Origin of the sequence: Pseudomonas sp. NPDC085632, assembly GCF_044541255.1 — a bacterium.
GTDB lineage: Bacteria > Pseudomonadota > Gammaproteobacteria > Pseudomonadales > Pseudomonadaceae > Aquipseudomonas.
On sequence record NZ_JBITSX010000021.1, the window covers coordinates 1 to 90,725 of the forward strand.

Below are 90,725 nucleotides of genomic sequence, written 5' to 3' on the forward strand. Positions count from 1 at the left end.
CGACTTGAACTTGCAGATCGTTACGGCAGGTAAGAAGATCTAAAACCGTCCACCATGTCTCCGAACATGTGTCCACCATGTCTCCGGTACATACAGGGAGAGGGCTAGGGTGAGGGGCTTTTGACTTCCATCCAAACCCACACAAACCCTCCGGCCACAGGTAAACTCCCGCGCACTTTCCCAAGGAGTTCACATGAGTTACTACCAGCCGGGCATTCTCGCCACCCCAGTTCCTGCACAAGCACGTCACCTGTTTTTCGCCCTGGAATCAGTTGCAGCACTGCCGCAGGCGATCGACAACCTGATGAATCAGGTGGACGGCCAGTCGGCGGTGGTCGGTTTTGGTGAATCCCTGGTCAAGGCCCTCAACGTACAGATCGATGGCCTGCGCAGCTTCCCGGCCATGAGCGGCGTTGGCGTAGAAAACCCGTCGACCCAACACGCACTGTGGGTGTGGCTGCACGGCGTCGACCGTGGTGAACTGCTCAACCGTTGCAACGCCCTCGAAGCCGCTCTGGCCCCGGCCCTGCGTCTGGTCGAGATGCAGGAAGCCTTTCGCCACAAGGACGGCCACGACCTGACCGGCTACGAAGACGGCACCGAAAACCCGCACGACGAAGCCGCCATCGCTGCCGCCCTGCAAAGTGCCGGCACTGACGGCATGGTCGGGGGCAGTTTCGCCGCGATCCAGCAATGGCAGCACGACCTCAAGGGTTTCCACAAACTCTCGGCCGACGACAAAGACAACATCATGGGCCGTCGCCTCAGCGATAACGAAGAGATCGACGACGCGCCAGTCTCCGCCCACGTCAAACGCACCGCGCAGGAAAGCTTTGCGCCAGAAGCGTTCGTCGTGCGTCGCTCGATGCCGTGGATCGAAGGTGATCGCGCCGGTTTGATGTTCCTCGCCTTCGGTTTCTCGCTGGATGCTTTCGAAGCACAACTGCGGCGCATGAGCGGTCTGGAAGACGGCATCACTGATGGTCTGTATCGCATCAGTCGGCCGATCACCGGCGGCTACTACTGGTGCCCGCCGCTCAAGGACGGTCATCTCGATCTGCGCGCCTTGCGCATCGGCTAAAGGAACAGACATGAACGTGGTGCGATGGGGCATGATCGGGTGTGGCAGCGTCGCTGAACGCAAGAGCGGGCCGGCCTTTTACATGGCGCCCGGCTCGGCGTTGGAGGCGGTGATGGGCCGACGCCTCGAAGCCGTGACCGACTACGCCGCGCGCCACGGCATCGCCCGCGTTTACACCGACGTCGATGCGCTGATCAACGATCCCGAGGTGGACGCGGTGTACATCGCCACGCCGCCCGACAGCCACCACGCCTACAGCCTGAAAGTCGCCGCTGCCGGCAAACATTGTTGCGTGGAAAAACCCATGGCGCTGCATGCCGGGCAAAGCCGCGAAATGCAGCAAGCGTTTGCCGAGGCGGGTTTGCATCTGTTCGTTTCCTACTACCGCCGTTCGTTGCCGCGCTTTGCGCAGGTGCGGCAATGGTTGGAGGAGGGGCGCATTGGTGACGTGCGGCATTTGAGCTGGACGCTGACCAAGGCACCGTCGCCGGCGGATCTGGACGGTCGCGACAATTGGCGCACGGATCCTGCAGTGGCCGGTGGTGGTTACTTTGCTGATCTAGCCAGTCATGGCTTTGATCTGTTCCAGTACTTGCTTGGAGACATCGTTGAAGTGGCCGGATTCACGGCGCGTCAGGCTGGCTTGTATGAGGCGGAAGATGCCGTCAGCGCCAGTTGGCGGTTTGCTTCAGGCGCGCTGGGCATGGGCTGCTGGAGTTTTGTGGCGGATCGGCGTGAGGATCGCGTCGAGATCATCGGCAGCCTTGGTCGGATCGGTTTTTCCGTATTCGATGAGCATCCCGTGCAGCTGCATGCCGATGAACACATCAGCCTGGAGATCCCCCATCACGAGCATATTCAATGGCATCACGTGCTGGGTATGAATGCGCATATTCGTGGTGATTCACAACACCCTGCAGTCGCCGAGCAAGCGCTCAAGACTGACTGGGTCATGGATCAGATCCTCAAACGTTAAGATCAAAAGATCGCAGCCTTCGGCAGCTCCTACAGGGGATCGCGGTCTCATGTAGGAGCTGCCGAAGGCTGCGATCTTTTGATCTCCAACACCGAATCTAACCTTATGCCCATTCGGTATTTCTCAACCTTGTCATAACAACTCTATGATCACGTCATAACTCGTTATAACAAGTGATCCCGCGATGACCGATAACGTTCTCTCTCTCAGTAGCGTTCCTCTGCACACCCAACTGCGCGACGTGCTCCGCGCCCGAATCCTCGACGGGGAATACCCGCAAGACAGCCAGATGCCCTCCGAAAGCGAGCTTGGTGCGCTGTTCAAAGTCAGCCGCATCACCGTGCGTCAGGCGCTCGGCGATCTGCAAAAGGAAGGGCTGATCTTCAAGATCCACGGCAAAGGCACCTTCGTCGCCAAGCCGAAAACCTTTCAGAACGTCAGCAGCCTGCAAGGCCTCGCCGAGTCGATGACCGGGCGTGGCTACGAAGTGATCAACCGCCTGCGCAGCTTCAAATTCATCCCGGCTGACAAGCGCGTCGCCGAGCGTTTGCAGGTTGCCGAGGGTGAAATCGTCGCGCAGATCAAACGCGTACGCCTGATCAACCGTGAGCCGATCTCGCTGGAAATCACCTACCTGCCCAAAGCCGTCGGCGAGCGCCTCGAGAAGGCTGATCTGGTCACCCGCGACATCTTCCTGATCCTCGAAAACGACTGCGGCATCGCCCTCGGCCACGCCGATCTGGCCATCGACGCGGTGCTCGCCGACAGCGACCTGACCCTGGCGCTGAACGTCGAAGCCGGCTCGCCGATCATGCGCATCGAACGTCTGACCCACGACGCGCAAGGCCAGCCGCTGGACTTCGAACACCTTTACTACCGTGGCGATGCGTTCCAGTACCGCCTGCGGATCGACCGGCAAAAAGGGGAGCAGGCATGACCCGCAACGTTCTCGAACAGGAATACGACATCGTCGTCATCGGCGGCGGCACTGCCGGGCCGATGGCGGCCATCAAGGCCAAGGAAAAGAACCGCGACTTGCGCGTGTTGCTGGTCGACAAGGCCAACGTCAAACGCAGCGGCGCGATCAGCATGGGCATGGACGGCTTGAACAACGCGATCATTCCCGGCCACTCGACGCCTGAGCAATACACCAAGGAAATCACCATCGCCAACGACGGCATCGTCAATCAGGCCGCCGTTTACGCCTACGCAACCCACAGCTTCGAAACCATCGAACAGCTCGACCGTTGGGGCGTGAAGTTCGAGAAGGACGAGACCGGCGATTACGCGGTGAAAAAAGTCCACCACATGGGGGCCTACGTGTTGCCGATGCCGGAAGGGCACGACATCAAAAAAGTCCTCTATCGCCAGTTGAAACGTGCGCGGGTGAGCATCACCAATCGCCTCGTCTGCACGCGGTTGCTGACCGACGCGGAGGGTACCGTCAACGGTGTGATGGGTTTCGATTGCCGCACCGCTGATTTCCACGTGATCAAAGCCAAAGCGGTGATCCTCGCCTGCGGTGCTGCCGGGCGCCTTGGTCTGCCGTCGTCGGGCTACCTGATGGGCACCTACGAAAACCCGACCAATGCCGGCGACGGCTACGCGATGGCCTATCACGCCGGCGCCGAACTGGCCAACCTCGAGTGCTTCCAGATCAACCCGCTGATCAAGGATTACAACGGCCCGGCCTGCGCCTACGTCACCGGCCCGCTGGGTGGCTACACCGCCAACAACAAGGGCGAACGCTTCATCGAGTGCGACTACTGGAGCGGGCAGATGATGTGGGAGTTCCACCAGGAACTGGAAAGCGGCAACGGCCCGGTGTTCCTCAAACTCGATCACTTGGCCGAAGAAACCATCCAGAACATCGAGGAAATCCTGCACAGCAACGAACGCCCGAGTCGCGGCCAGTTCCACGCCAATCGCGGCACCGACTACCGCACGCAAATGGTCGAAATGCACATCTCCGAAATCGGTTTTTGCAGCGGCCACTCGGCGTCCGGCGTTTGGGTCAACGAGCGGGCCGAGACGTCGGTGAAAGGTTTGTATTCGGCGGGTGACATGGCTGCCGTGCCGCACAACTACATGCTCGGCGCCTTCACCTACGGCTGGTTCGCCGGGCACAACGCCGCCGATTTTGTTGCCGGACGCGAGTTTTCCGCGCTGGATGCCGAGCAGATCGAAAAGGAAAAAGCCCGAGTCTACGCACCGCTGGATCGCGAACACGGCCTGCCGCCAGCGCAGGTCGAGTACAAGCTGCGACGCTTCGTCAACGATTACCTGCAACCGCCGAAAGTCACCAAGAAGATGCAGATCGGCCTGCAACGGTTCAGCGACATCGAACGCGATCTTGAGCAGATGAAAGCCAACAACGCCCACGAACTGATGCGCGCGATGGAAACCAGCGTGATCCGCGACTGCGCCGAAATGGCCGCCCGCGCCTCGTTGTTCCGCGCCGAAAGCCGCTGGGGTCTGTACCACTATCGCGTCGATCACCCGCAGCGCAACGACAGCGAGTGGTTCTGCCATTGCCATCTGAAGAAGGGCGAGGACGGCCAGATGACCAGTTTCAAGAAAGCCGTCGAGCCCTACATCATCCCGCTCGATGCCGAGGAAATGCAGGCCTACGACCGTTTGCGGGTCGGCGCATTTGCCGCTTGATACATCAATAAATCAAAGAGTCCGAACCATGGCCTATCAAGCTCAGGAAATCTTCTTCCGCTCCAACGCCCCCGTCACCGTGGACGAGGACAAATGCATCGCCGAAAAGGGCTGCACCGTGTGTGTCGACGTTTGCCCGATGGACTTGCTGGCGATCAATCCGGCGACGCAGAAGGCCTATATGGCGTTCGATGAATGCTGGTACTGCATGCCGTGCGAGAAGGATTGCCCGACGGGTGCCGTGAAAGTCGACATCCCCTACCTCCTGCGTTGATTGAAAGGGCCTCATCGCTGGCAAGCCAGCTCCCACAGGTTTTGCGGGTGTTTGCAAGATCTATGTCCGAACAAAAATCCCTGTGGGAGCTGGCTTGCCAGCGATGAGGCCGGCCCAGACAACCCAAAGCCATCCGACAACCCCGGACGCTGGATTCACCGAAAACCCCTCGTTTCCCACCGCGCCCTGATCGCGGCGGAGACGAACTCAAATAAATGATTCGAGGGGAAACACTCATGTTGCGTGCAGCAATCGCCGGTCTGGTACTGGCTTCGTTCGCTTTGTCGGCCTCGGCCGAAACCATCCGCATCGCCATCGGCACCCAGGACACCACCATCAACTGCGCCGCCGGCGGGCTGTTGATTCGTGAACTCGGCCTGCTCGACAAATACCTGCCCCACGACGGCGCCTATAAAGACGCCCAGTACGACGTGCAATGGAAGAACTTCACCAGCGGCGCGCCACTGACCAACGAGATGGTCGCCGGCAAACTCGACTTCGGCGCCATGGCCGATTTCCCCGGTGCGTTCAACGGTGTTGCGTTCGAAACCGCCGGCAAGCACAGCCTGTTCATCAGCGTGTTGTCGGGCAGCATCAAGGGCAGCGGCAACGGCATCGTCGTGCCGAGCGCGTCCGGCGTGCAGTCGCTCAGCGAACTCAAGGGCAAGACCATTTCTGTGCCATTCGCTTCTACCGCGCACGGCATGTTGCTGCGTGCCGTGGCGGCGCAGGGCTGGGATCCGCTCAAGGACGTCAACATCATCGCCCAGCCACCGGAAGTCGCAGGCTCTGCGCTACAGGCCGGCAAGATCGATGCTCACGCCGATTTCGTGCCGTTCGCCGAACTGTTCCCGAGCCGTGGTTTCGCGCGCAAGATTTATGACGGCGCCCAGGCCAATGCGCCGACGTTCCATGGTGCGCTGGTGGATCAGGCGTATGCGAAGAAGTATCCGGAAATCGTCGTCGCCTATTTGCGGGCGAGCATCGAGGCCAATCAACTGTTGGCCGCTGAGCCGGAGAAGTACAGCGAACTGATCGCCAAAGTCACCGGCGTCGACGCCGAAGTGAATTACCTGTTCCACGGCCCGCTCGGTGTGCAGACCCGCGACCTGAGCTGGAAGCCGGAATATCGCCAGGCAGTCGGCACGGCTATCGATACGTTGAAGCTGCTGAAGAAGGCTGATCGCGGACTCGATCTGAATACCTTTGTCGACGATCAGTACATTCGTGCGGCGTTCAAGGCGTCGGGGCTGGATTACACGGCGCAACTGGCCAATTACGCGCAGACGCCGTTGCAGGCTGCGGATGCGGCGACAGGGAAAGCGATTACTGACGTTAGCCATGTTGCCGAGATTTGGGTGCGGGGCGAGGGCAAGGTGCGCCAATACGCGTCGGCGGAAGAAGCCTTTACTGCGCTGGCTGCTTTGAAGCAGGAAGGCAAAAACGTCCGTGCCGTGTATGCACAGGCCAGTGATAGCGGGATCAAGTTGCTCGCGGAGCAGGCTTGGTTTGCCAGTGACGCCAAGGGTCGCCTGAGTGCGTTTCTACTCAAGGGTCAGGCCCAGCAATATGCCTCGGCGCAGGGCGGCAAAGTCTTTGATTTCACCGATGCCACTACCCAATCCGTCGCTGCGCGATAAAAACAGATCAAAAGCCCCTCACCCTAGCCCTCTCCCGGAGGGAGAGGGGACTGACCGTGGTGTTTGGGCGAGGTACGCCGACCTGAAATACCGAGCCGAACTCAGGCTTGAAAGGCATGAAGATCGGCTCCCTTTCCCCCTCGCCCCCCTTGGGGGGAGAGGGCTGGGGTGAGGGGGATAAATCCAAGCCACAACACAGATCCAGAACTGGAAACCCGCTCCATGAAAACACCCATCCGCTGGACATCAAGAGTCGTATCCTTGCTGCTCTGCCTGCTGTTCTGGCAACTCGCCGCCAGCCACCACTGGAACCTCGGCCTCGTCACCTTCGCCAACGTGCCAACCCCCTTGGCCGTCATCGAAGCCGCACTCGGTTTGGGCGACTCCGGCAAGCTCCTGCAACACCTGACCGCCAGCCTCAGCCGCGTCTTCGCCGGTTACCTCACTGCGCTAGTCATTGGCATCGCTCTCGGTCTGGCCATCGGCCGCTCGAAATGGGCCGAAGACCTGCTGCTGCCACCGCTCGAAGTCCTGCGCCCGATCCCCGCCGTGGCATGGATCCCGCTGGCGATCCTGATGTTCCCGTCCTCCGAACTGTCGATGGTCTTCATCACCTTCACCGGTGCACTGTTCCCGATCCTGCTCAACACCGTGCACGGCGTCGAAGGCGTCGACCCACGCCTGATCGCCTCAGCGAAAAGCCTCGGGGCAGGGCGCCGCGCGATCCTGCTGGAAGTGATTCTGCCTGGCGCGGCGCCAAGCATCATCACCGGCCTGGCGATCGGCATGGGCACTTCGTGGTTCTGTCTGGTCACGGCGGAAATGATCTCCGGCCAGTTCGGCATCGGTTACTACACCTGGGAGTCCTACACCATTCAGAACTACGCCGACATCGTCGTCGGCATGCTGCTGATTGGCGTATTGGGCATGGGCAGCAGTCTGCTGATCAAACGCCTGGGCGGGTTGTTCACGCCGTGGCATCGACCGCGAGGAAAAGCCTGATGAGCGTGATGCAAACCCCGGAAGGGCGGATCGACATTCGCCAACTGTCCATCGTCCTCGGCGCAGGGCGTGAAGCGTTCGAAGCGGTGCGCGAACTCGATTGCCAGATTGAACCGGGCCAGTTCGTGTGCATTCTCGGCCCGTCCGGTTGCGGCAAGTCGACTTTGCTCGGTGCTCTGGCCGGGCATCTGCAAGCGCACACCGGTAGCCTGAAAGTCGATGGCGCCGCGGTGTCCGGGCCGTCACCGCAGCGCGGCATGGTGTTCCAGCACCACACGCTGTTTCCGTGGCGCACGGTGCGTGACAACGTCGCTTTCGGCCTGAAGATGCGCGGCATCGGCAAAGCTGAACGGCATCGCGCCGCTGACGACATTCTCAAACTGGTCGGCCTCGACGGCTTTGCCGAGCGCTGGCCCGATCAACTTTCCGGGGGCATGCAGCAACGGGTGGAAATCGCCCGGGTGCTGGTCAATCGCCCGAGCCTGTTGCTGATGGATGAGCCGTTCGGCGCACTGGATGCCTTGACCCGGCTGAACATGCAAGAGCTGCTGCTGGACATCTGGACGCGCATCCGCACCACGGTAGTGTTCGTCACTCACGACATCGACGAGGCGCTGTTCCTCGCCGACCGCTTACTGGTGATGAGCGCCAGGCCGGGGCGAATCATCGAAGACTTGCGCCTGGACTTCGCCCGACCGCGCACCAGCGATCTGGTCACCAGCCCCGAGTTTTCCCGCCTCAAACGCCACTGCCTCGACCTGCTGCGCCACGACAACGACCGACCGCTGCCGCGCCTCAATCCGCTCGGCCTGCCTCCCGAAAACCCTTTGCCGCGATTTGCCCTATGACTTCTATTTTTGCTGTGACCGATAACCAAGACATTCTCGATCTGCAACCGCGTCTGACCGCTGAGGACGCTGGCGTACGACGCATTGCCCTGATTGATCTGGCGGACCTGGAAGAGCCGGATGGCTTGCTCTGGCTGGTTGATCGTCTGAGGCAAGATCCCGCTGAAGAAGTCCGCGCCGAAGCCGCACGGTTACTGGAAGCCTGGGAAGATGAGGCAGTCGTGCAAGCTTTGTGTGAAGCCTTGACCGACCCGTCGCCCGCCGTGCAATCGGCCGCCGCGCAGAGCCTGAGCTTGCTCAAAACGGAAGCGGCGGGGCAGGTGATTTTGCCGTGGACCGATCACGCCGACGTCAGCGTGCGTATCGCCGCATTCCGTGCCTTGCGTGAGTTGCGTTTCGCCGACGCCGCGCCGGCTGCAGCTTTGGCGCTGAACGATGCCGACGCCAACGTCCGTCGCGAAGCCGTCGGCGTGCTCGGCTGGCTCAAGCAACTCGACGCTTTGCCCGCTCTGGCACGATTGGCCAGCGCTGACCCCGACACCGAAGTACGCCGTGCTGCGACTGGCGCTTTGGGCCTGGCCTCCAGCGCCGAAGTGTTGCCAGCCCTGCGCCAGGCCTTGCAGGACGACGCCTGGCAAGTGCGCGAAGAAGCTGCGACGACCTTGGGCAAGGTCGGCCACCTTGACGCTGGCTCTGCACTGGTCGAAGCCTTGAGCGATGACTACTGGCAAGTGCGCCTGCGCGCCACTCGCAGCCTGGGTCGTCTGCGTTTCGCACCGGCGCTGGACGCTTTGATCGACGCCCTCGGCCATCGCATCAGCAACCTGCGCAAGGAAGCCGCGCTGGCCTTGGGCGAGTTGAACGATCGCGGCGCCGTGGCCGCGTTGCAGGCCGCGCAGGATGACGGCGACCCGGAAGTGCGCAAAGCCGTGCGCATCGCCTTGAGTCAGTTGCAATGAATCCGCTGTCGGTGGGGAACTCGCAAAGCGAAGGCACTCTGCGCTTGAGCTGGCCGGACGGCCGCGAACAACAGCTCAACCACGCCGAACTGCGCCGCCAGTGCCCGTGCTCGCAGTGTCGCGCGTTTCGCCTGCGCGGTTCGACACCATTGGTCGATGACCGCGTGCGCCTGATCGAACTCAACCCCCAGGGCTACGGCGTGCAACTGGTGTTCAGCGACGGCCACCAGCGCGGCATTTACCCGTGGGCCTACCTGGCAAACCTCACCCCCTGAGAGCACCATTTACCCTGTGGGAGCTGGCTTGCCAGCGATGGCGGCTTGTCAGTCAACACAGACACCGGATGTGCCGGCCTCATCGCTGGCAAGCCAGCTCCCACAGGGATCTTCAGTGTCTGGTTATTTCGTGGCAGTCATCGGAGGCCGGCAGCCATGGAAAATATCCAGCCCCGGCTGATACACCGACGTCCTCACCTCAAACAACCCCAGCACCGAGTGAAACAGGTTGTCATGGCTCAGATCCGCCTGCCCGGTCTTGCCTTGCAGGCAGCCGCGATCAATCCCTTCGCTGGCGAGCGTGCCATTGCCAAACCACATCACCATTGGCACATGGGTCTGCGCTTCAGGTGCCAGCGCATACGGCGCCGCGTGCAGATACAAGCCGTTCTCGCCCAGCGATTCACCGTGGTCGGAGACATACACCATCGAGGTATCCAGCGAGTCCTGATTGCGCTTGAGCAGTTCGATGACCTTGGCGAGGAAGTGATCGGTGTAGAGGATGGTGTTGTCGTACACGTTGACCAGTTCATCGCGGCTGCAACTGCCCAGTTGATTGGTGTGGCAGATCGGTTTGAAGCGCTCCATGTCTTGCGGATAGCGCTCGTAGTATTCCGGGCCGTGGCTGCCGTCGGCGTGCAAAACGATGATCGCGTGGCCCTTGAGGCTGTCGATGTAGCTTTGCAGATCGGCCAGCAGCGCCTCGTCGAGGCAGTTGTTGCCATCGCAGAACGGCCCCGGCTGGTGCTTCGAAATATCGCGATGCGGCACGCGCAGGCAGGTGCCTTTGCAGTCGCTGTTGTTGTCCAGCCACAGCACCTGCACGCCAGCGCGCTGGAGGATGTCGAGCAGGCCTTCGTAGGTTTTGCCTTTCTTGTCGCTGTAATCCTCGCGCGGGAACATCGAGAACATGCATGGCACCGACACCGCCGTCGACGTGCCGCAGGAATGCACCTGAGTGAAATTGAGGATGTCCAGTTTGCTCAGTTCGGGATTGGTCTCGCGTTCATAGCCGTTCAGCGAGAAGTGATCGGCACGGGCGGTTTCACCGACCACAAACACCATCAGCGATTTCTTCTCGCGGCTGGCAGCCTTGGCGCTCATCACCGCGTCTTCGCCAATGGCCTGCACCACAAAGTGCTTTTTGATGCCCAGGCGTTGCTTGGTGTACTTACTGATCGCGTAGATGTAGTTGGTCGGGTTGATGAAGTGGGTGAGCTTGTCTTCTTCGCGAAAGATCGGCGCGTAGGTCGAATAGAACGCGCCCACCGACGCGGCGATCACCAGCACGCAGGCGACGATCACCAGCACCTTGTTGAGCAGACCGCGAAAGAACGGCCGATAACTGACAGGCCAACGCCAGATCAACGCCGCTGGCAACACACCGAGCAACAGCAGGTAAGCCAGCAGCTTGCCGTTGAACAGCGCGGTGGCTTCGGCGGGGTTGGTTTCGAAGACGTTCTGAATCATCACCGTGTCGATGGTGATGCCGTATTCGTTCATGAAATACGCGGCGCACGCCGAGAGCAGGGCGACCACGGTGAGTACCGGTTTCAACGTCCAGCGAAACGACACCAGGGTCAGCAGCAGGGTGATCGCGGCCCAAAGAAACAGCCCGAACGAAGCAAAGAACGCTACTTTGTGCGCGCCTTGCAGGGTGATCAGCGTACCCAGCGCCTTCCAGGTCGCCAGGTTGTACAACGCCACCAGCGCCAGGGAAAACAGCAGCACCAGTCGGGTAGGAGTGATGGACGGTAAACGCAGTCCGTTGCCCAAAGCCATGTCAAACATTCCTCTACATGAATAGAAAACCACGCGGTTGCGCGGGTAACTGTAGAAGAACATTAGTAAAAAATTCGTAAACATCCTGTAACAAGTCTGCACGCCATCCCTGTAGGAGCTGCCGCAGGCTGCGATCTTTTGATCTTGATCCTTAAAAACAACATCAAAAGATCGCAGCCTGCGGCAGCTCCTACAGGGGGCGTGGGAGGTCAGAAAGATTTGCTGACGCTGGCCACGACGGTGGCGGTGCAGACGTCTTTGAAACCCCAATTGCTCAGGCATTGGGTTTGGGAGAGATCGGTGTCGATGTAGCTCAGGCCCAGTACCACGCCGGCGAGGTTGTGGGTGACTTTGACTTCCCATTCGCGGTACGACTCTTCGGCATTGCCGGACGCCGAGTACAAATGCGGATCCTTGAAATCCATATTGCCATAGCGCAGCTTCAAGCCCGAGTCGTAAGGCAACTCGGTTTCATAACCGATGTAGCTGTACAGCGAACTCTGCTTGCTATCGATCCCCGGCGCATCGCTGGAGTAATACGCCGCCAGTTTCACCCCATACACCCCAAGAATCCCGTAGACCTCGCTCTGGTTGAACTGGCTTTCCCTGGGGTAGGCGTACTTGATGTAACCCAGATCGAGGCTGACAGCCTCGGTCGCCTGCCACAGCCAACCGCCGTAGTAATCGACTTCCTGACGGGTTTTCAGGCCGCCACCGAAATCGACGTTGGAACTCCACGCGCCAAGGTACAGGCCGCTGCTGTGGGCGAGGGTCAGGCCGGCCTGTACGGCAGGGTCGTTTTGCGTTTGCGAGATGCCGCGAGTGCGGTAGTCGCTGGCCAGATTCAGGTCGACCAATACGGCGAAGTCGTCGTTCAGAGGGATTGCTTGGCTGCACAACGGCAGCACACTGAAAAAACTCAGGGCGAACAGGGGCAAGGCTTTCATGTGAAGTCCCGGTGTTGTGATTGTTATGGGGGCAGGAGGTAAACCTGTAGGAGCTGCCGAAGGTTCGGGCCGCGATCGGACGATCTTTTGATCTTGGTTTTTTAAAATCAAAGTCAAAAGATCGCAGCCTGCGGCAGCTCCTACATGGGGGAGATTTTGTTGTTATTGGGTGGCGGTATAGACCTGACGGCCGCCGAACCAGGTCTGCAGCACCTGGGTGTCATGCAGGGCTTTGTTGTCGACGCTGAACACGTCGCGGTCGAGCACGATAAAGTCCGCCTGCTTGCCCGGCGTCAGCGAACCGATCTGCTTCTCCAGGCCAATCGTGCGCGCCGCATTGACCGTGTAGGCGTAGAACATGGTGTCGCGGTCCAGACGCTCGTCGGCATTGAGCACGCCCAACGGGCCAACGCGGGTGATCGCCTGCGCCATGGCGTTGAACGGGTTCGGCGTCGACACCGGCCAGTCACTGGCGCCGGCAATCGTCGCGCCCTGTTTCAGCAGCGAATGCGCCGGGTACTGGTAGCGAAAGGCGAGGGCGCTGACGTAGGGCTTGATCATGTCGGTGGTGTAGTCGTCGGCACTGGCCCACAGCAGTTGCATTGAGGCGATCACGTTTAGCGGCTTGAAGCGGGCGAACTCTTTCGGGTTGACCATTTGCAGGTGAGTGATCGAATGGGTCACGCCGCTCTGGCGATCCTTGCGTGCCTGGGCGATGCCGTTCAGTGACTCACGCACCGCGCGGTCGCCGATCGCGTGGATGTGCACCAGCCAGCCGCGCTGGTCGATGGCGCTGACCAGTTCGCCGAAATGCTGCGGATCGATCAGCAATTCGCCCTGTTTGTGCGAGTTGCTGTACGGGTCGATCATCGCCGCGCTCTGTGCCGGGAATTCAATCACGCCGTCGGCAAAAATCTTGATCCCGGGCAGGGTCAGGTTGGGAATGCCCTGAAATTGCTGGCGCACCTTGTCCAGCGTGTCGAGGTCGGCGGGCACGCTTTTCGGGTTGGCCACCAGCAGCGCCGCGACGTGCACGCTCATGTCGCCGCTTTCCGACAGGGCTTTATAGGCCGGCAGCACGCCGACGGTTTTCTCGGTCGGTTTGAGCGCGAACACCGCTTCGCCCGGTGCAGCGTTGGCGGCCGGGTCCATCCACGCGGTGATGCCGAGGCTGTTGTTGTAGCGCACCGCTGATTTCGCCGCGTTCAACATGTCGGCAGGGCTCGGCACCGGCATTTTCGAGGCGACCCGGTCCCAACCGGCGTCGACCACAAAACCGTTCGGCTCGCCGCTCGCCAGTTTACCGAGGGTGTCTTTTTCCGCGTCGGGCAGGGTTTTCAGCAGGGCTGCATCGATGCCGGCGCGCTTGAGCATCACATTGTTGGCCCACGCCGTGTGGTGGTCGCTACCGATGAACACCACCGGCACATCGGCCCATTCGCCGCTGTTGAAGGTGTTGCCCAAGGCCTCGGCCTGCGCCCAGTAAGCCGAGCTCATGCCGGCAATGCTCAGCACATCGCCGTGTTTCGCCTTGCCGTCTTCGCGCCAGTCGCGCAGGCGTTTTTGCAGTTCATCGAGGCCGACGACTTCGTCTTCCATGTTCGCCGAGACCATTTCCAGTCCACCGAAAATCGCGTGGGAATGGCTGTCGATCAGGCCGGGCATCAGCGCTTTGCCCTTGAGGTCGATGACTTGGGTGCCGGGTTCGATCAAGGCTTTCATCTGTGCGTCGGTGCCGACTTTCAGCACTTTGCCGTTCTCCACGGCCAGCGCTTGCACCTTCGGTTGCGCGCGGTCAGCAGTGAAAATCTTGCCGTTGAACAGGATCAGATCGGCGGCGGCCATGGCTTCCATCGAGGCAAAACTTACGGCAAGTACCAACAGCTTCGGGATGAATCTTTTCATTGAAGATTTCCTTGTTATTGCGTCTGATGGCCAGATTAGTGGCTGGCGATGGCCGACAGAACGCCTCCCTCACGAAAAACGTTTTTGCCTGAATGGAAAAAGCATGGACAAGTTGGGTGCATTGAAAATGTTCGTGGTCACCGCGCAACTCGGCAGCTTCAGCCGCGCCGCCGAACAGTTGGGCAAGACCCCGTCGGCGCTGACCAAAGCGGTCAATCACCTGGAATCGGAGCTGGGTGCGCGGCTGTTCGAGCGCAGCACGCGGCGGATCTTGCTGACCGAAATCGGCCGGGTCTACCTGGAAACCGCGCGGCTGGTGTTGCAGCGGCTGGACGAGGCCAGCGAAGAAATCGAGCAGTTGCAGCACGGCTTGCGCGGCAGCCTGAAAATCACCGCGCCACTGGCGTATGGACGGGCGTTTCTCGATCAGGTGTGTGACGGTTTTTTGCAGCAATACCCGCAGATCAGCCTGCAAGTGGACCTGTGCGATGCCTTCGTCAATCTGCTGGAAAGTGGCTACGACCTGGCATTGCGCGAAGGTCACGATGATTTGCCGGGGCTGATTGCGCGGGTGGTTGGCAGCAATCGTCTGGCCCTGTGCGGCAGCCCCGAGTATCTGGCGCGCAAGGGCTTGCCGGTGAATCCGCAGACGCTTGAGCAGCATGAATGGCTGCTTTATCAACACCCGTTGCTTAGCCGCGAATTCTGGTGGGCCGAGCGCGACGGGCAGCGTTTGAGCCTCGCGCAACCGGCGAATCCGCTGTTGCGCAGCGACAATTACGATTTGTTGCTGGCCAGCGCCCTGGCCGGACGCGGTTTGCTGCACACGCCGCTGTGGAGCGCCGCGCCGTACATTGCCGACGGGCGACTGGTGCGGGTCATGGCTGATTACGAGATCGATCCGGATACCTTTGGCCCGCACATTCTGGCGGTGTATCCGAGTCATCGGCGGGCCACGGCGAAGGTCGTTGCCTTCATCGATTACATCGCCGCATTTCTCGCAGACCGCGGCCTTGGCTAACTTGATCGTTCCCACGCGGAGCGTGGGAACGATCAACGTAGGGTGGGCCGACCTGCGGCGCTTGTCAGGAAAATCCTACAGGAGTACAAATGTACTCCATGACGAACCTGACTCCCCGCCGTACCGCCATTCTGACTTTTATCCGCGATCGCATCGCCGAACACGGTCAGCCCCCAAGCCTCGCTGAAATCAGCGAGGCTTTTGGTTTTGCCTCGCGCAGCGTGGCGCGCAAGCACGTGCTGGCGCTCTCTGAAGCCGGGTTTATCGAGGTCAATCCGCATCAGGCCCGGGGCATTCGCCTGCTCGGGCAACCGCCGCGCCCGGAGCTGCTCGACATCCCTGTGCTCGGCCGCGTCGCTGCCGGTGCGCCGATTGGCGCCGATGCCGACATCCATAGCCGCTTGCTGCTTGACCCGGCGCTGTTCTCCCGCACACCCGATTACATGCTGCGGGTGCAGGGCGATTCGATGATCGAGGACGGCATTCTCGACGGTGATCTGGTCGGCGTGCGGCGCAATCCCGAAGCACTCAACGGCCAGATCGTCGTGGCGCGGCTCGACGGTGAAGTCACCATCAAACGCTTCGAACGGGTTGGCGATGAAGTGCGGCTGTTGCCGCGCAACCCGGCGTACCAGCCGATTGTCGTGCGCGACGATCAGGATCTGGCCATCGAGGGAGTGTTCTGCGGTCTGGTGAGGCAAGGCTGATGGGCGCCGTCGTTGCGTTGGATACGCTGTTCAATGGCGGCCAGGTCTGGAAGGGCCGGCCTGCGCCGCCGGCCGCCAGTCCGCAACCCACCGGGCATGCGGCGCTGGACGCGGCACTGCCCAGCGGTGGCTGGCCGGAAGCGGCACTGAGCGAAATCCTTTTGGCCGGCCCCGGTGTCGGCGAACTGCAACTGGTCTGGCCGACGCTGGCGCGGTTGTCGGCGGCGGGCGAGCGCATCGTGCTGGTGGCGCCGCCATTCGTGCCGTACCCGCAGGCGTGGGAGAACGCCGGGGTCGATTTGCGTCAGTTGTCGGTGATCCAGGCCAGCGAGCGCGATGCCTTGTGGGCGGCCGAACAGTGCTTGCGTTCGGGCAGTTGCGGCGCGGTGCTGTGCTGGCCGCACAAGGCCGATGATCGCGCGTTGCGCCGTTTGCAAGTGGCGGCGGAAACCGGCCAGACCCTGGCATTCGCGTGGCGCCCGTTGAGTGAAGCGGTCAACCCGTCACCGGCGGCGTTGCGCATTGCCATTGATGCCAAACCCGCGCAGTTGCGCGTGCTCAAGTGCCGTGGCGGTTTGGCGCGTGCGGCACCGATTGCCTTTGCCGTGGGGCACTGAGGTCGCCATGCGCTGGGTGTGTATCCTGTTTCCGCAATTGGCCCTCGACGCCGTGCTGCGTCAGCGCCCCGATCCCGATGAGCCGTTGGTGCTGCTCAACGGCCCGGCCCAGCGCCGGGTGCTGCAAGCGGTCAACCCGGCGGCGCGCAAACTCGGTTTGCGCCCGGGCCAGTCGATGACCGCTGCCCAGGCCATGAGCAAAGGTTTTGCCACCGCTGACTACGAGGCTGCCGAGGTCGAACATTGGCAGCAATTTCTCGCCGCGTGGGCCTACCGTTTCAGCGCGCAAGTCAGCGTGCATTACCCGCGCACCGTGGTCTTCGAGATCGAGTCCAGCCTTGGGCTGTTTGGATCCTGGGCGCAGTTCGAAGCACGACTGCGCAAGGAACTGACCGATCTGGGCTTTCGCCATCGCATCGTTGCCGCGCCGAATCCGGTGGCGGCGCGGGTGCTGGCCAACGCCTATGACGGCTTGGTGGTGCCGGACGGCGAGGCATTGCAGCATCACCTCGGTCAGTTGCCTGTCGACCGTGTCGGTCTGGAACCGAGCGTGGCCACGGCGTTGTCGCGCATGGGCTTGCGCAATCTGAATCAAGTGCAGAGCCTGCCGCGTCAGGCGCTGGCGCGGCGCTTCGAAGCGCAGATGCTCAAACACCTCGACACCTTGTTCGGTGCCCGGCCATTGGCGCTGGCGTTCTACCTTCCGCCGGATCGTTTTGATGTGCGCATCGAACTGAATTTCGACGTGCAGTCGCATCAGGCCTTGCTGTTCCCGTTACGCCGTTTGACCGGTGACCTGTCGGCGTTCCTCTGCGGGCGTGACAGCGGCGTACAACGTTTCGACCTGCATCTGGAACACGCCGGGCTGCCGGACAGCGTGATCAAAGTCGGTTTGCTCAGCGCCGAACGTGATCCGGCGATGCTTTTCGAACTGGCGCGCGGGCGGCTGGAACAGGTGCAAGTCGAGGCGCCCGTGCGCGGTTTTCGTCTGCGCGCCGAGGACCTGCCGAGTTTCGTCCCGCAGTTTCAGGAACTGTTCGATGACCGTCCGCAGCAGACCTTGCCGTGGGAGCAGTTGCGCGAACGCCTGCGCGCCCGCTTGGGTGATGACGCCGTGCAGGGGCTGCGCTTTCAGGCCGATCATCGTCCGGAGTGCGCGTGGCAGCACGGCGTCGACAAACAACGCTGCGCAGGCTTGCCGAGCGTGCACCGCCCAGGCTGGTTACTCGGCGAGCCGCAAAGCGTGGCGGAAGGTTCGGCGCGGATTTTGATGGGCCCGGAGCGGATCGAATCCGGCTGGTGGGACGGCGACGATGTGCGCCGCGATTATTACCTGATCCAGAACCGCGCCGGCCAACAGGGCTGGGCTTATCGGGCGGTGGGTGAGGGCGGTCCGTTGTGGCTGCAGGGCTGGTTTGCATGAGCGACGGTTATGCCGAACTGCACTGTTTGTCGAACTTCAGTTTCCAGCGCGGAGCGTCCAGTGCGCTGGAACTGTTTCAGCGCGCAAAAAAGCACGGTTATCAAGCACTGGCGATCACCGATGAGTGCACGCTGGCCGGGATCGTTCGCGCCTGGCAAGCGGCGAAGTCCGTTGAGCTGCCGCTGATCATCGGCAGTGAAGTGCGCATTGAAAACGGCCCGAAACTGGTGCTGCTGGTGGAGAACCTGGCGGGTTATCAGGCCCTGTGCGGCTTGATCACCCGTGCGCGGCGGCGCACGCAAAAAGGCCAGTATCAAGTGCTGCGCGAGGACTTCGCCGAGCCGCTACCGGGGTTGCTGGTGTTGTGGGTGCCGGACTCGCTTGATCAGGTGGACGAGGGCCGTTGGCTGCGCCAGACCTTCGGCGAACGCCTGTGGCTGGCGGTGCAACTGCATCGTGGCCAGGACGATCAGCAGCGGTTGGCGGCATTGCTGAGTCTGGCCGCCGAGTTGCAGATTCCTGCTGTGGCCAGCGGCGATGTGCACATGCACGCCCGTGGCCGGCGCGCCTTGCAGGACACCATGACCGCTATCCGCCATCACGTCCCGGTGGCCGAAGCCGGGCTGCGTTTGCACCCCAATGGCGAGCGACATTTGCGCAGCGTCGAGGTGTTGCGCGAGTTGTATCCGCAGACCTTGCTGGATGAGTCGGTGAAGCTGGCCCGGCGCTGCACCTTCGATCTGGGCGAGTTGCGTTATCAATACCCCAAAGAGCTGGTGCCCGAGGGGCACAGCGCCAGTTCCTGGCTGAGGCAACTGACCAAGGAAGGCATCGCCTGGCGCTGGAAGAAAGGTGCGCCCTTCAAGGTGCTGAGGCAGATCAATAAAGAGCTGAAGCTGATCGCCGAACTCGGCTACGAAAGTTATTTCCTCACCGTACACGACGTGGTGCGCTTTGCCCGTGAGCAAAAAATCCTCTGTCAGGGCCGTGGTTCGGCAGCCAACTCGGCGGTGTGCTTTGCCTTGGGCATCACCGAGATCGACCCGGATCGCACCACGCTGCTGTTCGAACGCTTCATGTCCAGGGAGCGCAACGAACCGCCGGATATCGACGTCGACTTCGAACATGAACGCCGCGAAGAAGTCCTGCAATACGTGTTCCGTCGCTATGGCCGCCGTCGCGCAGCACTGACCGCAGTGGTCAGCACTTACCACGCTGCCGGCGCCGTACGCGATGTGGCCAAAGCCCTGGGTCTGCCGCCGGATCAGATCAACGCACTGGCCGATTGCTGCGGCCACTGGAGCGATGAAACCCCGCCGGTCGCGCGTCTGCTGGAAGGTGGTTTCGACCCCGACAGCCCGGTGTTGCGCCGAGTGCTGAGCCTGACCGGGCAGTTGATCGGCTTCCCCCGGCATCTGTCGCAACACCCCGGCGGTTTCGTGATTTCCGAGCAGCCGCTGGACACGCTGGTGCCGGTGGAGAACGCCGCCATGGCCGAGCGTACGATCATCCAGTGGGACAAAGACGACCTCGACGCGGTCGGCCTGCTCAAGGTGGATATCCTCGCCCTCGGTATGCTCAGCGCAATCCGTCGCTGCTTTGACTTGTTGCGCCGTCACCGCAATCAGGATCTGAGCCTGGCGACGATCCCGGCCGAAGACAAACCGACCTACGAGATGATCAGCCGCGCCGACACCATCGGCGTGTTCCAGATCGAATCCCGCGCGCAGATGTCGATGCTGCCGCGCCTGAAACCGGCGAAGTTCTATGACTTGGTGATCGAAGTGGCCATCGTCCGCCCGGGGCCGATTCAGGGCGGAATGGTCCATCCGTATCTGCGGCGTCGGAACAAGGAAGAAGAGGAAACCTACCCGTCGCCAGAACTCAAGGTTGTCCTGGAAAGAACCCTCGGCGTGCCGCTGTTTCAAGAACAAGTGATGCAGATCGCCATTGTCGCTGCTGATTACAGTCCCGGCGAGGCCGATCAGTTGCGCCGCTCCATGGCGGCGTGGAAACGCCACGGCGGACTCGAACCGCACAAGGAGCGACTCGCCGCCGGCATGAAGAAAAACGGCTACACGCCGGAGTTCGCCGCGCAGATTTTCGAGCAGATCAAGGGCTTCGGCAGCTACGGCTTCCCCGAATCCCACGCCGCCAGTTTCGCCTTGCTGACTTACGCCAGTTGCTGGCTCAAGTGCCACGAACCGGCGGCGTTCGCCTGTGCGCTGATCAACAGCTGGCCGATGGGCTTCTACAGTCCGGACCAGATTCTCCAGGACGCACGCCGCCATCAATTGCAGATCCGCCCGGTCGACGTGCGCGCCAGCGACTGGGATTGCAGCCTGGAAACCACCACGGCTGCGCAACCGGCGATTCGCATGGGCCTGCGCATGATCAAGGGCTTTCGTGAAGACGACGCCCGGCGCATCGAGGCGGCGCGCGCGCGCGGGGCGTTTGCCGATGTCGCCGACCTCGGCGAACGGGCGGCGCTCGACAGTCGGGCACAGGCGCTGCTGGCCGATTCCGGGGCGTTGCGCGGCCTGGCCGGACATCGTCATCGGGCGCGCTGGGAAGTGGCCGGGGTGCAGAAACAGCTGGGCCTGTTTGCCGGGTTGCCGAGTCAGGAGGAGGCGGAAGTGGTGCTGCCCAAACCCAGTGTCGGCGAGGATCTTCACGCTGATTACAGCACGGTCGGTACGACGCTGGGACCGCATCCGCTGGCGCTGTTACGCGGTGAACTCAAAGCCCGGCGCTGTCGCAGTTCGCAGGAATTGCTTGAAGTCGAACACGGCCGGCCGGTGAGCGTCGCCGGGTTGGTGACAGGGCGCCAACGACCGGGCACCGCCAGCGGGGTGACCTTCGTCACTCTGGAAGACGAGTTCGGCAACGTCAACGTGGTGGTCTGGCGTGATCTGGCCGAGCGTCAGCGGCAAGTGCTGGTCGGTTCGCAATTGCTCAAGGTCGATGGCCGCTGGGAGCGCGAAGGCGAAGTGCGTCACCTGATCGCCGGCCGCCTGAGCGACCTCAGCCCGTTGCTCAATGGCATTCGCGTACAGAGCCGCGATTTCCATTAGCGCGCTCTGATCTGAGAGTTCCCACGCTCTGCGTGGTCACGCCTCCCGTGACGCTCCGCGTCACAGCGGACGCGGAGCGTCCGTGGCTGCATTCCCACGCAGAGCGTGGGAACGATCCAGTCCAGAACAGCCAATTCACTGGCGTCAAAAAAGCCTGTCGCGAATGATGGCACTTTGTCATAATGCCGCCCCTTTTCAGCTCCCGCCGCGCATTGCCGCGTCGGGACATCCCCGTTTTTCAAAAGGAATATTCAGTGAGAATGATCTCCCGGATGCTGGTTTCAGGCGTCGCGATTGCTGTGCTCGGCACGATTGCCGGCACACTCGCCGGTTGCGCCACCGAAAGCTCCCGCGCGCTGCCGGTGGCCAAGGTAGAAAGCGCCACACAAGTCTGGACCGGCGTTCGCGTGCCAATGGCCGTGGGCAAGTTCGACAACCGCTCCAGCTACATGCGCGGAATCTTCTCCGACGGCGTCGACCGTCTCGGCGGCCAGGCCAAGACCATCCTCATCACCCACTTGCAGCAGACCAATCGCTTCAGCGTGCTGGATCGCGACAACATGGGTGAAATCCAGCAGGAAGCGGCTATTAAAGGTCAAGCCCAACGCTTGAAAGGCGCTGATTATGTGGTCACCGGTGACGTCACCGAGTTCGGCCGCAAAGAGACCGGCGATCACCAATTGTTCGGCATCCTCGGACGTGGCAAGACTCAAGTCGCCTACGCCAAGGTCAACCTGAACATCGTCAACATCAGCACCTCCGAAGTGGTGTATTCGACCCAGGGCGCCGGCGAATACGCCTTGTCCAACCGCGAAATCATCGGCTTCGGCGGCACCGCTGCCTACGACTCCACCCTCAACGGCAAAGTACTGGATCTGGCCATGCGCGAGGCGATCAATCGTCTGGTGGATGGCATGAACGCCGGTGCCTGGAAACCGGGCAACTGATCGACGCCCATTGCAAGGAGCAACACCCATGAATCTGACTTTGTCGCGCGCGCTGATGGCGCTGACGCTGGCCGCCAGCGCCTTGCTGGCCGGTTGTGCCTCCGGCCCGCAAACCCTGTACCAGTGGGAAGGCTACGAGCCCCAGGTCTACGAATACTTCAAAGGCGAAGAGCCGAAAGAAGCCCAGGCCGAAGCACTGGAACGTGACCTGCAGAAAATCCGCTCCACCGGCAAAGCGGTACCGCCGGGTTACCACGCGCACCTTGGCCTGCTCTATCTGAGCATGGGCAAGGACGACCAGATGGTGCAGCAGTTCAAAACCGAGAAAACCCTGTTCCCCGAGTCTGGGACGTACATGGATTTCCTGCTCAAAAACGCCAAGAGCGGAGACGCGAAATGATCGCGCGCACCTTGAAACTGCTGGCCGCCGGTCTGGCCCTGACCGTGCTGGGTGGCTGCGTTGCGCCCAAGACCGTGGATTACTCGGCCTACAAACAGGCGCGGCCGAAAACCATTCTGGTGCTGCCACCGCTGAACACTTCGCCGGATGTGAAGGCGTCGTACAGCCTGTTGTCGCAGGTGACCTTCCCACTGGCCGAAGCCGGTTACTACGTGCTGCCGATTGCGCTGGTTGACGAGACGTTCCGCCAGAACGGTCTGACCACCCCGGACGATATTCATCAGGCACCGCCGAGCAAACTGAAGGAGATCTTCGGTGCGGACGCGGCGCTGTACATCACCGTGACCGAGTACGGCACGCGTTACATGGTGATCAGCAGCGAAACGGCAGTGACCGCGACGGCGAAACTGGTCGACCTGAAAAGCGGCACGACGCTGTGGACCGGTTCGGCCCGGGCGTCGAGCGAAGAGGGCGGCAACAACGGCGGTGGCGGTCTGATCGGCATGCTGATCACGGCGGCTGTGAAGCAGGTCATCAACAGCGCCACCGATGCCGGCTACCCGATTGCCGGTGTGGCAAGCAATCGTCTGCTCTCGGCCGGACATCGTGCAGGCCTGCTGTACGGCCCACGCTCGCCGAAGTACGGCACGGACTGAGTCCGGTAATGATCGTTCCCACGCTCTGCGTGGGAACGCATCCCGAGACGCTCCGCGTCTCAGTGGACGCAGAGCGTCCATAGCGGCATTCCTTTGCTGCGCGTGGAACGATCAAATGTAGGCGTGAGCCTGCTCACCGTCCCCCCTGCTGCTTGTATCCCTGCTCGCAACGAGCAGACAGGTAGAGCGACGCTTGCCCCCATGGGTGATCCGCAATCAACGTGCAATCAAGACCCTGCATCTCGAAGCGGAAGGCTATATCCTGCGTGACACTCAGTTGCTCGACGTTAAAGGAGTGCCCAAATGACCGAAAAGAAACCGGAAACCACGGTCGACCGCGTCTACCAAGGGGTTTACGAGGCGATCAGCAAGCGTTCGCTGCGCCCGGGGATGAAACTGGGTGAGGCCTCGCTGGCCGAATTATTCAATGTCAGCCGCACGTCGGTGCGCGCCGCGTTGAAGCAATTGGAGGCCGATGGACTGGTTACCACCGAGCCCAATAAAGGTGCATCGGTGTCGCTGCCGAGCAACGAAGAGATCCGTTCGCTGTTCGAAACCCGTCGGCTGATCGAGATCGGCATCGTCACTGAACTGTGCCGGCGCAAGGACACTGCAGCGATGCAGGATTTGCGCGAACACCTGCTGCTGGAAGACGAGGCGCATGCTGCCGGTGACCACGAACGGCTGATTCACCTGCTCGGCGAGTTCCACATCAAACTGGCGCGCAGCCTGAATAATCCGGTGCTGCTCGACTGGTTCCAGAAGCTGATTTCCCGTGCCTCGCTGTACGCCGCAGCACTGGACGACGACAGTCATGAAGTGTGTCGCGACGACGAGCATCTGCGCCTGATCGAATACATCGAGGCGGGCAATCAGAGCGCGGCCATCGAGCTGACCTGCATGCATTTGAACGGCATCGAGAAGGCCATTCTCGACGTCGCCGCAAAGATGAAAACTGGCTACCATCCGCTCAAACACTTGATCGGGGTGTGAGTTTCGGCCGAGCGTGAAATCGGCTATACCTCAGATGAAACCATTGCGAATGGAGACGCTCGAAACAGACGGGCGTCGCGTTGCGCTGGCGCGGCAATTTATCGGGCAATCACCTAAGGACACTGAGTCAGTCGATGCAGTTTTTATCCGATAGCCACGGTTGTGATGGCTGGAACGGCGAGATGGCCGGGCGTATCAGTGCGTTCGACTGGCGCCATACCGAAATGGGCCCGCTGGATAGTTGGCCGGCCAGCTTGTGCAGCGCCGTGCAATTGATGCTGGCTTCGCCGCTGCCGATGGTCATGCTCTGGGGCCGTGCCGGCTACATGATCTACAACGACGCCTATTCGATATTCGCCGGCGGTCGCCATCCGTATCTACTCGGCTCGCCGGTTGAACTGGGCTGGCCGGAAGTCGCTGAATTCAATCGACACGTGGTCGACACCTGCCTGGCGGGTGGCACCTTGTCCTTCCGCAACAAAGAATTGGTGTTGTTGCGCGATGGCGTCCCCGAGGACGTCTGGATGGACCTGTATTACAGCCCGGTGGCCAATGATGACGGTCAGCCGGCCGGGGTGATGGCGATGGTGGTGGAAACCACCGAATTCATGCACTCCGAACGTCGGCGTCAGGAAGCTGAGAGCGCTTACCGCGCCGACAATGAACGGGTTCGTCTGGCGCTGAATGCTGGCGCCTTGCTCGGCTCGTTTGTCTGGGACGTGAAAAACAATACGCTGTCGGCAGACGAGCGTTTTGCCCGAACGTTCTCTTATCCGCCGGATCATGACCTGAGCAATCTGGCCCAGGACATTGCCGAGTCGCGCATCCATCCCGATGACCACGCCTGGGTTCAAGAGCGGGTCGCCCATTCCGTGCAGACGGGTGAGCCGTATAACGCCGAATACCGCGTCCGGCGCAGCGACGGCAATTATCTGTGGGTGCTGGCCAGCGGCGGTTGTGAGTTCGACGAACACGGCAAGCCGTTGCGCTTTCCCGGCGTGTTGATCGACATCCATGAACGCAAGATCGCCGAAGAATCCCTGCTCAAATTCACCCGCAACCTCGAACAGCGCGTGGGCGAAGAGGTCGAGGCGCGGCTGGCGGCTGAAGAACAGTTGCGCCAGTCGCAAAAGCTCGAAGCCATTGGCGGCCTCACCGGTGGCGTGGCTCATGACTTCAATAATCTGCTGCAAGTGATCGCCGGTAATCTGCATCTGCTCGCGCGCCACGAACCGAATAACGCCAACGTGCAACGCCGGGTCAGCGCTTCGCTGGCGGCGGTCGAACGCGGTGCCAAGCTGTCCTCGCAATTGCTCGCGTTTGCCCGGCGCCAGCCGTTGTCGCCGGCGGTGTGCAATCCGCAACAGATTTTCGAAGGCGTTGGCGAGTTACTGCAGCGCGCGCTGGGCGAAACCATTCAGATTGACGTGCAGTTGCCGCAACAACCGTGGCACATCAACGTCGACCGCAACCAGTTGGAAAATGCCATTCTCAACCTGGCGATCAACGCCCGTGACGCGATGAAGGGCGAGGGCACCATCGGACTCAGCGCTGCCAACGTGCGACTCGACCGCGAGTTTTGTACCGGTAAAGGCATCGTTCCCGGCGAGTTTGTCCGGGTTGCCATCAGTGACAGCGGCGCCGGCATCCCGCCAGAGATTCTCGAGCAAGTGTTTGAGCCGTTCTTCACAACCAAGGCTGACGGACAAGGCACCGGTCTGGGCCTGAGCATGGTGTTCGGCTTCGTCAAACAGAGCGGCGGGCATGTCGAGATCGACAGCACCCTCGGTGAGGGCACGCGGGTGCAGTTGTATTTCCCGCGCAGCCTGCGGCCGGTCCTTGAGGAATCACCCAATCTGCAACGGCAGCAGAGCGGTGGCCACGAGACGATTCTGGTGGTCGAAGACAACGACGCGGTGCGCGCTTCGGCGGTCGAATTGTTGCGCGAGGAGGGCTATCGCGTGTTGACCGCCGGCCACGGCGATGCGGCCATGCAAATGCTGCTGGAAGGCATCGAAGTCGACCTGATCTTCACCGACGTGGTCATGCCGGGGCTGATCAAAAGCTCCGACCTGTTCGCCTGGGCCAAGGTGCAGACGCCACCGGTGGCGGTGCTGTTCACCTCCGGGCACACCCGCGACATCATTTCGCGCAATCACCAGTTGAGCCCCGACACCCATTTGCTCGGCAAACCGTACAGCCCCGAAGCGTTGTTGCAGATGATTCGGGTGGTTCTCGGCAACTGAGCGCTGAACATTCCTTCACCAAGGCAGGTCGATGACTTCCAAACGCACCTCCAAAGCGCCCACCGGCATGGTCCGGGTGCGTGGCGCTCGTGAACACAACCTGAAAAACGTCGACGTCGACATCCCCCGCGATGCGCTGGTGGTGTTTACCGGGGTGTCCGGTTCGGGCAAGTCGTCACTGGCGTTCTCGACCTTGTATGCCGAGGCCCAGCGCCGCTACTTCGAATCGGTGGCGCCGTACGCGCGGCGGCTGATTGATCAGGTCGGTGTGCCGGATGTCGATTCCATCGAAGGCCTGCCGCCGGCCGTGGCCCTGCAACAACAGCGCGGTACGCCGAGTACGCGCTCGTCGGTGGGCAGCGTGACCACGTTGTCGAGCCTGATCCGCATGCTGTATTCGCGCGCCGGCAGTTATCCGCCGGGCCAGCCGATGTTGTACGCCGAGGACTTTTCGCCGAACACGCCGCAGGGCGCGTGTCCTGAGTGTCATGGCCTGGGCCGGGTTTATGAAGTCACCGAGGCACTGATGGTGCCCGATCCGAACCTGACCATCCGCCAACGCGCGGTGGCGTCATGGCCGTTGGCCTGGCAAGGGCAGAACCTGCGCGACATCCTTGTGACCATGGACATCGACGTCGACATCCCGTGGAAAAAGCTGCCGAAAAAACAGCGCGACTGGATTCTCTTCACCGAAGAAACCCCGACCGTGCCGGTGTACGCGGGGCTGACCCCGGAAGAAACCCGCGTCGCCCTCAAACGCAAGGTGGAGCCGAGTTATCAGGGCACTTTCACCGGCGCCCGGCGCTACATCCTGCACACCTTTACCCATTCGCAAAGTGCGCTGATGAAGAAGCGCGTGTCGCAATTCATGCTCGGCAGCCCTTGTCCGCTGTGCGATGGCAAGCGCCTGAAGCGTGAAGCATTGTCAGTGACCTTTGCCGGGTATGACATCGGTGAACTGTCGCAGATGCCATTACTGCAAGTGGCCGAGGTGCTGCGGCCGGTGGCGGCCGCCAGTTATCTGCAGCAGGCTGAAGAAACGGGCGAGACATTGAGCCACGCGCAAACCCGTGAGGCCCGCCAGCAACGCGTGGCCCATGGCGCCAGCGGCCACGGCAGCGCGCCCGATGTGCGACACACACCAAACCTGTCATTGGAAAAACGCCTGGCGGCGCAGCGCATTGCCGAGGATCTGCTGGAGCGGGTCAGCACCCTGACCGATCTGGGCCTCGGTTATCTGGCGTTGGAGCGCAGCACGCCGACGCTGTCGTCCGGTGAGTTGCAGCGCTTGCGCCTGGCGACACAATTGGGTTCGCAATTGTTCGGGGTGATCTACGTGCTCGACGAGCCCTCTGCCGGTTTGCATCCGGCCGATGGCGAGGCGTTATTCGAGGCCTTGCAGCGTTTGAAGGCTGACGGCAACACGCTGTTTGTGGTCGAGCACGACCTGGAAACCATGCGCCGTGCCGACTGGCTGATCGACGTCGGCCCGGCGGCGGGCGAGCAGGGTGGGCAGGTGTTGTACAGCGGCCCGCCGGCTGGTCTGGCCGCAATCGAACAGTCGCAGACGCGGGCCTATCTGTTTGCCGAATCTCCGCGTCAGACGCGCACGGCGCGCAAGCCGACGGCGTGGCTGAAACTCGACGGGATCACCCGCAACAACCTGAATAACCTCAGTGCCGAATTCCCGCTGGGCTGCTTTACCTCGGTGACCGGCGTGTCCGGCTCCGGCAAATCGAGTCTGGTCAGTCAGGCTTTGCTGGAACTGGTCGGCGCGCAGTTGGGGCGTCCGCCGGTGGACAGTGAGCCGGAAGAGCTCAGCCTCGAAGACGACGCGCCGCAGGTCAGCAGCGGCCAGGTGACGTCGGGGCTGGAGTCGATCAAGCGACTGGTACAGGTCGACCAGAAACCCATCGGCCGCACGCCACGCTCCAATCTGGCCACCTACACCGGGTTGTTCGATAACGTGCGCAAGCTCTACGCCGCGACCGATGCTGCACGGGCGGCGGGTTATGACGCCGGGCAGTTTTCCTTCAACGTCGCCAAGGGCCGCTGCGCCACCTGCGAGGGTGAAGGCTTTGTCAGCGTCGAGTTGTTGTTCATGCCGAGTGTTTATGCGCCGTGCCCGACCTGCCATGGCGCGCGCTACAACCCGCAGACGCTGGCGATTCTCTGGGAGGGATTGAGCATCGCCCAAGTGCTGCAATTGACTGTCGAGGAAGCGGTGACAGTGTTTGCCGAGCAACCGGGGATTCGCCGATCACTGGAAGTGCTGCGCGATATTGGTCTGGGTTATCTGCGCCTCGGGCAACCGGCGACGGAACTGTCCGGCGGCGAAGCGCAGCGGATCAAACTGGCCACTGAGTTGCAGCGCAACCAGCGCGGCGCGACCTTGTACGTGCTGGACGAACCGACCACCGGACTGCATCCGCGCGATGTCGACCGGTTGCTGGAGCAACTGGATACGCTGGTGACAGCGGGGCACACGGTGATTGTGGTCGAGCACGAAATGCGCGTGGTGGCGCAGAGTGACTGGGTGATCGACATCGGGCCGGGGGCGGGGAATCAGGGCGGCAGGATTGTCGTGGCGGGTACACCGCAGAAGGTTGCGGCGAGCAAGAAGAGCAAGACTGCGCCGTTTTTGGCTCGTGCGTTAAACCGATAAGGAGCGTTGGCCCAGCGGGCCTCATCGCTGGCAAGCCAGCTCCCACAGGTTTTGGTGTTTATCGGTACACACAAAAGAAATGTGCGAGCGACACTAATCCCTGTGGGAGCTGGCTTGCCAGCGATGGCGATCTGTCAGGCACCATCAAGGGTGCGGCGGACTTTGTCGAGCAGTTCACTGATCTGAAACGGCTTGACCAGCATGTCCATGCCGCTGCCCAGAAAGACCTGACGATTGATCGCTGTCTCGGCATACCCGGTCATGAACAGAATCGGCAATCCGTCACGCCAACCCCGCGCAACATCCGCCAATTCGCGGCCGCTCATGCGCGGCAGGCCAACGTCGGTCAGCAACAGGTTGATCGACGCATCATTCTGCAGCCGCTCCAGCGCCGTTTCGATATCCGCCGCCTGGGTACAGCGATAACCCGCGTCCTCCAGCACTTCAGTGACAAACATGCGCACCGATGGCATGTCTTCGACAATCAGTACATGCTCACCGCTGCCTTGCGGATCGACCACCAGCGCAGGGATGCCAGCGCCTGTCGGGTCGGTGGTGGCGGGCAGCATGATCGTCACTTCCGTACCGCGCCGCGCGACGCTGCGGATGTGCGCATCGCCGCCGGACTGGCGGGCAAAACCGTAGATCGTCGACAACCCCAGTCCCGTGCCCTGACCCAATGGTTTGGTGGTGAAAAACGGATCGAAGACCTTGTCGATGACGTTGTGCTCGATGCCCGTACCGTCGTCGCGCACCGACAGCGCCACGTAAGCGCCGTCGGCCAGATTCGGATCGCCATGGGAATAGGCAGCGTAGGTGTTGACCCAGATATTGCCGCCCGCCGGCAGCGCATCGCGGGCGTTGATCACCAGATTCAACACCGCGCTTTCCAACTGCACCGGGTCGACCAGGGCGATCGCCGGTTTGCTGGTCAGCTCCAGCTTGAGGGTGATCCGCTCACCGATGGTGCGCACCAGCAATTCTTCCAGTGAACGGACTTGGTCGTTGATGTCTACGGGCCGCGTATCCAGCGGCTGCTGACGGGCGAAGGCGAGCAGACGATGGGTCAACGAGGCGGCACTCATCGCCGAATTGAGCGCCGCTTCGCTATAAAACTGCACCTTGTCCAGACGTTGATCGGCGACGCGTTTCTGGATCAGCTCCAGGCTGGTGATGATCCCGGTCAGCAGGTTGTTGAAGTCGTGGGCGATGCCGCCAGTGAGTTTGCCCAGGGCGTCCATCTTCTGCACTTGCAGCAACTGCGCTTCGGCGCGCACGCGTTCGGCGACCTCTTTGGCCAGTTGCGTGGTGGTGTCGTTCAGGCGCGCCAGATGCGAGCGCTCGCGATGGCGGTGTTCGGTAACGTCCTCAACGAAGACCAGGCTCAATTCGGGCGTGCGGTACGGCGAAATCTGCCATTCGGTCTCGCGAATTTCGCCTTGCACGCGCATGTTCAGCGTGCCCTTCCAGCGCTCGCCATCGACCAGCCGCAAGCGCAGTTCATTGAGGATGGCGCTCTGTTCCTCGGCGAAGCATTCACGCAGGGTTTGCGGGTCCTGATTGTCGAGAATCAGTTGCGCGAAAGCATGGTTGCACTCATGCACCTTGAGGCTGGCATCGAGCACCGCGATCGGTGCGGAGACGTTGACGAAAATCTCGCGGAACCGCGCTTCACTTTCACGCAGGGCATTTTCCGTGTCGCGCACTCGCAGCAACGTGCGCAGGGTCGCCAGCAGCACGTCCGGATCCACCGGATGAATCAGGTAGGCGTCGGCGCCGGCGTCGAGACCGGTGATGATGTCGCCGGTCTGAATCGAAGCGGCGGACACATGGATCACCGGCAGCAGCGCGGTGCGGGTATCCGCGCGCAGAATCCGCACGATGTCGAAGCCGCTCATGTCCGGCAGATTGACGTCGAGAATCAACGCATCAATCGCTTCACTGTCGATCAGCGCCAGCCCCTCGCCACCCGTGCCAGCCTCCAGCACTTCATAGCCGTGGCGCTCCAGCCGCCGGCGCAAGGCGTAGCGGGTGGCGACGTTGTCGTCGACGATCAACAGGCGGATGTCACGTTTCATCGACGTTCTCCAGAGCGATCGCCAGCGGAATGATCACGAAAAAGGTCGAGCCGACCCCCGGCGCACTTTCCAGCCCGACTTCACCGCCGAGCAGGGCGGCGAAGCGTTTGCACAGCGACAGGCCCAGCCCGGTGCCGCGCAGACGTTTCTGCAATGGCGAGTCGACCTGGGAAAAGTCCTCGAACAATGCGCCATGCAGCTCGGCAGCGATACCGATTCCGGTGTCGCTGACGGCAAAACGCACCTTGTCCGCCCCTTCGAGCCGCGCGGAAACCCGCACTTCGCCACGAGTGGTGAACTTCAGCGAATTGGAAATGAAGTTGCGCAGAATCTGCGCGAGTTTTTTGTCGTCGGTGTACAGGCGCGGCAAGCCGATCGGCTCTTCGAAGATCAAATCGACCGCCGTGGCATCGACAATCGGCCGGAACATCCCGCGCAGCGCGGAGAACAGGTCGAACATGTCGAACCACGCCGGAGAAATGCTAATGCGCCCGGCCTCGATCTTCGCCAGATCGAGCAGGTCATCGACCATGTCACTGAGTTCGCGGGCGGCGGTGCTGACGAATGCCACTTGTTTGTGCTGTTCCGGGCTAAGCGGGCCGTCGAGTTCGTCGGCGAGCAGGCTGTTGATGCTCAGGATCGAACCCAGTGGTGTGCGGAACTCATGGCTCATGTACGACAGGAAGCGGCTTTTCAGATCCGAGGCCTGGCGCAGTTCCTCAGCCTGTATATCGAGTTCGGCGTACAAGGCCAGCACGCCCTGATTGGTCTCATCGAGTTCTTCGCGCAGGGCCGCGGTTTCGCTCTGCAACTGCGCAATCAGCGCAGCCTGTTCCGCGCTGCTCAGAATGGGCGACTCAGCCATGGGCGGCCTCCAGGGCAACGACCAGCACCGTTACATCGTCGCGCCCGCGACAGAAGTCGCGGTGCAGGACGGCGGCTATCACGGCGGGATGGCGGTGCACCAGACCGGGGTAGTCTTGAAGATTCCAACGGGACTGCAAGCCGTCGCTGTACATGATCAATAGATGTCCGTTCACGTGAGCATAGTCAAAGGGTCGGGCTTTTCGGTATTGCACGCCGACAATGCCCGGGTGCGAGGCCAGGCCGCGGGATTTGTCGGCGTTGATCAGGCTGGCGCCGATGTTGCCGACGCCGGCAAAGGTCAGGTGGTCGCGCCGCACATCGAACTGGGCGAACGCGACAGCGCCGCCGCGAGTACCGATCATGTCGCGGTGCATGTCTTCCATCAACATCACTGGCTCGGTAAAGGGCATCAGGGCGAAGGTTTGTGCACCGGCGCGGCCGGCACGCTCAGCGTCTTCTCCGTGACCGAGACCGTCGATGATCAACGCGCTGATGCTGCCGTTGTCATACGCCAGTTGCCAGACATCGCCGCACGCCGGATCGTTGTGCAGCGAGTGCTGGCTGACGCCAAAACGCATGTCCGGTTCGCGATCCGAGCGTGGATAAAACCGGGCCAGTAACACCGCGCCACGAGCATCCGCGTACACATCAAACACTTCAGCCTGGCGTGATATCGAGCCGAGGCCAATGCCTTGGGTGCCTCCGGTGGAGAAACCGTCGGGCATACAGGCATGCAAATCAAACCCCTGAGCACGGTCGATGGCGAGCAATTCAATGCCAAAACCATTGGCGCGCGGCAGTACCCGCAAGTGCATTTCACCGTGGCTGGCGTGCTTGAGCACGTTACTCGCCAGCTCCGTCGCCACCAGCGCCACGCGCCCGGCATCGCGCTCATCAAAGCCATGCTGTTCAGCGAGTTGCTGCGCGGTGCGCCGGGCATAACCGATCTGGCTGCTGTCTTCGATTGGCAGAACCTGGGTCAACGTCCCCACGATATTCATGTCCATCGGGTGATCGTTATTCGAGTGCCTTTGCCAGGCTCTGTTTCCAGTTCAAACTCTTCGACCAGCCGTTTTGCGCCGGTCAGGCCCAGCCCCATGCCGCTGCCAGACGTCCAGCCGTCGGTCATCGCCAGTTTGATGTCGGCAATACCCGGGCCTTCGTCGCGAAAGGTCAGGCGCAGGCCTACTTTGTGATCCTCATCGAGAATCTGCCAGTCCATGTCGCCGCCGCCACCGTAAACCATGGTGTTACGGGCCAGTTCGCTGACTGCCGTGACCATTTTCGTCAGGTCGATCAGGCGCATGCCGCATTCGGTGGCCAGTTTGCGTGCGGTCTGGCGCGCCAGTACCACGTCTTGCTCGATATGGATGGGTTGAGTACCGCTACTGCGTACGGTCATTGTTGCAGTACTCGTTCCCGCAGCAGTTTCATCCCGCGCTCGACGTTCAGTGCGGTGCTCACGCCGGGCAAGGTCATGCCGAGTTCAACCAGGGTAATCGCCACCGCTGGCTGCATGCCCACCAACACGGTTTCGGCGTCCATGATTTTCGACAGCCCGGAAATCGTGCCGATCATCCGGCCAATGAACGAGTCGACCATGTCCAGCGCCGAAATGTCGATCAACACCCCGCGCGCCGAGGTTTTGCTGATGCGCTCGGACAAGTCGTCTTGCAGCGTCAGGGCGAGTTGGTCATGCATGTCGACCTGAATGGTCACCAGCAGGAAGTCGCCCATTTGCAAAATCGGGATACGTTCCATGCTTATACCGTCTTGACGAGGCTGACACCCAGACGGGTCAGGGCCAGTTTCAACGCGTCGGCCAGATTGGCCTTGGTCACCACGCCTTGCAGGTCGAGACCGAGGTGGACGATGGTCTGGGCAATTTGCGGACGCACGCCGCTAATGATGCAATCGGCGCCCATCAGGCGGATCGCGGTCACGGTTTTCAGCAGGTGTTGGGCGACGAGGGTATCGACGGTCGGCACGCCGGTGATGTCGATGATGGCGATTTCCGAACCAGTGTCGACGATGCGCTGCAGCAGCGATTCCATCACCACTTGCGTGCGCTGCGAATCGAGGGTGCCGATCATCGGCAGCGCCAGTACGCCATCCCACAACTTGACCACCGGGGTCGACAGCTCCAGCAGTTCTTCCTGCTGACGTTTGATCACGGCTTCGCGGGATTTCTGGAAGGTGCGGATGGTGTGCATGCCGAAGGCGTCGAGCAGTTCGGAGACTTCCCAGAGTTGTTCGGCGAGCAGCGCAGGCTGGTCGTTGTAATGGCTCTGCAGCAGGTTAAACAACGGGCCTTTGAGGGCGAAGATGAAACTGGCGGTCTGTTGCGAATCCTGGCCGAGCAGGGCGCGGCTGTGGGACAGTTTTTCGAGGAATTGACGCGTCGATTCCCAACCAGGGGCATTGATGTTAGTGCCGTTGTCGCTTTCCAGGCCGTTCACCACCAGATGCAGGAACTCGCTGGTTTGTTGCTGTACATCGTGATCTTTCAGGTTACGCGTGGCGCCGCTGGCTTGCAGGCCATTGATCCATTCGCCCAGCAGTTGCGCTTGTTTGTTTTTCATCGCATCGAGTGTGCTGTTCTGCAGTGCTGCCATGTGCCTGTTGCTCCGTCGCGAATTGGGGGGCGGTCGTGAAAATGATCGCCGCGAAGTGATCGACATTTGCCGTTCGAAATAGTTGTTCGTTCCTGCGCGTATATTTTTGATCTGGCGCAAGTAACGTCCCGGTAACTCTAGTCGGCGTGGCCGCAAGCGGCGAAGTTTTGAACGATGGCGCGGGGCAGGCTTCGAATCTTTAACACCCGGCGGATGTGCGCCGGGGGTGTTTGACCAACGAGGTGGCCATGAACGAGCAAACGAAGCAGAGCCAAGCTGGCGAACCGATCAATCGCAACGATCCGGCAATCGACCCGCAGGTGCCGGGGCAGCCGGCGCCGACACAGCAGCAGGGCGATGGCGGGCAGGCGCAGAGTGGCGATCCGGCGGTGGATCAGAAGCACCAGCACACGGACAACGACAATGAGTTCAGCCCGGGCTTCGAACCGCAGCCGGATCGGGCGAAACCGGGGGAGGAGACGGATGCCGATATTGATACGGATGGCGGTTGATTTCGGCGGATATGACAAGGCCGCATCTATTGGATGCGGCCTTTTTTTCGCTTGAGTCTTGTGGTGTGGCTGATATCGATCCCCCTCACCCCAGCCCTCTCCCCCAGGGGGGCGAGGGGGAAAGGGAGCCGATCGGGGGCTGTTCGTAACCTGAATTCGACGCAAGACTTTCAGGTCGATGTAACTCGAACATCCACTTCCGTCGGCGCCCTCTCCCTCCGGGAGAGGGCTGGGGTGAGGGCAAGCCTTTTATTTACTCGGATGTTTGGCCTGCAATTCCTTGGCGGCGGCGAGGTGTTTCTCCAGCGCCGGCAGCATTTTCTGCGCAAAGGCCTTCAATTCAGGGGCGCCTTTGACCTTGTCATCGGTCACGGTATTGGCTTGTTTCTTGAACAGTTCGATGGTCTCTTCGTGCGCCTTCACCTGATTGTTGGCGTACGCCGCGTCGAAAGACTCATCACGCACTTCGAGGATTTTTTCCTTGGCCTGTTTGACCAGAGTCGTGGTGTCCGGGACTTCGATGTCGTTGGCCTTGGCGATGGTCGCCAGTTCGTCGTTGGCCTTGCCGTGATCGGTGATCATCATGTTGGCGAACGCCTTGATGTCAGCCGATTGGCTTTTTTCCAGGGCGAGGCGGCTGGTTTCGATTTCCGCGATCCCGCCGGCCGCGGCGCTATCGACAAAATCATTGTCAGTCGCAGCGAAAGCGCTGCCCATGCCGCTGCTCAAAGCGACAGCCAGAACCAGATGACGCAGTTTGAATCCGTCCATTGTGTATCTCCACGCAGTTTTTGTTGGTGTTAACCAATGGAGGCAATGCGGCGAATAAAGGTTTGATCGCATTTGCGACAGGGCGACGAACGGACACCGCTGGTCTGACAGGTGGTCGACAGAAGCGCCCAACCGAGGCCATTCTGATAACTGGCCAGCGCAATCGGTCGCGTTGGCCAGCCGATCAACTGACGGAGGTGTTCCATGCCGGTGACCCATGATCTGTTACAGGACTTGAAGCTTACAAAGGAAGAGATCCAGCAAAAACGCACCGCGGATCCACATCTGGACGCATTGATCAACAAGTACTCCCAGGCGGACGCCGAGGTAGTCAAGGCCGAGACTGCCACCTCGGATGCTCCCAGTGACGACACGCTGAAAAAACTCAAAGAAAAGCGCTTGCAGGTCAAAGACAAGATCGTCGAGCAATTGCAGGCGCGATCCTGAAACCCCGCTGATCCGCCGACCTACGGTTGCGGATTGACTGGAACGACAGCCACGAGCGGCACCTCGAATGTACAGAGTCTTCCACCCGACTCATTGCGAGGTGCCTTATGAACGATCCCAAATTCCCCAGTGAAGAGCAGGGCGCATTCGACCCGGTTCCCACGCATCCCGAACCCAACAGCCCGGCGCATACCACGGCCAATCCTGAAGAGCCGGATGAGGATCTGCCTGAAGATGAAGATCCGGACAAGTTCGACAAGTCCAGCAACTGACTGACCGCCATCGCTGGCAAGCCAGCTCCCACAGGGTTACTCGTCGTTCACAAATTTCATGTCCAACGCGATACCTGTGGGAGCTGGCTTGCCAGCGATGGCGTTAGTTGACTCGATACAGATCCGGCAGATTCACTTCAGGGCTGCATCCAACGGCATCCGCGCCATATGCATCGCCTTCAACGAGCCAAAATACAACCACGGCCCATACTCGCGCACCGTCGTAATCGGCGAATAATTGCCACTGCTCGCGTCCTGCAAATTGGCAATCACCTTGCCGTCCAGGTCCAGCCCCAAGACAAACCCGCGCTTTTCCACCGGTTTCGGTAAAACCGTCAATGCCCGCACGATCATCTTGCGCACGAATGGATGCCCGGCCGTGCCATCGAGCAAGGCATTGCGAGGCGCATACAACGCCACCCAGAACCGGTTATTGCCATTGAACGCCAGGTTGTCCGGCAGCCCCGGCAGGTTGTCGATGAACAGGTCGTGAGTGCCGGCTTTCGGCCCCGTCAGCCAATAACGGCTGATGCGGTAGGCGCCGGTTTCGTTGACCAGCACATAGGCCTCGTCCGGGCCGAGGGTCACGCCGTTGGCGAACTCCAGCTTGTCCAGCAGCACACTGGTTTTACCGCTCTGAAAGTCATAGCGCAGCAGACGTCCGTCGCCGCCGTGCTCGATGATCGCCTCGCCGTCATGGCCGTAACCCCAGCGGCTGGACGCATCGCTGAAGTAGGCGTAATGCCCGGACTTGTCGATGGCCACGTCGTCGGTAAAGCCAAATGCCAGGCCGTTGGCCGCCGTGGTCAGTGGGATCAACTGCCCTTGCGCATCAAGGGACAGCAAGCCCTTGACCCCATCGGCAATGACCAGCAAGCCGTTCGGATGCCGGGCCAATCCCAGCGGTCGGCCACCGGTGTCGGCCAGTACTTTGCGCTGCTGGCCGTCGAGGCTGGTGCGAATCAGTCGACCGTCGTGCAGCCCGGTGATCAAGAAGTCACTCTCCAGCAGCAGGGCTTCCGGCCCTTCGATGTCGCTCGGCCCGACCTGTGATGCGGCTTTGAGTTTCTGGTTCTCGGCGTAAATGCCTTCTTTTAGCGATGGCGCTGGCGGCGGCGTCCAGGCCACGGGTTCGACTTTGGTGGGCATCAACAATAAAAACCCGATGACGATGAGGATCAGCAACAACAGCAAATGTCGCAGCTTCACGCGCTGGCCCTCGCCGATGACAGGTATTGCGCGGCCATGTCGCGCAGCGCCAGCATCGATGCGGCGGATTCGCGCTCGATGCGACGTTTGAGCAGCAGGTGATTGGCGATGCGCATGCCCAGACCGCCGAAGCGATAATCCAGCGTGCGCACAAATCGCGTGCCGCTGCCTTCCGCGCTGCATTCATAGGTCAGCAGCAACGATAAGCCGTGATCGCCCTGCGCCCGCGCGCACCAGCGCCGACCGGGCAAGTACTCGGTGACTTCCCAGCTCAAATGGCCTTCACGGCCGCCGGCATGAATGTCCTCTTCAAAGTGCGCGCCGGCATGCAGCGGGCCGTGTGGGCCGTTGATTTTCAGCGACGACGGGTGCCACTCCGGCCAGCGGCTGACAGTGGCTGCGTAGGCCAGCACGGCGATGGGTTCACCAGCGATATCGATCGTGTGCTGCAGGCGGGTCATGGGCATTCTCGAATAGCTCAAAGGGGCTGTTTCCGGCTCCCAGTACAGGGTGCCGAACAGGTAGTCCATCAGCGGCAAAACGATGTTGAAATTGCGCTCCTGCATGCGCTCGCGGCGGTGATGCAGTTCGTGCAGCCGGCGCATCTGCCGGATCCACGGCAGGCGGGTCAGCGGATTTTGCGGCGGCAGGTGTTCACAGGCATGGAACACCTCGTAAGTCAGATAACCCAGGACCATGCAGCCACCGAACAGTCCGGCGACGTTGGCGTTGGCTTGTGCGATCAGCCACCACAGCGGCAGGGTAATCACCAGGGTGTGCAGCACGATCAGCCACGCCGGGAACAGAATGACTCGCCAGTCTCGCGCACTGTCGTAGGTCATGTGTCCGGGCGTGAAGAAGCTGTGATGATCGCCCGCATGCCGGGCGTAGAACATTTTTGCGAAGGTTTTTTTGTGGTGGCCGAGATGGCGATGGACCATGTACACGCCGAAATTGAACAACAGCAGGGTCAGCGGCACCGTCAGCCACTCCAGCGGACTGACCTGCTGAACGCGCCCCCAGAACGCACCGATGGCCAGCACGCCGAACAACAGCACGAAGGCGCCGTGCAGCCACGGGTTGTACAGCGGATGAATGGCCGCGCGGTAGCGGCTGCGGAAAATCTCGGTGGTCTGCCTCACTGCATCACCTGCGGGGATTGTTGTTATACCCGGCAGATTAGCCGATCCGACCGTTTGTGCAGGCCGGACCTCGGTGTCACATGCGCCATGCTCCGGTACGAAGCCGCCGCTTCAGCTTAAAGGGTTCCAGCGTTGCGACCAGTCGTCATCGGTGCGGATCACTTCGCGCAGTAGATAGAAGGCTCGTTGCAGCGTCGCCGAATCGCGATCGCGTGAGTAGACAAGGTAGGTCGGGTAGCCGAATTCCGGGGCTTTGGTCACTGCTTCCAGGGCGCCGCTTTCCAGATACGTGCGCACCACGCGGGTGCGGAAGTAGCCGCTGCCGCCGTGTTCAAGAATGTATTGAAGAGCCAGCGGGCCGAGGTTGAAACTCAGCGCCGCTTTGGCTTTTTCCGGCAGGGCGGCGTCATGCTGGCGGCGGAAGTCTGGACCCCAGTCGATGTACACGTAGGGATCGGGGCGATCGGGCGCGCGCACCAGAATCAGTTTTTCTTCCAGCACTTGCTCGACCTGCAATCCCGGCCAGTATTCCGGCTGATAGACCAATGCAGCGTCGAGCACACCGAGTTCCAGTTGCCGCAGCAGGTTTTCGCCGTCACGGATTTCCATGCGCAGGGCATGCCCGGGAATCTTCTCGCGCAACTCCGCCGCCCAACTGAGCATCAACGGGTTGCACAGACTGACTTCGCCGCCGATGTGCAGCACATTGTGATAGCCCTCGGGCAGCGGCAGATCGCGGCGCGCCGCCTCCCAGGTTTGCACCAGCTGATTGGCGTAGACCACAAAGGCTTCGCCATTGGGCGTCAGTTTCGCCCCGGCGCGATTGCGCACGAACAGTGTGCTGCCCAACTGGCTTTCGAGTTTCTGCACCCGGGCGGTGATCGCCGTTTGCGTGACGAACAACTTCTGCGCGGCCGCGGCGAGGCTGCCGTGGCGGACGATTTCCAGGAAGGTGCGAGCGAGATCGATGTCCATGGGCGGGCCGGTGTTTGAGGTGGCGGGCATTGTAAAGGCAAAAGCCCCTCATCGGATCGCCGCCCGCCTAACCCTCTCCCAGAGGGAGAGGGGACTGACCGAGGTGTCTGGCGTCATACATCGACCTGAAAGACCGAGTCGATTATGGATTCAGTAGAGATCGTTCATGTCGGCGAACCTCTACAGCATCCCCCAATCAGTTCCCTCTCCCTTGGGAGAGGGCTAGGGTGAGGGGCAATGCAGTCACCGCCAAAATCAACTGGCCAACTCGGTCAAATGCACCCGCGCCCATTCCTCGATCAACCGCGCCGGTGTGCCACACACCTTGCGCTTATAGACAAAGTTGCGGCACTTCTCGGCAAACTGATTGCGGTTGTAGAGCATGTCTTCCTGCATTTCCTGCAACTCGGCTTCGCGGCATTGACGGATCAACACCTGATCAACCCGCGCCTTGCGCTCACGCACCGCCGCATAGGTCGGATCGCTCAACACGCCGTTGGCCCGTTGCAGCAACCACAGGGCAAACTCATCCGGGCAGCGCGGGCCAACTTCCTGGACCATACCGAGTTGCCACGCCTGCACCGCGCTTACCGGCAGACAGGCCTGGGTCAATTGCTCGGCCATCGCCGGGCCGACGGCGCGGGGCAGGCTATAAGTCCAGTATTCGGAGCCGTACAAACCCATGCTTTTGTAATGCGGATTGAGCACGATATCGGCGCGAGCAAACACAATGTCGGCCGCCAGCGCGAGCATCACGCCACCGGCGCCGGCGTTGCCAGTAACGCCGCTGACTACCAATTGCCGGGCGGTCAGCAGTTCTGCGCAGACGTCATCGATCGCCTGAATATTCGCCCAGGCTTCGGCACCGGGATCCTGCGCAGCCTGAATCACATTCAAATGCACGCCGTTGGAAAAGCTGCCGCGCCCGCCCTTGATCAGCAGCACCTGCGTATCACGGGATTTGACCCAGCGCAGCGCGGCGACCATGCGCTGGCATTGCTCGGTGCTCATGGCGCCGTTGTAGAACTCGAAGGTCAGTTCGCCGACGATCCCGGATTCGCGATAACGCAGCGGTTGATAGGCTTCGTCACTGAACGGCTGCGTAGCGATCGACCAGTCCAACACCGGCACGTCGGCCAATTGTTCGGCCAACAGGTGCCGCGCCGGTTGCTTGAAGGTTTCTTCGCCAGGTTGCGGTTTACGGCGCAGCGAACCAATCCACAAACTTTGATCACCGGCCGCGACCAGCACCGCATCGTCATGCACCGCAAGAATTTCGCCGGGCGTGCCGCTGCGCGAATCGAGGTGCGCGTCGTATACGTAATACTGACCGCCGGCCAGGCTCGCCAGCACGCCGGGCTGGCCGTCGGCGGCATCGATGCAGCGTTTGATGAAGCGTGCGCAGTCGTGCCAGCTGAAGCTGCGGTCGACCTGTTTCATGTTCGGCTGCAAGCGCCCGCGCACTTTCGCATCGGCATAGTCCAGGGCAACCGGCTCAAAACCTTCAGTGAATTTCTCCACCACTTCGCGAATGCAACGAATTGCCGCGTCACTGACCCGGCCGTTGTACAGCTCGGATTTACGCAGGCCCGCTGGCAGGTTGAATTCGCAGGTGGCCCACACTGGGCCGGCGTCCATTTCCTCGACGGCTTGCAGCGCGGTGACGCCCCAGCTCGGTAGCTCGTTGGTAATCGCCCAGTCGAGGGCACTGGCGCCCCGATCACCGACGATGCCGGGATGAATGATCACCACCGGACGCTGGGCATTGCTCCACAGCGCCTGCGGCACGCGATCCTTGAGGAACGGGCAGATCACCAGATCCGCGCCGCTGTGTTCGATCTGTTCGCACACGGCTTGTTCATCGGTAAACAACACGACGCTGGGTGAGTGCCCGGCCTCGCGCAGTTCCAGCCAGGCGCGTTGGGTCAGGCCGTTGAAAGCCGACGACAGCAGAATGATGTTGAGTGGTCGCATGATTGCTCTTCCTTGAGTGGAGTCAGCCGCGGGCTCTCGGTGAGCCGTCCCTGGCCTTCGATGGAGCCGCGAGATTAATCAGTGACTGCTCACGCGCCAGTGACCGAGGTCAACGTTGTGTCAGCCAATGTTTCTGCGGCGACGAAGCGGCTTATGCTCAATGGTTTGCTTGTGCTGATTTTTTATTACTTCAAATGTCTTCGAGGCTATTGCACAGTCGCGCCTGATCAGAGCCGGACGATCCCGGCAGAACGGTGGTTTTTCGCAGCGGGTGGGACCCGTTTCAGGGAGCAAGGCATGGGTGGGTACAACCCGCATTACCAAATCATCGGGCAGATGTTCCAAAAGGACTATCGCTGGCTGTGCGCCGCTGTTGGCCGCACGCTGGGTTGCCCGCACAGTGCGCAGGACATTGCATCGGAAACCTTTTTGCGGGTATTGGCACTGCCGGACCCGGCGGCCATTCGCGAACCACGGGCACTGCTCACCACCATCGCCCGGCGGCTGGTGTACGAAGGCTGGCGCCGTCAGGACCTTGAACGCGCTTATCTGGACAGTCTGGCGCTGGCGCCCGAGCCGGTGCATCCGTCCCCGGAGGAACGCGCACTGGTGATCGAAGCGCTGCTGGCGGTCGATCGCCTGCTCAATGGGCTGTCGGCCAAGGCCAAAGCGGCGTTTCTCTACCATCAGCTCGACGGTTTGACCTACAGCGAGATCGGCGAGCGCCTCGGCGTGTCCACCAGCCGCGTGCAGCAATACATGGTCGAAGCGTTCAAGCGCTGCTATCAGGCGATGCAGGCATGAGGCCGGACGAGGCGGTGATCGACGAGGCAGCGCAATGGCTGGCGTTGTTGCAGTCGGGCGAGGCGGGCATGGCTGAGCGGGCAGCGTTTGAGGCCTGGCGGCTTGCCGATCCACGGCATCAGCAGATCATTGACCAGATGGGCGGCGGCCTCAATCTGCTGCGCAACCCGACCTTGCGCAGCGTACCGCGCAGCAGTTTGCTGCACAGTCTCAATGCGCCGTCGAGTCGTCGACGCTTTATCAGCGGCAGTTTGAGTGTGCTCGGTGTTGCGCTGTTGGCCGGGTTGCTCGGACGACGTTACGGCTGGCTGCCGGAGGCGGGGGAATTGTCGACCGGGACCGGCGAGCGACGTGACTTCACCCTGGCGGACGGCAGTGCGCTGACCCTCAATGCGCGCAGTCGTGTGGTGCCGTTGTTCGATGGTCAGCAACGCTTGCTCGCGTTGCGCAGTGGCGAGTTGCTGGTCGATGTGGCAAAAGAGCCGGCGCGGCCCTTTGTGGTCGAGACCGAGCACGGTCGCATGCGTGCACTGGGGACGAAGTTTCTCGTGCAGTACAGCGAGGAGGCGACGCGATTGGTGATGCTTCACTCACAGGTTGAAGTGGTCACCGCAGGTGGCGCACGGCAAGTGGTGGCGGCTGGCGAAAGTCTGCTGTTCAACGCTGCCGGAGTGCTGTCGCTGGAGCGCAGCAGCGGCCAGGAAAGTGCCTGGGTGCAGGGGCGCCTGGAAGTCCGCGACCGACCTCTGCGCGAGGTTATCGACAACTTGCGCCGCTATCGTCGCGGCATTTTGCATCTGAGCCCGAAAGTCGCCGACCTGCGCCTCAGTGGCCTCTATCCGCTCGACGACAGTGATCGCACCCTGCAACTGCTGGAACGCTCGCTGCCGATCCGCGTGACCTGGCATAACCCGTACTGGGTCAGCGTTGACGCGCGGTTATAAACCCATAACTTCTTGGCCTAATCGCCGCCCTATAAAAAGCGCTGGCCCGCTGCTCATTCCCTGCAGATGCCTTCAACAGGGAAACCCTCGATGCTCTCAATCAAACAACAATTACCTCGATTGACCCTCGCTGCTGCATTGGCAATGGGCCTCAGTCCATTGGCGGCGGTGGCTCAGCAACCTGCTGCAGCGATGTTTACCTTCGACATCGCTAGCGGGCCGCTCGACGAAGTGTTGCTGGACATCTCGCGGCAGAGCGGTGTGCCGATTTCCTTTAGTCAGGCACTGGTGCAGGGCAAACGCAGCGCGGCGGTGCGCGGGGCTTTGGGGGGGCGTCAGGCAGTAGAAAAAGCTTTGCTCGGCACTGGTCTGCAAGTCGAGCAAAGCGCTCAGGGCCTGACCGTTCGCGAAGCCGATGCGCCGGCGAATTTCACTGCCGTGGCACCGGTCACCAGCGCCGATTACCGCATGGAAAAAGTCACCGTGACCGGTTCCCGCATTGCCCGTGCGCAGAGTGATGGCGCCACGCCGGTCAACGTCATCACCCACGAAGAAATGGAAGCGCGCGGCTATAAAAACGTCTACGACGCCCTGGCGACGCAAACGCAAAACACCGGGATGACCCAGGGCGAAGATTACGGCAATACCTGGCAACCAGCGGCCAGCGCACTCAACCTGCGCGGCCTCGGCCCGAACCATACGCTGGTGCTGATCAATGGCCGTCGCGTCGCCGACTACCCGACGCCGTACGACGGCAAGGTCAATTTCACCAACCTGGCGAACATTCCGTCAGCGGTCATCGAGCGCATCGAAATCCTCAGCAGCGGCGCCTCGGCGATTTACGGGTCGGATGCGATCGCCGGGGTGGTCAACATCATCCTCAAGGACAAGATCAACGGCGTCGACGTCAACCTCAAGGGCGGCACCAGCGAACGCGGCGGTGGCGACAATCAACGCTTGCAGATCAGTGGTGGCGGCAGTTGGGGGGATTTCGACGGCTTGTTCGGTCTGGAACTGACCCACCGCGATCCCATCTGGGCCGATGATCGTGGCTTTATGCAAAACGGCCCGCTGGCGGATGTCGGTTACCGCCGCGACCTGAGCAACAGTCGATATCTGGGACCGGGTTGCGGCGCTTATCAGGGCACCTTCGACAACAAGCTGTTCAACAGTGGCGGGCGCTGCCGCACCGACCAGATGTACAACGATTACTGGACCGTGCAGACCCAGAAGGAAAACTACGACGGCTACACCCGTGGCACCTGGCATTTCAGCGACAGCGGCCAGGTCTTCGCCGATTTGATGTACGGCCTCGACCACATCCAGAACAACACGCGCGGGCCGACCTTCACCTCGCCGGACTTCATCAATCAGAACAGCGGCAATCTTGAACGCTGGTATCGCCGTTTCGGTGAGGAAGAAATCGGCGGGCGCACCAGCAACAACAGCAAGTGGCGTGACACCTCGTGGACCGGCACCCTCGGTCTCTCGGACAAGATCGCCGACACCGGCTGGAGTTACGATCTGGCGGCCAATCGCTCGGAGTATCGCAGCGTCAGAACCACCCGCTACACGCCGCTGTCATCGATTCAGGATTTCTACCTCGGTCCGCAGTTGGGTGTGAGCGGTGGTTATCCGGTGTTCGCCCCGGACGCCTCACGGCTCGACCGGCCACTGACGTCGCAGGAGTGGCAGCAGTTTCGCGGCAACCTGACCCAGAGCAGCAAGTCGGTGTCGACCAGTTACAACGCCTCGGTCAATGGTGATCTGTTCGATCTGCCAGCCGGCCCCGTGGGCTTCGCCGGGGTGCTGGAGGCGGGCAAGCAGGAATACCGCGTCGATCCGGATGACGGCCTCAACGACGGCACCTTTTACGGCGTAAGCCCACAGCAAAGCTCCGGTGGCTCGCGCAAGCGTTATGCGGCCGGGGGCGAGTTCAGTATTCCGCTGACTGACACGATTCTGGCGACCGCCGCCGGACGCTGGGACCAATACAAGTTCAGCGGCCGCACCGAGCAGCAGAAAACCTACAACCTGGGGCTTGAGTGGCGCCCGGTGACCAGCCTGTTGCTGCGCGGCAGTTACGGCACCAGTTTCCGTGCGCCGGACCTGAACTACATCTATCAGTCCGACAGCAACGGCTACTACCCGGCGCAGATCGATTATTACGGCTGCAGCCAAGGCGTGGAGGGTGCCTGTGAACGCGGGCGCGTTGACTACACCCAGAGCGGCACGGCGAACCTCGAGTCGGAACGCGGCAAATCGTGGACCTACGGATTTGTCTGGTCGCCGTCGCGCAATTTCGATTTCTCCACCGATTTCTGGCGTGTCGAGATCGACGACTTGCTGACCACCGTTGATGAAAACCGCTTGCTGCAACAGGAAAACGAATGCCGCAACGGCACGCAGGACATCAACTCGGCCAATTGCCAATCGACCCTGGCGCGCATCGATCGCAACGCAGGTAATGCGGCGGTCGATCCGAACCAGTTGAATCGCGTGCGGGTCAACGCGATCAACGCCGCCAGCGAGCGCGTCAGTGGTCTGGATTTCAAGAGCAATATCCGCTGGGGCGCCGGGCAATACGGCGCGTTCAGTTCGGCGCTGGGCTACACCCTGGTGCTTTCGCATTACTACAAGGAATCGGAAGAGGCACCCACGCAAGACTGGCGCACCTCACGCACCAATTACGACTGGCGCAGCAAGGTCAACGCGAGCCTGACCTGGGATTACCAGAAAGCCACGGCGACGCTGATGGGCATTCGTTACGGTTCGGTCACCAACGGCGCGGGGGACGGGCGCCTGTCACCGTGGACAGTGTTCAACGCCAGTGCGCGTTACAAGCTCAATGACCGGGCGAGTGTCGGGCTGACCGTGAACAACGTGCTCAATCAGGTTAAACACGATGACTCGGCGGGGTGGCCGTATTACCCAACCGGCAACTATGACCCGTACGGGCGGCAGTGGTGGCTGGATGTGAGTTATCACTTCGGCGGCTAAAGCCAGGATTTCTTGCGTTGACGTCCTACGGAAAATGGAAGGCTTTGCGTCGATCAAGGGATATTTCCGACGACTTTTTCAGGTTGGTTGTCGGAAGCGCGATCTATAGCATCGGACCTGACATTGAAGTCGCTGAGCGGCTTGAACGCTCAGGCTCCCAGATAAAGGATCGATTATGCGTACCCCCCACATTGAGCATGAAACCTCTGTTTATTCCCTGCGCAATTTCTGGATCGATGATCGCGCCAGATGCCCCATGGAGGATGTCGCGATGCCCACAGCAAAAGTGCCCCGGCTGACGGGGCTGAAGAAGGTCGCGGGCAAACCTGTCGATCTGCTCGTGAACGGCCAGAACATCGGTGACGATGCCCTGCTGATCATCCGTCTGACCGACGAAGGCTTTGAGCTGAGCGATGTCGTCAACATGCTTGCAACTTCCGAGCTGTACCTGCGCGAAGACCTGGTCAAACGCATCACCGGCAAATCTGTCAGAACCGTGCGCCGGCTCATGAAGGAAGGCAAACCGGTACGGCTTGACCCGCAGCAGAGTGTCGTCGCCTACCAATATGCGCGGGTGCTGGAGATGGCCACTCGGGCGTTCGCCGGGCAATCGCGGGCGGAGGTATGGCTGCAGAAACCAAGCCCTTATCTGAGCGGCCGCGTGCCGTTGGAATTTATCCGACATCCACTGGGTTTCCAGATGGTGGAACAATACTTGTGGCAGATCATGTCCGGGGTTTATCCATGAATCCCTTGCCTTGGGACGAGCACTGGTATGCGTGGCGGCTGGACCCCGAGGCCTACGGGACTACGTGGGACAGCGGGATAGGTTCAGAACTGAATGGAGGTCGATGGAATGCGCCTGGCCGGCGAGTCGTCTACGCATCTGTCGACCCGTCCTCGGCCATTTTGGAGGTGGCAGCCAATAACAGTTTTGATGCGCTCGACAGCGAGCCGTATGTACTGACGTGCTTTGAAGTCATCAGCGATGCCAAGGTCAGAATCGTGCAGCCGGAAGAGGTACCCAATCCGTACTGGTTGAGTCCCGCACGACCTTCACCCAATCAGCAGTTGTTTGCCGATGCGCTACTGGCTGAACATCCGTTTGTGCTGATCCCCTCGGCGGCAACCCGGCATTCGTGGAATCTGCTGGTGAGCTGCGAGCTGGCCGAGGGGCAGTTTCAGATGGTCTCTCAAGAAAGGTTTGGCCTTGATACCCGCTTGCTGAAGGAGATGGCATTGGCCTGATGCGCAGTCATGGCATTTTTTGCATAACCTCAGCACCCAACAATCTAAATCACCCTCTATAAATCCTTATTCGTCATCGCACATCCCTGCATAAACCAAAACGCAGGGATGGCTGTTCATGATTCAGTTTTCACCCGTCAAATCTCCTTTGAGCCTGGCCTTGCTGCTGGCAATCAACACGCTGCCGGCCATTGCCGCCGACAGCACGGCAACTGAACCGACCACCCAATTGCAGCGCGTAGAAGTCACGGGTACGGCAATCCGCCGGGTCGATGCAGAAACGGCGGTGCCGGTCACCATCCTGCGCGTCGAAGAGTTGCGCGAGCAGGGTGTTTCCACCACCGAGGAGCTGGTCAGTCGCATTTCCGCCAACCAGTCTTCGGTCGGCTCCGGGCGTTCGGTGGGATCGAGCAGTGGCGGCGCGTCTTATGCGGATCTGCGGGGCATCGGTCCGAACAAGACGCTGGTACTGCTCAACGGACGGCGTCTGAGCAATAACGCCACGAATGCGATCAACGGCTCGGGTGTCGACCTCAACACCATTCCGTTCGCCGCCATTGACCGTGTGGAAGTGCTGCGTGATGGCGCCTCGGCGTTGTATGGCACCGATGCGATTGGCGGGGTGATCAACTTCATCACCAAGACCAGTCTCACCGAAGGGCAGATCAGCACCAACTACGACACACCGACGCATTCGGGTGGCGGTGAAAGCCGTAACTTCAGCGGCAGTTGGGGTTTCGGTGATTTGCAGGATGATCGCTTCAACGTGTTCGGCGTGGTCAGCTACGACAAGCAGCAACGCCTGGCCGCTGAAGATCGCGGCTACACCTACAACTACCAGCCGAACCGTGGACTTGATTACACCTCCGGCACCGCCTCGCCGGCCAACTGGAGTCAGGGCAGCAATGCCACCAACCCTTTGGCCGGTTCCGGCTGCAACGCGCCGGGATTGCTGGCGCGTAACGGTATCTGCCGGCAGAGCTTGTGGAATTATCTGGATCTGGTGCCGGAAACGGAGAAGACTTCGGCCTTCGCCAAAGCCACCGGCAAGCTGTCGGACGATCACAATGTCAGCCTCGAATACTTCTGGGCGCGTAACGAAAACCGCACACAGATCGGCCCTGGCACGTTGATGGGCAATCAGGTCAACCCCGGTACGACGTTCTATCCGGGCAACGGCATCACCCCCGGGCCGAATGGTTTTGCCCTCGATCCGACGCAACCGGTCGACGTGAACTGGCGCGAAACTGCCGTCGGCGCGCGCCAACATGAGGACGACAACACCAGTCAGCGCTTGCTGCTGAGTTTCGACGGCACGCTGGTCGGCTGGGATTACAACCTCGGTGCCTCGTACAACCAGAACAAAGTGGTCAACAGCATTCAGGACGGTTACGTCAACGACCGCGCCGTCAGCGCCGGTATTGCCAACGGCGTGATCAACCCGTTCGGCCCGCAGACGGCTGCCGGTTCGGCGCTGTTGGCGGCCAACGCGGTGGACGGCGATTACGCCACGGCGGTCGGGCGGGTGAAGGCCATCGACGGGCGCATCAGTCGTGAAATCGGCGACTGGTTCGGTGCCGGCCCTTCGGCATTGGCGCTCGGCGGCGAGTATCGCAAGGAAGATTTTCATCAGGATTTCGCGCAGTTTGCCGGCGATGTGCAAAGCCTCGGTGTCGATCCCAACGGTAGCGTCGCCGGGGATCGCAGCGTCTCGGCCGAATACGCCGAGGTCAACGTGCCAGTGCTCGACAGCCTCGAACTGTCCGCTGCCGTACGCCATGACAAGTACAGCGATTTCGGCAGCACTACCAATCCGAAATACTCGTTCCGCTTCCAGCCGTTCAAGGAACTGGTGGTGCGCGGTGCCTACAGCGAAGGGTTCCGCGCGCCGTCGTTGTATGAGTTGTACAACCCGACCTTCACCAGTTTCACCAACGCCAACTACAACGATCCGCGCTTGTGCGCTGGCGGCAATCCGAGCAATGGCGGCATCGCCAACCGCGATTGCGCGCAGCAGTTCAATCGCATCAGCGGCGGCAATACTGACCTCAGCCCGGAAACCGCACGCAACGTCACCCTTGGCTTTGTCTATCAGCCGTTCGAACGCCTGAGCGCCGGGCTGGATTTCTGGTGGATTGACATTGCCAACCAGATTGCCGAATTCCCGGAATCGGCGGTGTTCGACAATCCTGAGCTGTACCCGGATCGCCTGGTCCGCAAGCCGGATGGCTCCATCGATCACATCGTCACTGGCCTTGCCAACCTCGGCAAGATCAAGACCAACGGCGTCGACGTCAGCTTCGATTACCGTCTGCCGAGCACCCCGTACGGCAACTTTGGCGTCAGCCTGCAAGGCACTTACGTCACCCGTTATGACTATCAGCAACAGCTCAAGGGCGACTACATCGACAAACTGGGCGATTTCCGTGGCGGTGACTTTGCTTCGGCGGGCGCCGTGGCGCGCTGGCGGCACAGTCTGACCGGTAGCTGGAACTACGGGCCGTTTGGCGCCGCGCTGACCAACCGCTACACCAGCGGTTACCACGACTCCGATCGCGACACTCACGATTACGTGGGTTCGTACAACGTCTGGGATCTCGCCGGCACCTACACCTGGCGCAAGACCCTGAGCGTGACCCTCGGCGCGAAAAACCTGTTTGACCGCGAACCACCGTTCAGCAACCAGACCTACACATTCCAGAGCGGCTACGACCCGAAATATGGCGATCCGTTTGGCCGGACGCTGTACACGCGGGTCAGTTACAAGTTCTGAGAATGATCAGAGGTGGCGGGTTTTAGTCACCTATTGATCTAAAGCCTGCCCTATAAAAATCGCCGGCCTGTTGCACATCACAGGTAGGCAGGATGTGTGTTGACTGCACTGGCCCCATCGCTGGCAAGCCAGCTCCCACATGGAATTTGTGAACACCACAGACTCTGTGGGAGCTGGCTTGCCAGCGATGAGGCCATCAGCAGCACCGTGTAAAAGGATCTGCCGATGCTCTCCAGGGTCATGTTATTCAGCGCTTTTGCGCTTTTAACCCCGCTCAGTTTGGCCGCCCCGCAACCGGCATTAACGGTTTACGGTGAAGCGCCCAAATACGCTCCCGACTTCCAGCACCTGGCCTACGTCAACCCCGATGCACCGAAGGGCGGCAGCCTGCGTCGTTCTTCGCTGGAAAGCGGCCCGTTCGATCACCTGATTCCCTATACCGACAAAGGCACTGGCGTGGCCGACATTGATGGCTGGCTCTACGCACCGCTGGCCTATCGCAGCAAGGACGAACCCTACAGCGTCTACGGCCTGGTGGCGCAGCAGATGGAGCTGGATCCGGATCGCCGCTGGATACGCTTCTACCTGAACCCGAAGGCGCGTTTCGACGACGGCACAGCGATCACCGCCGAAGACGTGCGTTACACCTTCGAGCTGTTCACCACTCAGGGCAGCCTCAAATACCGCCAGCAGTTTCGCGATGTCGCCGAGGTCGTCGTGGAGTCGCCGACGCAAGTGCGCTTCCTCTTCAAAAACAACGACAGCCGCACCTTGCCGCTGGATCTGGCGACACTGCCGGTGCTGCCCGAACATTGGTGGCGGACCCGCGATTTCGCCGAGGGTGGTGGTTTCGAGATCCCGCCCGGCAGCGGTCCGTATCGCATCAGCGCGGTGGATGCCGGGCGCAGTGTGAAATTCCAGCGGGTGCAGGACTGGTGGGCGAAGGATCTGCCGATCACTCGCGGCCTCTATAACTTCGATCAACTGAGCGTGGAGTTCTTCGCCGACACCGACGTGTCACGGCAGGTGCTCAAGGCCGGCGGCTTTGATTACAACCGCGAATTCTCCGCCACCAGTTTCACCATCGGTTACGCGGGAGCCGCACTGGAGCAAGGCAAATTGCTCCGTGAGCATCTTGCACCCGGTGCTGCGCAAGGCGCGCAGGGCTTTGTCTTCAATCTGCAGAAACCAGTTTTTCAGGACCGCCGCGTGCGTCAAGCGATCGCCATGCTCTGGGATTTCGAATGGAGCAATCGGCAAATGATGCGCAGCATGTACCTGCGTCAGCGCAGCTATTTTTCACACAGCGCGCTGGCGGCTACCGCGTTACCGGATGCTGAAGAGCTGAAGATTCTTGAGCCGTTGCGCGGGCAAATTCCCGAGGAAGTGTTCACCAGGGTGTTTGAGCCACCGAAAACCGACGGTAGTGGCAACATCCGCGCCGAACAATTGCAGGCACTGAAACTGCTCGAAGCCGCCGGCTGGAATCCTCGCGGCGATCAGTTGGTGAACGCCAATGGCGAGCCGCTGCACTTCACTTTTCTCAACGGCCAGAAAGGTTTCGAACGACTGTTATTGCCGTTCAAACGCAACCTGGCGCAAATCGGCATCGGCTTCGATATTCGCCAGGTCGACACCGCGCAATACACCAACCGCGTACGCAATCGCGATTACGACATGATCGTCGCCGGTTACCCGGTGAGTCAGGCGCCGGGGCGCGAGATGTTCAATTACTTCGGCTCTGACGGCGCCGCTGATCCCGGCTCGAACAATTACATGGTGTTGCGCGATCCGGCCGTCGATGCGCTGCTCGAAGGGCTGGTGCAGGCCGACAACCGCGAGAGTCTGTTGCGCCATGCGCATGCTCTGGATCGGGTGTTGCAGTGGGGTTATTACTGGGTGCCCAACTATTACCCGCCGGGAATTTCCACGGTGTGGTGGAACCGTTTCGGCCGACCAGTGATTGCGCCGCTGTACGACGCCGGTCTCGACACCTGGTGGGAAATCAGCCCGACTGCACTGACATCAGCCCAGACGCACAAGGAGTACAGCCATGTGGGGTTATAGCCTGCGGCGTCTGCTGCTGATCGTGCCGACCTTGTTCGCGATCCTGCTGGTCAATTTCGTTATCGTGCAAGCCGCGCCCGGTGGCCCGGTGGAGCAGGCCATTGCGCGCTTGCAGGGCATTGGCGTCGGCGCGGCGGTGGGTTCCAGCCATGTCGAAACGGTCGGCGGCGAATCCCGCGCGACCCGTGGGCTGGACCCGAAACTGCTGGCCGATATCGAGCGTCAGTACGGCTTCGATAAACCGGCCAGCGAGCGCTTGTGGCTGATGCTCAAGAGCTATGCGCGACTGGACTTCGGCCAGAGTTTTTTTCGCGGTGCCAGCGTCACGGAACTGATCTGGCAGAAGCTGCCGGTGACCTTGTCGCTGGGCCTGTGGGCGACGTTGATCACCTATCTGGTGTCGATTCCGCTGGGCATTCGCAAAGCCGTGCACAACGGCTCGGCGTTCGATGTCTGGAGCAGCGTGGCGATCATCATCGGTTATGCATTGCCAGGATTTCTCTTCGCGCTGCTGCTGATCGTGGTGTTCGCCGGCGGCACCGCACTGGACTGGTTTCCGGTGCGCGGACTGGTCTCGGACAACTTTGCCGAGCTGTCGCCATGGGGCAAGGTGGCCGACTATTTCTGGCACTTGGTGTTGCCGGTGATTGCCTTGGTCATCGGCGGCTTCGCCACGTTGACCATTCTGACCAAGAACAGCTTTCTCAATGAGATCTCACGACTTTACGTGGTGACTGCGCGTGCCAAGGGACTGAGTGAAAAACAGGTGTTGTACGGGCACGTGTTTCGCAATGCGATGCTGCTGGTCGTTGCCGGTTTGCCGCAAGCATTGGTGACGGTGTTCTTCGGCGGCTCGCTGTTGATCGAAGTGATCTTTTCCCTCGATGGCCTTGGCCGCCTCAGTTACGAAGCGGCGGTCGCGCGCGATTATCCGGTGGTGTTCGGTTCGCTGTTCATCTTCACCCTGTTCGGCCTGCTGATAAAACTGCTCGGCGACCTCTGCTACACACTGGTCGATCCGCGCATCGACTTCACCGCGAGGGCTGCCTGATGCTGACATTATCTCCAATCGGCCAGCGCCGCTGGGCGCGCTTCAAGGCACATCGGCGCGGCTGGTGGTCGTTGTGGCTGTTTCTCGTGTTGTTCGGCGTGAGCCTTGGCGGTGAGCTGGTGGCCAATGACAAACCGCTGCTGGTGACGTATCAGGGCGACTGGTATTTCCCGGCGTTCAAGCGCTACACCGAGCAGGACTTCGGCGGCGAGTTGCCGTTTCAACCGGACTATCGCAGCGCGCAGGTACGGCAATTGATCGAGGAGCAGGGCGGGCGAATGTGGTTTGCGCCGATTCCGTTCGCGTTCGACACGGCCAATTACGACCTCACGGAGCCTGCGCCGAGTCCGCCCAGTGGCGACAACTGGCTGGGTACCGATGATCAGGCGCGCGACGTGCTGGCGCGGGTGATTTTCGGCACGCGTATATCGCTGCTGTTTGCCTTGGCGCTGACGGCGGCGAGTGCGCTGATCGGTATCGCCGCCGGGGCGTTGCAGGGTTACTACGGCGGTTGGGTCGACCTGATCGGTCAGCGCGTGCTGGAGGTGTGGTCGGGGCTGCCGGTGTTGTACTTGTTGATCATTCTGTCTGGGTTTGTCGAGCCGAATTTCTGGTGGTTGCTGGGGATCATGGCGCTGTTTTCCTGGTTGAGCCTGGTCGATGTGGTGCGGGCCGAGTTCCTGCGCAGCCGCGGTCTGGAGTACGTGAAAGCCGCGCGTGCGCTGGGGGTGGGCGATGCGCAGGTGATCGTTCGGCACATCCTGCCCAATGCCATGAGCGCAACGCTGACTTATCTGCCGTTCATTCTCACCGGGGCGATCGCAACCTTGTCGGCACTGGATTTTCTCGGTTTCGGCATGCCGGCCGGCAGCGCTTCGCTGGGTGAGTTGATCGGCCAGGGCAAGAGCAATCTGCAAGCACCGTGGCTGGGTTTGACCGCGTTCTTTGCGCTGGCATTGATCCTCTCGCTGTTGGTATTCATCGGCGAAGCCTGCCGCGATGCGTTTGATCCGAGGACTTGAGATGCCTGAACATCTGATCGAAATACGCGACCTGCGCGTCGCCTTCAATGGCCAGTCTGTGGTGCACGGCATCGACCTCGATATTCGCCCCGGCGAGTGCCTGGCGCTGGTCGGGGAATCCGGCTCCGGCAAATCGGTGACGGCGCACAGCATTCTGCAACTGCTTGACCCGGCCATCACGCGGATCGACGGCAGCATCCGCTATGACGGCACGGAACTGCTGGGTGTGCATGAGCGCTACTTGCGGCAATTGCGTGGCAACCGCATCGCGATGATTTTTCAGGAGCCGATGAGCTCACTGAACCCTTTGCACACGATTGAGCGGCAACTGGGCGAAAGCCTTGCGCTGCACAAGGGGCTGGCGGGTGCGGCTGCGCGGTTGCGGATTTTGCAGTTGCTCGAACTGGTCGGTATTCAACGCCCGCGCGAGCGGCTCAAGGCTTATCCGCATCAGCTGTCGGGCGGCCAGCGGCAACGGGTGATGATTGCCATGGCGCTGGCCTGCGAGCCGCAATTGCTGATCGCCGACGAGCCGACCACGGCGCTGGACGTGACCGTGCAGCGCAAGATTCTGCTGCTGCTCAAAGAGCTGCAGGAACGGTTGGGTATGGCGCTGTTGATCATCAGTCATGATCTGAATCTGGTGCGCAATATCGCTCAGCGGGTGGCGGTCATGCGTGGCGGGGTGATTGTCGAACAGGCATCGTGTGAACAGTTGTTCAGCGCGCCGCAGCATCCTTACAGCATCGAATTGCTCAACGCTGAGCCGGGTGGCGAGGCGTTGTGTCGGGAACCTGCCGAGGATTTGCTGGAGGTGCGCGATCTCAATGTGCGCTTTCGTTTGGGTGGCGGATGGCTGCGCGCGAAGTCTTGGTTGCACGCGGTCAACGGCATTGACTTGAATCTTCAACGCGGCAAGACCTTGGGGATCGTCGGCGAATCCGGCTCCGGAAAATCGACATTGGGCCAGGCCATTCTGCGTTTGATCGACGCACAGGGCAGCATCCGCTTTCAGGGCGGGGCGCTGGAACACTTGAGTGGCAAGCAACTCAGGCCGCTGCGCAAACGCCTGCAAGTGGTCTTTCAGGATCCGTTCGGCAGTCTCAGTCCGCGCCTGTGCGTCGAGCAAATCATCGCCGAAGGTTTACAGGTGCACAGCGATCTGAATGCCGATGAGCGTGAAAGGGCTGTGATAGAGGTGCTGCGTGAGGTTGGCCTCGATCCGGCAACCCGCCATCGCTATCCCCACGAGTTTTCCGGTGGTCAGCGGCAACGCATCGCCATTGCCCGGGCACTGGTGCTCAAGCCGGATCTGATCTTGCTTGATGAACCGACCTCGGCCCTGGATCGCACGGTGCAAAAGCAGATCGTTGGGTTGTTGCGACGTTTGCAGGCGGAGCATGGTTTGACCTATCTGTTCATCAGCCACGATCTGGCGGTGGTGCGCGCGTTGGCCCATGACTTGATTGTGATGAAGGATGGCGAGGTGGTGGAGCGTGGCGAGACGAATGCGTTGTTTCATGCGGCGCAGCATCCGTATACCCGAGAGTTGCTGGCGGCATCGCGTACCGGCTGATCAACCGGTCTGCGATACGCTGGCGATTGTTTCAGAAGTAGCCAATATGGGGTTTTAAGCAGTTTTCAATAATTGCGTGAATCCTTTGATTTTCGAATGTGGAAGCTGATTTGGCCTTTTGCACCAAATGTTGCTTGAGTTCTTTTAGCCATTCTTTTTCGCCGCTATACTCAGGGCTATAATTTGTGAATGTATAACGTCGTGAAAACCCACCCAAGATCACATTTTGTTGCCGCGGATGTAACTTCAGTAATGTATTTGTAAAGTCCATGGCGTCGATTTTTCGTAGGATGTCGGCTGTAATAAGGGATGGATGCTCTACGCTACGCATGGAAATTCGATGGCTGAAATCTTCAGGGTCGTTGCGCATGTCTTGCAGTAAGGACTTTATAATAAGCGGGTAGCGGTCCTGTCTGGCTTTCTCATTGTAAAACAAAAAGGTTTTAAAGAAATGATTGAGCTCTGGAGGAGGTTGTTCGAAGGATGAAATTGAATAATTTCCGTTGAATTCTGCATAGTCTCTTCCTTGATAGTCCTCAGGATTTACGATAGGGAATTGCTTGCAGGTATAAAGATGATCCAGATATGAGTCGCCCTGTTCTATTACTTGGTCCAAAGGGACACGCAACAATTTCTTTGCAGACAACATCCGGCGTAAGGCAAACGATCGAAAGATTTCTGCGGGTTGAGTGAAGGCATGTCGCTTGTACTCTTCTTCGAATTGGGCGCGTGCTTCCTTGAATTCTGCATCGTTAAGTTCAAAGAGGTAAGTTAGCTTGTGAAGCGCGGGTTCTTCGCGATTGGTTGTGAAGTAGTGACTTTGTTTGATGGTTTCCTGGATTTTGTCGGCATCTATAATCCCGTGAATAACAATGTCGGCGAGCGTTTCATCAGAAAGAATCGGGTCTCTTAAGTCGATGCCGGGGTATAACGTTTCTATTTGACAAAAAGCTTTCTCCTGTTCGTTTTTTTCCCCATGCTTTTTGAAGAAGTCGTTCATCTGGCGTGGCCTGGACTGAACTATCAGAGGGGTCATTCGGCCGGACTTAACCTCGAAAGAATAAATAAATACCAGTTTTGCGAGAAAGATAACGCCTTCACTATTCTGAAACTGTTCTTCGGTTAACGTAACCAGTGGTCTTTCAATTTCTCGCAGGGCCTGTTGTAAAAATCTGAGGTTTTTGGAGCCCGACTGTTGAAATAGCATGGAGAAAACACCGGAGTTTTCAAGCATCAGATTTTTTATAGAGGCATCTTTAATCTGAGCGATAAATTTTTCGGTGGCGTCAATGATCGGGGGTTTAATGCTCAAGGTTTTTCCGATCAGCTTCTCTCGAGTTCGGCTGTAGTCTTCTTTATCCTTGATTTCGTCTTCATCGGCGATGATGATTACGGTTTTTTCACCATGCTCTACAAATTGATTTATGTACCCTAGTGCCTTGGTTATAGGGAGTTCACAACGCTCCAAGTCATCAAATATATAAATATTCTTGTGGAATTTCGATATGAAGTTTTTGGCCGTCAACTCGATGTTTATTTTTACGTATTTCAAGGCGGATTTAGCTATTCCGCCAATGATTCTACTGGTTTTTAATCCAAGTCCTGGAAAGGCCGAGGCTATGATGCGGTCATTTATTTCTTCTTCTGAAGTAACACCGTACAGGCTGATGTAAATGTATTTTCCTGAGGAGATCTCTTGTGCTCGACTGTCGAGAAAGCGATTAAGTCTGACAAGTTTTAAAAGGTTTATTATTTTCCTTGTTATTTTCGTTTTTCTCGACGGAGGATCACTGAGATGGTCTTCCAGAAAGCGCTGTATCATATGCGTTTTACCTGAACCCCAAGGGCCACTAATCAGGACTGCATAGCGCGGAGCTTTCAGCGAAATATAGTGTTTCAAGTAAGCGATGATATGTTTGTTGTTTGTTGCGTCGTTGCGGGAATCCATACTGAAGCGAAATCCATTTTGAATGTCGGTAATCAGTGATGTTAAAGGTTTTTCTCCTCGAAATCATGGCTATCTGCCATTTTCACTGCAATGCTCAAAGCTGACGGACGTTAAATGCAAACAGTTTTGACGCGTCATTTATTTGAATTCTGCTTGCACTGAATTAAGGGGAACGCGTCTACCGGAGCAACAGTCGTCGCCTCATTTTATTGCGCCAAAAACGCACGAATCCCGCCATCAGGCGGGATTCGCGGTGTATTCCGACAGGTCCCGCGATAGCGGGTCTGCGGTCTTACGACGGGAACAGCTCAGACAGTTTCATCGACAGCATCATGTCGCCCTCAACGCGCAGCTTGCCGCCCATGAAAGCCTGCATGCCGTCGGTTTCGCCGCTGACAATACCTTTCAGGGTTTCGCTGTCCAGCACCAGCGTGCAGTTGGCGTCCGGGTTTTCGCCTTCCTGGATGTCGCAAGTGCCGTCTTTGACGATCAGCGAGTACTGCTTGTCTTCGTCGGTGATGTTGAAACCGAAGACCAGATCCAGACCGGCAGCAGCGGCTGGGTTGAACTTGGCTTGCATTGCTTTTACGGCATCGGCTACGGAGGTCATGGTTCGATCCTTATGGGTTGATTACAGCAAGGTTCACAGTTAACCGGACTCAGCGGAAAGTGATGAGTTCCGGAGCCTTCAACAGTTGCAGGTGTGCGTGACTGTTGAAGGAGGCCAAAGCCACCTCGCGACCGCGGAACTTCAGCTGGTTGAGCGAGGTGTTGACGATTTGCCAGTTCAATTCAAAGGCCTGTTTTGCCGGCATTTGCGTAATGAGGTGGAGCAGGGCGGTGATGGTGCCGCCGGAGGTGAACACGGCGATTTTCTGATTTTTATCGGCCAGATCAAGAATCCGGTGCAGCCCGGCCTGAACGCGTTCGACGAAACCCAGCCAGCTTTCCAGGCCCGGTGTGTCGTAAGTGCCGGCCAGCCAGCGTTCGATGATCAGGGCGAAAATACGCTGGAATTCGCCACGGTTCTGCGCGGCGTTGCGCAGGATGTCGAGCGCTTCCGGCTCGTCCGCCAGCATGTCCGGGAGCAGGGCGCGAATGACCGCGTCGGCGTCGAATTCGTTGAATGCGGAATCGGTTTCCAGGGTCGGCACCGGCAGGCCTTTGACGGCCAGTTGTGCCAGTGCACTGGTGGCCGTGTGCTGCTGACGACGCAGGTCACCGGCGAGGCAGCGATCGAAGCTGATACCCAGTTCAGCGAGGTGCTGACCGAGGATTTCTGCCTGGCGCACACCGGTCGGCGACAGGACGTCGTAGTCGTCTGCACCAAAGGAGGCCTGGCCATGTCGAATCAAGTAGATGCTGCCCACGTCCGCGTCATCCCGGTACGTTGAAGGTTGTGGCGAGGTTATGAGGATGACGGGTAGCTGTCAATGAAAAAACATACGCTTGTTTGAAATGCCCGTTACAGGGGTGTTGCCAGAGGTTTCACGGCTGGCCGACAAGCCGGCGCATGGGTATGCTGGAGCCATCCCGCGTGTGCCTCACATCCGCGCATCGTTTAAGGAGTCTCTGTGGAGTTTTTCACCGAATACGCCAGTTTTCTGGCCAAGACCGTTACCCTGGTAGTCGCCATTCTGGTGGTGCTCGCCAGTTTTGCCGCAATGCGCAGCAAGGGCCGGCGCAAATCGGCCGGTCAGTTGCAGGTCAGCAAACTCAATGATTTCTACAAGGGCCTGCGTGAGCGCCTTGAGCAGACCTTGCTCGACAAGGATCAGCTCAAGGCTTTGCGCAAGGGTGAAGCCAAGTCCGAGAAAAGCGCGAAAAAGCAGAAGAAGCAGCCTGAAGCCAAATCCCGTGTATTCGTCCTCGATTTCGATGGCGACATCAAGGCGTCCGCTACTGAAAGCCTGCGCCATGAAATCACCGCACTGCTGACCCTCGCCACACCAAAAGACGAAGTGGTCCTGCGTCTGGAAAGCGGTGGCGGCATGGTCCACAGCTACGGTCTGGCGTCCTCGCAATTGGCGCGTATCCGTGAAGCCGGCGTGCCGTTGACCGTGTGCATCGACAAGGTCGCGGCCAGCGGCGGCTACATGATGGCGTGCATCGGCGAGAAGATCATCAGCGCGCCGTTCGCGATTCTCGGCTCGATCGGCGTGGTTGCACAGCTGCCCAACGTCAACCGCTTGCTGAAGAAGCACGACATCGATTTTGAAGTCCTCACCGCCGGTGAGTACAAGCGCACCCTGACCGTGTTTGGCGAAAACACCGAGAAGGGCCGCGAGAAGTTCCAGGAAGATCTGGACATCACCCATCAACTGTTCAAGAACTTCGTGGCGCGCTACCGTCCGCAACTGGCGATTGACGATGTCGCCACCGGTGAAATCTGGCTCGGCATCGCGGCGCTGGATAAGCAACTGGTCGATGAGCTGAAGACCAGTGATGAATACCTGGCCGACCGGGCGAAAAAGGCTGAGGTCTACCACCTGCACTACGCCGAGCGCAAAAGCCTGCAGGAACGAATCGGCATGGCCGCCAGCGGTTCGGTCGACCGGGTACTGCTGAGCTGGTGGAGTCGCCTGACCCAGCAGCGCTTCTGGTAAATCGAGCAGGCATAAAAAAACGCCGGTCACATGACCGGCGTTTTTTTGTCTGCGCTAAAGCTGAAGACTTAGCGGCGACGGAACAGCGGCAGCGGTTCGTCAGTGGCAGCCTGATAGGTCACCGAGAAGTCCTTGAGACCTTCCAGGGCTTCGTACGGGTCTTTGTCCGCACGCACGGCAAAGGCGTCGAAACCACAGCGGTGCATGTAGAACAGCTGATCGCGCAGCACGTCACCAATCGCCCGCAGTTCGCCTTTGAAACCGTAACGGTCACGCAGCAGACGGGCGTTGGAGTAGTTGCGACCGTCGGTGAACGCCGGGAAATTCAGAGCGATTACCTGAAACTCGGCGACGTCTTCACCGATTTCTTCGGCTTCTTCGTCGGCGTCCAGCCAGACACCCAGACCGCCGTCGCGGGCCTTGAGCATGCGGCTGTGTTCGCGCCACAGTTGCAATGGCACGATCAGGTCGTCGCAGTTGCTGATCTCGTCGATGTTGAAATCCTTGGGCAGCAAGTGCCAGGTTTCGTCGACGACCTCGTTGTTTTTAATGATTCGCTGCATAGACGCGTTCCTTGAAGAGGTCGATGCCAATACGCTGGTAGGTGTCGATGAAGCGCTCGTCTTCGGTACGTTGTTCAACGTACACGTCAATCAGCTTCGAGATCACGTCCGGCATGGCTTCCTGGGCGAAGGACGGGCCGAGGATCTTGCCCAGGCTCGCGTCACGGCTGGCGCTGCCGCCGAGGGACACCTGATAGAACTCTTCACCTTTCTTGTCTACCCCGAGGATGCCGATGTGGCCGACGTGGTGGTGACCACAGGCGTTCATGCAACCGGAGATGTTCAGGTCCAGCTCACCGATGTCGAACAGGTAATCGAGGTCGTCGAAACGACGCTGGATCGATTCGGCGATCGGGATCGATTTGGCGTTGGCCAGCGAGCAGAAATCACCGCCAGGGCAGCAGATGATGTCGGTCAGCAAGCCGATGTTTGGCGTGGCAAAACCGCCTTCACGCAATTCGCCCCACAGGGTGAACAGCTGGCTTTGCTCGACGTCGGCAAGAATGATGTTCTGTTCGTGCGAGGTGCGCAGTTGACCGAAGCTGTAGCGGTCGGCCAGATCGGCGACGGCGTCGAGCTGCTTGTCAGTGATGTCGCCCGGGGCAACGCCAGTCGGTTTCAGCGACAGGGTCACGGCGACATAACCCGGCTTCTTGTGCGCCAGGGTATTGCGAGTGCGCCAGCGAGCGAAACCGGCGTGCTCTTTGTCGAGATCGGCCAGTTGCGCGGTCTGGTTGTCCAGCGCCTTGTAGTCCGGGTCGACGAAGTGCTTGGCCACACGCTGCAGTTCGGCGTCGGTCAGAGTGGTCTGGCCACCGCGCAGGTGTTCCATTTCCGCATCGACTTTCTGCGCGAACACTTCCGGCGTGAGGGCCTTGACGAGGATCTTGATCCGCGCCTTGTATTTGTTGTCGCGACGGCCGTAACGGTTGTAGACCCGCAGGATGGCGTCGAGGTAGCTCAACAGATCCTGCCATGGCAGGAACTCGTTGATGAACGCGCCAACGACCGGCGTACGACCGAGGCCACCGCCGACCAGCACGCGGAAACCCAGTTCACCGGCGGCGTTGTGCACTGGCTCAAGGCCGATGTCGTGGACTTCAATGGCGGCACGGTCAGCGGTCGAACCGTTGACGGCGATCTTGAACTTACGCGGCAGGTAGGCGAATTCCGGGTGGAATGTAGTCCACTGACGGACGATCTCGCACCATGGGCGCGGGTCGATCACTTCGTCGGCAGCGACACCGGCGAACTGGTCGGTGGTGACGTTGCGCAGGCAGTTGCCGCTGGTCTGGATCGCGTGCATCTGCACGGTGGCCAGTTCAGCCAGAATGTCCGGGATGTCTTCCACCGCCGGCCAGTTGAACTGCACGTTCTGCCGCGTACTGATGTGGGCGTAGCCCTTGTCGTAGTCGCGGGCAATCTTGGCCATCATGCGCGTCTGACGCGAAGTCAGTTGGCCGTAAGGCACCGCCACACGCAACATCGGCGCGAAGCGCTGGATGTACAGGCCATTTTGCAGGCGCAGGGGGCGGAATTCTTCTTCGCTCAGCTCACCTGCCAGATAGCGTCGGGTCTGATCACGGAACTGCTTGACGCGGTCCTCGATGATCCGCTGATCGTACTCGTCGTATACGTACATATAAGTCCTGTTCTCAGGCTTGGGCCATTCGGAGTAGCACTGCGTTTTCGCTTGCCGGAGTCCGATTGTGCCTCTGCAATTCTGCGCGCACGGCCGCGCACTCCCTAACGGAGCCGGGGCAATATACCCGTTTGCAGTTATGCGCAAAAGTGATGTTTGAGTATATGTAAAGAACCAAATTGCCTAACGAGAATCGCTGTCAACTAACCCACATTTGTCGTGCGGACAATCATCGTCTTAACTGTGGTCGAGTCTTTCTGCAATCACCGATAAAACCGACAAGAGGCGATGCAATGAGCAATCCGACCAAGGCAAGAAAAAGCGACAGCAGTGTCGATGCGTGGGCCATTTTGTTCCTGATTATTCTCGTGGTAGGGACAGCGGTATTCTGGGTCAGCCATCAGTAAACGACCCATCCGGGCCCCGCTTGCGACAGATTGTCGGACAAAAACGGGATCAGGCATCAATAGCCGATGGAACGAAGGCTATAATGCGCGGCCATTTTTCCTTGGGCCCGGATGCTTCATGTTCAAGTTTTTCCCTATCAGTCTTCTGTTGTTCGTCGCGCTGTTCCAGACCGGCGCGCGGGCAGAGTCTGTGCTGTTTTTGAATCCGGGTTCGACGCAGGAAGCCTTCTGGGTCAGCTATTCGCAATTCATGCAGGCGGCCGCCCAGGATCTGGGGATCGATCTGCAGATTCTCTACTCTCAACGCCAGCCCGAGTTGACACTGGCTCAGGCGCGCGTCGCATTGCAGGGGCCGGACCGTCCCGAGTACCTGGTGTTCGTCAACGAACAATACGTCGCTCCGCAAATTATGCGTCTGGCTGAAAACAGCGGCGTGAAGCTGTTTATGGTCAACGCCGCGCTGACGCCTGACCAGCAGGCGCTGGTCGGTGAGCGTGACGACCGCATCGGCAGCCTGGTGCCGAACGACGAGGAGGGCGGTTACCTGATGATGAAGGAGCTGATTCGCCTGCACCCGTCGACGCCCGCAGCTGAGCCGATTGAAGTGCTGGCGTTCTCCGGGCTGAAGGTCACCCCCTCGGCGCAATTGCGCGAGCGCGGCATGCAACGGGCACTGGCCGAGCATCCACAGGCCCGCTTGAGGCAACTGGTTTACAGCGGCTGGACGCAAGAACGCGCCTATGAACAGGCAAAACAGCTGTTCGCCCGTTATCCGAAGGTTTCGTTGGTGTGGTCGGCCAATGATGAAATGGCCTTCGGCGCGATGCGCGCGTATGCCGAAACGGGAAAAGTCCCTGGCAAAGATGCGTTGTTCAGCGCGGTCAACACCTCCCCGCAGGCGTTGCAGGCGTTGGTCGACGGACGCTTGAGTGCGCTGATTGGCGGGCATTTCACCCTTGGCGGCTGGGCCTTGGTCGAGTTGCATGACGTAGACCAAGGCGTCGAACTGAATCGCTATGGTGGCCGCGATCGGCAGATTCCGTTGCTGCAATTGATCGACAAACGTCGCGCCCGGAAAATGCTGGCCATGGGCATGTCGCCGGACTACGGCGTGAACTTCCGTAAACTTTCAGCCAACGGACGACCGGACTCGTATCGCTACCCCTTCACCCTGCAAACCCTGATGCGCTGACCGCATCAGACGCCGGCGAAATGCAGCACCAGTTTGACGATGGCAAACAGCGTCAACGCAAACACTGCCGTAAACACAATCCCCAGAATCACGAAGTGGCTGGGCTTGCCATGGGTGAAGTCCCTTGCCCGGTTCTTGCCGCTCTGCACCCCGAACGCCGCCGCCATCACGCTGTGCAGCATCTGCCAGAAGGTCGGCGGTTTGTTGTCGACTGGATCGTCCATAAATCCCTCGTCTGCCGTGTGTGTCAGACAAGCATAGCCAACCCTTCGAAGAACACTGCAAAACGAAAGGTGGGAAATGGGCTGGAGAGAGGGTTAAGCGAGCATTCCCCGAAACCCTGTGGGAGCTGGCTTGCCGGCGATGAGGCCGGCACACGCGACATCAATGTTGGTTGACCCGACGCCATCGCTGGCAAGCCAGCTCCCACAGGTTCAGCGTTGGTTCACAAGATTTGTGAACGACGCGGGCTCCGGTAGGCGCTGGCGGAGGCTGCTTAGTTGTCGTAGCCGAGGTTCGGCGCCAGCCAGCGCTCGGTCACGCTCAACTCCTGGCCTTTACGCGAGGTGTAGCTGGCGACCTGATCCTTGTCGACCTTGCCCACGGCAAAGTACTGCGCCTGCGGATGGGCGAAGTACCAGCCGCTGACCGCAGCCGCCGGGAACATCGCGTAGTGTTCGGTGAGGAACACGCCACTGCGGCCGGCGCGCATCTCTTCGGCTTCCGGATCGAGCAAGGCAAACAACGCCGCCTTCTCGGTGTGATCCGGGCACGCCGGATAACCCGGAGCAGGGCGGATGCCGCTGTATTGTTCTTTGATCAGCGCGTCGTTATCGAGCACTTCGTCCTTGGCATAACCCCAGTGCTCTTTGCGCACTTGCTGGTGCAGCCATTCGGCGCAGGCTTCGGCCAAACGATCAGCGAGGGCTTTGACCATGATCGAGTTGTAGTCGTCGCCAGCGTCCTGATAAGCCTTGGCCACTTCTTCGGCACCGATGCCGGCAGTGGTGATGAAACCACCGACGTAGTCAGTCACTTCACTGTCCTTCGGCGCGACGAAGTCGGCCAGCGAGAAGTTCGGCTTGCCGTCGGTCTTGATGATCTGCTGACGCAGGTGATGCAGTTTGGCCAATGGCTGGCCGTCATCGCCGTACAGTTCGATGTCGTCGTCATGCACTTGATTGGCCGGCCAGAAGCCGAACACCGCACGGGCGCTGATCAGCTTCTCGTCGATCAGCTTGGCGAGCATTTCCTGCGCGTCCTTGTACAGCGAAGTCGCGGCTTCACCGACCACTTCGTCTTCGAGGATGCGCGGGAACTTGCCGGCCAGGTCCCAGGAGATGAAGAACGGCGTCCAGTCGATGTATTCGGCCAGAACCTTGAGGTCGATGTTGTCCAGCACTTTGCTGCCGGTGAAGCTCGGTTTGATTGGCTGGTAATTTGCCCAGTCGAACTGTGGCTTCTTGGCGATCGCGGCGGCGTAGCTCAGGCGCTCGGTACGGGCGCTGCGGTTGGCCGTGCGTTCGCGCACATCGATGTATTCCAGACGGGTCTTCTCGACGAAACCGGCCTTCAATTCTTTCGACAGCAGCTGCGTGGCCACGCCGACCGCACGCGAGGCGTCGGTCACGTAGACCACGGCATCGTTGCTGTACTTCGGTTCGATCTTCACCGCGGTGTGCGCTTTGGACGTGGTCGCGCCACCGATCATCAGCGGCAGGTGAAAGTCCTGACGCTGCATTTCGCGAGCGACGTGGACCATTTCATCCAGCGACGGGGTGATCAGGCCGGAGAGGCCGATGATGTCGCACTTCTGCTCCTTGGCCACTTGCAGAATCTTCTCTGCCGGGACCATCACGCCGAGGTCGACGATGTCATAGCCGTTGCAACCGAGCACCACGCCAACAATGTTTTTGCCGATGTCGTGCACGTCACCTTTTACGGTGGCCATGAGGATCTTGCCCTTGGCTTCCGGCTTGTCGCCTTTTTCCAGTTCGATGAACGGGATCAAGTGCGCCACGGCCTGCTTCATCACGCGGGCGGATTTCACTACCTGCGGGAGGAACATTTTACCGGCGCCGAACAGGTCACCAACGATGTTCATGCCGGACATCAACGGGCCTTCGATCACTTCGATCGGGCGGGCGAACGACTGGCGCGACTCTTCGGTGTCTTCAACGATGTGGGTGGTGATGCCCTTGACCAGCGCATGTTCCAGACGCTTGTTGACCTCCCAGTTGCGCCATTCTTCGGTCTCGGCTTCCTTGACGCTGCCGTCGCCCTTGTACTTGTCGGCGATGGCGAGGAGGGCGTCGGTGCCTTCCGGCGTGCGGTTGAGGATCACGTCTTCAACGGCGTCGCGCAGCTCTTGCGGGATCTGGTCGTAGATTTCTAGCTGCCCGGCGTTGACGATGCCCATGGTCAGGCCCGCGCGGATCGCGTACAGCAGGAACACCGAGTGAATCGCCTCACGCACCGGGTTGTTGCCACGGAACGAGAACGACACGTTGGACACGCCGCCCGAGGTCAGCGCATACGGCAATTCGTCGCGGATGTAGGCGCAGGCATTGATGAAGTCGACTGCATAGTTGTTGTGCTCTTCGATGCCAGTGGCGACGGCGAAGATGTTCGGGTCGAAGATGATGTCTTCCGGCGGGAAGCCGACTTCGTTGACCAGAATGTCGTAGGAGCGTTTGCAGATCTCTTTTTTGCGCGCTTCGGTGTCCGCCTGGCCGGCTTCGTCGAACGCCATCACCACCACGGCGGCGCCGTAGCGCTTGCACAGTTTGGCGTGATGGATGAACTGCTCGACGCCTTCTTTCATGCTGATCGAGTTGACGATGCCCTTGCCCTGAATGCACTTGAGGCCGGCTTCGATGACTTCCCATTTCGACGAGTCGATCATGATCGGCACGCGCGAGATGTCCGGTTCACCGGCGATCAGATTGAGGAAGGTCACCATGGCCTTCTTCGAATCGAGCATCCCTTCGTCCATGTTGATGTCGATCACCTGCGCGCCGGCCTCGACCTGTTGCAGGGCGACTTCCAGCGCTTCGGTGTAATTGTCTTCACGGATCAGACGGGCGAATTTTGCCGAGCCGGTGATGTTGGTCCGCTCGCCAACGTTAACGAACAGCGAGTTGCGATCGATGGTGAACGGTTCCAGACCCGAGAGGCGGCAGGCCTTGGGAATGTCTGGAATTTCACGCGGGGCATAACCGGCGACGGCTTTGGCGATGGCTTCGATGTGCCCCGGCGTGGTGCCGCAGCAACCGCCGACGATGTTGAGGAAGCCGCTCTGGGCGAATTCTTCGATGACCTTGGCGGTTTCCGACGGCAGTTCGTCGTACTCGCCGAACTCGTTCGGCAGACCGGCGTTCGGGTGCGCGGACACGTGGGTGCTGGCCTTGTTCGACAGCTCTTCCAGGTACGGACGCAACTCGCTGGCGCCGAGCGCGCAGTTGAGGCCGACCGAGATTGGCTTGGCGTGCGCCACCGAGTTCCAGAACGCTTCGGTGGTCTGACCCGACAGGGTCCGGCCGGAGGCGTCGGTGATGGTCCCGGAAATCATGATCGGCAGTTCGATGTGCAGCTCTTCGAATACGCCTTGCACAGCGAAGATCGCGGCTTTGGCGTTGAGGGTGTCGAAAATGGTTTCGATCAGGATCAGGTCGGCGCCGCCCTCGATCAGGCCTTTGGTGGCTTCGGTGTAGTTTTCCACCAGCTCATCAAAGGTAACGTTGCGGTAACCCGGGTTGTTGACGTCCGGCGACAGCGAACAGGTGCGACTCGTAGGACCGAGCACGCCGGCAACGAAACGCGGCTTGTCCGGGTTCTCGGCGGTCTTGGCGTCGGCAACCTTGCGCGCCAGACGTGCGCCTTCTACGTTTAACTCGTAGGCCAGTTCTTCCATGCCGTAGTCGGCCATGGAAATGCGTGTGGCGTTGAAGGTGTTGGTTTCGAGGATGTCGGCGCCGGCATCCAGATAGGCTTTCTCGATGCCGCCGATCACGTCCGGACGGGTGATCACCAGCAGGTCATTGTTGCCCTTGACGTCACTCGGCCAGTCCGCGAAGCGCTTGCCGCGATAATCCTGTTCTTCGAGCTTGTAGCTCTGGATCATCGTGCCCATGCCGCCGTCGAGTATCAGGATGCGCTCTTTGAGAGCTTGCTTGAGAGCGTGAAGGCGGACGCTGCGATCGGACATTTGGACTACTCGGAAAGACCATTACGAAGGAGCGGGATCATAGCAAACCTGTGCGCTTTTAGAGCATGTGGGGCTTTTGCATGAATATCGCTCATGTTGGTACGAGCGTCATACTGTAGAATCGCGGCGTTTTTTTACAATCGGGATCAGCAGCATGTCTTACCGCGTCATTGGTTTTGTGTTGCTGTTTCTCAGCTGGGGCGCCGTGGCGCAAGAGCCAGCGACTGTGTCGGCCATTTCTCCTACGATTTCGTACGTCCGCGACATCCAGCCAATCTTCACCGAGAAGTGCGTGGCCTGCCATGCGTGCTACGACTCCGCTTGTCAGTTGAATCTGGGCAGTGGCGAGGGCGCGGCCCGTGGTGCGAGCAAAATGCCGGTGTATGACGGCGAGCGCACCGTCGCGGCGCCGACCACCCGATTGTTTTACGACGCTTTCGGTAAACGCGCCTGGCAGCAGAAAGACTTCTATTCGGTGCTCGACGCCCAAGGCAGTCAGGCCGCGCTGATGGCGCGCATGCTGGAGCTGGGCCACAAAACCCCGCTGACGCCGAACGCCAAACTGCCGGAAGACATCGTGCTGGGCCTGAACCGCCAGAATATGTGCGCGCTGCCTGCCGAGTTCGAAGGCTATGCCGGTGCCCATCCTAAAGAAGGCATGCCGCTGGCGGTGACCGGGCTGACCGATCAGCAATATCAGACGCTGCAGCGCTGGCTGGCCTCGGGTGCGCCGATTGACGAACAAGGCCTGGCGCCGAGCGCGAAAGAGGCGCTGCAAATCGTCCAGTGGGAAAATCTGCTTAATACTCCCGGCGCCCGGCAGAGTCTGGTCGGACGCTGGCTGTACGAGCATTTGTACCTCGCGCACCTCTATTTCAAGGATGGCGAGCCGGGGCATTACTTCCAGTGGGTGCGTTCGCGCACGCCGACCGGGCAGCCGATCGACCTGATTGCCACCCGCCGTCCGAATGACGATCCGGGCACCCAGGTGTATTACCGCTTGTGGCCGGTGCAAGGGGTGATCGTGCACAAGACCCACATCACTTATCCGCTGAGCGCGGCGAAAATGGCGCGGGTAAAAAGCCTGTTTTATAGCGGCAACTGGCAGGCCAGTGCGCTGCCCGGTTACGGCCCGCAGAGCCGCGCCAATCCGTTTGCCACGTTCGAGGCGATTCCGGCGCAGGCGCGTTATCAGTTCATGCTCGATAACGCCGAATATTTCGTCCGTACCTTTATTCGCGGGCCGGTGTGCCGTGGCCAGATTGCGACCGACGTGATTCGCGACAACTTCTGGGCGCTGTTCCAGGCACCGGAACACGACCTCTATATCACCGATCCGAACTATCGCGGCCAGGCTACGCCGCTGTTGGCCATGCCCGGGCAGAACGACGACGTTGGCAGCGTTTTGAGCCTGTGGCACAACTACCGCAACAAACGTAACGAGTACGAGGCGTTGCGCCGCGACAGCTACGCCGATGTGCCCGCGCCGAGCTGGTCGACCCTGTGGGCGGGCAACGACAACGCGCTGCTGAGCATTTTCCGCCACTTCGATAGCGCATCGGTGACCAAAGGCCTGATCGGCGAGGTGCCGCAGACAATGTGGCTGTTCGACTATCCGCTGCTGGAGCGCACCTATTACCAGTTGGCAGTCAACTTCGATGTGTTCGGCAACGTCTCCCATCAGGCGCAAACCCGCCTGTATTTCGACCTGATCCGTAATGGCGCCGAGCAGAACTTCCTGCGCCTGATGCCCGCCGACTCCCGCGAGGATTACCTCGACGATTGGTATCAGAGCAGCGGTCAGTTCAAAATGTGGCTCGATTACGAGGCGATTGACGACGACAAACCGACTGCGTTGAAGCTGGACGAGAAAGACCCGAAACACGACTTCGCCGTGCAATTGCTGGCACGTTACGGCGATCTCAATGCGCGGCCCGATCCGATCAATCGCTGCGATGGCGCTTACTGCTCGCGTCCGAATATTGACCCGGCGCTGCAAAATGCCGAACAGGCATTGAGCCGCCTGACTTCGCGTCCGGCGGCCGGTTTGAAGGTCATCGATCAGTTGCCGGAAGCGACGATGCTGCGTATCGAAACTGCCAACGGCAAACGTGAGGTGTACAGCCTGCTGCGCAACCGTGCGCACAGCAACGTGGCGTTTCTGCTCGGTGAATCGCTGCGCTATCAGCCTGGGCTGGACACAATCACGATTTATCCGGGCGTGCTTAGCAGTTATCCGAACTTCATCTTCAATGTCCCGGCCGATCAGGTGCCGGTGTTTGTCGATGCGATGGAAAACGCCAAGGACGCCAACCGCTTCGAGAAAATCGTCGAACGTTGGGGGATCCGTCGCAGTCATCCGCAATTCTGGTTCTATTTCCACGATTTGAGTCAGTACATCCACGAAACCGATCCGGTGGAAGAGGGCGTACTGGACATGAACCGCTACGAGAATCTTTGATCATTTGAGGCGAGGCTGCGGTCCCAACCATTAGCAACATCGCAATCCCCTGTAGGAGCTGTCGAGTGAAACGAGGCTGCGATCTTTTGATCTTTCAGAATCAAGATCAAAAGATCGCAGCGTGCCGCAGCTCCTACAGGGATTGAGGTGAATTTGAGGGTGTGGACGGGAGCGGCCAATGTTGATTTCAGTGCAAGCCCTGCGTGCGCTGGCTGCGTGGACGGTGGTCTGCCACCACTTCATGCAGATTTTCTTCGACTTCAAGGCACGGGGGGCGGTCGGCCAGTTTTTCATCGACAAAGGCGCAGTGGGCGTCGATATCTTCTTTGTCATCAGCGGGTTGGTGATCTTCCTGTCTACCGAGAGCAAACCGCTGCCACCCGCGCGGTTTCTGCTTTATCGGCTGTTTCGCATCGTCCCGGCGTATTGGTTATACACGCTGCTGATGGCACTGCTGGTGGTATTTGCCCAGCCGTTGCTGCCGGATCAAACGGTGGATTGGCCGCATCTGCTGCTGTCACTGTTGTTCATTCCGTCTGAGAACCCCGGCGGTTACGGTATCTATCCGACGCTGAATGTCGGCTGGACGCTCAATTACGAAATGCTCTTTTATCTGCTGTTTGCCTGGGCGCTGTTGTTTCGCTTGCAGGTGCGTTTGCTGGTGGTCGCGGCGCTGTTGTTTGCCGTGTGTCAGACCTGGACCGGGTTTGGCTGGATCAGCGAGTTTTACCGTTCGGACATTGTCTACGAGTTTTTGCTGGGGATCGGCATCGGCATGTTTTATCGCCGGGGCTGGATCGGTGCGGGACTGTGGCTGCCGCTGGCAGCCATCGTCGCGGCATTGCTGGCGATTTATCATTTGGCACCGGCGCCGAGGCTGCTCAACTGGGGTTTGCCGAGCGCGGTGCTGGTGATGGCGTGCATCTCGCTTGAGCGTTATGTCGAGCGCAGTCGGGTGCTCAAACTGCTCGGTGATTGCTCGTATTCGGTGTACCTGATGCACGTTTTGGTGCTTTCGGCGGGGGGATCTGTCGCGCAGCGCTACGGGATCAACCCGTATCTGGTGTTTGCCGTGTGTGCGTTGGCGATTGGCGTCGGCTCGTGGTTGAGCTACGAATGGGTGGAAAAGCGCAGTTACCATTGGCTCAAGGCGCAGGTCGACGAGACGCCCGACGAGAATCTTTCCCGACAAAAATACTAGGACTTTGTCCGGCGCAACGATTGGCGTAAACTGCGCCCAAGCCTGCGAGGAGTTTCCATGACCGCTATTACCATTACCGACGCCGCCCACGATTACCTGGCTGATCTGCTCTCCAAGCAGAACACCCCGGGCATCGGCATCCGCGTCTTCATCACCCAGCCTGGCACCCAGTACGCCGAAACCTGCATTGCCTACTGCAAGCCGGGCGAAGAAAAACCGGAAGACACCGCGCTGGGGCTGAAAAGCTTCACCGCGTATATCGATCACTTCAGCGAAGCGTTTCTCGATGACGCCGTTGTCGACTACGCCACCGACCGTATGGGCGGTCAGTTGACCATCAAGGCACCAAACGCCAAAGTGCCGATGGTCAACGCCGACAGCCCGGTCAACGAGCGCATCAATTACTACCTGCAAACCGAAATCAACCCGGGGCTGGCCAGCCACGGCGGTCAGGTCAGCCTGATCGATGTGGTTGAAGACGGCATCGCCGTTCTGCAGTTCGGTGGCGGTTGCCAGGGCTGCGGCCAGGCGGACGTCACGTTGAAGGAAGGCATCGAGCGCACCTTGCTCGAGCGCATCCCGGAGCTGAAGGGCGTTCGCGACGTGACCGACCACACGCAGAAAGAAAACGCCTACTACTAAGGTGTTCGCTGCGAACAAGAAAAACGGCGCCCCGTGAGCGCCGTTTTTTTATGCCTGAAATTCAAGAAAGCCTTCGCGAGCAAGCTCGCTCCCACATTTGAAATGCGGTCAAATGTGGGAGCGAGCCTGCTCGCGAAAGGGCCTTTGATCGTTCCCACGCTCTGCGTGGGAATGCAGCCCGGGACGCTCCGCGTTCCAATTTATGGTCTGTAGAGGTGAGCATGCCCGGCGCGATACAGCGATGACTCGCTAAACACCTCGCTGCCCAGCACTCGGCCCACCAGAATCAACGCCGTGCGCCGAAACCCTTTGGCCTCAACCTTTCCAGCGATATCCGCCAGCGTCCCCACCACCCAATCCTGATCTGGCCACGTCGCACGGTGAATCACCGCAATCGGGCAGTCCGCGCCGTAATGCGGCAACAGCTCCGCCAGAATCTTCTCCAGATGGTTGACGCCCAGATGAATCGCCATGGTTGCGCCGTGCTGCGCCAGGCTGCCCAATTCCTCACCGGCCGGCATGGCGGTTTTATCGGCGTAACGGGTCAGAATCACGCTTTGCGACACGTCCGGCAGGGTCAGTTCCGCACCGAGTAACGCCGCACAGGCTGCGGTGGCCGTTACGCCGGGGATGATCTCGAAGGGAATATTCAGCTCGCGCAGATAACGGATCTGCTCGCCGATCGCGCCGTACAGGCCTGGATCGCCGGAATGCACCCGCGCCACATCCTGGCCTTTGGCATGCGCGGTTTTGATCAGGTCGATGATCTGTTCAAGGTGCAGTTCAGCACTGTTGACCACCGTTTCGGCTTGATGGCCGTCGAGCACCGCCGCCGGCACCAATGAACCTGCATAGATAATCACCGGGCAACTGCGGATCAGCCGCTGGCCTTTGACGGTGATCAATTCCGGGTCGCCGGGGCCGGCGCCGATGAAGTAGACGGTCATCGTTAAATCCTTGGAAAAGAGGCGCAACAACGCTTCAGATGAAGATTGCTCATGATCAATGGCGGGGATTATCGGGATTCTACGCCGCGCCGGCCAATGCCAACGTGGCCTGAGCGTATTTTTGCCGGGAAATCAGCAGTTTCGCCGGTGCCTGGATCAGCTGTTCGGCGAGCGCCAACGCCGCGCTTTCTGCCACGCCGTAGCAACCGGTGCGTTCGTAGGCGATTTGCGAATGGTGACTGAGTCGCTGTTGGTAATTGGCCAGTTCTTCACTGCTGAAATACAGCAAGGGCAGGGCCAGTTGTGCGGCAAGTTCTTGCAGGCCTGGCTCGTCGCGTTTCAAGTCGATGCTGGCTAACGCCTTGACCGCTTGTAGCTCGATACGGTGTGCCTGCAAGGCTTGGTCAAGCAATGCGCGCAGCGTGCTGGCCGGGCAGCCGCGCTGGCAGCCCAGGCCGACGACGAAGGTCGGCGCTGCGCTGTCATCGGTCATGCGTGGTATTGACCATCGCTTTTGCGGCGGAACAACCAGGCGCTGATCAGGCCGAGGGCCAGCCAGAACGCGACGTTGGTCAGCTGCGAAGCGATTTTGAACTGCGCTTCCAATGCTTCCGGCGCGAGCATCGAATGCACTTCCGGCTGCGGCGCGCCGATCACGTGCGGCACGGCAAGGATGGCCACACCGAGGATTTTCATCAGCCAGTGGCGGCTGAACACGATCAGCGACAGGCCGACAGCGGTCGAAGCGGCGGTGCCGATCCACCACATCTGGCGCGAGGCCAGATCTGCCGCAGCGGTGCCCGGCAACTCAGGCGGCAGGCCCAGGGTTGGCGCGAGGACGAAGGTGGCATAACCGGCCAGACCCCAGAGCAGGCCTTGCGAGGTTTTGGTCGGCGCGCGCAGGGTGTAGAGGCCCGCGAGCATCAGGGCGAAACCCACCGCAACCACCAGATTGCCGCCTGTGGTCGAAACCACGCGCTGCCAGCCGTCTTCCGGCTCCCAGGCTTCGGCATCGTGGGTGTGCGCAGCTACGCCAGCGGCGTGTTCGTGAACCGCCACCGGCTCGGACTTCTCAAAGGTTTCCGCCTGCAGAATCAGCGGCGAAACCCAAAAGCTTTGCAGCAGGGTGAGGAGCAGGGCGGCCAGCAGGCCGGTGAAACCTGCGGTTTGCGCAATACGCTTGATCATGTCGGCAGGTCTCAGTGGCACGGGAACGCGGCGCTGTGGCGAGTATCGTGGGCGGCGTTGTGCACCGCTTCGATATGCGAGAAGCCGGCGAAGTAGACCAGGCTGGCGCCGAGGATCGACGCGAAGATCGCGGCGGTGAGGCGTTGGCTCAGGGTGGTGGTGCTGGCGATTTTGTCCGTGTTGCTGCCGGTGCTGCTGATGATCGACATGGCGCTTCCCTCTGGAGTGTCAGCGGGTGAATAGAGCGCATGAAAACCCCTGCGGGTCAGGCTCGCAGAGGTTCGAACAGCGCCCGCCCACCGCGGGTTTGTTATGTTCAGCTGCGCACAAATGCGGGCTGTGTGTTGCGGGCCGGTCTCCGGGCTCACGAGGGGTTGGCGTCAGGCCGACCTGCAAGCGTCACCTTCCCATGCCGCACGGGCACAGTGGTTTTGACGCTTCGCTCGCTTACCGTTGCGGGGGCAGCACCGGACTGACATGGGCTTGAGTAAAGCACATGATTCACCGGTTTCCCGTTTCACCCTGTGAAGGGCACCCGTAACAAGTTGTGTAGGAGAGCATGGGGTTGGGTTTTTAGTCAATTTTTTGGGGTGGATCCGTTGCTGCGGGTGTGGCTGGTTATGGTTCCGCCCTTACGGCGGGTCACTTTTGGCAAACGCCCCAAAAGTAACCAAAAGGTCTGTGCCCTGACGTTCGGCCCGCTCGCTGGGGCTCGGGGTTCCTTCGCTCCGGGATCGATCCGGGGGGCAGCGCCTACGGTTTGCTTCGCTGCACCTCCTCTCGCTGTGTTTGGCTTCGCCAAACGGTCGCTGCGCTCCCACCCCCGGATCAATCCCTCCACTCAGCCTGCCGACGGGCTCCAAGATCAAAAGCAGGCGAGCTGACACTCGGCCTATTGAGTGGTGAGGAGCGGGTGTACGGCGTTATTTTTGTGTTGGATTCGCCCCTCACCCCAGCCCTCTCCCGAGGGAGAGGGAGCCGATTTCTGGGCCTTTCAAAATCTGAGTTCAACGCGGTATCGCACGTCGGCGTACCTCCCCCAAACACCGCGATCAGTCCCCTCTCCCCCCGGGAGAGGGCTAGGGTGAGGGGCTTTTGATCTGGCTTTTGATCTGGCTTTTTTGCCCCTTCGGCAGGCCGAGTGAAGGTGTTCATCCGGGGGTTAGGCGCGCAGCGCCGTTCGACGAAGTCGAACACATCGAGAGGAGGTGCAGCGAAGCAAACCGTAGGCGATGCCCCCGGATGGACACCGTAGCGAGGGAACACTGAGCCTCAGCGAAGTGCCGTACGCCGGGGCAAAGCCTTTTGCTTACTTTTCGGCGTTTGGAAAAGTGAGTCGCTGTAAGAGCGAAACCGCCAGTGGCAGCACCCGCAGCAACGGATATGCCCCCAAAACCAAAACTCAACGCCCATTGACCCACCCTTAGACGATGCGTAGCCTTGCGCCTTCGAGGTTCTTCGGCCGTTGCCGAAGCTAAGAAGGGAACGCGGTCAATGCCGCGGCTGCCCCCGCAACTGTGAACGGTGATGTTCGCTGCCACGCCACTGCCAGCTCAATCGATGAGCCCGCGGGAAGGCGCAGCAAACGCCAGGCCCCGCGCCTGAACGCCGTCAGCCAGGAGACCTGCCTCGTCACAGATTCTCAATTCAACCGGGCGGGGTGATCCGGTGGCGAACTCTCCGGGCACGCACGCGCGTTGCCGGTTCTCGTCCCGTATGCCCGCCGCTTGCCAAAGGGCATACCGATGAAAACACTGGCCAAACTTCCCGTCACCATCGTCACCGGCTTCCTCGGTTCGGGCAAAACCACGCTGCTGCGGCACATGCTCGACAACGCTCAGGGCCGCCGCATCGCGGTGATCGTCAACGAGTTCGGCGAGCTGGGCATTGACGGTGAAATCCTCAAGCAATGCACCATCGGTTGCACCGAAGAAGAAGCCACCGGCCGGGTTTACGAGCTGGCCAACGGCTGCCTGTGCTGCACCGTTCAGGAAGAATTCTTCCCGGTGATGCGCGAACTGGTCGCCCGTCGCGGCGATCTCGACCACATCCTCATCGAAACCTCGGGCCTGGCCCTGCCAAAACCGCTGGTGCAAGCCTTCCAGTGGCCGGAAATCCGTAGCGCCTGCACCGTTGACGCGGTAATTACCGTGGTCGACAGCCCAGCCGTGGCCGCTGGCACCTTCGCCGCGTTCCCGGATCAGGTTGATGCCCAGCGCAAACTTGATCCGAACCTCGACCACGAGTCGCCGCTGCACGAACTGTTCGCCGACCAACTGGCCAGCGCCGACCTCGTCATCCTCAACAAGGCCGACCAGACCAGCCCGGAAGATCTGGCTCGCGTGCGCGCTGAAGTCGCCGAAGAGCTGCCACCCGCGGTGAAAATCATCGAAGCCAGCAATGGTCGTCTGCCGCTGGACGTGCTGATCGGCCTCGGCGCCGGTTCCGAAGAACACATCGACAGCCGCCACAGCCATCACGATCACCACCATGGTGAAGGCGATGACGACCACGATCACGACGCCTTCGATTCGATCTCCATCGAACTGCCGCAAGCCGACGAAAGCCTGCTGCTCGACGCCCTGACGCAACTGGTGGTCAAGCATGGCATCCTCCGTGTCAAAGGTTTCGCGGCGATCCCGAACAAGCCAATGCGCTTGCTGATCCAAGGCGTGGGCACGCGTTTCGACAAGCATTTCGACCGTCAGTGGGGCGCCGATGACGCGCGCGTCACGCGTCTGGTGTTGATCGGTCAGGAACTCGACGCCGCGCAACTCGAAGCGCAACTGCGCGCTGCGCTCAGCGTTTAAACCATGCACCTGCTCAGGACCCAGCCCGGCGGTTTCGTCTCGGATGACAACATTGCCGACCTTGGCCAAACCCCCGCCGAGCTGGTGATCCTGTGCAGCGGCGACTCCAGCCTGGCGCTGCTCGCCGAGGCCGCGCAGCAGTTGCCCGAGGATTACCCGAGCCTGCGTCTGGCTAATCCGATGCAGGTGCAGAATCACGCCTCGGTCGATTTGTACGTCGACGAAGTGCTGCGTCACGCCAAAGTGATTCTGATTTCGTTGCACGGTGGCATTGCCTATTGGCGCTATGGCGTTGAGCGTCTGGTCGAGTTGTCCGAGCGTGGCGTGCAGTTGATTCTGGTGCCGGGCGATGATCGGCCCGACCCGGAGCTCAGCGACTTGAGCACCGTCAGCGCCGAGGAGCGCGACCGGCTCTGGCAGTTTTTGCGTCAGGGCGGTTTGGGCAATGCGCTGGATTTCTTCCGCTGTCTGGCCAGCCGTTGGCTCGGCCGCGATTACCCTTGGGAAGAGCCGCAGTCCCTGCCGCGCACGGCGATTTACCACGCCAATAAAACCGCCGCCGCACTGAGTGACTGGCAAGCCGAATGGCTGCCGGAAAACCCGGTCGCGGCGGTGCTGTTTTATCGTTCGCATCTGCAGGCGGCGAACACAGCTTTTATTGATGTTTTCTGCCAGCGCCTGCAGGAGGCTGGGCTTAATCCGTTGCCGATCGCGGTGGCCAGTCTGAAAGAACCCGGCTGCCTGACGGTGGTCGAGGATTGGCTGGATGAAGTCGAGGCGGGGGTGATTCTCAACACCACCGGATTCGCTCAGTCCAGCCCCGAAGCGCCGCATCTGCGGCCGTTTCGCCGCAATATTCCGGTGATTCAGGCAATTTGCGCGCAGGACAACGAGCCCGGCTGGCGCGCCAGCGAGCAAGGTCTGGGGCCGCGGGATCTGGCCATGCACATTGCTTTGCCGGAACTCGACGGGCGCATCATCAGCCGGCCGATCAGCTTCAAGGATCTGGCCTGGCGCAGTGAGCGCAGCCAGTCCGATGTGGTCTGCTATCGCGCGCAGCCTGAACGCATGGATTTTGTCGCCGAACTGGCGCGGCGCTGGATCGATCTGGCGCGGGTGCCGAATGGCGAAAAACGCATCGCGCTGGTTCTCGCCAATTATCCGACCCGCGACGGACGCATCGGCAACGGCGTCGGTCTCGATACGCCGGCAGCGGCGTTGAATATTCTTCGCGCGTTGCAGGCAGAGGGTTATCCGGTCACGGCAGAGCTGCCCAATAGCGGCACCGAGTTGATCCAGCAATTGCTCGGTGGCGTCAGCAATGACCTCGACACGATTGATCAGCGCCCCTGCCAGCAAAGCCTGGCGATGGACGCTTACCTGACGATGTTCAATGCGCTGCCCGAGGCCAATCGCACCGCCGTGATTGCGCGTTGGGGAACGCCAGAAAACGATCCGATGTGCCGCGACGGTCGCATGATGATTGCCGGCATTCGCTTCGGTCTGACCTTCGTCGGCATCCAGCCGGCACGCGGTTATCAGGTTGACCCGAGTGCGGTCTATCACGACCCGGATCTGGTGCCGCCCCACGCGTATCTGGCGTTCTATTTCTGGCTGCGTAACACCTACGGCGCCCACGGCGTGATTCACGTCGGCAAGCACGGCAACCTTGAGTGGCTGCCGGGCAAAGGCGTCGGGCTTTCGGAGAATTGCTGGCCGGACGCATTGCTCGGGCCGCTGCCGAACATTTACCCGTTTATCGTCAACGATCCGGGCGAGGGCGCCCAAGCGAAACGACGCACGCAAGCGGTCATCATCGACCACCTGATGCCACCGCTGACCCGCGCCGAAACCTACGGCCCGCTGCGCAATCTGGAGCTGCTGGCCGACGAGTATTACGAAGCGCAATTGCTCGACCCACGCCGCGCCCGCGAGTTGCAGCGTGACATTCTGCAACTGGTGCGTGAGACGCAGATCGACCGGGAACTGCAACTCGATGCAGGGATGGACAGCGACGCTGATGCGGCGATCTGGCTGCCGCGCCTCGATACGTATTTGTGTGATTTGAAGGAATCGCAGATTCGCGATGGCTTGCATATTTTTGGCGAGTCACCGACCGGGCGTTTGCGCATTGATACGTTGCTGGCGCTACTGCGCATTCCACGCGGAGACGGGAAGGGCGCGCAATCGAGCCTGCTGCGCGCGCTGGCCAAAGGGTTCGAGCTGGGGTTCGATCCACTCGATTGCGCGTTGGCCGATCCATGGACTGGCCCGCGTCCCGCAGAACTGCAATCGCAAAGTGACGAGGTCTGGCGCACTGCTGGCGACACCCGCGAACGCCTCGAACTGTTCGCCACACAGCTGATTTCCCAAGCCCTGCACGATCCCTGTGGGAGCGAGCTTGCTCGCGAAGGCGTCGTATCAGCCAACACTTCATTCACTGACACACAGCTTTCGCGAGCAAGCTCGCTCCCACAGGGATCGGGGTGGTCTGATGTGAATGCGATCATCCAGTCCCTGCGCGACGTCGTCGCGCCACGCCTGGACGCCTGCGGCCCCGCCGAAATGCGTGGCCTGCTCGACGCCCTCAGCGGCCGTTTCGTCCCTGCCGGCCCGAGCGGAGCGCCGAGCCGTGGTCGCCTCGACGTCCTGCCCACCGGCCGCAATTTCTACTCGGTCGACGTGCGCAACTTGCCGACCACCACCGCGTGGCGCATTGGTTTCCAGTCAGCGACATTGATTCTGGAGCGTCACCTGCAAGATCACGGCGATCACTTGCGCCAGCTCGGATTGTCCGTGTGGGGCACCGCGACCATGCGCACCGGCGGCGACGACATCGCTCAGGCCATGGCGCTGATGGGCGTCCGCCCGGTATGGGCCACTGGCAGTCAGCGTGTCGACGATTTCGAGATTCTGCCGCTGAGCCTGCTCGACCGCCCGCGCGTCGATGTCACGTTGCGGGTTTCCGGATTTTTCCGCGATGCGTTCGCCAATCTGATTCGCCTGTTCGATGCGGCAGTGCAGGCAGTGGCAGCGCTGGACGAACCGGACGATCTCAATCCGTTGGCCGCCAAAGTGCGTGCCGAGCGCGAGGCACTGTTGCAGTCGGGCGTCGATGAGGACACCGCACGGCGTCAGGCCGGTTGGCGGATCTTCGGCGCCAAACCCGGTGCCTATGGCGCAGGCGTGCAGGGCGCGATCGATGGCCGTTTGTGGCAAAGCCGCGACGACCTTGCCGAGGTCTATCTGAACTGGGGCGCCTACGCCTATGGCGGATCCGATGAGGGCACTGCTGCGCGTGAGCAGTTCGTGCAGCGCCTGAGCCAGGTGCAAGCGGTGCTGCAGAATCAGGATAACCGCGAGCACGACTTGCTTGATTCCAACGACTATTACCAGTTCCAGGGCGGCATGCTTGCTGCCGTGGAAACCCTGCGTGGCGAGGCGGCGGCCAGTTATCACGGCGATCACAGTCAGCCGGATCTGCCGAAGATTCGCACGTTAAAGGAAGAGCTCAACCGGGTGATTCGCTCACGGGCGGCCAATCCGAAATGGATCGACGGGGTCAAACGTCACGGCTATAAAGGCGCGTTTGAACTGGCGGCGACGGTTGATAATCTGTTCGCGTTTGATGCCACGACGCAGTTGATCGATGATCATCAATACGCGTTGCTCACCGATGCTTATCTGCTGGATCCGGCGACTCGGGAGTTTGTCCGCGAGCATAATCCGCATGCGCTGCGGGATATGACCGAGCGCATGCTCGAGGCACAGCAGCGGGGGATGTGGCAGGAGCCGGGGGCATATAAAGAGGCGTTGGAGAATCTGTTGTTGGACATAGAAGAAGATGTGTAGCCGGTTAAAAGCTACCCTCACCCCAGCCCTCTCCCGGAGGGAGAGGGAGCCGATCTATGTTGCTGTCAAAACTTGAGCTCGGCTCGATATATCAAGTCGGCGTAACTCGCCAGAACAACTCGGTCAGTTCCCTCTCCCTCCGATAGAGGGCTAGGGTGAGGGCCACCCCTACTGACCCCCCACAACAATCAAGCACACCAAAGACCACGACAGAGAAATCCCAAATGACCGACACCCCGCATTTCCCGCTCTCCGCCGTGGTCGGCGCCGATGATTTGAAACTCGCCCTGTGCCTCACCGCCATCGACCCGAAAATCGGCGGTGTGCTGATCGAAGGCCCGCGAGGCATGGCCAAGTCCACCCTGGCCCGTGGCTTGGCCGACCTGCTCGCCAGCGGTCAATTCGTCACCTTGCCGCTCGGGGCGACTGAAGAACGCCTGGTTGGCACCCTCGACCTCGACGCCGCCCTCAGCGAGGGGCGCGCGCAGTTCTCGCCGGGTGTGCTGGCGAAGGCGGACGGCGGCGTGCTTTACGTCGATGAAGTCAATCTGCTGCCGGATCACCTGGTGGATCTGCTGCTTGACGTTGCCGCCAGCGGCACCAACCTGATCGAGCGTGACGGTATCTCCCATCGGCATTCGGCGAAGTTCGTGCTGATCGGCACCATGAACCCGGAAGAAGGCGAGTTGCGCCCGCAGTTGCTTGACCGCTTCGGCTTGAACGTTGCCCTCAGCGGCCATACGGCACCGACCGAACGCGGACAGATCATTCGTCGGCGACTGGATTTCGACAGCGATCCGCAAGCCTTCTGTGCACAGTGGGAAGCCGAGCAACACGCTCTACGTACTCGCTGCGAAAAAGCTCGCGCTGCCTTGGCCAATATTGCACTGGACGATGCCGCACTCGCGCAGATCACCGAGCGTTGTTTTGCTGCCGGGGTCGATGGCCTGCGTGCCGATCTGGTCTGGTTACGCGCCGCTCGTGCTCACGCGGCATGGCGTGGGGCTGCGGTGATTGGCGAAGAAGACATCGACGCCGTGGCCGAGTTTGCCCTGCGCCATCGGCGTCGCGAGCAACCGGCATCGAGTCCGCAGCCACCGTCGCAGTCGCCGGTCGAGTCGCAGGCCACGCCAAGTGAAGGGCAGGGCCAGTGGGGCGACCTGCCGGCGCCGGCGCTCGCCACGGGCGCGCGCCGCGAAGTGCCGAGCTGGCCAAAAAAGCCTTAGGCATTCGCCCCCGATCCGAGGTGGGGGCGAATGCCAGGCCCCGCGCCGGACGGCTGGCCAACGGACGTCAGGGCAAGCGCCATACGGCCCGCAGCGGTACAGTGAATTGGCCGGGCACGTTGCTCAACGGACGTCCTCGGATTCGTGAAAACCTGTTGTTTCAACTGCGCACACGCTCGCCGTATGAGCTGTGGCTGGTGATCGTCGATGCCTCGGCCTCGACGCGGCGTCATCACGCTTTGAGCGATGCCAAAGGCCTGCTCGCGCAACTGTTCGATGACGCTTACCGCCAGCGTGCGCGCCTGGCTTTGTTGACGGCCAGTGGCGCGGCGCCAAAATGGCAGGTGCAAGGATTGAAGGCGTCCAGCGGTTTGCGTACCTGGCTGGAGGCGTTGGGCGCGGGCGGTGGCACGCCGTTGCTGGCGGCGCTGGTGCAGGCCGAGCATTGGCTGGCGCTGCGGCGCAAGCGCTTTCCCGCCGAGCAGCAGCGATTGCTGGTGGTCACGGATGGGCGTTTGAAGCAGTGGTCAGGATTGCCGGCACTGGCGTGCCCGGGCTTGTTGATCGATATCGAGCGTGGGCCGATTCGGTTGGGGCGGGCGCGGGATCTGGCTTCAGCGTTGGGGTCAGACTATCGACATATCGATGAGCTGACTTCTCTCTGAGCTTTTCGGCGATTGTTCGACCGTCTTCGCGAGCAGGCATCGACTCGGTACCCGATCAGGAACACCAACACCTGCATCCCTGCTCTATGCTGCACCCAGCCCAATCACAAGGAGTGAGCGATGCGCGTACTGGTCAACAATCCCGCAGACGATTTCCGCGTCAAAGCCTACGCCGGCACCAACGGCGTGCTGCTGGCCATGGACCTGGCCGAATCCCGGCGCAAAGGCCTGTTGGGTTTCGCCATCGAAAAGCAGCAGGGCGCCAAACCCTGGTTGTTCCTGTTCAACAGCCTGACGTTCCCTGGCAAGGCGCACACGTTCCCCCAGTTCCACGCCACACCGAGCGATACCGCGCCGCTGCAGAAGTTTCGCTGGGCGGATTACGCGGTCAATCCGGGCACGACTCTCCACTATCGCGTGCACCTGGCCTACGGTACTGCCGATGCCGTGCAGTTAGGCGAAGCACTCGAGCTGACGATCACCTCCGATGACGGTCACCCGAGCAACCAGAGCGTGAATTTCAATCGAGCCGTTGCTGCCAGTCAGGCATTCCAGCGCAAGTTTCCCGACCTCGACGCACAGATCAGTGCCAACAAAAACATGCCCATCGAAGCCTGGCCCGATGCGGCCCGGCAATGGCTGGAAAACGGCTTGCTCGGGCGCTTGCTGGGTTTTATCGAGCGCGCCGTCGATGGCCAATGGGCGCTGGACATTGCCATCTACGAATACCAGTTACAAGCGATCATCGATGCGGTGAACGCCGCGTTCACACGGGGCGTGAACGTGCGGGTGCTGTATCACGCCCGGCCGGATGACGAAGACACCACCTCCAACGAAGCGAGCCTGGCGGCGCTGCCTTCCGCGAGCAAGCGCGGGCGAGTGACCCATAACATCTTTCACGACAAGTTCATCGTCCTGAGCCGCATCGCTGCCAGCGGTGAGCATCAGCCTGAAGCCGTTCTGTGTGGCAGCACCAACTTCACCGCCAACGGGGTTTATCGTCAGGCCAACGTGGTGCATGTGCTGGACGACGAATCGGTTGCTGCCAGTTATCTGCAAACGTTCGAGCATATCTGGGCGCAGCCGAATGATGTCGGCGCCACCCGTGACTGGCTCACCGGGCACAACCCGATGAACCCACAGCAGCCGCTGTTCGTCGGGTTTTCACCGCGTACGGGCGGGGCTGACCTGCAGGCGTTCGAGAACATCATCAGCGCGGCAAAAAAAGACGTGCTGTTCGTCACGGCGTTTTCGCTGCCGGACGCGATTCTCAATGCGTTACTTGGCCAGCCCCACGACGACATTTTGCGTTATGGCCTGCAAAATACCGCCAGCCGCATCACCGGGTTTCACGCCGACCGCAGCGCCGAGTTCGCCGCCACCGCACTGCTCAATACCGGGCTGGAAGGCTGGTTGCGCGAGAACATGAAAGGTCAGAAGGGCAATCTGCTGGTGCACACCAAAGCGGTCGTCACTGACTTCACCACCGATACGCCGACCATCATCAGCGGCAGCCATAACCTCAGCGTCTCGGCCAGCAATGGCAATGATGAAAACTACCTGATCCTTCGTGGCGACACCGATCTGGCGGATCGTTACGGGCTGGAGCTGTTGCGATTTTACGAGCATTACCGCTTTCGCTATTTTGCGAAGAAACTGGCGTTGAAGCAGGTCAATCCGTTGGCGGCGGACGACAGTTGGACCAATGATTACTACGTTGAAGGGGATTTGCGCCAGTTGTCTCGTTTGCGTTTTGCCGGCCGCTGACACCGTACTGTAGGAGCTGCCGCAGGCTGCGATCTTTTGATCTTTTTTAAAGCGACCCGACGATCAAAAGATCGCAGCCTGCGGCAGCTCCTACAGAGGTATTCGGTGCTGATTACAGATTTTGAAATGATTTGCCGCTGTAGGAAATGTTCCCAAAGCCTGTACGCTCCAAGGCCATTTTTCATTCAGGATCTACATGAACACCCTCGCGGAGCCTCCCAGTTTCAGCTTCCCTTCGCGCCACGGCGCGGTCTTGACGCACTCGCAGCATCCAGTTTTCCGACACCCGACTATCGTAGATAACGCGGCCCCAGAGCCTTTGCGTTGCGCTTTGCCGTGTCCGGCAGCCTGAATCAACCGAGAGAGATAGAGACGTTTTATGGAATGGTTAGCGGATCCCACAGCCTGGTTGGGCTTGTTGACATTGATCGTGCTGGAACTGGTGCTGGGTATCGACAACCTGGTGTTCATCGCAATCCTCGCGGACAAACTGCCGCCGCATCAACGTGACCGTGCGCGGATTATCGGCCTGTCGCTGGCGCTGATCATGCGCCTTGGTCTGTTGGCGAGTATTTCCTGGCTGGTCACCCTCACGCAGCCGTTGTTCGAGGTGTTCGACAAGAGCTTCTCCGGCCGTGACCTGATCATGCTGTTCGGTGGTGTGTTCCTGTTGTTCAAGGCCACCATGGAATTGCACGAACGCCTTGAAGGCCACGTCGGTGAACGCACGACCAACGCCGCCTATGCCATGTTCTGGCCGATCGTCGCGCAGATCGTGGTGCTCGACGCGGTGTTCTCGCTCGATGCGGTGATCACCGCCGTGGGCATGGTCGATGAACTGGCGGTGATGATGATCGCGGTGATCATCTCGATTGGCTTGATGATTGTCGCCAGCAAACCGCTGACGCGCTTCGTCAACGCACACCCGACGGTGATCATGCTGTGTCTGGGCTTCCTGATGATGATCGGTTTTGCCCTGACCGCTGAAGGTCTGGGCTTCCACATTCCGAAAGGCTATCTGTATGCCGCCATTGGTTTCTCGATTCTGATCGAGGTGTTCAACCAGATCGCCCGGGCTCGCCGCAAGCGCTCGATGCAGGGTTTACGGCCGATACGCGAGCGCACGGCTCATGCGGTCATGCGCTTGCTGGGCGGGCGCAAACTGGCGGTGGAAGAGGTCGGCGAGGAAATCTCCGATCTGCTCGACGACGGTGACGCGCCAAATGCCGAGCTGTTCGATCGTCGCGAACGGGTGATGATCAGCGGCGTACTGCAACTGGCCGAACGCCCGATTCGCGGGCTGATGACCGTGCGCGCCGATGTTGACAGCATCGATCTGGCCGATGATCGCGAGGCGATTCGTACCCGGTTGATGCACTCGTCCTACTCGCGTCTGCCGTTGATTCGCAACGGTGCGGTGGATGAACCCTTGGGCTTCGTGCACAAGAAGGAACTGCTCAACGAGTACCTGGCCGGTAACGAGCCGAATCTGGAACATCTGGCGCGCAAGACCGTCAACCTGCTCGACAGTTATTCGATCCTCAATGCGCTGGAGCAGATGCGCGCGGCCTCGACGCACATTGCCTTCGTGGTCAATGAATTCGGTGATTTTGTCGGCGTGTTGACCATGACCGACATCCTCGAGTCGATTGCCGGCGAGTTGCCGGACGCCAGCGAAATCGAAGGCCCCGACGTGGTCGAGGAGCAGGGCGGGTTTATGGTCAGCGGCGCGTTGAACCTTGCGCGTGTGCGTCAGCGCACCGGGTTTGGTGCGCAGCCGACCGAGGACTATCAGACCATGGCCGGGTTGGTGATGAGCCTGCTGGATCGATTGCCGGTCATCGGTGATCGTCTGGAACTTGAAGGCTGGCAGATGACGGTCAAAGCGGTGGAAGAGCGGCGGGTGACGCGGGTGTTGTTGGTGCGTGCTGCCGCGTAATACTTGATTTCTCTGGCGACTGTACTGGCCTCTTCGCGAGCAGGCTCGCTCCCACCTTGGAACGCGTTTCAAATGTGGTAGCGAGCCTGCTCGCGAATGCTTGGGTTCAGGCACCGCAGTATTCACTGATGAAAAGTGTAGCGATCCTTCCCATATGCTTTGACGCAAACAACGCCTCTTACGCCTTGAGCAGCGCCTGATTCAGCGAATCGCAATCCTCGACCCGGGTCTCACCGATACTGGTGGTCACCGGTCGAAGAATTTCCGCAGGCGAGCACGTGCAACGGTGCGCAAAGTACGAAGTGTCTGACGCAGCCAAGGCAGGTCATGCAGCTGTTTGCGAGGCGCAACGGGCGCTTTGGTCTTGCCGATGTGCTCGGCGAAATCCCGTGCGAGGGTTTCTTCGGTGCCGATGCCTTTGAGTTTTTTCACCAGTCTGCCGTTCTTGTAAAACAGCACGGTGGGCGTGCCGGTGACCAGCGGGTGGCGCGGGGACTCGCTGGTAATGAGCATGTAGATATTGGCGCGATGCCGGTATGGCTCGGCCGTCTGGCGAAAGATCGGCCCGGCCCATTCGCAGGCGGGGCAGTGTTCGTTGGCGAAATACAGAATCACCGGGCGCCAGGTTTTCAGCGTTTTTCGATAGGTGGCCGGCAAGGCTGCGAAAGGGGTTGTCGAGTCCATTGGAAACTCCCTTTTCGGAATGCGGTGGTTCACGGAAAAAGCGAGCCGTCACGAGATGAACGCTCGCTTTCAAGAGTACTGGCTCAGAGCAGCTTGGATAGCGTTAAATCGCTGAAATAAGAGCCAAGTTCATCAAACGTACCGTCATTGGACTCTACCTTCACTGTGAATTTGAGTGTCGCAAGAGGTGCTTCGAACTCTTTGAACTTGATCGTCCAGTTCTGACCTCCTGAGACGTCAAGTTCAACCGGGTTGCCTGTCGGATGTGGTTGCACAGTGACGCGGCCAGCATAGCCGGGCAGTGTTTTCATTCTTGCCGAGATCATGAATTTCCCGCCGCCCTCGCTGCCCAGGAGAACGTCCTGACTGATGGAGTCAGGAGGCGCGATTATGCAGTGACCATTTACGTAACTGACGTTATTCGGGGTTGTTGCTGTCCAGTGATCGCCTTGACTCGCAAAATCACCATTTTCAATCAGATTAGCCATTTCAAAAGTCCTTATTGAGATTTTGAGTTCGATTCCTGACCCGTTCGGTCCAAACCAGTAGGCCTATCAATTCACCGGTCAACAACTGTCAACTCTGACAGGTCGAGCCGCAAATCCGATGAACGGTTATCTGTGCTCAGTCCATTTTTCAAGTCCGATTCATTGCTGTATGTGTGCATCAATTGGTCGCGCACATGCCCTTGAATGTGACGTTACTTCCCAATTGGTTGCCCTCAGTAGCGATGGTCAAACCTCTACTGGCAATAGTCGCGCGCAGATCCGCGGGCTAACTTGTTGAACCGATTAATGTTTCCGAAGACCTGGGTTTTATTGCCAAAGCTATGGCACACTTTCTGCTGTCTATTCCGTAGTAACAAACCGTGTTCCGGTATAGCGGAATAAACACCATTCTGGAGTGCTTGCCATGCATCGCCGTCCTTCGTTGTTCAAAGCGTGTGTTTTCATTCTTGCGGCTTCGTCCGCTGTCATGGGTATGGCCCAGGCGGCCGACAGCAAGCTCGACAGTGTTCTGGCCCGTGGCAAATTGATTGTCGGTACTGGCAGCACCAATGCGCCGTGGCACTTTCAGGGCGCGGACGGCAAGTTGCAGGGCTTCGATATCGACATCGCGCGGATCGTCGCCAAAGGTCTGTTCAACGACCCGAGCAAGGTCGAGTTCGTCGTGCAGTCGTCTGATGCGCGGATCCCCAATCTGCTCACCGACAAGGTCGACATGAGCTGCCAGTTCATCACCGTTACCGCCAGCCGTGCGCAGCAGGTGGCGTTCACGCTGCCGTATTACCGCGAAGGCGTCGGCCTGCTGTTGCCGAACAACAGCAAGTACAAGGAAATCGAAGATCTGCAAGCCGCCGGCGACAGCGTCACCGTGGCCGTGCTGCAGAACGTCTACGCGGAAGAACTGGTGCATCAGGCCCTGCCGAAAGCCAAGGTCGATCAGTACGACAGCGTCGACCTGATGTATCAGGCGGTGAACTCCGGCCGCGCCGACGCCGCCGCCACTGACCAGTCTTCGGTCAAGTACCTGATGGTGCAGAACCCTGGCCGCTACCGCAGCCCAAGCTATGCGTGGAGCCCGCAAACCTACGCATGTGCGGTGAAACGCGGCGATCAGGACTGGCTGAACTTCGTCAACACCGCACTGCATGAAGCGATGACCGGCGTTGAATTCCCGACTTACGCGGCGTCGTTCAAGCAATGGTTCGGTGTAGATCTGCCTTCGCCAGCCATTGGTTTCCCAGTCGAATTCAAATGATCCCGTGAGAGTGGGGCGATTTACTTCGCCCCGCTCAAGGTACTGCTGACCATGAACTATCAGTTGAACTTTGCTGCCGTGTGGCGCGATTTCGACACCTTGCTGGCGGGGCTCGGTCTGGGTCTTGAACTGGCCTTGGTGTCGATCGCCATCGGCTGCGTGATCGGCCTGCTGATGGCGTTTGCCTTGCTCTCCAAGCATCGCGCCTTGCGGGTGCTGGCCTCGGTGTACGTCACGGTGGTGCGTAACACGCCGATTCTGGTGTTGATTCTGTTGATCTACTTTGCCTTGCCGAGCCTGGGTATTCGTCTGGACAAGATTCCTTCGTTCATCATCACGCTCTCGTTGTATGCCGGGGCGTACCTGACCGAAGTGTTCCGTGGCGGTTTGCTGAGTATTCCGAAAGGCCAGCGCGAAGCCGGGCTGGCGATAGGGCTCGGCGAGTGGCAGGTCAAGGCTTACGTCACCGTGCCGGTGATGCTGCGCCCCGCTTCGCTGTCGCGGATGATGTACGGACGCAAGAACACCATCAGGTTGGTCTTGGTAATCGCCCGGCGCTCGTTGCGAA

The 90,725-nt window shown here is 60.2% G+C and carries 74 protein-coding genes, 2 pseudogenes and 2 riboswitches; of the genes and pseudogenes, 47 read left to right on the plus strand and 29 right to left on the minus strand.

Translation table 11 applies throughout. From position 1 onward, the window contains the following. Positions 1-193 precede the first annotated feature (193 nt). The 10 genes from ACIF4X_RS15270 to ACIF4X_RS15315 all read left to right on the plus strand — a co-directional run bounded on the left by ACIF4X_RS15270 (position 194) and on the right by ACIF4X_RS15315 (position 9,719). The gene (locus ACIF4X_RS15270; RefSeq protein WP_397482772.1) at positions 194-1,081 is read left to right on the plus strand and encodes a Dyp-type peroxidase; all 888 of its coding nucleotides are present in this window, start codon (positions 194-196) and stop codon (positions 1,079-1,081) included. 10 nt (positions 1,082-1,091) lie between these two features. Then, positions 1,092-2,057, plus strand: coding sequence for a Gfo/Idh/MocA family protein (locus ACIF4X_RS15275; protein ID WP_397482773.1), 966 nt, complete (start codon positions 1,092-1,094; stop codon positions 2,055-2,057). A 184-nt stretch (positions 2,058-2,241) separates the two neighbouring features. Beyond that, positions 2,242-2,994 carry a GntR family transcriptional regulator gene (locus tag ACIF4X_RS15280; RefSeq protein WP_397482774.1) on the plus strand — a complete coding sequence of 251 codons (753 nt, stop codon included), beginning with the start codon at positions 2,242-2,244 and terminating at the stop codon, positions 2,992-2,994. Further along, the gene (locus ACIF4X_RS15285; protein ID WP_160039643.1) at positions 2,991-4,721 is read left to right on the plus strand and encodes a fumarate reductase/succinate dehydrogenase flavoprotein subunit; all 1,731 of its coding nucleotides are present in this window, start codon (positions 2,991-2,993) and stop codon (positions 4,719-4,721) included. The genes ACIF4X_RS15280 and ACIF4X_RS15285 overlap by 4 nt, the downstream gene beginning before the upstream one ends. 28 nt (positions 4,722-4,749) lie before the next feature. Beyond that, the gene (locus ACIF4X_RS15290) at positions 4,750-4,995 is read left to right on the plus strand and encodes a ferredoxin family protein (protein WP_003225615.1); all 246 of its coding nucleotides are present in this window, start codon (positions 4,750-4,752) and stop codon (positions 4,993-4,995) included. A 215-nt stretch (positions 4,996-5,210) separates the two neighbouring features. Beyond that, positions 5,211-6,635: an ABC transporter substrate-binding protein gene (locus ACIF4X_RS15295; RefSeq protein ID WP_397482775.1), complete on the plus strand. Its 1,425-nt coding sequence runs from the start codon at positions 5,211-5,213 to the stop codon at positions 6,633-6,635. A gap of 222 nt (positions 6,636-6,857) precedes the next feature. Next, entirely contained in the window at positions 6,858-7,637 is a 780-nt protein-coding gene (locus tag ACIF4X_RS15300) for an ABC transporter permease (RefSeq protein ID WP_397482776.1), read from the plus strand. Continuing rightward, entirely contained in the window at positions 7,637-8,485 is an 849-nt protein-coding gene (locus ACIF4X_RS15305) for an ABC transporter ATP-binding protein (protein WP_397482777.1), read from the plus strand. Before ACIF4X_RS15300 ends, ACIF4X_RS15305 begins: the two co-directional genes overlap by 1 nt. Next, a complete protein-coding gene (locus tag ACIF4X_RS15310) occupies positions 8,482-9,444 on the plus strand; it encodes a HEAT repeat domain-containing protein (protein WP_397482778.1) in 963 nt (320 codons plus the stop codon). The genes ACIF4X_RS15305 and ACIF4X_RS15310 overlap by 4 nt, the downstream gene beginning before the upstream one ends. Then, complete coding sequence (locus ACIF4X_RS15315) at positions 9,441-9,719, plus strand: DUF971 domain-containing protein (RefSeq protein ID WP_397482779.1); 279 nt, start codon at positions 9,441-9,443, stop codon at positions 9,717-9,719. The genes ACIF4X_RS15310 and ACIF4X_RS15315 overlap by 4 nt, the downstream gene beginning before the upstream one ends. Positions 9,720-9,842: 123 nt before the next feature. On the opposite strand, the gene ACIF4X_RS15320 is transcribed toward ACIF4X_RS15315, so the two are convergent. From ACIF4X_RS15320 to ACIF4X_RS15330, 3 genes are all read right to left on the minus strand, one after another. Beyond that, positions 9,843-11,501 (minus strand): phosphoethanolamine transferase, encoded by a 1,659-nt coding sequence (locus ACIF4X_RS15320; protein ID WP_397482780.1) that lies wholly within the window; start codon positions 11,499-11,501, stop codon positions 9,843-9,845. Positions 11,502-11,710: 209 nt separating this feature from the next. Then, positions 11,711-12,448, minus strand: coding sequence for a TorF family putative porin (locus tag ACIF4X_RS15325; protein ID WP_397482781.1), 738 nt, complete (start codon positions 12,446-12,448; stop codon positions 11,711-11,713). A 162-nt stretch (positions 12,449-12,610) separates the two neighbouring features. Continuing rightward, positions 12,611-14,353, minus strand: a complete 1,743-nt coding sequence (locus tag ACIF4X_RS15330) for an amidohydrolase (protein ID WP_397482782.1) — start codon at positions 14,351-14,353, stop codon at positions 12,611-12,613. Positions 14,354-14,456: 103 nt separating this feature from the next. Between ACIF4X_RS15330 and ACIF4X_RS15335 the strand changes: the two genes are divergently transcribed. The 11 genes from ACIF4X_RS15335 (at position 14,457) to ACIF4X_RS15385 (ending at position 29,102) form a co-directional block, all read left to right on the plus strand. After that, positions 14,457-15,374, plus strand: coding sequence for a LysR substrate-binding domain-containing protein (locus ACIF4X_RS15335; protein ID WP_397482783.1), 918 nt, complete (start codon positions 14,457-14,459; stop codon positions 15,372-15,374). An 89-nt stretch (positions 15,375-15,463) separates the two neighbouring features. Further along, positions 15,464-16,081 (plus strand): transcriptional repressor LexA, encoded by a 618-nt coding sequence (lexA, locus tag ACIF4X_RS15340; protein ID WP_397482784.1) that lies wholly within the window; start codon positions 15,464-15,466, stop codon positions 16,079-16,081. Then, positions 16,081-16,698: a translesion DNA synthesis-associated protein ImuA gene (gene imuA, locus ACIF4X_RS15345; RefSeq protein WP_095121011.1), complete on the plus strand. Its 618-nt coding sequence runs from the start codon at positions 16,081-16,083 to the stop codon at positions 16,696-16,698. The genes lexA and imuA overlap by 1 nt, the downstream gene beginning before the upstream one ends. 7 nt (positions 16,699-16,705) lie before the next feature. Beyond that, positions 16,706-18,121, plus strand: coding sequence for a Y-family DNA polymerase (locus ACIF4X_RS15350; protein WP_397482785.1), 1,416 nt, complete (start codon positions 16,706-16,708; stop codon positions 18,119-18,121). Continuing rightward, positions 18,097-21,195 (plus strand): error-prone DNA polymerase, encoded by a 3,099-nt coding sequence (locus ACIF4X_RS15355; protein WP_397482786.1) that lies wholly within the window; start codon positions 18,097-18,099, stop codon positions 21,193-21,195. The genes ACIF4X_RS15350 and ACIF4X_RS15355 overlap by 25 nt, the downstream gene beginning before the upstream one ends. A 260-nt stretch (positions 21,196-21,455) precedes the next feature. Continuing rightward, positions 21,456-22,142, plus strand: coding sequence for a CsgG/HfaB family protein (locus tag ACIF4X_RS15360; protein ID WP_161986630.1), 687 nt, complete (start codon positions 21,456-21,458; stop codon positions 22,140-22,142). Between the two features lie 28 nt (positions 22,143-22,170). After that, positions 22,171-22,542, plus strand: coding sequence for a DUF4810 domain-containing protein (locus ACIF4X_RS15365; protein WP_397482787.1), 372 nt, complete (start codon positions 22,171-22,173; stop codon positions 22,540-22,542). Further along, positions 22,539-23,198, plus strand: a complete 660-nt coding sequence (locus tag ACIF4X_RS15370) for a DUF799 domain-containing protein (protein ID WP_141130022.1) — start codon at positions 22,539-22,541, stop codon at positions 23,196-23,198. The genes ACIF4X_RS15365 and ACIF4X_RS15370 overlap by 4 nt, the downstream gene beginning before the upstream one ends. 303 nt (positions 23,199-23,501) lie before the next feature. Next, positions 23,502-24,191 carry a GntR family transcriptional regulator gene (locus ACIF4X_RS15375; RefSeq protein ID WP_397482788.1) on the plus strand — a complete coding sequence of 230 codons (690 nt, stop codon included), beginning with the start codon at positions 23,502-23,504 and terminating at the stop codon, positions 24,189-24,191. A gap of 134 nt (positions 24,192-24,325) precedes the next feature. Then, a complete protein-coding gene (locus ACIF4X_RS15380) occupies positions 24,326-26,437 on the plus strand; it encodes an ATP-binding protein (protein WP_397482789.1) in 2,112 nt (703 codons plus the stop codon). 31 nt (positions 26,438-26,468) lie between these two features. Further along, positions 26,469-29,102, plus strand: coding sequence for an excinuclease ABC subunit A (locus tag ACIF4X_RS15385; RefSeq protein WP_397482790.1), 2,634 nt, complete (start codon positions 26,469-26,471; stop codon positions 29,100-29,102). A gap of 134 nt (positions 29,103-29,236) precedes the next feature. Here the strand turns inward: ACIF4X_RS15385 and ACIF4X_RS15390 are convergent, their stop codons facing one another. Genes ACIF4X_RS15390 through ACIF4X_RS15415 form a run of 6 tightly spaced genes read right to left on the minus strand, consistent with a single transcriptional unit; the run spans position 29,237 to position 34,662 of the window. Next, positions 29,237-31,180: a response regulator gene (locus ACIF4X_RS15390; RefSeq protein WP_397482791.1), complete on the minus strand. Its 1,944-nt coding sequence runs from the start codon at positions 31,178-31,180 to the stop codon at positions 29,237-29,239. Then, on the minus strand, positions 31,170-32,045 hold the full coding sequence (locus tag ACIF4X_RS15395) for a sensor histidine kinase (protein ID WP_397482792.1): 876 nt from the start codon (positions 32,043-32,045) through the stop codon (positions 31,170-31,172). The genes ACIF4X_RS15390 and ACIF4X_RS15395 overlap by 11 nt, the downstream gene beginning before the upstream one ends. After that, the gene (locus tag ACIF4X_RS15400) at positions 32,038-33,048 is read right to left on the minus strand and encodes an ATP-binding protein (protein WP_397482831.1); all 1,011 of its coding nucleotides are present in this window, start codon (positions 33,046-33,048) and stop codon (positions 32,038-32,040) included. The genes ACIF4X_RS15395 and ACIF4X_RS15400 overlap by 8 nt, the downstream gene beginning before the upstream one ends. After that, positions 33,045-33,449, minus strand: a complete 405-nt coding sequence (locus ACIF4X_RS15405; protein ID WP_007912537.1) for an anti-sigma regulatory factor — start codon at positions 33,447-33,449, stop codon at positions 33,045-33,047. The genes ACIF4X_RS15400 and ACIF4X_RS15405 overlap by 4 nt, the downstream gene beginning before the upstream one ends. Next, positions 33,446-33,808, minus strand: a complete 363-nt coding sequence (locus ACIF4X_RS15410) for an STAS domain-containing protein (protein WP_034155679.1) — start codon at positions 33,806-33,808, stop codon at positions 33,446-33,448. Before ACIF4X_RS15410 ends, ACIF4X_RS15405 begins: the two co-directional genes overlap by 4 nt. 2 nt (positions 33,809-33,810) lie before the next feature. Further along, the gene (locus tag ACIF4X_RS15415) at positions 33,811-34,662 is read right to left on the minus strand and encodes an STAS domain-containing protein (RefSeq protein ID WP_397482793.1); all 852 of its coding nucleotides are present in this window, start codon (positions 34,660-34,662) and stop codon (positions 33,811-33,813) included. A 248-nt stretch (positions 34,663-34,910) separates the two neighbouring features. Between ACIF4X_RS15415 and ACIF4X_RS15420 the strand changes: the two genes are divergently transcribed. Continuing rightward, positions 34,911-35,174, plus strand: a complete 264-nt coding sequence (locus ACIF4X_RS15420; RefSeq protein ID WP_397482794.1) for a hypothetical protein — start codon at positions 34,911-34,913, stop codon at positions 35,172-35,174. 249 nt (positions 35,175-35,423) lie between these two features. Here ACIF4X_RS15420 and ACIF4X_RS15425 read toward each other — a convergent pair whose 3' ends face one another. Further along, entirely contained in the window at positions 35,424-35,945 is a 522-nt protein-coding gene (locus ACIF4X_RS15425; protein WP_397482795.1) for a DUF4142 domain-containing protein, read from the minus strand. A gap of 29 nt (positions 35,946-35,974) precedes the next feature. After that, a complete protein-coding gene (locus ACIF4X_RS15430; RefSeq protein WP_397482796.1) occupies positions 35,975-36,151 on the minus strand; it encodes a hypothetical protein in 177 nt (58 codons plus the stop codon). Here ACIF4X_RS15430 and ACIF4X_RS15435 point away from each other — a divergent pair. Both ACIF4X_RS15435 and ACIF4X_RS15440 read left to right on the plus strand, forming a co-directional pair. Continuing rightward, the gene (locus tag ACIF4X_RS15435; RefSeq protein WP_077573170.1) at positions 36,150-36,392 is read left to right on the plus strand and encodes a YdcH family protein; all 243 of its coding nucleotides are present in this window, start codon (positions 36,150-36,152) and stop codon (positions 36,390-36,392) included. The two genes, ACIF4X_RS15430 and ACIF4X_RS15435, sit on opposite strands and share 2 nt — an antisense overlap. 107 nt (positions 36,393-36,499) lie before the next feature. Further along, positions 36,500-36,664: a hypothetical protein gene (locus ACIF4X_RS15440; RefSeq protein WP_007912545.1), complete on the plus strand. Its 165-nt coding sequence runs from the start codon at positions 36,500-36,502 to the stop codon at positions 36,662-36,664. Positions 36,665-36,796: 132 nt separating this feature from the next. On the opposite strand, the gene ACIF4X_RS15445 is transcribed toward ACIF4X_RS15440, so the two are convergent. The 4 genes from ACIF4X_RS15445 to ACIF4X_RS15460 form a co-directional block, all read right to left on the minus strand. Then, positions 36,797-37,873, minus strand: a complete 1,077-nt coding sequence (locus ACIF4X_RS15445) for an SMP-30/gluconolactonase/LRE family protein (RefSeq protein WP_397482797.1) — start codon at positions 37,871-37,873, stop codon at positions 36,797-36,799. After that, positions 37,870-39,015, minus strand: coding sequence for an SRPBCC family protein (locus tag ACIF4X_RS15450; RefSeq protein WP_397482798.1), 1,146 nt, complete (start codon positions 39,013-39,015; stop codon positions 37,870-37,872). The genes ACIF4X_RS15445 and ACIF4X_RS15450 overlap by 4 nt, the downstream gene beginning before the upstream one ends. Before the next feature lie 111 nt (positions 39,016-39,126). Further along, positions 39,127-39,990 (minus strand): LysR family transcriptional regulator, encoded by an 864-nt coding sequence (locus ACIF4X_RS15455; protein WP_397482799.1) that lies wholly within the window; start codon positions 39,988-39,990, stop codon positions 39,127-39,129. Between the two features lie 255 nt (positions 39,991-40,245). Next, positions 40,246-41,964, minus strand: coding sequence for a hydrogenase maturation protein (locus tag ACIF4X_RS15460; protein ID WP_397482800.1), 1,719 nt, complete (start codon positions 41,962-41,964; stop codon positions 40,246-40,248). A gap of 297 nt (positions 41,965-42,261) precedes the next feature. On the opposite strand from ACIF4X_RS15460, the gene ACIF4X_RS15465 reads away from it, so the two are divergent. From ACIF4X_RS15465 to ACIF4X_RS15510, 10 genes are all read left to right on the plus strand, one after another. Further along, positions 42,262-42,768 (plus strand): sigma-70 family RNA polymerase sigma factor, encoded by a 507-nt coding sequence (locus ACIF4X_RS15465; RefSeq protein WP_397482801.1) that lies wholly within the window; start codon positions 42,262-42,264, stop codon positions 42,766-42,768. Further along, a complete protein-coding gene (locus tag ACIF4X_RS15470) occupies positions 42,765-43,712 on the plus strand; it encodes a FecR domain-containing protein (protein ID WP_397482802.1) in 948 nt (315 codons plus the stop codon). Before ACIF4X_RS15465 ends, ACIF4X_RS15470 begins: the two co-directional genes overlap by 4 nt. A gap of 90 nt (positions 43,713-43,802) precedes the next feature. Then, a complete protein-coding gene (locus tag ACIF4X_RS15475) occupies positions 43,803-46,712 on the plus strand; it encodes a TonB-dependent receptor domain-containing protein (protein ID WP_397482803.1) in 2,910 nt (969 codons plus the stop codon). 271 nt (positions 46,713-46,983) lie between these two features. After that, the gene (locus ACIF4X_RS15480; protein WP_397482804.1) at positions 46,984-47,460 is read left to right on the plus strand and encodes an antitoxin Xre/MbcA/ParS toxin-binding domain-containing protein; all 477 of its coding nucleotides are present in this window, start codon (positions 46,984-46,986) and stop codon (positions 47,458-47,460) included. Beyond that, positions 47,457-47,960: an RES family NAD+ phosphorylase gene (locus tag ACIF4X_RS15485; protein WP_397482805.1), complete on the plus strand. Its 504-nt coding sequence runs from the start codon at positions 47,457-47,459 to the stop codon at positions 47,958-47,960. Before ACIF4X_RS15480 ends, ACIF4X_RS15485 begins: the two co-directional genes overlap by 4 nt. A 118-nt stretch (positions 47,961-48,078) precedes the next feature. Next, entirely contained in the window at positions 48,079-50,733 is a 2,655-nt protein-coding gene (locus ACIF4X_RS15490; RefSeq protein WP_397482806.1) for a TonB-dependent receptor, read from the plus strand. A gap of 225 nt (positions 50,734-50,958) precedes the next feature. Further along, complete coding sequence (locus ACIF4X_RS15495; protein WP_397482807.1) at positions 50,959-52,800, plus strand: extracellular solute-binding protein; 1,842 nt, start codon at positions 50,959-50,961, stop codon at positions 52,798-52,800. Then, positions 52,787-53,851: a microcin C ABC transporter permease YejB gene (locus ACIF4X_RS15500; RefSeq protein WP_397482808.1), complete on the plus strand. Its 1,065-nt coding sequence runs from the start codon at positions 52,787-52,789 to the stop codon at positions 53,849-53,851. Before ACIF4X_RS15495 ends, ACIF4X_RS15500 begins: the two co-directional genes overlap by 14 nt. Next, positions 53,851-54,873 carry an ABC transporter permease gene (locus tag ACIF4X_RS15505; RefSeq protein ID WP_397482809.1) on the plus strand — a complete coding sequence of 341 codons (1,023 nt, stop codon included), beginning with the start codon at positions 53,851-53,853 and terminating at the stop codon, positions 54,871-54,873. Before ACIF4X_RS15500 ends, ACIF4X_RS15505 begins: the two co-directional genes overlap by 1 nt. Position 54,874: 1 nt before the next feature. Continuing rightward, a complete protein-coding gene (locus ACIF4X_RS15510) occupies positions 54,875-56,449 on the plus strand; it encodes an ABC transporter ATP-binding protein (RefSeq protein ID WP_397482810.1) in 1,575 nt (524 codons plus the stop codon). A gap of 31 nt (positions 56,450-56,480) precedes the next feature. Here the strand turns inward: ACIF4X_RS15510 and ACIF4X_RS15515 are convergent, their stop codons facing one another. From ACIF4X_RS15515 to ACIF4X_RS15525, 3 genes are all read right to left on the minus strand, one after another. Further along, positions 56,481-58,397, minus strand: a complete 1,917-nt coding sequence (locus tag ACIF4X_RS15515) for a P-loop NTPase fold protein (protein ID WP_397482811.1) — start codon at positions 58,395-58,397, stop codon at positions 56,481-56,483. A 292-nt stretch (positions 58,398-58,689) separates the two neighbouring features. Beyond that, positions 58,690-59,007: an SCP2 sterol-binding domain-containing protein gene (locus tag ACIF4X_RS15520; RefSeq protein WP_007912567.1), complete on the minus strand. Its 318-nt coding sequence runs from the start codon at positions 59,005-59,007 to the stop codon at positions 58,690-58,692. A 49-nt stretch (positions 59,008-59,056) separates the two neighbouring features. Further along, complete coding sequence (locus ACIF4X_RS15525; protein ID WP_397482812.1) at positions 59,057-59,767, minus strand: histidine phosphatase family protein; 711 nt, start codon at positions 59,765-59,767, stop codon at positions 59,057-59,059. 204 nt (positions 59,768-59,971) lie between these two features. On the opposite strand from ACIF4X_RS15525, the gene sohB reads away from it, so the two are divergent. After that, positions 59,972-61,003, plus strand: coding sequence for a protease SohB (gene sohB, locus ACIF4X_RS15530; protein WP_397482813.1), 1,032 nt, complete (start codon positions 59,972-59,974; stop codon positions 61,001-61,003). A gap of 68 nt (positions 61,004-61,071) precedes the next feature. On the opposite strand, the gene ACIF4X_RS15535 is transcribed toward sohB, so the two are convergent. After that, a complete protein-coding gene (locus ACIF4X_RS15535) occupies positions 61,072-61,566 on the minus strand; it encodes a DUF934 domain-containing protein (RefSeq protein ID WP_007912572.1) in 495 nt (164 codons plus the stop codon). After that, a complete protein-coding gene (locus ACIF4X_RS15540; protein ID WP_397482814.1) occupies positions 61,550-63,208 on the minus strand; it encodes a nitrite/sulfite reductase in 1,659 nt (552 codons plus the stop codon). Before ACIF4X_RS15540 ends, ACIF4X_RS15535 begins: the two co-directional genes overlap by 17 nt. A 525-nt stretch (positions 63,209-63,733) precedes the next feature. On the opposite strand from ACIF4X_RS15540, the gene ACIF4X_RS15545 reads away from it, so the two are divergent. Further along, on the plus strand, positions 63,734-64,807 hold the full coding sequence (locus ACIF4X_RS15545) for an ABC transporter substrate-binding protein (protein ID WP_397482815.1): 1,074 nt from the start codon (positions 63,734-63,736) through the stop codon (positions 64,805-64,807). Positions 64,808-64,812: 5 nt separating this feature from the next. Here ACIF4X_RS15545 and ACIF4X_RS15550 read toward each other — a convergent pair whose 3' ends face one another. Together ACIF4X_RS15550 and metH are read right to left on the minus strand one after the other, a co-directional pair. Further along, positions 64,813-65,031, minus strand: a complete 219-nt coding sequence (locus ACIF4X_RS15550) for a DUF2970 domain-containing protein (protein WP_397482816.1) — start codon at positions 65,029-65,031, stop codon at positions 64,813-64,815. A gap of 272 nt (positions 65,032-65,303) precedes the next feature. Beyond that, complete coding sequence (metH, locus tag ACIF4X_RS15555; protein WP_397482817.1) at positions 65,304-69,014, minus strand: methionine synthase; 3,711 nt, start codon at positions 69,012-69,014, stop codon at positions 65,304-65,306. A gap of 154 nt (positions 69,015-69,168) precedes the next feature. Here metH and ACIF4X_RS15560 point away from each other — a divergent pair, with 154 nt between their 5' ends. From ACIF4X_RS15560 to nfuA, 3 genes are all read left to right on the plus strand, one after another. Then, on the plus strand, positions 69,169-71,475 hold the full coding sequence (locus ACIF4X_RS15560; protein WP_397482818.1) for a fatty acid cis/trans isomerase: 2,307 nt from the start codon (positions 69,169-69,171) through the stop codon (positions 71,473-71,475). Positions 71,476-71,653: 178 nt separating this feature from the next. After that, positions 71,654-72,676, plus strand: coding sequence for an acyltransferase family protein (locus ACIF4X_RS15565; protein ID WP_397482819.1), 1,023 nt, complete (start codon positions 71,654-71,656; stop codon positions 72,674-72,676). A 57-nt stretch (positions 72,677-72,733) separates the two neighbouring features. Further along, on the plus strand, positions 72,734-73,318 hold the full coding sequence (nfuA, locus tag ACIF4X_RS15570) for a Fe-S biogenesis protein NfuA (protein ID WP_007912592.1): 585 nt from the start codon (positions 72,734-72,736) through the stop codon (positions 73,316-73,318). Between the two features lie 200 nt (positions 73,319-73,518). Here nfuA and cobM read toward each other — a convergent pair whose 3' ends face one another. The 4 genes from cobM to ACIF4X_RS15590 all read right to left on the minus strand — a co-directional run bounded on the left by cobM (position 73,519) and on the right by ACIF4X_RS15590 (position 75,662). Continuing rightward, the gene (gene cobM, locus ACIF4X_RS15575) at positions 73,519-74,265 is read right to left on the minus strand and encodes a precorrin-4 C(11)-methyltransferase (RefSeq protein ID WP_397482820.1); all 747 of its coding nucleotides are present in this window, start codon (positions 74,263-74,265) and stop codon (positions 73,519-73,521) included. A 79-nt stretch (positions 74,266-74,344) separates the two neighbouring features. After that, positions 74,345-74,758, minus strand: coding sequence for a cobalamin biosynthesis protein (locus ACIF4X_RS15580; protein ID WP_397482821.1), 414 nt, complete (start codon positions 74,756-74,758; stop codon positions 74,345-74,347). Continuing rightward, positions 74,755-75,453, minus strand: coding sequence for a CbtA family protein (locus ACIF4X_RS15585; RefSeq protein ID WP_397482822.1), 699 nt, complete (start codon positions 75,451-75,453; stop codon positions 74,755-74,757). The genes ACIF4X_RS15580 and ACIF4X_RS15585 overlap by 4 nt, the downstream gene beginning before the upstream one ends. Positions 75,454-75,464: 11 nt before the next feature. Continuing rightward, the gene (locus tag ACIF4X_RS15590; protein ID WP_093430890.1) at positions 75,465-75,662 is read right to left on the minus strand and encodes a CbtB domain-containing protein; all 198 of its coding nucleotides are present in this window, start codon (positions 75,660-75,662) and stop codon (positions 75,465-75,467) included. 122 nt (positions 75,663-75,784) lie between these two features. Beyond that, positions 75,785-76,007: riboswitch (cobalamin riboswitch) on the minus strand. A gap of 880 nt (positions 76,008-76,887) precedes the next feature. After that, positions 76,888-77,100, plus strand: a riboswitch (cobalamin riboswitch). Between the two features lie 98 nt (positions 77,101-77,198). Here ACIF4X_RS15590 and cobW point away from each other — a divergent pair. From cobW to ACIF4X_RS15620, 6 genes are all read left to right on the plus strand, one after another. Next, positions 77,199-78,263: a cobalamin biosynthesis protein CobW gene (gene cobW / locus ACIF4X_RS15595; protein ID WP_397482823.1), complete on the plus strand. Its 1,065-nt coding sequence runs from the start codon at positions 77,199-77,201 to the stop codon at positions 78,261-78,263. Between the two features lie 3 nt (positions 78,264-78,266). Beyond that, entirely contained in the window at positions 78,267-82,115 is a 3,849-nt protein-coding gene (gene cobN, locus ACIF4X_RS15600) for a cobaltochelatase subunit CobN (protein WP_397482824.1), read from the plus strand. A gap of 224 nt (positions 82,116-82,339) precedes the next feature. Beyond that, positions 82,340-83,341, plus strand: a complete 1,002-nt coding sequence (locus tag ACIF4X_RS15605) for an ATP-binding protein (protein ID WP_397482825.1) — start codon at positions 82,340-82,342, stop codon at positions 83,339-83,341. 20 nt (positions 83,342-83,361) lie between these two features. Beyond that, a complete protein-coding gene (locus ACIF4X_RS15610; protein ID WP_397482826.1) occupies positions 83,362-84,006 on the plus strand; it encodes a VWA domain-containing protein in 645 nt (214 codons plus the stop codon). A gap of 120 nt (positions 84,007-84,126) precedes the next feature. Beyond that, the gene (locus tag ACIF4X_RS15615; protein WP_397482827.1) at positions 84,127-85,773 is read left to right on the plus strand and encodes a phospholipase D-like domain-containing protein; all 1,647 of its coding nucleotides are present in this window, start codon (positions 84,127-84,129) and stop codon (positions 85,771-85,773) included. Between the two features lie 379 nt (positions 85,774-86,152). Continuing rightward, positions 86,153-87,712 carry a transporter associated domain-containing protein gene (locus ACIF4X_RS15620; RefSeq protein WP_397482828.1) on the plus strand — a complete coding sequence of 520 codons (1,560 nt, stop codon included), beginning with the start codon at positions 86,153-86,155 and terminating at the stop codon, positions 87,710-87,712. A gap of 246 nt (positions 87,713-87,958) precedes the next feature. Here ACIF4X_RS15620 and ACIF4X_RS15625 read toward each other — a convergent pair whose 3' ends face one another. Together ACIF4X_RS15625 and ACIF4X_RS15630 are read right to left on the minus strand one after the other, a co-directional pair. Beyond that, complete coding sequence (locus ACIF4X_RS15625; protein WP_397482829.1) at positions 87,959-88,396, minus strand: thioredoxin family protein; 438 nt, start codon at positions 88,394-88,396, stop codon at positions 87,959-87,961. A gap of 83 nt (positions 88,397-88,479) precedes the next feature. Next, a complete protein-coding gene (locus tag ACIF4X_RS15630) occupies positions 88,480-88,884 on the minus strand; it encodes a hypothetical protein (protein ID WP_397482830.1) in 405 nt (134 codons plus the stop codon). Positions 88,885-89,308: 424 nt separating this feature from the next. Here ACIF4X_RS15630 and ACIF4X_RS15635 point away from each other — a divergent pair, with 424 nt between their 5' ends. Both ACIF4X_RS15635 and ACIF4X_RS15640 read left to right on the plus strand, forming a co-directional pair. After that, entirely contained in the window at positions 89,309-90,157 is an 849-nt protein-coding gene (locus ACIF4X_RS15635) for a transporter substrate-binding domain-containing protein (RefSeq protein ID WP_102901907.1), read from the plus strand. Between the two features lie 51 nt (positions 90,158-90,208). Then, positions 90,209-90,643, plus strand: a pseudogene (locus tag ACIF4X_RS15640) (ABC transporter permease subunit); the annotation flags it as partial. Here the strand turns inward: ACIF4X_RS15640 and ACIF4X_RS15645 are convergent. Further along, positions 90,631-90,725 (minus strand): annotated as a pseudogene (locus tag ACIF4X_RS15645) (hypothetical protein); the annotation flags it as partial. The pseudogenes ACIF4X_RS15640 and ACIF4X_RS15645 overlap by 13 nt on opposite strands.

Coding starts and splice junctions, on each gene's coding strand:
- ACIF4X_RS15270 (WP_397482772.1), top strand. CDS start 194: ATGAGTTACTACCAGCCGGGCATTCTCGCCACCCCAGTTCCTGCACAA.
- ACIF4X_RS15275 (WP_397482773.1), top strand. CDS start 1,092: ATGAACGTGGTGCGATGGGGCATGATCGGGTGTGGCAGCGTCGCTGAA.
- ACIF4X_RS15280 (WP_397482774.1), top strand. CDS start 2,242: ATGACCGATAACGTTCTCTCTCTCAGTAGCGTTCCTCTGCACACCCAA.
- ACIF4X_RS15285 (WP_160039643.1), top strand. CDS start 2,991: ATGACCCGCAACGTTCTCGAACAGGAATACGACATCGTCGTCATCGGC.
- ACIF4X_RS15290 (WP_003225615.1), top strand. CDS start 4,750: ATGGCCTATCAAGCTCAGGAAATCTTCTTCCGCTCCAACGCCCCCGTC.
- ACIF4X_RS15295 (WP_397482775.1), top strand. CDS start 5,211: ATGATTCGAGGGGAAACACTCATGTTGCGTGCAGCAATCGCCGGTCTG.
- ACIF4X_RS15300 (WP_397482776.1), top strand. CDS start 6,858: ATGAAAACACCCATCCGCTGGACATCAAGAGTCGTATCCTTGCTGCTC.
- ACIF4X_RS15305 (WP_397482777.1), top strand. CDS start 7,637: ATGAGCGTGATGCAAACCCCGGAAGGGCGGATCGACATTCGCCAACTG.
- ACIF4X_RS15310 (WP_397482778.1), top strand. CDS start 8,482: ATGACTTCTATTTTTGCTGTGACCGATAACCAAGACATTCTCGATCTG.
- ACIF4X_RS15315 (WP_397482779.1), top strand. CDS start 9,441: ATGAATCCGCTGTCGGTGGGGAACTCGCAAAGCGAAGGCACTCTGCGC.
- ACIF4X_RS15320 (WP_397482780.1), bottom strand. CDS start 11,501: ATGGCTTTGGGCAACGGACTGCGTTTACCGTCCATCACTCCTACCCGA.
- ACIF4X_RS15325 (WP_397482781.1), bottom strand. CDS start 12,448: ATGAAAGCCTTGCCCCTGTTCGCCCTGAGTTTTTTCAGTGTGCTGCCG.
- ACIF4X_RS15330 (WP_397482782.1), bottom strand. CDS start 14,353: ATGAAAAGATTCATCCCGAAGCTGTTGGTACTTGCCGTAAGTTTTGCC.
- ACIF4X_RS15335 (WP_397482783.1), top strand. CDS start 14,457: ATGGACAAGTTGGGTGCATTGAAAATGTTCGTGGTCACCGCGCAACTC.
- lexA (WP_397482784.1), top strand. CDS start 15,464: ATGTACTCCATGACGAACCTGACTCCCCGCCGTACCGCCATTCTGACT.
- imuA (WP_095121011.1), top strand. CDS start 16,081: ATGGGCGCCGTCGTTGCGTTGGATACGCTGTTCAATGGCGGCCAGGTC.
- ACIF4X_RS15350 (WP_397482785.1), top strand. CDS start 16,706: ATGCGCTGGGTGTGTATCCTGTTTCCGCAATTGGCCCTCGACGCCGTG.
- ACIF4X_RS15360 (WP_161986630.1), top strand. CDS start 21,456: ATGATCTCCCGGATGCTGGTTTCAGGCGTCGCGATTGCTGTGCTCGGC.
- ACIF4X_RS15365 (WP_397482787.1), top strand. CDS start 22,171: ATGAATCTGACTTTGTCGCGCGCGCTGATGGCGCTGACGCTGGCCGCC.
- ACIF4X_RS15370 (WP_141130022.1), top strand. CDS start 22,539: ATGATCGCGCGCACCTTGAAACTGCTGGCCGCCGGTCTGGCCCTGACC.
- ACIF4X_RS15375 (WP_397482788.1), top strand. CDS start 23,502: ATGACCGAAAAGAAACCGGAAACCACGGTCGACCGCGTCTACCAAGGG.
- ACIF4X_RS15380 (WP_397482789.1), top strand. CDS start 24,326: ATGCAGTTTTTATCCGATAGCCACGGTTGTGATGGCTGGAACGGCGAG.
- ACIF4X_RS15385 (WP_397482790.1), top strand. CDS start 26,469: ATGACTTCCAAACGCACCTCCAAAGCGCCCACCGGCATGGTCCGGGTG.
- ACIF4X_RS15390 (WP_397482791.1), bottom strand. CDS start 31,180: ATGAAACGTGACATCCGCCTGTTGATCGTCGACGACAACGTCGCCACC.
- ACIF4X_RS15395 (WP_397482792.1), bottom strand. CDS start 32,045: ATGGCTGAGTCGCCCATTCTGAGCAGCGCGGAACAGGCTGCGCTGATT.
- ACIF4X_RS15400 (WP_397482831.1), bottom strand. CDS start 33,048: ATGAATATCGTGGGGACGTTGACCCAGGTTCTGCCAATCGAAGACAGC.
- ACIF4X_RS15405 (WP_007912537.1), bottom strand. CDS start 33,449: ATGACCGTACGCAGTAGCGGTACTCAACCCATCCATATCGAGCAAGAC.
- ACIF4X_RS15410 (WP_034155679.1), bottom strand. CDS start 33,808: ATGGAACGTATCCCGATTTTGCAAATGGGCGACTTCCTGCTGGTGACC.
- ACIF4X_RS15415 (WP_397482793.1), bottom strand. CDS start 34,662: ATGGCAGCACTGCAGAACAGCACACTCGATGCGATGAAAAACAAACAA.
- ACIF4X_RS15420 (WP_397482794.1), top strand. CDS start 34,911: ATGAACGAGCAAACGAAGCAGAGCCAAGCTGGCGAACCGATCAATCGC.
- ACIF4X_RS15425 (WP_397482795.1), bottom strand. CDS start 35,945: ATGGACGGATTCAAACTGCGTCATCTGGTTCTGGCTGTCGCTTTGAGC.
- ACIF4X_RS15435 (WP_077573170.1), top strand. CDS start 36,150: ATGCCGGTGACCCATGATCTGTTACAGGACTTGAAGCTTACAAAGGAA.
- ACIF4X_RS15430 (WP_397482796.1), bottom strand. CDS start 36,151: ATGGAACACCTCCGTCAGTTGATCGGCTGGCCAACGCGACCGATTGCG.
- ACIF4X_RS15440 (WP_007912545.1), top strand. CDS start 36,500: ATGAACGATCCCAAATTCCCCAGTGAAGAGCAGGGCGCATTCGACCCG.
- ACIF4X_RS15455 (WP_397482799.1), bottom strand. CDS start 39,990: ATGGACATCGATCTCGCTCGCACCTTCCTGGAAATCGTCCGCCACGGC.
- ACIF4X_RS15460 (WP_397482800.1), bottom strand. CDS start 41,964: ATGCGACCACTCAACATCATTCTGCTGTCGTCGGCTTTCAACGGCCTG.
- ACIF4X_RS15465 (WP_397482801.1), top strand. CDS start 42,262: ATGGGTGGGTACAACCCGCATTACCAAATCATCGGGCAGATGTTCCAA.
- ACIF4X_RS15470 (WP_397482802.1), top strand. CDS start 42,765: ATGAGGCCGGACGAGGCGGTGATCGACGAGGCAGCGCAATGGCTGGCG.
- ACIF4X_RS15475 (WP_397482803.1), top strand. CDS start 43,803: ATGCTCTCAATCAAACAACAATTACCTCGATTGACCCTCGCTGCTGCA.
- ACIF4X_RS15480 (WP_397482804.1), top strand. CDS start 46,984: ATGCCCACAGCAAAAGTGCCCCGGCTGACGGGGCTGAAGAAGGTCGCG.
- ACIF4X_RS15485 (WP_397482805.1), top strand. CDS start 47,457: ATGAATCCCTTGCCTTGGGACGAGCACTGGTATGCGTGGCGGCTGGAC.
- ACIF4X_RS15490 (WP_397482806.1), top strand. CDS start 48,079: ATGATTCAGTTTTCACCCGTCAAATCTCCTTTGAGCCTGGCCTTGCTG.
- ACIF4X_RS15495 (WP_397482807.1), top strand. CDS start 50,959: ATGCTCTCCAGGGTCATGTTATTCAGCGCTTTTGCGCTTTTAACCCCG.
- ACIF4X_RS15500 (WP_397482808.1), top strand. CDS start 52,787: ATGTGGGGTTATAGCCTGCGGCGTCTGCTGCTGATCGTGCCGACCTTG.
- ACIF4X_RS15505 (WP_397482809.1), top strand. CDS start 53,851: ATGCTGACATTATCTCCAATCGGCCAGCGCCGCTGGGCGCGCTTCAAG.
- ACIF4X_RS15510 (WP_397482810.1), top strand. CDS start 54,875: ATGCCTGAACATCTGATCGAAATACGCGACCTGCGCGTCGCCTTCAAT.
- ACIF4X_RS15515 (WP_397482811.1), bottom strand. CDS start 58,397: ATGGATTCCCGCAACGACGCAACAAACAACAAACATATCATCGCTTAC.
- ACIF4X_RS15520 (WP_007912567.1), bottom strand. CDS start 59,007: ATGACCTCCGTAGCCGATGCCGTAAAAGCAATGCAAGCCAAGTTCAAC.
- ACIF4X_RS15535 (WP_007912572.1), bottom strand. CDS start 61,566: ATGCAGCGAATCATTAAAAACAACGAGGTCGTCGACGAAACCTGGCAC.
- ACIF4X_RS15540 (WP_397482814.1), bottom strand. CDS start 63,208: ATGTACGTATACGACGAGTACGATCAGCGGATCATCGAGGACCGCGTC.
- ACIF4X_RS15545 (WP_397482815.1), top strand. CDS start 63,734: ATGTTCAAGTTTTTCCCTATCAGTCTTCTGTTGTTCGTCGCGCTGTTC.
- ACIF4X_RS15550 (WP_397482816.1), bottom strand. CDS start 65,031: ATGGACGATCCAGTCGACAACAAACCGCCGACCTTCTGGCAGATGCTG.
- metH (WP_397482817.1), bottom strand. CDS start 69,014: ATGTCCGATCGCAGCGTCCGCCTTCACGCTCTCAAGCAAGCTCTCAAA.
- ACIF4X_RS15560 (WP_397482818.1), top strand. CDS start 69,169: ATGTCTTACCGCGTCATTGGTTTTGTGTTGCTGTTTCTCAGCTGGGGC.
- ACIF4X_RS15565 (WP_397482819.1), top strand. CDS start 71,654: ATGTTGATTTCAGTGCAAGCCCTGCGTGCGCTGGCTGCGTGGACGGTG.
- nfuA (WP_007912592.1), top strand. CDS start 72,734: ATGACCGCTATTACCATTACCGACGCCGCCCACGATTACCTGGCTGAT.
- cobM (WP_397482820.1), bottom strand. CDS start 74,265: ATGACCGTCTACTTCATCGGCGCCGGCCCCGGCGACCCGGAATTGATC.
- ACIF4X_RS15580 (WP_397482821.1), bottom strand. CDS start 74,758: ATGACCGATGACAGCGCAGCGCCGACCTTCGTCGTCGGCCTGGGCTGC.
- ACIF4X_RS15585 (WP_397482822.1), bottom strand. CDS start 75,453: ATGATCAAGCGTATTGCGCAAACCGCAGGTTTCACCGGCCTGCTGGCC.
- ACIF4X_RS15590 (WP_093430890.1), bottom strand. CDS start 75,662: ATGTCGATCATCAGCAGCACCGGCAGCAACACGGACAAAATCGCCAGC.
- cobW (WP_397482823.1), top strand. CDS start 77,199: ATGAAAACACTGGCCAAACTTCCCGTCACCATCGTCACCGGCTTCCTC.
- cobN (WP_397482824.1), top strand. CDS start 78,267: ATGCACCTGCTCAGGACCCAGCCCGGCGGTTTCGTCTCGGATGACAAC.
- ACIF4X_RS15605 (WP_397482825.1), top strand. CDS start 82,340: ATGACCGACACCCCGCATTTCCCGCTCTCCGCCGTGGTCGGCGCCGAT.
- ACIF4X_RS15615 (WP_397482827.1), top strand. CDS start 84,127: ATGCGCGTACTGGTCAACAATCCCGCAGACGATTTCCGCGTCAAAGCC.
- ACIF4X_RS15620 (WP_397482828.1), top strand. CDS start 86,153: ATGGAATGGTTAGCGGATCCCACAGCCTGGTTGGGCTTGTTGACATTG.
- ACIF4X_RS15625 (WP_397482829.1), bottom strand. CDS start 88,396: ATGGACTCGACAACCCCTTTCGCAGCCTTGCCGGCCACCTATCGAAAA.
- ACIF4X_RS15630 (WP_397482830.1), bottom strand. CDS start 88,884: ATGGCTAATCTGATTGAAAATGGTGATTTTGCGAGTCAAGGCGATCAC.
- ACIF4X_RS15635 (WP_102901907.1), top strand. CDS start 89,309: ATGCATCGCCGTCCTTCGTTGTTCAAAGCGTGTGTTTTCATTCTTGCG.